At 38.3% G+C, this 98,192-nt stretch carries 93 protein-coding genes, 8 tRNA genes, 4 pseudogenes and 3 riboswitches; of the genes and pseudogenes, 65 read left to right on the plus strand and 40 right to left on the minus strand.

Annotated features, from left to right (window positions below; genetic code table 11):
- The first annotated feature begins 39 nt into the window (after positions 1-39).
- From F7731_RS21860 to F7731_RS21895, 8 genes are all read left to right on the plus strand, one after another.
- Positions 40-116: transfer RNA gene (locus F7731_RS21860), tRNA-Asp, on the plus strand.
- A 46-nt stretch (positions 117-162) separates the two neighbouring features.
- Positions 163-235 (plus strand) — tRNA-Phe (locus tag F7731_RS21865).
- 25 nt (positions 236-260) lie between these two features.
- Positions 261-345, plus strand: a tRNA-Tyr gene (locus tag F7731_RS21870).
- Positions 346-351: 6 nt separating this feature from the next.
- Positions 352-427 (plus strand) — tRNA-His (locus F7731_RS21875).
- Positions 428-495: 68 nt separating this feature from the next.
- Positions 496-569 (plus strand) — tRNA-Gly (locus tag F7731_RS21880).
- A gap of 11 nt (positions 570-580) precedes the next feature.
- Positions 581-657, plus strand: a tRNA-Ile gene (locus F7731_RS21885).
- A gap of 19 nt (positions 658-676) precedes the next feature.
- A tRNA-Asn gene (locus F7731_RS21890) sits at positions 677-751 on the plus strand.
- 13 nt (positions 752-764) lie between these two features.
- A tRNA-Ser gene (locus F7731_RS21895) sits at positions 765-855 on the plus strand.
- Between the two features lie 1,032 nt (positions 856-1,887).
- Here F7731_RS21895 and F7731_RS21900 read toward each other — a convergent pair.
- On the minus strand, positions 1,888-2,772 hold the full coding sequence (locus F7731_RS21900) for a LysR family transcriptional regulator (protein WP_151536928.1): 885 nt from the start codon (positions 2,770-2,772) through the stop codon (positions 1,888-1,890).
- 130 nt (positions 2,773-2,902) lie between these two features.
- Here F7731_RS21900 and F7731_RS21905 point away from each other — a divergent pair, with 130 nt between their 5' ends.
- The 3 genes and pseudogenes from F7731_RS21905 (at position 2,903) to F7731_RS21915 (ending at position 5,820) form a co-directional block, all read left to right on the plus strand.
- A complete protein-coding gene (locus F7731_RS21905) occupies positions 2,903-3,442 on the plus strand; it encodes a flavodoxin family protein (protein ID WP_151536929.1) in 540 nt (179 codons plus the stop codon).
- 270 nt (positions 3,443-3,712) lie between these two features.
- Positions 3,713-3,814: riboswitch (SAM riboswitch) on the plus strand.
- A 92-nt stretch (positions 3,815-3,906) separates the two neighbouring features.
- Positions 3,907-4,659: pseudogene (locus tag F7731_RS21910) on the plus strand (cyclase family protein).
- 57 nt (positions 4,660-4,716) lie between these two features.
- Positions 4,717-5,820 carry a 5-methyltetrahydropteroyltriglutamate--homocysteine S-methyltransferase gene (locus F7731_RS21915; protein ID WP_151536930.1) on the plus strand — a complete coding sequence of 368 codons (1,104 nt, stop codon included), beginning with the start codon at positions 4,717-4,719 and terminating at the stop codon, positions 5,818-5,820.
- Positions 5,821-5,991: 171 nt separating this feature from the next.
- Here the strand turns inward: F7731_RS21915 and F7731_RS21920 are convergent, their stop codons facing one another.
- A complete protein-coding gene (locus F7731_RS21920; protein ID WP_151536931.1) occupies positions 5,992-6,447 on the minus strand; it encodes a GNAT family N-acetyltransferase in 456 nt (151 codons plus the stop codon).
- 510 nt (positions 6,448-6,957) lie between these two features.
- Between F7731_RS21920 and F7731_RS21925 the strand changes: the two genes are divergently transcribed.
- A complete protein-coding gene (locus F7731_RS21925; protein WP_151536932.1) occupies positions 6,958-7,617 on the plus strand; it encodes a hypothetical protein in 660 nt (219 codons plus the stop codon).
- A gap of 292 nt (positions 7,618-7,909) precedes the next feature.
- On the opposite strand, the gene F7731_RS26615 is transcribed toward F7731_RS21925, so the two are convergent.
- A complete protein-coding gene (locus F7731_RS26615; RefSeq protein WP_170289774.1) occupies positions 7,910-8,128 on the minus strand; it encodes a hypothetical protein in 219 nt (72 codons plus the stop codon).
- 421 nt (positions 8,129-8,549) lie between these two features.
- Here F7731_RS26615 and F7731_RS21935 point away from each other — a divergent pair, with 421 nt between their 5' ends.
- Together F7731_RS21935 and F7731_RS21940 are read left to right on the plus strand one after the other, a co-directional pair.
- Positions 8,550-9,863 (plus strand): purple acid phosphatase family protein, encoded by a 1,314-nt coding sequence (locus tag F7731_RS21935; RefSeq protein WP_246197387.1) that lies wholly within the window; start codon positions 8,550-8,552, stop codon positions 9,861-9,863.
- Between the two features lie 211 nt (positions 9,864-10,074).
- Entirely contained in the window at positions 10,075-11,115 is a 1,041-nt protein-coding gene (locus F7731_RS21940; protein ID WP_170289775.1) for a HupE/UreJ family protein, read from the plus strand.
- A gap of 279 nt (positions 11,116-11,394) precedes the next feature.
- Here the strand turns inward: F7731_RS21940 and F7731_RS21945 are convergent, their stop codons facing one another.
- Positions 11,395-12,018, minus strand: coding sequence for an FMN-binding negative transcriptional regulator (locus tag F7731_RS21945; protein ID WP_151536936.1), 624 nt, complete (start codon positions 12,016-12,018; stop codon positions 11,395-11,397).
- 123 nt (positions 12,019-12,141) lie between these two features.
- Between F7731_RS21945 and pdxR the strand changes: the two genes are divergently transcribed.
- On the plus strand, positions 12,142-13,557 hold the full coding sequence (gene pdxR / locus F7731_RS21950) for a MocR-like pyridoxine biosynthesis transcription factor PdxR (RefSeq protein ID WP_151536937.1): 1,416 nt from the start codon (positions 12,142-12,144) through the stop codon (positions 13,555-13,557).
- Positions 13,558-13,948: 391 nt separating this feature from the next.
- On the opposite strand, the gene F7731_RS21955 is transcribed toward pdxR, so the two are convergent.
- The 4 genes from F7731_RS21955 to F7731_RS21970 all read right to left on the minus strand — a co-directional run bounded on the left by F7731_RS21955 (position 13,949) and on the right by F7731_RS21970 (position 17,745).
- Entirely contained in the window at positions 13,949-14,974 is a 1,026-nt protein-coding gene (locus tag F7731_RS21955; RefSeq protein WP_151536938.1) for an HAAS signaling domain-containing protein, read from the minus strand.
- On the minus strand, positions 14,961-15,308 hold the full coding sequence (locus F7731_RS21960; protein WP_151536939.1) for a PadR family transcriptional regulator: 348 nt from the start codon (positions 15,306-15,308) through the stop codon (positions 14,961-14,963). The genes F7731_RS21955 and F7731_RS21960 overlap by 14 nt, the downstream gene beginning before the upstream one ends.
- A 308-nt stretch (positions 15,309-15,616) precedes the next feature.
- Complete coding sequence (locus F7731_RS21965; protein WP_151536940.1) at positions 15,617-16,069, minus strand: GNAT family N-acetyltransferase; 453 nt, start codon at positions 16,067-16,069, stop codon at positions 15,617-15,619.
- A 524-nt stretch (positions 16,070-16,593) separates the two neighbouring features.
- Positions 16,594-17,745 carry a PstS family phosphate ABC transporter substrate-binding protein gene (locus tag F7731_RS21970; protein WP_151536941.1) on the minus strand — a complete coding sequence of 384 codons (1,152 nt, stop codon included), beginning with the start codon at positions 17,743-17,745 and terminating at the stop codon, positions 16,594-16,596.
- Positions 17,746-18,119: 374 nt separating this feature from the next.
- On the opposite strand from F7731_RS21970, the gene F7731_RS21975 reads away from it, so the two are divergent.
- Positions 18,120-18,560: an SRPBCC family protein gene (locus F7731_RS21975; RefSeq protein ID WP_151536942.1), complete on the plus strand. Its 441-nt coding sequence runs from the start codon at positions 18,120-18,122 to the stop codon at positions 18,558-18,560.
- Between the two features lie 354 nt (positions 18,561-18,914).
- Here F7731_RS21975 and F7731_RS21980 read toward each other — a convergent pair whose 3' ends face one another.
- The gene (locus F7731_RS21980) at positions 18,915-19,184 is read right to left on the minus strand and encodes a hypothetical protein (RefSeq protein ID WP_151536943.1); all 270 of its coding nucleotides are present in this window, start codon (positions 19,182-19,184) and stop codon (positions 18,915-18,917) included.
- A gap of 217 nt (positions 19,185-19,401) precedes the next feature.
- Between F7731_RS21980 and F7731_RS21985 the strand changes: the two genes are divergently transcribed.
- Positions 19,402-19,866 carry a DinB family protein gene (locus F7731_RS21985; protein ID WP_170289776.1) on the plus strand — a complete coding sequence of 155 codons (465 nt, stop codon included), beginning with the start codon at positions 19,402-19,404 and terminating at the stop codon, positions 19,864-19,866.
- 192 nt (positions 19,867-20,058) lie between these two features.
- On the opposite strand, the gene F7731_RS21990 is transcribed toward F7731_RS21985, so the two are convergent.
- Positions 20,059-20,676: a TetR/AcrR family transcriptional regulator gene (locus F7731_RS21990; protein WP_151536945.1), complete on the minus strand. Its 618-nt coding sequence runs from the start codon at positions 20,674-20,676 to the stop codon at positions 20,059-20,061.
- Between the two features lie 166 nt (positions 20,677-20,842).
- Here F7731_RS21990 and F7731_RS21995 point away from each other — a divergent pair, with 166 nt between their 5' ends.
- From F7731_RS21995 to F7731_RS22010, 4 genes are all read left to right on the plus strand, one after another.
- Positions 20,843-22,036: a YhgE/Pip domain-containing protein gene (locus F7731_RS21995; protein ID WP_151536946.1), complete on the plus strand. Its 1,194-nt coding sequence runs from the start codon at positions 20,843-20,845 to the stop codon at positions 22,034-22,036.
- Positions 22,037-22,394: 358 nt separating this feature from the next.
- Positions 22,395-22,724, plus strand: a complete 330-nt coding sequence (locus tag F7731_RS22000; protein ID WP_151536947.1) for a PadR family transcriptional regulator — start codon at positions 22,395-22,397, stop codon at positions 22,722-22,724.
- A 14-nt stretch (positions 22,725-22,738) separates the two neighbouring features.
- Positions 22,739-23,602 carry a pentapeptide repeat-containing protein gene (locus F7731_RS22005; RefSeq protein ID WP_151536948.1) on the plus strand — a complete coding sequence of 288 codons (864 nt, stop codon included), beginning with the start codon at positions 22,739-22,741 and terminating at the stop codon, positions 23,600-23,602.
- A gap of 85 nt (positions 23,603-23,687) precedes the next feature.
- Positions 23,688-24,221: a chloramphenicol phosphotransferase CPT family protein gene (locus tag F7731_RS22010; RefSeq protein ID WP_151536949.1), complete on the plus strand. Its 534-nt coding sequence runs from the start codon at positions 23,688-23,690 to the stop codon at positions 24,219-24,221.
- Between the two features lie 262 nt (positions 24,222-24,483).
- On the opposite strand, the gene F7731_RS22015 is transcribed toward F7731_RS22010, so the two are convergent.
- Positions 24,484-25,680 (minus strand): M14 family metallopeptidase, encoded by a 1,197-nt coding sequence (locus tag F7731_RS22015; RefSeq protein ID WP_151536950.1) that lies wholly within the window; start codon positions 25,678-25,680, stop codon positions 24,484-24,486.
- 931 nt (positions 25,681-26,611) lie between these two features.
- On the opposite strand from F7731_RS22015, the gene F7731_RS22020 reads away from it, so the two are divergent.
- A complete protein-coding gene (locus tag F7731_RS22020) occupies positions 26,612-27,991 on the plus strand; it encodes a replication protein (RefSeq protein WP_246197389.1) in 1,380 nt (459 codons plus the stop codon).
- Between the two features lie 176 nt (positions 27,992-28,167).
- Positions 28,168-29,535: an MmcB family DNA repair protein gene (locus F7731_RS22025; RefSeq protein ID WP_170289777.1), complete on the plus strand. Its 1,368-nt coding sequence runs from the start codon at positions 28,168-28,170 to the stop codon at positions 29,533-29,535.
- Between the two features lie 106 nt (positions 29,536-29,641).
- Here F7731_RS22025 and F7731_RS22030 read toward each other — a convergent pair whose 3' ends face one another.
- On the minus strand, positions 29,642-30,424 hold the full coding sequence (locus tag F7731_RS22030; RefSeq protein ID WP_151536952.1) for an ankyrin repeat domain-containing protein: 783 nt from the start codon (positions 30,422-30,424) through the stop codon (positions 29,642-29,644).
- Positions 30,425-30,704: 280 nt separating this feature from the next.
- On the opposite strand from F7731_RS22030, the gene F7731_RS22035 reads away from it, so the two are divergent.
- A complete protein-coding gene (locus F7731_RS22035; protein ID WP_151536953.1) occupies positions 30,705-30,836 on the plus strand; it encodes an FbpB family small basic protein in 132 nt (43 codons plus the stop codon).
- 128 nt (positions 30,837-30,964) lie between these two features.
- Here the strand turns inward: F7731_RS22035 and F7731_RS22040 are convergent, their stop codons facing one another.
- The 5 genes from F7731_RS22040 to F7731_RS22060 form a co-directional block, all read right to left on the minus strand.
- On the minus strand, positions 30,965-32,212 hold the full coding sequence (locus F7731_RS22040; protein ID WP_151536954.1) for a replication initiation protein: 1,248 nt from the start codon (positions 32,210-32,212) through the stop codon (positions 30,965-30,967).
- Positions 32,213-33,179: 967 nt separating this feature from the next.
- The gene (locus F7731_RS22045) at positions 33,180-34,385 is read right to left on the minus strand and encodes a M20 family metallopeptidase (protein WP_151536955.1); all 1,206 of its coding nucleotides are present in this window, start codon (positions 34,383-34,385) and stop codon (positions 33,180-33,182) included.
- A gap of 62 nt (positions 34,386-34,447) precedes the next feature.
- A complete protein-coding gene (locus F7731_RS22050) occupies positions 34,448-35,278 on the minus strand; it encodes a MetQ/NlpA family ABC transporter substrate-binding protein (protein ID WP_151536956.1) in 831 nt (276 codons plus the stop codon).
- Positions 35,279-35,296: 18 nt separating this feature from the next.
- Positions 35,297-35,947: a methionine ABC transporter permease gene (locus F7731_RS22055; RefSeq protein ID WP_151536957.1), complete on the minus strand. Its 651-nt coding sequence runs from the start codon at positions 35,945-35,947 to the stop codon at positions 35,297-35,299.
- The gene (locus F7731_RS22060) at positions 35,937-36,968 is read right to left on the minus strand and encodes a methionine ABC transporter ATP-binding protein (RefSeq protein ID WP_151536958.1); all 1,032 of its coding nucleotides are present in this window, start codon (positions 36,966-36,968) and stop codon (positions 35,937-35,939) included. Before F7731_RS22060 ends, F7731_RS22055 begins: the two co-directional genes overlap by 11 nt.
- A gap of 97 nt (positions 36,969-37,065) precedes the next feature.
- Positions 37,066-37,168, minus strand: a riboswitch (SAM riboswitch).
- 196 nt (positions 37,169-37,364) lie between these two features.
- A riboswitch (SAM riboswitch) is annotated at positions 37,365-37,462 on the minus strand.
- A gap of 427 nt (positions 37,463-37,889) precedes the next feature.
- On the opposite strand from F7731_RS22060, the gene F7731_RS22065 reads away from it, so the two are divergent.
- Entirely contained in the window at positions 37,890-39,137 is a 1,248-nt protein-coding gene (locus F7731_RS22065; protein ID WP_151536959.1) for a dicarboxylate/amino acid:cation symporter, read from the plus strand.
- Between the two features lie 181 nt (positions 39,138-39,318).
- Here F7731_RS22065 and F7731_RS22070 read toward each other — a convergent pair whose 3' ends face one another.
- Together F7731_RS22070 and F7731_RS22075 are read right to left on the minus strand one after the other, a co-directional pair.
- Positions 39,319-40,335 (minus strand): NAD(P)H-dependent amine dehydrogenase family protein, encoded by a 1,017-nt coding sequence (locus F7731_RS22070; protein WP_151536960.1) that lies wholly within the window; start codon positions 40,333-40,335, stop codon positions 39,319-39,321.
- A 123-nt stretch (positions 40,336-40,458) separates the two neighbouring features.
- Positions 40,459-41,364, minus strand: a complete 906-nt coding sequence (locus tag F7731_RS22075; protein ID WP_151536961.1) for a LysR family transcriptional regulator — start codon at positions 41,362-41,364, stop codon at positions 40,459-40,461.
- A gap of 549 nt (positions 41,365-41,913) precedes the next feature.
- Here F7731_RS22075 and F7731_RS22080 point away from each other — a divergent pair.
- The 20 genes and pseudogenes from F7731_RS22080 to F7731_RS22175 all read left to right on the plus strand — a co-directional run bounded on the left by F7731_RS22080 (position 41,914) and on the right by F7731_RS22175 (position 59,842).
- Positions 41,914-42,687: an IclR family transcriptional regulator gene (locus F7731_RS22080; RefSeq protein WP_151536962.1), complete on the plus strand. Its 774-nt coding sequence runs from the start codon at positions 41,914-41,916 to the stop codon at positions 42,685-42,687.
- A complete protein-coding gene (locus F7731_RS22085) occupies positions 42,687-43,460 on the plus strand; it encodes an SDR family NAD(P)-dependent oxidoreductase (RefSeq protein ID WP_151536963.1) in 774 nt (257 codons plus the stop codon). Before F7731_RS22080 ends, F7731_RS22085 begins: the two co-directional genes overlap by 1 nt.
- A gap of 18 nt (positions 43,461-43,478) precedes the next feature.
- Positions 43,479-44,372, plus strand: coding sequence for a fumarylacetoacetate hydrolase family protein (locus F7731_RS22090; RefSeq protein WP_151536964.1), 894 nt, complete (start codon positions 43,479-43,481; stop codon positions 44,370-44,372).
- Positions 44,373-44,406: 34 nt separating this feature from the next.
- A pseudogene (locus tag F7731_RS22095) lies at positions 44,407-44,550 on the plus strand (2-keto-3-deoxygluconate permease); the annotation flags it as partial.
- Positions 44,551-44,901: 351 nt separating this feature from the next.
- Complete coding sequence (locus F7731_RS22100; protein ID WP_151536966.1) at positions 44,902-45,906, plus strand: LacI family DNA-binding transcriptional regulator; 1,005 nt, start codon at positions 44,902-44,904, stop codon at positions 45,904-45,906.
- 68 nt (positions 45,907-45,974) lie between these two features.
- A complete protein-coding gene (locus F7731_RS22105) occupies positions 45,975-46,985 on the plus strand; it encodes a fumarylacetoacetate hydrolase family protein (RefSeq protein WP_151536967.1) in 1,011 nt (336 codons plus the stop codon).
- Between the two features lie 18 nt (positions 46,986-47,003).
- Positions 47,004-48,191, plus strand: coding sequence for a pyridoxal phosphate-dependent aminotransferase (locus F7731_RS22110; protein ID WP_151536968.1), 1,188 nt, complete (start codon positions 47,004-47,006; stop codon positions 48,189-48,191).
- Positions 48,182-49,003, plus strand: a complete 822-nt coding sequence (locus F7731_RS22115; RefSeq protein WP_151536969.1) for a transporter substrate-binding domain-containing protein — start codon at positions 48,182-48,184, stop codon at positions 49,001-49,003. Before F7731_RS22110 ends, F7731_RS22115 begins: the two co-directional genes overlap by 10 nt.
- Positions 49,004-49,086: 83 nt before the next feature.
- A complete protein-coding gene (locus F7731_RS22120) occupies positions 49,087-49,740 on the plus strand; it encodes an amino acid ABC transporter permease (protein WP_151536970.1) in 654 nt (217 codons plus the stop codon).
- Between the two features lie 13 nt (positions 49,741-49,753).
- Positions 49,754-50,413, plus strand: coding sequence for an amino acid ABC transporter permease (locus F7731_RS22125; protein ID WP_151536971.1), 660 nt, complete (start codon positions 49,754-49,756; stop codon positions 50,411-50,413).
- Between the two features lie 53 nt (positions 50,414-50,466).
- The gene (locus F7731_RS22130; protein ID WP_151536972.1) at positions 50,467-51,192 is read left to right on the plus strand and encodes an amino acid ABC transporter ATP-binding protein; all 726 of its coding nucleotides are present in this window, start codon (positions 50,467-50,469) and stop codon (positions 51,190-51,192) included.
- A gap of 42 nt (positions 51,193-51,234) precedes the next feature.
- Positions 51,235-52,413, plus strand: a complete 1,179-nt coding sequence (thrC, locus tag F7731_RS22135) for a threonine synthase (protein ID WP_151536973.1) — start codon at positions 51,235-51,237, stop codon at positions 52,411-52,413.
- A 24-nt stretch (positions 52,414-52,437) separates the two neighbouring features.
- Positions 52,438-53,397 (plus strand): C-terminal binding protein, encoded by a 960-nt coding sequence (locus tag F7731_RS22140; RefSeq protein ID WP_151536974.1) that lies wholly within the window; start codon positions 52,438-52,440, stop codon positions 53,395-53,397.
- A gap of 12 nt (positions 53,398-53,409) precedes the next feature.
- A complete protein-coding gene (locus tag F7731_RS22145; protein WP_246197393.1) occupies positions 53,410-54,489 on the plus strand; it encodes a zinc-dependent alcohol dehydrogenase in 1,080 nt (359 codons plus the stop codon).
- On the plus strand, positions 54,482-55,231 hold the full coding sequence (gene kduD, locus F7731_RS22150) for a 2-dehydro-3-deoxy-D-gluconate 5-dehydrogenase KduD (RefSeq protein WP_151537017.1): 750 nt from the start codon (positions 54,482-54,484) through the stop codon (positions 55,229-55,231). The genes F7731_RS22145 and kduD overlap by 8 nt, the downstream gene beginning before the upstream one ends.
- A 31-nt stretch (positions 55,232-55,262) precedes the next feature.
- Positions 55,263-56,207 carry a sugar kinase gene (locus F7731_RS22155; protein WP_151536975.1) on the plus strand — a complete coding sequence of 315 codons (945 nt, stop codon included), beginning with the start codon at positions 55,263-55,265 and terminating at the stop codon, positions 56,205-56,207.
- A 26-nt stretch (positions 56,208-56,233) separates the two neighbouring features.
- Positions 56,234-56,923, plus strand: coding sequence for a bifunctional 4-hydroxy-2-oxoglutarate aldolase/2-dehydro-3-deoxy-phosphogluconate aldolase (locus F7731_RS22160; RefSeq protein WP_151536976.1), 690 nt, complete (start codon positions 56,234-56,236; stop codon positions 56,921-56,923).
- 16 nt (positions 56,924-56,939) lie between these two features.
- Positions 56,940-57,701, plus strand: coding sequence for an HpcH/HpaI aldolase family protein (locus F7731_RS22165; RefSeq protein ID WP_151536977.1), 762 nt, complete (start codon positions 56,940-56,942; stop codon positions 57,699-57,701).
- A gap of 189 nt (positions 57,702-57,890) precedes the next feature.
- Complete coding sequence (locus F7731_RS22170; RefSeq protein WP_151536978.1) at positions 57,891-58,553, plus strand: GntR family transcriptional regulator; 663 nt, start codon at positions 57,891-57,893, stop codon at positions 58,551-58,553.
- A gap of 104 nt (positions 58,554-58,657) precedes the next feature.
- Positions 58,658-59,842, plus strand: a complete 1,185-nt coding sequence (locus F7731_RS22175) for an iron-containing alcohol dehydrogenase (protein WP_151536979.1) — start codon at positions 58,658-58,660, stop codon at positions 59,840-59,842.
- Positions 59,843-60,002: 160 nt separating this feature from the next.
- On the opposite strand, the gene F7731_RS22180 is transcribed toward F7731_RS22175, so the two are convergent.
- From F7731_RS22180 to F7731_RS22215, 8 genes are all read right to left on the minus strand, one after another.
- Positions 60,003-60,788 (minus strand): SDR family oxidoreductase, encoded by a 786-nt coding sequence (locus F7731_RS22180; protein WP_151536980.1) that lies wholly within the window; start codon positions 60,786-60,788, stop codon positions 60,003-60,005.
- Positions 60,789-61,039: 251 nt separating this feature from the next.
- Positions 61,040-61,705, minus strand: coding sequence for a GntR family transcriptional regulator (locus tag F7731_RS22185; RefSeq protein ID WP_151536981.1), 666 nt, complete (start codon positions 61,703-61,705; stop codon positions 61,040-61,042).
- 40 nt (positions 61,706-61,745) lie between these two features.
- Positions 61,746-63,266, minus strand: coding sequence for a tripartite tricarboxylate transporter permease (locus tag F7731_RS22190; protein ID WP_151536982.1), 1,521 nt, complete (start codon positions 63,264-63,266; stop codon positions 61,746-61,748).
- Between the two features lie 23 nt (positions 63,267-63,289).
- The gene (locus F7731_RS22195; RefSeq protein ID WP_151536983.1) at positions 63,290-63,745 is read right to left on the minus strand and encodes a tripartite tricarboxylate transporter TctB family protein; all 456 of its coding nucleotides are present in this window, start codon (positions 63,743-63,745) and stop codon (positions 63,290-63,292) included.
- A gap of 99 nt (positions 63,746-63,844) precedes the next feature.
- The gene (locus tag F7731_RS22200) at positions 63,845-64,840 is read right to left on the minus strand and encodes a Bug family tripartite tricarboxylate transporter substrate binding protein (RefSeq protein WP_151536984.1); all 996 of its coding nucleotides are present in this window, start codon (positions 64,838-64,840) and stop codon (positions 63,845-63,847) included.
- Between the two features lie 56 nt (positions 64,841-64,896).
- Positions 64,897-65,376 carry a 2,4'-dihydroxyacetophenone dioxygenase family protein gene (locus F7731_RS22205; RefSeq protein WP_151536985.1) on the minus strand — a complete coding sequence of 160 codons (480 nt, stop codon included), beginning with the start codon at positions 65,374-65,376 and terminating at the stop codon, positions 64,897-64,899.
- A 21-nt stretch (positions 65,377-65,397) separates the two neighbouring features.
- Positions 65,398-66,186 carry an SDR family NAD(P)-dependent oxidoreductase gene (locus tag F7731_RS22210; RefSeq protein WP_151536986.1) on the minus strand — a complete coding sequence of 263 codons (789 nt, stop codon included), beginning with the start codon at positions 66,184-66,186 and terminating at the stop codon, positions 65,398-65,400.
- Between the two features lie 675 nt (positions 66,187-66,861).
- A complete protein-coding gene (locus tag F7731_RS22215) occupies positions 66,862-67,020 on the minus strand; it encodes a spore germination protein (RefSeq protein ID WP_170289778.1) in 159 nt (52 codons plus the stop codon).
- Positions 67,021-67,378: 358 nt separating this feature from the next.
- Between F7731_RS22215 and F7731_RS26620 the strand changes: the two genes are divergently transcribed.
- From F7731_RS26620 to F7731_RS22230, 4 genes and pseudogenes are all read left to right on the plus strand, one after another.
- Positions 67,379-67,522: a hypothetical protein gene (locus F7731_RS26620; protein WP_170289779.1), complete on the plus strand. Its 144-nt coding sequence runs from the start codon at positions 67,379-67,381 to the stop codon at positions 67,520-67,522.
- Positions 67,523-67,524: 2 nt separating this feature from the next.
- The gene (locus F7731_RS22220; protein WP_151536988.1) at positions 67,525-67,764 is read left to right on the plus strand and encodes a TRAP transporter large permease subunit; all 240 of its coding nucleotides are present in this window, start codon (positions 67,525-67,527) and stop codon (positions 67,762-67,764) included.
- Between the two features lie 78 nt (positions 67,765-67,842).
- Entirely contained in the window at positions 67,843-68,190 is a 348-nt protein-coding gene (locus F7731_RS22225) for a cupin domain-containing protein (RefSeq protein ID WP_170289780.1), read from the plus strand.
- 150 nt (positions 68,191-68,340) lie between these two features.
- Positions 68,341-68,487 (plus strand): annotated as a pseudogene (locus F7731_RS22230) (DUF2179 domain-containing protein); the annotation flags it as partial.
- On the opposite strand, the pseudogene F7731_RS22235 reads toward F7731_RS22230, so the two are convergent.
- A pseudogene (locus tag F7731_RS22235) lies at positions 68,487-69,071 on the minus strand (helix-turn-helix domain-containing protein); the annotation flags it as partial. The pseudogenes F7731_RS22230 and F7731_RS22235 overlap by 1 nt on opposite strands.
- A 449-nt stretch (positions 69,072-69,520) precedes the next feature.
- Between F7731_RS22235 and F7731_RS26625 the strand changes: the two are divergent.
- From F7731_RS26625 to F7731_RS22265, 7 genes are all read left to right on the plus strand, one after another.
- Positions 69,521-69,667 carry a hypothetical protein gene (locus F7731_RS26625; protein ID WP_170289781.1) on the plus strand — a complete coding sequence of 49 codons (147 nt, stop codon included), beginning with the start codon at positions 69,521-69,523 and terminating at the stop codon, positions 69,665-69,667.
- Between the two features lie 9 nt (positions 69,668-69,676).
- The gene (locus F7731_RS22240; RefSeq protein WP_151536990.1) at positions 69,677-69,952 is read left to right on the plus strand and encodes a hypothetical protein; all 276 of its coding nucleotides are present in this window, start codon (positions 69,677-69,679) and stop codon (positions 69,950-69,952) included.
- A 107-nt stretch (positions 69,953-70,059) separates the two neighbouring features.
- Complete coding sequence (gene lepB, locus F7731_RS22245; RefSeq protein WP_151536991.1) at positions 70,060-70,362, plus strand: signal peptidase I; 303 nt, start codon at positions 70,060-70,062, stop codon at positions 70,360-70,362.
- A gap of 377 nt (positions 70,363-70,739) precedes the next feature.
- Positions 70,740-71,408 (plus strand): GntR family transcriptional regulator, encoded by a 669-nt coding sequence (locus tag F7731_RS22250; RefSeq protein WP_151536992.1) that lies wholly within the window; start codon positions 70,740-70,742, stop codon positions 71,406-71,408.
- 48 nt (positions 71,409-71,456) lie between these two features.
- Positions 71,457-72,161, plus strand: a complete 705-nt coding sequence (locus F7731_RS22255; RefSeq protein ID WP_246197397.1) for a DUF2848 family protein — start codon at positions 71,457-71,459, stop codon at positions 72,159-72,161.
- 4 nt (positions 72,162-72,165) lie between these two features.
- Positions 72,166-72,963 (plus strand): carbon-nitrogen family hydrolase, encoded by a 798-nt coding sequence (locus F7731_RS22260; RefSeq protein WP_151536993.1) that lies wholly within the window; start codon positions 72,166-72,168, stop codon positions 72,961-72,963.
- A gap of 37 nt (positions 72,964-73,000) precedes the next feature.
- A complete protein-coding gene (locus F7731_RS22265) occupies positions 73,001-74,308 on the plus strand; it encodes an MFS transporter (RefSeq protein ID WP_151536994.1) in 1,308 nt (435 codons plus the stop codon).
- A gap of 411 nt (positions 74,309-74,719) precedes the next feature.
- Here F7731_RS22265 and F7731_RS22275 read toward each other — a convergent pair whose 3' ends face one another.
- The gene (locus tag F7731_RS22275; RefSeq protein ID WP_151536996.1) at positions 74,720-75,634 is read right to left on the minus strand and encodes a tyrosine-type recombinase/integrase; all 915 of its coding nucleotides are present in this window, start codon (positions 75,632-75,634) and stop codon (positions 74,720-74,722) included.
- A gap of 574 nt (positions 75,635-76,208) precedes the next feature.
- A complete protein-coding gene (locus F7731_RS22280) occupies positions 76,209-77,150 on the minus strand; it encodes a DMT family transporter (protein ID WP_246197399.1) in 942 nt (313 codons plus the stop codon).
- Positions 77,151-77,585: 435 nt separating this feature from the next.
- Between F7731_RS22280 and F7731_RS22285 the strand changes: the two genes are divergently transcribed.
- Entirely contained in the window at positions 77,586-78,851 is a 1,266-nt protein-coding gene (locus F7731_RS22285) for an MFS transporter (protein ID WP_151536997.1), read from the plus strand.
- Between the two features lie 624 nt (positions 78,852-79,475).
- Here F7731_RS22285 and F7731_RS22290 read toward each other — a convergent pair.
- Complete coding sequence (locus tag F7731_RS22290) at positions 79,476-80,120, minus strand: superoxide dismutase family protein (protein ID WP_170289782.1); 645 nt, start codon at positions 80,118-80,120, stop codon at positions 79,476-79,478.
- Between the two features lie 437 nt (positions 80,121-80,557).
- Complete coding sequence (locus F7731_RS22295; RefSeq protein WP_151536999.1) at positions 80,558-81,325, minus strand: SurA N-terminal domain-containing protein; 768 nt, start codon at positions 81,323-81,325, stop codon at positions 80,558-80,560.
- Between the two features lie 599 nt (positions 81,326-81,924).
- On the opposite strand from F7731_RS22295, the gene F7731_RS22300 reads away from it, so the two are divergent.
- Positions 81,925-82,563 (plus strand): hypothetical protein, encoded by a 639-nt coding sequence (locus F7731_RS22300; protein ID WP_151537000.1) that lies wholly within the window; start codon positions 81,925-81,927, stop codon positions 82,561-82,563.
- A gap of 281 nt (positions 82,564-82,844) precedes the next feature.
- Positions 82,845-83,087, plus strand: coding sequence for a hypothetical protein (locus tag F7731_RS22305; RefSeq protein WP_151537001.1), 243 nt, complete (start codon positions 82,845-82,847; stop codon positions 83,085-83,087).
- Between the two features lie 295 nt (positions 83,088-83,382).
- Here F7731_RS22305 and F7731_RS22310 read toward each other — a convergent pair whose 3' ends face one another.
- Positions 83,383-84,093 carry an anthrax toxin lethal factor-related metalloendopeptidase gene (locus F7731_RS22310; protein WP_151537002.1) on the minus strand — a complete coding sequence of 237 codons (711 nt, stop codon included), beginning with the start codon at positions 84,091-84,093 and terminating at the stop codon, positions 83,383-83,385.
- A 224-nt stretch (positions 84,094-84,317) separates the two neighbouring features.
- Here F7731_RS22310 and F7731_RS22315 point away from each other — a divergent pair, with 224 nt between their 5' ends.
- Together F7731_RS22315 and F7731_RS22320 are read left to right on the plus strand one after the other, a co-directional pair.
- On the plus strand, positions 84,318-87,143 hold the full coding sequence (locus F7731_RS22315) for a M14 family metallopeptidase (protein ID WP_151537003.1): 2,826 nt from the start codon (positions 84,318-84,320) through the stop codon (positions 87,141-87,143).
- 374 nt (positions 87,144-87,517) lie between these two features.
- Positions 87,518-87,754 carry a hypothetical protein gene (locus tag F7731_RS22320; protein ID WP_151537004.1) on the plus strand — a complete coding sequence of 79 codons (237 nt, stop codon included), beginning with the start codon at positions 87,518-87,520 and terminating at the stop codon, positions 87,752-87,754.
- A 25-nt stretch (positions 87,755-87,779) separates the two neighbouring features.
- Here F7731_RS22320 and F7731_RS22325 read toward each other — a convergent pair whose 3' ends face one another.
- The 3 genes from F7731_RS22325 to F7731_RS22335 form a co-directional block, all read right to left on the minus strand.
- Positions 87,780-88,424: a superoxide dismutase family protein gene (locus F7731_RS22325; RefSeq protein ID WP_151537005.1), complete on the minus strand. Its 645-nt coding sequence runs from the start codon at positions 88,422-88,424 to the stop codon at positions 87,780-87,782.
- 265 nt (positions 88,425-88,689) lie between these two features.
- Entirely contained in the window at positions 88,690-89,499 is an 810-nt protein-coding gene (locus F7731_RS22330) for an Abi family protein (RefSeq protein WP_151537006.1), read from the minus strand.
- Between the two features lie 394 nt (positions 89,500-89,893).
- Complete coding sequence (locus F7731_RS22335) at positions 89,894-90,226, minus strand: citrate synthase family protein (protein ID WP_151537007.1); 333 nt, start codon at positions 90,224-90,226, stop codon at positions 89,894-89,896.
- 383 nt (positions 90,227-90,609) lie between these two features.
- Here F7731_RS22335 and F7731_RS22340 point away from each other — a divergent pair, with 383 nt between their 5' ends.
- On the plus strand, positions 90,610-91,815 hold the full coding sequence (locus F7731_RS22340; protein WP_151537008.1) for a hypothetical protein: 1,206 nt from the start codon (positions 90,610-90,612) through the stop codon (positions 91,813-91,815).
- Between the two features lie 143 nt (positions 91,816-91,958).
- On the opposite strand, the gene F7731_RS22350 is transcribed toward F7731_RS22340, so the two are convergent.
- Together F7731_RS22350 and F7731_RS22355 are read right to left on the minus strand one after the other, a co-directional pair.
- Positions 91,959-92,687 (minus strand): hypothetical protein, encoded by a 729-nt coding sequence (locus F7731_RS22350; protein WP_151537010.1) that lies wholly within the window; start codon positions 92,685-92,687, stop codon positions 91,959-91,961.
- Positions 92,688-92,760: 73 nt separating this feature from the next.
- Positions 92,761-93,372, minus strand: a complete 612-nt coding sequence (locus tag F7731_RS22355; protein ID WP_151537011.1) for a DUF2589 domain-containing protein — start codon at positions 93,370-93,372, stop codon at positions 92,761-92,763.
- A gap of 218 nt (positions 93,373-93,590) precedes the next feature.
- Between F7731_RS22355 and F7731_RS22360 the strand changes: the two genes are divergently transcribed.
- The 3 genes from F7731_RS22360 (at position 93,591) to F7731_RS22370 (ending at position 96,957) form a co-directional block, all read left to right on the plus strand.
- Positions 93,591-93,824 carry a holin gene (locus tag F7731_RS22360; protein WP_151537012.1) on the plus strand — a complete coding sequence of 78 codons (234 nt, stop codon included), beginning with the start codon at positions 93,591-93,593 and terminating at the stop codon, positions 93,822-93,824.
- 46 nt (positions 93,825-93,870) lie between these two features.
- Positions 93,871-94,617, plus strand: coding sequence for a peptidoglycan recognition protein family protein (locus tag F7731_RS22365; RefSeq protein WP_151537013.1), 747 nt, complete (start codon positions 93,871-93,873; stop codon positions 94,615-94,617).
- A gap of 912 nt (positions 94,618-95,529) precedes the next feature.
- Complete coding sequence (locus tag F7731_RS22370; RefSeq protein WP_151537014.1) at positions 95,530-96,957, plus strand: dipeptidase; 1,428 nt, start codon at positions 95,530-95,532, stop codon at positions 96,955-96,957.
- 175 nt (positions 96,958-97,132) lie between these two features.
- Here F7731_RS22370 and F7731_RS26965 read toward each other — a convergent pair whose 3' ends face one another.
- On the minus strand, positions 97,133-97,225 hold the full coding sequence (locus F7731_RS26965; RefSeq protein WP_246197401.1) for a putative holin-like toxin: 93 nt from the start codon (positions 97,223-97,225) through the stop codon (positions 97,133-97,135).
- A gap of 201 nt (positions 97,226-97,426) precedes the next feature.
- On the minus strand, positions 97,427-97,984 hold the full coding sequence (locus F7731_RS22375) for a hypothetical protein (RefSeq protein ID WP_246197405.1): 558 nt from the start codon (positions 97,982-97,984) through the stop codon (positions 97,427-97,429).
- Positions 97,985-98,192: the final 208 nt, after the last annotated feature.

Consider the following 98,192-nt stretch of genomic DNA (forward strand, 5'->3'; position numbering starts at 1 on the left):
ACCCGAAGGTCGCAGGTTCAAATCCTGTCCCCGCAATATGGTCCGGTAGTTCAGTTGGTTAGAATGCCTGCCTGTCACGCAGGAGGTCGCGGGTTCGAGTCCCGTCCGGACCGCCATATTTCTTCCAGTAGGTTTCCTACTGTTGAAATAAATATGTTGTGTGGCTCAGTAGCTCAGTCGGTAGAGCAAAGGACTGAAAATCCTTGTGTCGGCGGTTCGATTCCGTCCTGAGCCACCTTATTTTTTATTTATAGTCATATGGTGGGGTAGCGAAGTGGCTAAACGCGGCGGACTGTAAATCCGCTCCCTTTGGGTTCGGCGGTTCGAATCCGTCCCCCACCACCAATTATGGCGGTTGTGGCGAAGTGGTTAACGCATCGGATTGTGGTTCCGACATTCGTGGGTTCGATTCCCATCAGCCGCCCCATAATTACTTCAATAGTTTAATGAACTATTGAATTTTTTTTGAAAAAATATGAAGGCAATGTCGAATATGCGGGTGTAGTTTAGTGGTAAAACCTCAGCCTTCCAAGCTGATGATGAGGGTTCGATTCCCTTCACCCGCTCCATATGATATCATGGGCCTATAGCTCAGCTGGTTAGAGCGCACGCCTGATAAGCGTGAGGTCGGTGGTTCGAGTCCACTTAGGCCCACCATAATAAATATACTTATTGTTCCGCAGTAGCTCAGTGGTAGAGCATTCGGCTGTTAACCGAACGGTCGTAGGTTCGAATCCTACCTGCGGAGCCATTTTTTTATTTACGGGGAAGTACTCAAGAGGCTGAAGAGGCGCCCCTGCTAAGGGTGTAGGTCGTGTAAACGGCGCGAGGGTTCAAATCCCTCCTTCTCCGCCATACAATTTAATGTCATGCGCTTTTCGCTCAACAGGATCGAGCAATGGCGACTAGTTGATAAAAATGAGATCGTAGAAATGCAAATTACAGCGATCGGTCCGGGGATCGTCGTGAAGTATACGAATCGGCTAAAAAGAATAAGTGAATTCTTCAAATAAATGAAATAGAGATCCAAACAAAAGATGATCGTTAATGACGGTCATCTTTTGTTTGGATGACAATCTTAGGGGATTACCCTCTTCCAAATTCTTTAATTTGGTGGAGGGTAGTCCCCTATTTTTTTTGTCATGCAATAATCCAGCAGGTACAGAATCATTCAAGCGAGGCGGTATCAATAGTAGATTTATAGAGTTAACTTTGTTAACTGTCGCCGATGTAGAATGAAACTTAGGGAATCAATTAAAGGCAACGAAAGAATAAAACAATATTCCAAGAAACGTTGTTTTATTCTTTGGCGTTTTTTATCACTTTAATAAAATGTATGTATATATTTTGAATACTCTGTCAATAATAGTTAATGGTACAGGGAAAACGAGATTATTCACTGGATAAGTTAGCGCGCGACTTGGACATTTTTACTCCCCTTCGAGTATAAAGGGTAAATGTTGAAAGTGATTCATTATCGTTTTTCTCCAAACACAAATATCAAAAGCCTTTGTTCGAACACCTGGCATTTGAAACAGCAGCTAAATTGTGTACCCTTGTAGGAGATAAAATAGGTACTTTTATCGAAACTACAAACAATTAAGACGTAGTTGCCCTAAAAAACATAATGAATGTTTAAAGGGCTATTTGTGTTTTTTTTTTCCGTAAAACCATAAAGAATATTTAAAGAAAGGAATAAACGTTTCTTTCTTTTATTCCGAAATGAAATTAAATAGACATGCAAAAGAATAAAACAATATTTCTACAAAGAAACGTTGTTTTATTCTTTTGTTTATTTATAAGTACGGATGTAAATTTTCCTCATTTCGTAGCCTAAAATCACTTAGTTCCTCATTCACTACGCACCCGTTCATTGAAGAATATATGTTATACAGACAGAAACATCTTACGGGTTAAGTTAATAAATTCATCCAAAGGTGGTGTCATCCATTTATCCTTATGCCAAGCAATTTGAGTATATAGCGGGGATGAGGAATCATTCCACGGTAATTCCTTCATTCGCCCCTCTTCAAGTTCTTTTTTTACAACCATCTCAGGCAGTAATGCCACGCCCAATCCTGCAATTACACATTGTTTGATGGCCTCTATACTAGAAAATTCTATTTTATCTAATGGGTATATCCCAAGAGAATTGAGGGATTCTTCAAACATATTTCTGTAAGAACAACCAACTTCTGTGAGTAATAGAGTTTCATGCTTCAGATTATCGATTGAAAACGCTGATTTAGGTTGGTTTGGTGTGATGACTAGTTTTAACTCCTCTTTGATCAGTTGCTCCACACTTAACGATCCTTCAGGCTTCCTTGTATCCATAATAAAAGCAACATCTAATAATCCCTCCATAAGCTGCTTTCTCGCCATTTCGTCAGAATGTGCAGGTTTAAATACGAGTTTAACTTTTGGAAATGCAGCCTTGAACTCTTTAAGAATTGGGGGTAATCGATAGGTGCACTGACTCTCCTGAGCCCCTATTGTTAGAATACCAGATAGTTCTTCTTCTCCGTTTGTAGCCGTAATGGCCTCTTCACTTAAATTAATCATTTTTTCAGCATATGTTTTAAATTGATATCCGGCATTTGTTAAAACTAATCTTTTTCCTAAACGTTCAAATAAGGGTTTGCCAATCTCGTCTTCAAGGGCTTTGATTTGAGCTGTTACACTTGATTGTGCAAAATTCAATATTTTTGCCGTTTGGGTAAAGTTCAAATTTTCTGCGGCTAACTTAAAAGTAATCAGTTGTTTGATTTCCAATGCGCTCTCCTTCTCTTAATCGTAATTATCGATTGATTTAATCGAAATAATCCGTTTTATTGTTTTTGATTTTCATTATAAAGTAATAATTATTAACTAACAAATCAACTACAAAATGGAGGAATGACTGATGACCATTGCAGTTATTTACGGTGGAAACCGTCCAAACGGGAATACAGAGTCGTTAACAAAGTTAGCGACTCAAGGCTTAGTTGTGGAAGAAATATATCTGAAGGAATATGTAATAGAACCTATAATAGATAAGCGGCATGCAGAGGAAGGATTTCCTGAGGTGAATGATGATTACAACTTTATCATTGATCGTATTCTTCCGCATGATATTCTTATTTTTTCTACACCGATTTATTGGTATAGCATGACAGGAATAATGAAAAACTTTATTGATCGTTGGTCCCAGACTTTAAAAGACACAAATTATCCCGATTTTAAAAAGCAAATGTCTCAAAAAAGAGCATATGTCATTGCAGTGGGTGGAGATCAGCCATACATGAAAGGTTTACCAATGATTCAGCAGTTTCAACATATCTTTGACTATGTAGGGACAACTTTTGAAGGATATATTATTGGAGAAGGAAACCGTCCGGATGATATTGCTCAAGACTTGAAAGCACTGTCTGCAGCGGAACAACTTCGAAAAAAATTACAATAGTGCTTCAAGTGGAAGAGATAGAAGGATGGCTCTTGTTTATAGCATTCCTTTTATTTTCAAAAATAAGGCGCTTTATTTACTTTAAAACAACAAATAAATAAATATATATTCGAATAAACGTTTATTTCTTCTTTTATTGTAAAAAGCACTAATCACTTATATGATTGAGTCGAGAATAAAAAATAGATTTATGAAAAGATTCCCCTTTCTACGTTGACAATTTACTTTTAAGGTGTATAGTAGATGACATAACTTAATATTTCGAATTTTTTCTTATCAAGAGAGGTAGAGGGACTGGCCCTATGAAGCCTCGGCAGCAGACTTTTAATAGTACTGTGCCAATTCCAGTAGCATGATGCTAGAAGATAAGAAGAGCAGGTCATTTTTATTTGTCTAACTAACCCCTCTTCTTATTTCTAGAAGAGGGGTTTTTGATTTAAAAATTCATGTACGAGGTGATTTTGATGTCGACGGTAAAAACAGAAAATGAGCTATTGAAGGCGATTGAGGTTCTGCAAAGTAAAGAATGGGTGGATCTCACACATACTTTTGGCCCGGATTCACCACATTTTTCAGCTTTTGAAGATGCAGAGATTGAAACACTTTTCACACATGATGATGGCTTTTTTGCCCAGCGCTTTAATTTTCCTGGACAATATGGAACACATATTGATGCACCCATTCATTTCGTTCGAAACCAGCGTTACTTAGAGGAGCTAGAGTTAAAGGAATTGGTTCTGCCCCTTGTTGTGATTGATAAGTCGAAGGAAGCAGATGAAAATAATGACTTTGTTCTATCTGTTGAGGATATTTTAAAGTTTGAAGCTGAGCATGGAACAATCGAAGCAGGCACATTTGTGGCGTTGCGTACGGACTGGAGTAAACGCTAGCCTAATAAGGATACTTTTGAAAATAAAGATGGTGAGGGTAATAGTCACAGTCCGGGTTGGGGAATTGACGCCTTAAAGTTTTTATTTGAAGAAAGGAATATCAAGGCTGTTGGACATGAAACGTTTGATACAGACGCAAGCCTGGATTATCGCAAAAATGGATCGTTAATTGGCGAATACTATGTGCTTGAGCAAGATACATTTCAAGTGGAATTATTAACGAACCTGGATAAGGTACCGGCAAAAGGGGCGGTCATCTTCAATATCTGTCCAAAGCCCGAAAAGGCATCTGGATTTCCAGTGCGTTCTTTTGCTATTTTGCCATAATACACTTTTTAAACTTTATATACATTATTTTCATTTCAATTAAGGAGAGGAATACAAATGACAAAAACATTAGTTAAAGCACCATTTAGAGCCGATCATGTAGGAAGTTTATTGCGACCAGAAAGAATACATAAGGCTAGAAAAGACTTCCAAGAAGGTATCATTACTGCCGGGCAGCTGCATGAAATTGAAACAGAAGAAATTAAAACTATCGTTGACAAGCAAATTGAAGTTGGACTGCAAGCTGTGACAGATGGGGAGTTTCGCCGCAGATTTTGGCATACGGATTTTCTCGAGCATTTAAATGGCGTAGAAGGCTATATTCCAGAACATGGTTTTAAATTTAAAGGTGAGGAAACGGAACGATACGATATTCGTGTGATTGGGAAAATCTCATTTAACCCAGATCATCCACATATAAAAGACTTTATTGAATTTAAAGAGATTGTTGGGGACCGTGCCATTGCAAAGCAAACCATCCCAAGTCCCAATCAATTATTTAACGCGGGGATCCGTAACCTAGACATCTATCCAGATATTGAAGACTATGCAAACGATATTATTCAAACATACCGCGGTGCCATTAAAGCCTTTTATGAGGCAGGCTGCCGTTACTTACAGCTGGATGATGTGTATATCGCGGGTCTGAATGCACCAGAGATTCCATTTAATGATAGTGGCTCTTCTCGTGAAGAATTAATTGACTTGGCCTTACGTGTGGCAAATGGCGTGTTAGAAGATAAACCTGAAGATCTTATCGTAACCACTCACCTTTGCCGCGGAAATTACCGGTCAAATTGGGCATTTGAAGGCAGTTACGCGAAAATCGCGCCAACATTATTCGCAAAAGAAAAAGTCGACGGGTTTTTCCTAGAATATGATGATGACCGTTCTGGCGGTTTCGAGCCACTGGAATACATCCCAAATGGCGGCCCTCAAGTCGTCCTTGGTGTATTCACATCGAAACATGGTAGTTTAGAAGAGAAAGAAAACATTAAAGCACGTGTAGAAGAAGCAGCAAAATACGTCCCATTAGAACAATTGTGCATCAGTCCGCAATGCGGTTTTGCTTCTACTCATCATGGAAATATTTTAACCGAAGAAGAGCAATGGGCAAAGCTGAAATACATTGTCGATATTTCGAAAGAGATTTGGGGTTAAGTTTGAAGCGAACACCTTCCGATGGTAACGGGGTAACTTGTGAAGTGCAGAAGTGAAAAAATATCCGGTTTCTTATAGGAAATCAATGATTTCACATCATAATTTACACGCAAAAAGAGCTTGGGGAATTCCCCCAGCTCTTTGGTCGTTTTGATTCATTGTTTTAGATTTTTATTGATTTATATATTTGATAACAGCCATTTCTTTTCCAAACCTATCGCCATTATCAATAAACCCCAAGCTGGAATATAATTGATGTGCTCCCTTATTTTCAGGGTGGTACCCTACAATAATTTTATTCGCATTTGGCAATTTAGCCATTTCCGAAATCATTAGCTTCGTCGCGGCTTTGCCTATTCCTTTCCCTTGGAATTTCTTATCAATCATGATTCTGTATACCCAATAGCCATCAAGTTCTTCTTTTTCAGCGTTATACATTAAAAATCCCACAACCTGATCTTCAGCATAAATGGCGTAAGGCCTTAATGTTGGCTCAAATTTAGATTGGGCTATTGAAATAGCATTTGGTTCAATATAATCTTTTTGTTCTTTTGATACTTCTAATTCACAGCATTCATACCAATTTTCCGAATTCAGCTCTACAAGACTTACATTAAGTGTATCCACGGATTTTCCCCTTTCGAATGTTGGGGAACGCTAAACAATCTTTGTTAATTAAGCGAATCCCCCTTGTTGTTTAACCTGATAAAAATAATAGTATTTATCATAATGAACGCCTCCCTCAACAAAAATTGCCTAAATTCGATTTAAGACATAATCATTATATACCATAATTTCCCGTCTGATTCATCTTATTTTGATAGGCGGGAATGAGAGAGTGACAATCGGTTGCATTAAAATGAGTTATTGAACACTTTAAAAAGTTATAAATCCTTAGCGTAAGTTTTGAGCTTTTGGCTGGTAGGTCCCCGGGTATAGGTCGGCATAAACGATTACAGTATTCCCAATTTTTTGTTCTTGTGTAGAAACTTTCGAAGCACCATGGTCCTGATTGCTCTGTGGTCACAGATTAATACCTCAATTAACATTTTTTGCAAAATGGTTAATTGTACAAGCATAAGCTTGTCTTTTTAATATGTTGGTAATATTCCAACATGAAAGTGAGCTGTGCATAAATTGACACAAATTTATTTGAGAGTACTTGCTTCTCCAAATGCTGATGTATCAAATTTTAGAATAGAATGGGATCTTTATGCAGCCAATATCATTCTATCTCGCTTAGCTGGGGTACAAGTCTTTACAGTAGCACCAACTCAAATTCTTCCTCCGAATGTGGATATTAGTATCACTGACTTTCTTAATGACCAACAGGCAAGAAGATCGCTTCAATTATTAGACTATAATCCAGACGGGTTTGCTCGTGACGGCAGAGTAATTTCAATATATTACCTTAGTGGGGCAAACAGCCAAACAGCAACTACCATTGATGAGCTTTCGTGTGAAAATAATAGACTTACTTTTCCCATCTTAGGTTATACCGTTATGCCAAGTGATGTAAACTCTTCAGCTTCTCGATTTTTATTAGCTCATGAAATCGTTCATTCACTATTTGCTCGTGTAGTAGAGAGTCAGGTAGATGGAAGAGTACAAAGGAATGTTGACGATTCAAATCCTGACCCTAATTCTAACGGTTCACATAGTAATGATCCCCAAAATCTAATGTTTCCAACAGTACCAAGTTCTCAAGACTTTACACAAACCGATCAACTCCCTGCAAACCTTTTGACAAACGCACAAATACAAAAAATCATAGCAAGTCCATACGTATTCCAATAAAAATTAATAGGTTTCTTAACATGTAAAAATGTGCATTTTTATGAGTGCTTTTTGTACAAGCCTAAAGGAGTGTGGCGCCTCCTGGTACCTCTCCGATAAGACTAGAGCTTTTACAGGGTGGGCTGGCCCCGAGGCACCTGATACTTCTGGAATGGTTCATGGTGGCGCATTAATAATACTTCACGGGAATCTGGGGCACCGCCAGCGTAGCGTCTAGCAGTGGTAAAATGAAATCAAAGAAAGGGTGATTAAAAATGCCTCCTAAGCATGGTAAACATCATCATAGAAAACATCATCTTGGCACAAAAAAACCTAATACACGACCATCTAATACACTGCAATCTAACACACCACCACCTAATACACCGCCATCTAGTACACCACCATCTAATACACTACCACCTAATGCGCCGCCACCTAATACACGACCACCTAACACACCACCACCTAATACGCCGCCATCTAGTACACCACCATCTAATACACCGCCACCTAATACGCCGCCACCCATTACACCACCACCTAATGTAATGTAAAGCAGCTAACAAGCTGCTTTTTTGTTGGGGAAAATGGCAGTGTTCCTAAGTGTCATAACTTAATAGATTAGACACCGGAGTAGCGATTTTATAACTTTTGGAGATATTTTGCGCGTGTTTTAAGTGTTAATTTTCACATCTAACCTTTAGATGTGGATGTACAATAAAATGTTATGGGTATTAAGTTTCACAGGTAGTTTTACCCGATTTTCTTTACGATTATTTGCCGTTCTTTTACTCTAAATTTACGAATTTTCATAATCCTTTAACACTACTAAGCTATCATTTGGTTGTAATTACATACTTAGGAGGAGAATGGTAGTGAAGAAAATACTGAAAAGCTCTAAGTCTCGTACGATTCTATTATCAGCTCTGCTTATTGGCGCAGTGCCTACAATGAATGTCGCACTTGCAGATTTAACCGCAACAAAGTATCCTGCTGCTGAAACGTACAAGCCTACACCAATCCCGGATCGGATTATTTTAAGCTGGAAGGGCGATACAGCTACAACACAAGCGGTAAGTTGGCGAACAGATGTGAATGTTGTCACCCCGCAAGCCCAGATTGCCGTTGCAGAAGACGGACCTGCTTTCAAGGCCAAGGCGAAAACTGTGATGGCTGAAAGCAGCAGTGAGGTAAAGGGGAATCAGCCTTACACGGCCAAATTCCACACTGTAAATTTCGAAAATCTTAACCCGAGCACAAAGTACTTATATCGAGTCGGAGATGGAGTGAACTGGAGCGAGTGGTTCGAATTTTCCACAGCTTCCGATAAATCTGAACCATTCTCATTTCTTTATGTAGGTGACGCCCAAAACGACATCCTTGAACATTGGTCGCGTGTCATTCGCAATGCTTATTCAGACTTACCAGATGCCAAATTCATTATTCATGCGGGTGATTTGATCAATCATGGTGATGCAGACGAGCAGTGGGGGGAATGGTTCAAAGCCGGTGGCTGGCTCAACGGCATGGTGTCTAGTATTCCTACTCCTGGAAACCACGAATACTCGAAAATTGTAAAGGGGGAACCATCCGGTCTTTCCCAATATTGGCGCCCACAGTTTGCTCTTCCAGAGAACGGGCCTACAGGATTTGAAGAAACTGTATACTACACTGACTATCAAGGAATGCGAATCATTTCGCTTGATACCAATGTTAAAGGCAGTAACCTGGATAAACAAGTGGCATGGCTTGAACAAGTCCTAGAAAATAACCCGAATAAGTGGACGGTAATCACATTCCATCATCCAATCTACGCCAACTCTCCAGGGCGTGACAATGTGGAAGTTCGGAATAAGTTGCTTCCTTTAATTGAAAAATACAGTGTTGATTTAGTCCTTCAAGGTCACGACCATAGCTATGCCCGTGGTCATGTTACTAACAAAGCTTCAGGGCAAAATGCAATGAGCACAAAGAGTGACACCGTATTTGTCGTTTCGGTTTCCGGTCCAAAGATGTATGACTTTACTTCTAAAAACTGGGATGAGAATGGCGCTCAAGTTCGCAATGCTATAAAGGATACTCAGCTATACCAACTCGTCCGAGTGAATGGAGATACACTATCCTACGAGGCACGTACAGCTACAGGAAATTTATTCGATGGTTTTGAAATCAATAAAACGCCAAGTGGACAAAAGCAGATCAAGGAAACAACAAACACCCAGTGGGAAAAAGAGAAGCAAGAAGAGAAAAACGCTAAGAATTAAAAGCATTAAGGGTCAAAATCATATGTAAAGGTTACATTTCTTCCTATGTGATGGAGATGGGGCATATGTTCCATCTCCTTTGTTATGTGTTTACTTTAGTCGTTCATCATTACTGCAGTATCTGCCTATTGCACCAGAAAGAAGGGACTTATCCATGCATCGGACTTCATTATTTTCTGCAAATTTCATTGTACTTTTATTAGGAGTTTTGTTGTACAGCATACTGCCATCTCATGCTCATGCACATACGAATAGCTACGGATATATGAACATACATGAAAAAACGAAAGAAGTAGATATTGATCTGACTCTTGATTATAAGGAGCTTGCAATAGTTGTGGAATTACCGATCAATCTTGAATCCGCACCAACAACTGCAGAGTTGGAGGGCGCGCTCAGTGATCAGAAAGATAAGATAATGGATTACCTGGCCTCAGGAATGCGAGTATACCGGGATGAACTGATTTGTGAACCACAGCTCAAGTCTACAAAGGTTAGTATGATTGATAATCATCCGTTAGCCAATTTCCAGTTTCATTACTCATGTGAAGGGAAATCTACCAGGATTGCTTATGATCTATTTGTAGATGACATGAACCGTTCACATATAAACTTTGCTACTGTAGATGGAGAGAAGGAAACTCAAGAGTTTACCTTTACAATCGCGGAACGGGAAATGGTCATAGGCGAACGTAATTGGCTGCGCCAGGCATGGAACTTCACTTTTCTAGGAATCGAGCATATTATCACGGGTTATGATCATATTTTATTTGTGCTTTGTTTAATCATTCCGGCTGCCATTTCGTTTGGAAGAGTAGTAGAGGTCATTACTGCATTCACGCTCGGACATAGCATTACACTTGGATTGGCAACTTTAGGGATTGTTTCACTCCCGGAGCGACTGGTAGAACCGGCTATCGCCCTTAGTATTATTTATGTCGCTGTGGCGAACCTGCTGAAATGGGAAACGAAAAACCGGTGGATTGTCACGCTGCTCTTTGGTTTAATTCATGGATTTGGCTTTGCAGGTATCCTGCAGGAAATGGAACTGTCCCGTAGTACCATTGCGTCCTCTCTGCTCTTTTTCAACGTGGGTGTCGAAATTGGCCAGATAGCGGTTATTGCTCTAGCACTCCCTTTATTATTCCTATTTCGACGGTATAAACGCTTTCCAGTTTTCGTCTCCGTAAGCTCAGCTTCGATCATCACAATCGGTCTGGTTTGGTTTATTCAACGAGCTGCAGGGTTTTAAGAGGATTGATCCTTTATTGAGTGGAGTTGCTGCGAGCAACTGATTTTAATTTTCAAACAAAGATTGTGAAGGAACGACAATAGGATTGGATATAAATATTGGAAACCCAGCAAATCTTCTCATGTGAAGAGAGCTGGGTTTTTAAGTTAGATGGGTAAAATAACACTGAAAATATACGCAAGTTTTCGGTCAAAGTGGCAAATAGTCATATTTAACAATGGTTGGTATTAATCTTATAGTATTTTACCATTTGATTATTTTTCTAAATCTTGAAACTTATTATTTTTTAAGCTGATCTTTTTGCAAATGATTTTTCATATAGGATGCAATCTTTCTCTCATCCTCTTTTTCAAACTTCTCTAGTTCTTGAATAACAAGCTTTCTTCGTTCTATTGAATGGTTCTGACTCAATTTCGCTTTTCCCTCAATTTTTTCAATCTTTATTTTAAAACCCACAACACCTTTTGTCATACCATCCAGATATTTTGGATCGACTTCGTCTAATTGATAAGAACTGTCAGGCATTTCATATTTTTTTACTAAATCACTTAAAGATTCGATTAATTCACCATCCCCAACAATTTCAACTTTTCCATATACATGGACTGCTAAGTAGTTCCAAGTAGGTACGGCTTGATTTGACTCATACCAAGAGGAAGAGATATAACAATGGGGGCCATGAAATACCGCAAGAACATTCTGATTTTTAATGTCCTTCCATTGAGGATTTGCTCGGGAAAAGTGACCATATAAGTATTCCATATCTTTATCAATCATTAGGGGAATATGAGTTGCGAAAGGTTCACCCTCATGTTGTGAGAAAAAAGTAGCAAATCCATTCTCTTCAATGATGTCATAAATAATTTCATCATTTTCAATTTTAAAGTACGATGGGATGTACATTAGAACACACTCCTTTGCTTTTTGAACATCTAAATGTAAACTTATTATAGTAAAGTAGCTGGCATTATTAAAAGCACCAGTTTCTGAATATTTGCAAGTGCCAGTTTATAAGGAGGTTATATATTGTTAGAAATTACGCCAACCTTAGATGTTGGAAAAAAAGAGCCCATTTATATCCAACTTTACGAGTATCTTAGAAATGAAATTCAAAGACAAAATATTGCCCCTCACAGTAAGTTACCTTCTCAAAGAAATTTGGCAGATTATTTAAACGTGAGTCGCAACACGGTTGATGCTGCTTACCAACAACTTGTTGCTGAAGGATATATTAGAAGTGAAGAAAGAAAAGGTTTGTTTGTTGTAGAGTTAAAAAATGACCTCTTCCTTATAGATTATGAAAACATGGATAAAGAGAAAAAAAGGGAATTGGATTTTCAGAAAGATCCAACAGCAAAGATTGAATACGATTTTAAATATGGGGATGTAGATTTAACTCATTTTCCATTTAAATTATGGCGTCAACTGACCATGAAAAGTATCGCTACTGAACAAGACCAGTTGTTATTGTATGGAGATCCGCAAGGAGAATTGGAACTTCGAAAACAAATTGCTAGATACCTTTATCAATCTAGGAGAGTTGAATGTTCTGAAGATCAAATTGTAATTGGAGCAGGTACACAATATCTATTAAGTATGCTATGTAAAATGATTGGCAGAGAATTAGTTTATGGTATAGAAGAACCCGGCTATGACCGAGTACGCCTTATTTTTAAGGATTATGGAAGAGCAGTTAAGCCCATTCATCTTGATGAAAATGGAATTAATGTTACTGAGTTAACAGAGAGCGAAGTGAAAGTAGTCTACGTCACTCCTTCCCATCAATTCCCTTTAGGAACAGTAATGCCAATATCTCGACGCTTAGAATTAATAGAATGGGCAAGGGAGAAGGGGGGATATGTCATCGAAGATGATTACGATAGTGAATTTCGATACGAAGGAAAGCCTATTCCATCGCTTCAAAGCCTTGATATGTATGGAAATGTTGTATACATGGGGACTTTTGCCAAGTCACTAATTCCATCTTTGCGTTTGAGCTATATGGTACTTCCGACAAAGTTGCTAGTAAAGTACAATGAAAACTTTATTGGTTATAAGCAAACTGTTTCAAGATTACATCAACATACTCTAAAGCTCTTTATGGAAAGTGGCCAATGGTCGAGGCATTTGAACAAAGTAAGAAATATTTATAAGAAAAGACATAACGCTCTACTTACATCTATTAAAGCTAATATGAATGATCAGGTCCGAATAATTGGTGCAGGTTCTGGTTTACACGTGCTCTTAGAGCCCAAGAATAACATGACAGAGAAAGAGCTTATAGCTACTGCTAAAGAGAAGGGAGTTTTAGTGTATCCAGTGTCCTCATTTTATGAGCGACCACCTTCGCAAGAATATTCTCAAGTGCTTCTTGGATTTGCCGGTTTAGATGAGAATAGGATTCATGAAGGAGTTCACTTACTTTCTAAAGCTTGGTTCTAACTAATGCCACTACCTATAAACATAAGCATACAAAAAGACGAAGAACCAATAATGTCATTGGCTCTTCGATTTTTTTTGAACATTATAGTCGCACCTAACTTCGGGATAGTTTAGTCTACCAACAGTATAGATTGAAATTAATGCCATAAACAGCCCTCCATTTATAGTCTTTACTTAGATATATTCAGGGGAAATGCGGAAATTTCTTCTTCTGCTAGAGAATGATCGATCATCTAAGAAAGAACTGTTCTAAAGGTACGGCGTGTCTTAGTCCTAGAGATTCTATCAAAGCATTCATCTAAAGGGGGCCCACCAACGAATCGCGAAATGTTGGCTGTACCCCTTTAAGGGCTGAGAAAGGGCATATTATCGGATAAAAATGATTAACCTTCTACCTTTTATTTACACTTTCTATATCCGTTTTAATATTTGCCCTCTTATACACATCAAAAATTCCCCATCCGGCAAACACGACAAAAATCGTTGTAAGCCCCCATATGATAAAGTTTTCAATATGTGCTGGAGTTGTTGTAAAAATTCCACCCATTTGATTTGAGAATTCTGGAGTAAAGAGATTGGTGGTCGTTAAAATGATAACCAAGATGGCAAGCGACGCAATTTGATGGATTGTAAAAAATGTAGCTAATTTATGTGTCCATTGTTTATTAATTAGTTTAGAAATAGCCAAGGCTATTTCTACTCCAATCAACAATACAATAAATGGCCAAAAAGAGAGAAGCACTTCTTGATTAAACGCTGGCATTACCATTCGCAGGCCTTTTTCACCATTTTCATATATTCCAAGTAAATGGTCAGCATAAAAATAAGTCGTTCCCCAAATTGCCGTCCATACTAAACCACAAGACAATTCAAATGTATTGATCGCTTTATACTTAGGAACATAGATAACATGCTTTAAATCATCAGGTGACCATGGTTTGAAACGCGCTGATAAAGGGGAATCATCCTTGATTCCATCTACACGTTCAGCAATGGCAAACACGATAGTAAACCAAAAAAATGTATGAATCATCACACCAATGATTTGCCCGACTCCTTCCAATATCATATCCAACACAGTTGCTAATACAGCACCGTCTTCTACAGGACTTAAAAACTTTACCGCTACCAAGGCAATGAATGAAATAATTGCCGCAATAGGCATGACCAACTTCAATAATGTGATATAAACATCATAATACTTCGGACCAATCAAATGCATCGGTTTCTCATTATATTTACTGGCTAGAATAGCAGGATTGCCCAATGTTTCAAGCGCCCGATGAACGTCCTTCTCCGAATAATCCTCGGGCAACATATCATAAATCGTTGACTCTAACTCCAACGCAATATCTTTTCGGGTTTTATTTGGCAGCCTGCGAGTGACTTCTTGAATATAAACTTCAATCAAATTCATCTTCCTCAACCCCTTTTAATAAACCATAAAGTTCTTTCGAATTTTTAATCCATTCCTCTTTTAAGTGTAAAAAAATTTCCAGACCGTATTCACTTAAAACATAATATTTACGGGGCCTGCTCTCAGAGGTATCCCAACTGCTCGTTACTAACTCTTGCTTTTCTAAACGGCGAAGCAATGGATATAAGGTACTTTGATCAATGTTAATTCCTGATTCCTCCAATAATCGAACAAGTGAATATCCATACTGGGGGGTTCGCAATTGACTTAAAACGGCTAATGTCAACGTTCCTCTCCTAAGCTCTGTCGTTAATGAATTCAGTAAAGTACTCATTCCCCCACCTCAATTTTATATACTATGCGACATACACTATATGGTTTATACTATGTACCATACACTGTTCTGGATACAATAATAATCTAAATTAAAAGCCCTTTTTAATGAAAAAGTGAAAATGGGTTGAGTACATAAAAACAATGTTCACATTCCCTCGTTAAGAAAAGTCCAATAGAAAGAAGCCCAATTTCTCGGTGTTATAAGCGAGAAATTGGGCTTTGATTACGAAATAAGCTGGCCCTATAATGAAAATAAGCGCTGTTCCTATTTCAGAAAAGCGCCCGATTGTGGAATATATGATTTATTTAATTTAGAATTAACTTCATGCCTTCATGAGTGGAGGTAAAGCCTAATTTTTCATAAAAACGGAAGGCATTTTTACGCTCTTTATCGGTAGTTAACTGTACAAGACCGCAACCTTCTGATTTTGCTATTTTAATTGCTTCCCGAAATAAAGCTTCACCAATCTTTTGCCCTCTGTAATTTTGATCAACACGCACTCCCTCAATTTGGGCCCGTTTCATTCCTAACCTAGCTAATCCAGGGATAATTGTTAATTGCAAACACCCTATTACGATTTCACCTTCAATAACTAATAAGATTTGATTACCACATTGATTTTCAATTTCTGAGAAGGCACTATAATAAGCCTCTGGTAAAGGGTTTTCATATTTCTCTCGTTTGGATCCCAGTTCATCATCTGCTAGTAAACGCACAATCTCTTTTAAATCACTTTTCTTCGCCATTCTAAACTCCATTTACATCTATTCCCCTTTCTTTTTTATATAAAAAAGATGCCGTTTTTAGCATCTGGTACGATTTATTGATTGGTTAGCATAATCAATTTATCCAACTTCTCTTTTAAACTAGAAGAAATTCCTGTCAATGGCAATAAACAATATTCGTCTAATTACATTAATATCCCTTCTTAAACTAAACTGCTCCGTTAGTTTGAGTACAATCTTTAACAAACACCATACAGTCATTACCTTAAGTATTCAATTTTCCTTGTTATTCTTCCTCCATTAAATGGCCCTTTAATGGAATAAGGCGCTGTATTTACTTTTAACAATAAATGAATGAATAAATATATGTATATTCGAATAAACGTTTATTTCCTCTTTTTTTGAATGTAGGTTGTTAACAACTTGCATGATTTATTATCACTTATAAATATAGCTTGAAGTAGCAAGCTAAAAAGCAGCTTCAGTTGGTTACCGAAGCTGCTTTCTCAAATTTTTAAACGAAGAAACGTTGTATTGGTTATTTATTTATTAATTTATTAATTCAAAGGAACATACCCTGTCCGATCAATAATTTCCTGGCCCTGATCTGATAGCATCCAGTCAATGAACGCTTGGATATGCGTGTTTTGGCTCCCGCCTGTGATAACGTAGAAGTTACTTACGAGTGGATACGTTTCATTTTGAATATTTTCTTTTGCCGGAGGAACCCCTTCAACAGCAATGTGTTTGATTTTTCCATTATGAACCATCTCCTGGGAGAAATGTCTAAAGGAATAGCCAATAGCATTTGTCCGGTTCTGATAATTGGTCGTTTCTCTAATGATGCCGCCCATCCCAGAAACAATATCCTTGGAAGGCGGGTCCATTAACGGGATGCCATTCATGACCTTAATTAAAGTTGATTGGCTTCCGCTGCCTTCCGGACGCTGGAACGCACGGATTTCCTCATCCTTTCCACCTACTTCCTTCCAGTTCGTAATTTTACCCGAATAGATGCCTTGGATCTGTTCAATTGATAATTTCTCTATTGGATTATCCGCATGAACAAAGAACACGAAGGCCTCCCGGCCAATGGGTGTCAAGGTTAACTCACCCCCACGGCTTTTGGCACTGCTCATCTGTTGCTCCGACGGGTGAGCTATAAACACCATGTCGACCTCACTATTTATTAAACGGTCAAAGGCATGACTTGTTTGGCTAGAGAGAACGACACCATCAAGATCGTATAATGGATACTCCCTTTCTGGGTACACCGCCTGAACAAAAGCTGCGTAAACAGGATATAAGGCGGTTGCACCGTCTAGTTTTGGAAGATTGTCCTCAATCTTAAACGTAGATGGCTCTTCTAAATGGACCAATTTCGTATTTTTTACAAACGGAAGATATTCGGATAAATCTACATCTTGTGTGCTTACGACCTCAATACTTTTAAGATAAGCCTGGTAGCCTTCATAAACTGCAACGGAAATCACACATAATGAGAAAAAGGCTATCACACTAAACTTCGGAACTTTTTTCTTTGCCTTCCCATAGATAGCAAGAATGATCGTGATTATCAGCCCAACCGTAATCGCCGGAATAAAAATAGAATAAAACTCTGCTTTTCCTGTTAGTAAAGATATAATCGTCGCAACAAATCCCACAAAGCCTAACACAATAACTGTGAGGAAGGCGGTGAATAGTTTCATCTTTTCTCCTCCTAGGAATAATCAGTATTCCTTGAATACTTACTTCTTTTTTGTTGTTTCCTTTATTCGAATCAATGTCGTTTCTATCGTTCTCTTTTAATACAATATTACTTGAAAATATAAATTTTTCCGATACTTTAATAGAAAAATCCTATGTTCGAACTCCTGATATTTGAATATGGATCTACAAAAATGCAAAAAAGAATAAAGGAGATTGTGGAGGATTGGTAAATTTCAGTTCTTCAAATAATAAGATTATTAGAAGAAGGAAATCTATGTGTAATTAGTGATGTAAGTTTATGTCTTTTATGTAATAATTATATTTTATAGAAATATAAATTTACAATTCATACGTAGTGAAAGTGGGAATCATAATGGCAACGGGAACACATACAGTAGAAATTCCAGTAGATGTACAAGCAGTTTGGGATTATGTCAGTGATCTTGAAAAATGGGCAACGACAGTACCAGCCTATAAAGAACATGAAATCATAAATGACAAGCAATCTATTTGGACATTTGAAGGTAGTATGAAAGGTATTAAAAAAACAATACAAGCGCAGGTAGATATTACCGAATGGAATGAACCTTCAAATATTAAGTTTGAACTAAAAGGTTTATCAGATAATTTTACAGGCAGCGGTCACTTTACTGCAGAAGATGTTAATGGTAAAACAACAATGACTTGTACCGTGGAAGTCCATGCAGGTGGATTATCGGGTGCGGTGTTAACGCCAATTATTAAATGGGCTGTTCCAAAAGTAGCATCTCGTTTAACAGAATCAATCGCACGTAAAATTGCAGTATTCTCATAGTTTTCAAAGATTGAAAGTCGCTTCATAAGCAAAGATGTTAACAATCTGATATAAACCAATGTAATGATAAAGAGTTCTGGAGTTATTCCATTATAGGGCGCTATTTTTTGAATAAAACTTAGATTATTAAACGACTTTATTGTTATATTTTTTAGTATAGTGAAGGATCTTACATTAAAAATTAAACAACTATATTTTTAACCCCGTCCTAAATTTAGAACGGGGTTATGCTTGTTTGAGCTTATAAAATAAATAACTTTATTGCCTTTTTACAATTTTCTCGGTAGTGTAAGCGAGAAATTAGGCTTTTTCTTCAAAATGCCAGTTAGTGGTCGGTGTATTCTATAATATAAATTATAGTCTAACCTTAACCTCAGTACCGTCCTTAGCTTTGACATCTACTAGCACGATTCCCAGTTCCTTGACGATAGGCTTTAGCGTTTTTTTGTCTATTAGTGGAAAGGTAAAGTCCAGTTTATTTCTTTCGAAGTGCTCTTTTGTCCATTTGTTTGCATTTTGCTGAAAAAATTTTGAAAACAAAATGGAAATAACAATGTTTAAAATAGCATATGGAATTGGGAGGGGAAACCGAACGTCTTTTGCTTTTACTTTTACATGCATCATTAGCAAACCGCTAATCAATGATGACCGAAACGGTATCCCCGTTTGCCGATTTATTATCAACAATTTGGCCATCTAAATTTTTGCTTTTCTGTTTCATCACCTGGCAATAGTACAAAAAAGCACAAGAGGCCTGAGAAACAGTGGGAACGTCGAAAAAATTGGTTATTTTGTTGAGTGAAAAAAGTTTGTTCAATTTTGTAAAAGTGAGGGAATGCTTATGTCATCTTATTTCTTTGAAAATGGGTTACATGGGGAAAATGCTCATGTTGACCCCTTGGAGGTATTTGAGGGTTTACGGTGGGAGATGGCTGGGGAAAAACCCGTAAACTGTCCATATTCAGTGTGGCAGATTCTAAACCATATGATTTTCTGGCAAGATTTCTATCTTGCCTACCTTAAAGGTAGGGTGCCCAATCATCCAGAACATGACGAAGACTCATGGCCCGATGAAACAGCTCCGTCATATGAAACTGAATGGAGTGACACTCTTTTTCTATTCAGTAAGGGGCTAAAGGAAGCTGAAAACGAAGCAAAAAAAGATTTAATGGAACTGAAAGACGCAGGATTGGAAAGGACTCGTGGTGACCTTTTAGCCACTCTTATGGCACACAACAGTTATCATACTGGACAGATAGCACTGATTCGGCAATTAATTGCCGAATGGCCTCCACCTTCTTGGTGATACTAGGTAGCTAACCGGTTACCGTTTTGAGTTTTGAAAGTTCAACATTCGGGCACGATTATTGGGTATTTATTGATAAGATTGTGAAAGATTGTACTTAATCTAAGGGGGAATATTAGTTAAACAAGTATGTAAAAATAAAAGGGCAGTATCTTTTTTTTCTAAGGCACTGTCCCTTTTGCTTTGACTTATCTATTTTTTTAACCCAGCTGCAAAAAAGGGTCCATTTACTGTTATGGTTGATAGAATTCGAGCCATTTCATGAGGAGATTCTTTCCTGCCACTGTTTAACCATTGTTGAATTACTCCTATATGTGCAGAAGCAACATAAGAAGCAAAATATTGTGATGGAACAAGTAAATTTTCCTCCTTAAAAAGTGCGTTTGGTTCATTTTCAAACAGTGTTTTCCACATAAAATCTTTCAGCCTTGTTTGAAATGATAAATCACCTTTTGGACCTAACACAGCTCTCATAAAATCACTATTTTCATTTAGATATTCAAAAATTAAAACTGCAAGGGGAAATGGTGTTGCAATCGGTGAGTTGGTTTCAAGTGCATCGATAACATCTGGGATGTTCTGTTTTGCAATTCTGGACATCTCAAACATAATTTCGTCTTCGCATTTAGTCATTAAATCGAATTTGTCTTGATAGTGTGCATAAAATGTTCCTCGATTAATTCTCGCTCTGGTTGTTATGTCTTTAACTGTAATTGCCTCAAAACCTTTTTCGTCGATTAATACCACTAGTGCATCTCGGATTGCTCCTTTTGTCCGAATGATTCGTAAATCCGTATTACTATCTCGCAAACTACTCCCTCCTTAATTTTACCCAACACATTTATAAAAGGTGTTCCGTAACCAACACATCTGCCATTTTTGATTATTGAAGAGAAAAGGATTCAATTATAAAATTTTAAATATAATAAACAACAGGTTGTTCGTTATTATAGCAAAAAATAAGGGAGGATAAAATATGTTCAAAAACAAAGTGTTTTTAATTTCACCCATTATCGCATTAGCAGTTATTTTTATCTTTTCACTAACATTATTTCCATCGGTTCAACCTCAACCAAAAAATTTGCCTATTGCCATTGTAAATGAGGATGTAGGGGTTGAAATTCCTAATCAACCAAAGATGAATATGGGTCAAACAATCGTTGACATGATACAAAAAAATTCAAATAAAACAACTGATGAAGACCCCGCTGTAAAATGGGTTGTAGTAAAAAGTTCAGAGGAAGTACAAAAAGGGTTAGATAAGCAAGAATATTATGCAGCATTAGTCATCCCGAAAGATTTCAGTGCTAAACAGGCTTCCTTACAGACTGCTACACCTTCATCGTCCGAAGTTGAAATATTTATTAATCAAGGTATGAATCCGGCAGCATCAGCCGCTGCGGGGCAAATATTGAACGGGGTAGTTGACAATATGAATAATAATATTCGTACACAACTGCTTGATGGTTTTGAAAAGCAAGGAGCAACATTAACAGCAAAGCAAGCTAAAAGCCTAGCAAATCCTTTTACAAAAAAAGTCACTAATGTTAATGAAGTTGGCACTAATAGTGCAAACGGAAATTCTCCTGTTTCCTTATTTCAACCATTATGGATAGCAAGTTTGGCAAGTGCTGCTATTATCATTATCGCTTTTAGTAAATTATCCATTACAAATCGGAAAGAGAATCTTATCATAAAGATAGGACAAATAGTAATGGGGGCAATGGTAGCCCTTGTCGTTGGATTTGGTTTACCTTGGTTGGCAGATCGGATGATAGGACTTCATATTCCACATTATCTGGATACAGCTTTATTCCTATCGATTACTTCTTTTAGCTTTTTCCTAATGATTTTAGCTGTACTTTCGTTGTTGGGAATCAAAAGTATTGCTGTTTTTGCCTTAATGTTATTTTTTGGAGCACCATTGCTTGCTATGGCTCCAGAAATGATGTCACCATTTTATCGAGATTGGGTTTATTCTTGGTTGCCAATGCGATTCATGATACAAGGTTTGCGTGAACTGTTCTTCTTCGGAAAGGGATTAACTTGGAGTTCACCTTTATCTACCCTTGTATGGATTGGAGTAGTAAGCATGGTAATCATACTAACTTCTGCTTTAAAAGTTAATTCAATAAAAGAGAAAACACAAACTGAAAAATTAGAGGCATAACAATAAACAAGTCGTTTCCTTGAGGGAAAACGGCTTGTTTTAGATAAAGTTTGTGAACACACGCACTTAAACTAAAAGGTGCGTGAATTGAATGGTGTAAAGTTTTTTATGTGGTTCAATTAAAATGGTATATAGGAGTAAAGGTATTTAATGGCCCGCCTGGTTAAAGGATTTGGGGCCTTTTTTTATGTCTAAATAATCTTATAACAAAACTGCCCATTTTGTAATGATTATCAAAATTAGATTTAGTGTATTTTTGCATATATTAAATTTCTTAATCAAAGTATTTTAATCATAATATTACCTTGACAGTCACAGTAATGTGTCGTGCTGCATATTACTATATGGAGGTGATGATATGAGCGAGAACAAGATCACATCCGACCTGCTTCGTGGCCATACTGATACGATGATTTTACGGCTCTTATCCGAAGCTGATCGTTACGGATACGAAATTGTTAAGCTGATTGCCGAACGCTCGGGCGGCAAGTATGAGTTAAAGGAAGCCACGATGTACTCAAGCGTTCGGCGACTTGAAGCAGACGGCGATATCGAGTGGTACTGGGGGGATGAATCTCAAGGAGGACGACGTAAGTATTTTAAAATTACCGAAAAGGGTAAAGCTACTTACGCCAACAACAAAAGCAATTGGGAGTATGCAAAGCGCGTGCTAGAAAAATTATTTTAAGGAGATGTGATGGTATGAACGAGAAATTAACCCAATACGTGAATGGCGTTTTTGCACCATATAATGGGATAAAAAGCGCTGCCGACCTAAAGGCTGATCTGCTCTCCGATCTACAGGAACGATTCAGTGAACTAAAAAAGGAAGGTAAGGACGATGAAACAGCCTTTGAGATGACTATTGATAGCATCGGCAACATCGAACAAACGGTACAGGAGGTTGCCAACCTATCCCGCTCACTGGAGCGCCAGGTGCTAACAAACTTCAGCGCGAGCAACTTACCAAATAGTGACTTCGTGGGTGTTACCGCACATAAAGGAAAATTTGTGGCGAGCGCATTGCGCGGCTCCGACTTTTCCGGCGCGGACCTAACCGGCACCTTATTTAAGTCAAGCGATGTGAGTGAAGCCAATTTTGACAACGCAAATCTGACAGACTGCAACTTCTCCGCCATTGACCTTACAGATTCAAGCTTCAATAAATCAATCCTTGTGCGTACAAACTTCAGCAAGTCAGGGCTCTACGGAGTAAAATTCAGAGGTGTAACACTGACCGATGTCATGTTGACCATGACCGACCTTAGAAAAACAATCTTTGAAAATTGTCTCTTTGACGGTGTGGACTTCAAAAATTCCGATCTGACAGGGCTGTGTCTAGATGGTCAGACCTTTATCGGCGTAAAGTTTGACAAGGCGGCGCTAAAAGAAGTTTCGTTTAGAGGCGCAACACTCAAAAATGTATCTTTCCAGGGGGGTACCTTGTCAAAGAAATATTACCGTGCTATTAAATCCATCTGTTTTGATGGCGCAATGATGGATAAACTGACCTATGCCGCTCTAAAAGGCATAGAAGCAGATTTATCAAAGGTTACTGTTATATAAAGAGGAGAAGATTTCGAGGTTGTTTAAAAGGCAGCATAGCGATTTAAGTAGCCCTTAGCTTATGTTCAAAAGAGAGGTTAAAGTTATGGTAGACGTAATTATTCTAAATGGTGGATCGAGTTCCGGGAAATCTACTATTGCAAAGTGTCTCCAGAATTTATTGCCAACGCCATGGTTAAGGTTTAGTATCGACGATTTAATCGACGCCATGCCCGATGCAATGTTGAAAGCAGACAGCGGAATTAAATTCGGTGACGATGGCTCTGTAAGTCCAGGTACGGAATTTCGCACATTGGAATTTGCATGGATGCACGGTATTGGGGAGAAGGTCCGTAGAGGAGCCCAAGTGATTATCGAAGATGTCTTCATTAGTGGTGTAGAAGCCTGTAATCGCTGGGAAGTCTCTTTGGAAGGGTTACAGGTGCTATGGGTGGGTGTTTTCTGTGATCCCACCGTAGCGTCTGCTCGAGAGCGCGAACGAGGGGACCGCGTTACAGGAATGGCAGTTTCACAAGCGACTACGGTTCATGTGGGCATACATTATGACATTATAGTCGACACAACTAAGACATCCCCAGAAGAATGTGCCCGGATTATCAGGCAAAGAATCAACCCATGAGGGCCTACGAGGAGCTTTTCAGCAACCGGGACATTTCTGCAATATCGCTCAACCCAGATGTACAGAACGGTTATCAGCAATCTGGCACTTTAATGAAGCAATGAAAAAAGCCTTGTTTCTCAGCATTAAATGGAGAAATAAGGCTTTTTAATATTGAAATTTCCTTAACGCTGTAAATCCGATTTCCTGGCGCTACCCCTATAAGCCACTAAATTGATTGAACTTTAATTGGTGGCTAGTAAACAAAATATTAGAAGGTTTTTTACAAACCTCCTGGCGTTCTTACACTTAATGGAATGTTTTCATATTCTTTAGGATTTAATTGGTAGACAGATTCATCTGCCACACCATTAATGATACCCATAAGACCTGTTTCAACCGTTTTTACTAATTGGCCTTTCTTCTTTTGTCCGAAGGTCTGCGTTTGGCCGCTTACTTCAAAAAGAACTGTCCCACTTCCATTTAACGCAAATGAACCTAAAGCAGTACCTGGTAGGTCAATATTTTGATCATATAATGAAATATTTGTAAAAACTGAATTACCTTTTGCTTGTAAAGCATTATAGGCTGCTAAATTCAATTGGCGTGAGAAGTCGTAATGGAAGTTATCTGCGTATGCGGCATACTTTTGACCGCCAGGACTGTTAGGGTTCGTAACGAATTTTCCTGAGATTGACATCGTTACTCGATCATCCGTTCCTTCTACATAAGGGAATCCTTGGTGGTGGAGATCAACGAATACATCCACATTTCCAAACTGCGCCTTCAAGTCCTTGTATACATCTCTTACCGTTTGGGCTTCAGGTGTAACATACCAGCCGTATTTATTAGATGCTCCCGGAAAATCCTCTGCCTTTGGAACATAGTTCAGGTCTGGGTTGAAATCTCGGTTCACGTCAAAGCCTGGTTTCGTATCATAATTCCAGATTCCTGGATAGGAATAATAGTTCCATGCAGGCTTTGCATTTGAAAGTTGTGGAAATTTAGCAACGACCTCTGTCCAATTCATTTCATTTGCGCGGCGGCTCAGCTCAGAACCATCCACGTTCATCATAGGAATTACAACAATTGTAAGCTCGTCTAAGATTTTTCTCGTTTCTGGAGAATTGCTGGATCCAAGATTCTGTAGAATGTTAAGGAGAGCAACTGTTCCTGTTTTCTCATTCCCATGGATTTCACTCTGGATCAGCACAACCTTCTTTCCATGACCAACAGAGACCTTATAAATGCCACGTCCTTGATTCGTATACCCAGCTGTTTCAACACTTACTTTTCCTTGGCTCGATTTTTGAATCTGCTCTAGTTTCTTACTGAGTTCTTCATAGTTAATGAAGCCTTCAATTGATAGATTTTCCCCTTGCTGCGGACTTGGTCCTTGATTAGCTGAACCCATTGTAGGAACCGCAAATAAAGATGCAGCCAAAGCTGTTGAACTTAACACCTTCCAAACCTTTTTCATTCTTAATCCCTCCAATTCTTTATGTAAACAAGGATGAAATTCTACAATTCTCTTAATATTTCCTCTCGCTATTTGGAAAATGAATAGATCAGACTAAGAAACTGAAAAAGGAGGTAGGGATTAATATTTATATTTTTCTGATTGTTGGTAAATATCCCTTCTTATGTACTATTTAGGGAGGCGAATTTTTTGAGGATAGGGCTTTTATGACCATATCAGTGCGATTGGAGAAGCTGAGAAGACGTATACAGACTACTACGCAAGGCGTATTTGAATCTACCGATAAAAGAACATTAGAAGAAATAAACGTTTCTTCTTTGAATGTTTCATCTCTTTTTAGATAATAAGGTATTTGCTCTTCGAACAAAGTTCCTGCATCCTGGCGCTTCCGTTTCCTTATGGTCTGGGGCTCCAGGGCTTTATGTGATTTGTAGTCGCTGCCGGAATTCACCTGCTTACTCGTCCTGCTCAAACAATGGCGCCTTCCGACTGAGCTAGCCACAAAAGCCCACCCAAACCAAAAGATTACGGGTCGCCAGAAGACAGATAGCATATTCCGAATAATAAAAAAAGCACAGGAAACACAAATGGTCAATATTAACTATAATTTCTGACAAATCTGTGAAATAAATGGGTAATTTGAAGGATAATAAAGGATTTTGTCGAATGAAAACGATAATATCTCTCCGTAATTACCTCATTCATTTTTTTGTAAAAAGATTCTTCTTATTTCCTCAATTTCAGTCATACTATTTCATCGAAAGGTACGGCCTTTACGATCGAATAGTATTTTTGTAATAAAAGAGAAACCCCCTATTGAGTTTGGCCGCTCAGGGGTTTTTCAGGACAACTAGAAGGAATCGCATCCCCTCTATAAATGATATGGTTCTATATCAATTTGCGATTGTCCTTCTCTTAGGAGGGACTTTTTTTGATTGAACAGTTGAATCTTGTGGAAAATGATACTCTTTATGAGGCGAAACGCCATGTCATGTTTCATCATAAGAAGGCGGCAGGCTGGGTAACGCTTGCCCAGAAAGAACGAGATGGAACATGGAGGCAGCGTCACTTTAGACCTGAGGAATTAGCGTCAGAGCTAACGAATTGGCTAGGCGAGAATACCTTTTACAGTCAGAATACCTTTTATAAGCCGCAAAGGAGAATTGAAAACATCAAGCGATTAAGTGCTTTATATGTGGATGTAGATTGTCATAATCTCAATTACAATCCTCATTGGGTTTTAGAAAAACTAAATCTAGAAGTATTTGGGGAAACGATTCCTGACCCTAACTATATTACTTTTTCGGGAAGGGGACTTGTCTGTATTTGGCTGATTGAGCCTGTTCCATCCCAAGCCTTACCGCTGTGGAAGGCAATCCAGAACTACTTTTACAGGCAAATGGAATATGTTGGGGCCGACAAAAATTCTATTGATCCAACAAGGGTCTTTAGAGTCGCTGGAAGCGTCAATTCAAAAAGTGGAAGAGAAGTTTTTGTTCAATATAGGCATGATACTCGATATGTGTTAAGAGATTTACAGAATGAGTATCTACCTGAGTTAAATAAAATGCGTCCAGTCAAGTCTCGTCGTAGGTCGAACGTGATCCGTATGTATAATATCCGAAATCTTCACTATGCCAGATTACTAGATATCGTTAAATTAGCGGAACTGCGTAATTATAATGTAACTGGGTATCGAGAGGTTATCTGCTTTTTATATCGATATTGGAGTTGCTGCTTCACAAATGATCCTGATGAATCATTATCTCAAACACTGGGATTTAATAGTACATTTAATGATCCATTGCCTGAGAGTGAAATCATTAGGGCCACAAAGAGTGCTGAGAAGGCCTGGATGGATAGAAACGATCCTAAGGCAAATGAGGAAGCCATAGCAAAAGGCTATCCTGGCGCTGGATATAATTTGAAGAATGAGACCATTATCCAAAAGCTCGATATCACACCAGAAGAGCAGCAGCATTTGCGGACGATTATCGATGCTGACGAAAAGCTAAGGCGGAAACGTAACAGGGACAAAAGGGCTTATAGAGAAAAGAACGGATCTGTAAGTAGAAAAGAGTATATAACGGAACAACAAGAGAAAACGAAGGACAAACTTTGGCAGCTTAAAGCAGCACTTAAGCGTCACCCTGCATCAAATAACGTTAAATTAGCTAATCTACTAGGAGTAAGTGAAGGATACATTCGTAAACTGAAGAAAAAGTTTGATGAAAATCCAACTCGTACTGGTTCTCGCCCTTATATTATGGGCGGTAGCCTGTTCCCGCCCGAAAATATAAATCATACATAATTAGGTTATATGTTAATTCATATGTTTTAAGGGGACACAGCCTCGCAGCGAGGTTAGCGAGCAAGCGGAAGCGCGCAGGAGTAAGAATAACCCAACCTTCTAAGTACATAATTGAATAACCATCTATGAAAGTATATAATCTTCCTAAAAGGTGTACCGTACACTTAGGAGGTTATATGAAAGCAACAATCACAGGAAGCGACGTGCTTAGTAAACGTATTTTAGCCGATTTAAATAGCGGTTTAAGGGTTTCGGAAGTGCCGAATCTTTATCCCGTCTCGCTTGATCAGGCCAAAAGGTTGTCCCGTTTCAAAAGGATGCTTCATTTGGCGAATGAACATTTAGAAGAAGAACATTGCAACCGGTTCATGCTGATGGGATTAAAAAGCTTGCCTCTTGCTCAGTTTTTCAAAAAGGCCGATTGGGCTGGAATAATTGAAATACTATCAGTGGTTACGGAAGAAACAACAAGAGATGAGCTCCAGATCCTCATCAACGGATTAGCAGAGAAAAGAAAAAGAATCGCTGAATTTAAGGAAAATGCCGATCTCATCTTGTTGGATTTAGAGAATACAGATCAATTGCTTCGTGAAAAAGAAATGGAATTCTTGCAGTTAAAAAAGGCGATGGAGGAAAAGATTAATCTTTTTAAAAAGTATACGGAGCCTGTTTACTCCTTTTTGATCGAATACTTGGGGCTGTATGAAGGGAAGCTGGTGTTAGCGAAGAGGGTAAATGCTAACTGGCAGCGCGATTTAAAGAAAAAGAGAATCATTGTTTATGATGAAGAAGCTTATGTTTACTTTTTAATCGATTTTAATGCTTTTGTAGATGAATTGAAGTCAAGTCATCAACGTGGGCTTGAATATCGTTGGAATCCAGACAAGGACATACAAAGAATGAAACAATTAACACCTTGGGTGGATGTTCCAGAAGACGGCAAATACAAGCTCCCGTCTGCCCTTAACGAGCCAATGAACGAAGCTATAAAAAGAGTAAAAAATGAATTGAAGGAAATTAGAGAGAAAAGGTTAACCATTGAAAAGGAATTAAGAGCCATGAAAAAGAAAACGGTTCATTCTTATAGGGAGATGGCCGAGGTTTCCGATTTTCTTTCCACTATCAATTTAAAGCGTCATAAAGATTTACAGGATAAAGCCCTAAAATGGCTCCATCAGCGTGGATTTATCGCTGTGGCTGAGTTTACCCTCCCAAACGGGAAAAAAGCCGATATTTTCGCTTATAACGAGTCGCAAATTGTCATTTTTGATGTGAAAGCATCGAAAGGGGATTTAGTAACAGATAAGCAATGGACTGACTACCTCCCTTATTGTCATGATTTTTACTTGTTAACACCTCCCGATTTAGAAGCAGTGGCATCAGAAACGATAAATGACAAGGATTGCGGTCAATTTGTGGATACGGATGGCGGATTAAAAATGATCAAACCGGATAACCGTCAAGTGGATACAGTAGATCAGCAAAAGGAATTAGTGTTTGCTGCTGGACAATTGTTATCAAGAAAGTTTATTTATGGGTATTGATAAGGAAGAGACTTCCTGTGCGAATCACGCACAAACATGAATCGAGGGCGGTGAGGTCCGCTGTGCGGCCGCCCTTATGTTAATATTGCGGGAAAAAAACTTTTTTCTAGGCTTTGATCTTATTTGTTGTTGATTTTAGAACAAAATGATCAACCTGCTTAGACAATTTCGCACCTTTGCTTTTCAGCCAGGAAACCATGATATCCCTCCGAGTGTCAAGAGAACCTACCGCATCGAGTGGCATCTGATCCGTGTAATCAGATCCCCCATTGATGTCGGCTCCTTTGGAGAGGAGAAACTCGGCGACACGACGCTGGCCTCCATTGCACGCATGCCAGAAAGCCTCGGTGATGTCATCAGCTGTCGGTGACGGATGGGAAGCAATGAGTTCCTCTACAAGAAACATCATCCCCAGAGCTGCCGCATGCCAAAGTTTGTCCACACGAGCACCTCGCTGTACTAGAAGCCTAGCAACGTTCCAACATCCATAACCCACTGCATTGTCTAAAGGGGTGCCACCACCGATTGAGCCACCCAGTACTTCCATGTCGGCTCCCCCATCAATCAACGCAGCCGCCACATCCATATCGTCACTGCTGGCCGCCCAATGCAGTGGTGTTTCCGAGAACCGACCACCAATGATTGGTGCGTTTGGGTCAGCTCCTGCATCAATCAGCATCTTTACTATCATTGGTCCGTTAGGAAAGTATCCAGGCCAATCTGTAACAACGTGCAAAGCAGTACGAGAACTCCCTTTGTTGTCCGTGGCTCTTTTTGAGGCCAAGCCTGGAACTTCGTCTAAAAGACGTCGTAATGCATCCACGTTACCTGTTTGAACGGCACGTACAAACGATATAACAAGTGGATCGTTATTTTTGATTGAATCCATTTTATCATCTCCCACATGGTCGAAAATACTTCTCCATTCATCTTCCTTTACTTAAATAAGATAATCAATAACAAACTTTAACCGAGCCTTTTTCTAAGTAAATCCTTGTTTTAATTAAGACAATTACCCTCGTATTCCCCTATTTCTTAGATTGAAATACTCTTAATATTGAAAAACTTCACACAACTTTCATATATCCCGAGTTTATCCCATCTATTTTTGGGGTATCATTGTAGTATAGAATATTCAGATAAATGAACAGAAAGTGAGCTGGAGGGCAATGCGTAAAGATTTTAAAACATTAAAGGACCTTATTGAGGAAAATAAACGGGATCTATTGAAAGATAAAAAGGCGATGGAAAAGATTGAAAAGCGTATTGAAGAACGGCATGCAGTGAAAAGGCTGGCTTAACAACATTTTTCGAAAACGAAAGGAACTTACAAAAAGGGACTAACATCAACCGGATTTTCGTTGGTGTGAGCCCCTTCTGTAATTATTAGCTGATTTGATATTAAAGGAAGAACCATTTTTGTTATAGTTCATTTTTCCTGACTCTTTTTTAATTGCGCAAGAATTTCTTTTAATTCCATTTTCTTTTGGCTTGCTGCTTCTTTTGAAAGCTGTTCGCTTGAATGCTCAGCAACTCCTAATATTTCAAACAACTCGCTCTTAATTTTTTGAAAGGCTGAATTCGCTTCATCGGGCTCCAGTTGAAATTGTGACTGCAGTTCTTCAATGGCTTTATCGACAATAAACCAATTTGGATAAGACTCTTTTGATTTGCGGAAATATGAAATCAAATACGGCAAAAACATTTGGTCTTCAGAGGTACTGGCTACTTGTGACTTTGCATGCGAGGCGTTTAAAACCGTGGTTATGTACCCAATTGGATTGGCTATGTCTGTTCTTTCCTGCATTTTTTCCATTAGCAGCAAAACATTTTCTTCCCCAAACTTTTCCCAAGACTGAATGATTTCATTCGATAGCTGAATGCCCAACTGTAACCCAAGCTTTTTTACTCTTTCCGAGAAGGAATTGGGTAGCTGAAACTCTTCTAATTGGCTTTCGAATAGGCTTAGTTGCTGATCGGTTTTTTTCTTCTTTTCTGGATGGATGATGAATTTTACTTTTTCTACTCTACGCCCTACTTTAATTTCTTCAATTTGGAAGGAGATATCTGTTTTCTTTTTGAGTTCTTTTTGTGCTGGAAGCAATACACGCTGCTTAAAGTTTCCATATGCAGGGTAAATATCCTCCGCACCAAGCATTTCCCGTAGTTTGATTATGCTGATCGTTCTCTCCTGGATCTTTTCGTATTGTTTCAACAGCTCATAAATCCGGATGGCATAGGAACTCTTCAGCTTTACGACATTTTCCAGCCTGTAACTTGTGAATTCTCTTTTCAGTTCCAGCAAGTATGGACGTAAAAAAGGATCAAACCTTAAATCAACAGTGCCCTCTGATTCGTTATAAGCGACATAGCTGATCCACGAAACCTGAATTAACTTCTTATCGATGCGGACTTCAAACACTTTTTGCATCAAGTTTTTCGTAATCTGTTTTAACTCTGTATATTTCGGCTTTCCTTTTAATCCTAGTAAATTAGTAAATTGTTTAATAGGCAATGTATAGGTTTTAAAATCCGAATCACTCGTCTGGATATTGCTGGCCAAACAGAGGATGATTTTTTGCTCTACGACTCCAAGCTTGTAATTCGCTTCGATAAGTAAATTCGATTTGGTTACAAGATTGCTCGTACTGGCTTCTACTAGTTCAGCAGTATACACCAAATTCCCTCCTTCCTATACGACTAATTATGACAAAGTTTTAAGTATAACAAAAGAGTTTTTTTGTTATACTTGGTAATTTTTATAGAGGATAGCAATTAATAGGGACCATTTTTGTTATAGTTCATTCGTTTTTGAAATGGGAGGGACCAAAAATGTTATAGTTGATTCCTTATAATTGCTCGTGGATCTCAGGAAAATGATAGCTTTTCTTTCAAGAATGCTGCTGGAACCAGAAATGTTATAGTTAATCTCCAGTTAATGCAGTGAAACCAAATTTGTTATAGTTCATAACATTCATAATGCGAAGAACTGAAGATATTATAACCAGGACCATTTTTGTTATAGTTGAAACCAAAAATGTTATAGATGAACCATTTTTGTTATAGTTGGGACCGTTTTTGTTATAATTAAGGGGCCAAAAACGTTATAGTTAGAACCATTTTTGTTATGTTTAGAACCAAAAACGTTATAGTTAAAACCATTTTTGTTATAGTTAAACGCTGAAACCCTTGGTACATAAGGGCTCAAAGGCTCCGAAAACAATTAAAACATATAAAACAATTAAAATATATATTGTAAAACACACAAAACAAGAGTGTGTGACTGATCAAATAGAATGATATTTATTTAATTTAAAATATCAATCAGAGATTCAGATTAAAAAAAGCAATGAAAAGTGCATATATTCAAAGATTAATAGTCTTCCGTACATATCTAATATAATTGGAACCAAAAATGTTATAGTTCACTCTATTTAAATTATTTACCGTCTGTTATTGATTTTGGCCAAAGTATTTTTAATAAAAGTTTCTATTTCTCTCCCAGATAGCCGCAGTATAAGAAAAACGAAGAAGAAAGAAATAATAGAAGAAACAAAGAAAAGAACGTTTATTCATAGAAACATTGTTTCCAAAAGATTAATACTAAAAATCCCCTCAAGTAATCATACTTGAAGGGTCTGTCTTTACTTCGCATGTTCTGCTGCTTTTCTTTGTTTGAATTCGTCTTTGATTTCATCGAGCAGCTGGGGTTCAGTGATTAAGCGCAAGGCGGTGAGGCCGAGCGCTTTAGCGCCGGTGATCAGAGCCTGGTCGCCCCGTTCAGACGCTGCTGCTTCTCTAAATGGCACAGTGTGAGGAACAAGGTCATCTGCGCCAATTTTAATATATGGATGAATGGTTGGCACGACTTGGCTGATGTTGCCGGCGTCGGTAGAGCCAATTCCTTCTCTTACGTCCGCAACGGTTTCTCCCAATTCTTCAATGACTTCTTTAAATACCGCGTTGAATGCATCATTTAACAGCAAATGATCGACTTCATTCTGGAAGGCGATGACATTGAGCTTCGCACCTGTAGCGAGGGCTGCGCCTTCAGCGATGGCCTTCACTCGCTTGGTGACTTCATTTAGCCGCGTTCTTGTCGCTGCACGGATAAAGAATCTTGCCTTGGCATATTCTGGAACGATGTTTGGCGCATCGCCGCCATGTGTGATGATGCCATGAATGCGGACATCATCGGTGACATGCTGGCGCAGAGCATTGATGCCGTTGAACAGCTGAATGACAGCATCGAGAGCATTAATGCCTTTGTGAGGTGCCGCAGCCGCGTGTGCTGATCTTCCGATGAATTCAAAATCAAGCGGATCTACAGCCAGAGAAGGAGAGGTAAGGCTCGTTTTTCCCTGCGGATGGATCATCATCGCTACATCGATTCCCTCGACTAATCCATGTTTCACAAAGCTTCCTTTCGCGCTTCCATTCGGGCCGCCTTCTTCGGCAGGCGTTCCAAAGACCACTGCCTCGCCGCCAGTCTCATCAATCACCTTGCTTAATCCGACCGCTGCAGCCACGCTCAAAGTGCCGATGATATTATGGCCGCAAGCATGGCCCAGACCAGGCAGCGCGTCATATTCAGCTAAAAAAGCAATGGAAGGACCTGGCTTTTCAGACTGATAATGGGCAACAAAAGCGGTTTTATGGCCAGCTACATCTTTTTCAACGGTAAAACCTTCGTCTTCAAGGATTTTAGTTAATTGTTCAGAGGCGAAAAATTCTTCATTGCCGATCTCCGGATTCGCATGAATCTGGTGACTTGTTTCGATATAGCCCTCTTTATTGGCATCGATATTGGCTATGATCACTTCGCTTAAATTAGTGATAACATTGGTCATGATTTTTCCTCCTTTTTAATGTAAAAGAGGGAAAGATGCATTTCCCTCAATGTGTTTGGTTATTACCAGCCAATTTTCTCTAGCGGAACAAAGGTTGGAATCAGCGTACCGCCAAATTCTTTGTTGATGTAATCAGCTGTATCTTCCTGCTGGAACAGCTCAGCGATGCGTTGTAAGGTTTTGTTGTCTTTGTCTTTTTTGTTCACCGCAATAATGTTTAGGTAGTCAATCGCTGTTTCGCTTTCATGGAAAATAGAGTCCTTGATTGGATTCAATCCTGCATCTCTTGCAAATCCGTTATTAATTAAACCGGCATCTACATCAGGCAAGGCTCTCGGGATTTGAGCAGGAGCTGTAGGGATCAATTCAATATTCTTCGGATTTTCAATCACGCTTTGTTCGATCGTGCCAAGGCCGTCATAATTATCGACTAGTTTGATCAGTCCAGCCTCTTGCAACAGTAGAAGGGCTCTTCCTTGGTTAGATACATCGTTTGGTAAAGCAATTTTTGCACCGTCTTTGATATCTTTTACATCCTTAAGTTTTTCTGAGTAAATAGCCATTGGAGCAAGATAGGTTGTCGCAATCGGTACCAGGTCTAGTTTATGTTCTTTAATAAATTGGTCAAAGTATGCAACGGTCTGGAATGAGTTAGCATCCAATTCGCCTTCAGCAAGTGCTGTGTTTGGCAGAACATAATCACCGAATGAGATAAGTTCAATGTCAATCCCTTCTTTGGCTGCTTTTTCAGCCACATAGTCCCAGGTGCGCGTGTCTGTGCCGGTAATGCCAATTTTGATTGTTTTTGTTTCTTTTCCACTTGAACTGCTCGAACATGCAGCCGTAAACACGACTAATGCCAGTAATAGAATAGATAGTGCTAATTTTTTCATGATAAGTTTCCTCCTTGATTATCTTCTTCGTATTTTTTTCGATAAAATGTTGCCAAACGACTGCAGGCCTTGGACCATCACAATCAGAATGACAACGGTAATGATCATCGTTGTGGTATCAAAGCGCTGATAGCCATAGGTAATGGCCAGGTCGCCAATTCCGCCGCCGCCGACGGTGCCCGCCATGGCGGATGCGCCAATCAGACCGATTGTCGCAATCGTAAAATTCACGACTAATGAGCTAAGTGCTTCCGGAAGCAAGAATCTAAAAATCGTCTGGAAGGGAGTAGCCCCCATGGCGTTGGCGGCTTCCAGCACGCCTTCGTCCACCTCAAGCAGCGAGCTTTCTACTAATCTCGCAATATAAGGTCCTGCGTAGAAAACAAGCGGTACAATCGCGGCCGATGTGCCAATGGATGTTCCGACGATAAACCGGGTAACCGGGATGATCGCTACTAGCAAAATAATGAACGGGACGGAACGGAAAATATTAATGATTGCATTTAAGACTGCGAAAAACGGCTGATTTTCAAGTATTTGCCCTTTGCGGGTGACGAAAAGCAGAATGCCCAGCGGCAGCCCAAGAACAATTGAAAAGATGAATGAGAAGCCGACCATTTGAATCGTTTGAATGACGGCTTTGATGATCAAATCTGAATTAACTAGCATGGGATGTCACTTCCTTGAAGCTGATTTGTTTCGCCTGCAAATACGTTAACGCGCGCTTGACTTCTGATTCGGCCCCTTGGATTTCCACAATTAGATTGCCAAAAGGGATGCCCTGAAGCTCAGTGATGCTGCCGAATAACACATTGATATCAATATCCAGCTTTTTGGCTAGCTGTGATAAAAACGGTTTTCCCGTTGACTGTCCGACAAAAGTGAGGCGGAAAATGTTATTTGACGCTTGATTATTTTCAATCATGTTGAGAATCGATTCAGGAATTTGATCATGCATGACAGTGCTGACAAAATTTTGGGCGGTTTGCGTTTTTGGTGCAGAAAAGACATCAAAAACGGTTCCTTCTTCAATCACTTTTCCTGCCTCCATGACGGCTACGCGGTTGCAAATTTCCCGAATGACGGACATTTCATGAGTAATCATTAAAATGGTGATATTGTATTCTTTGTTTATTTTTTTCAGCAGATCCAGGATGGAGCTGGTTGTCTGCGGATCCAGCGCAGAGGTAGCCTCATCGCAAAGGAGAATCGAAGGTTGCGTTGCCAAGGCTCTGGCAATGCCAACCCGCTGCTTTTGCCCGCCGGAAAGCTGATCTGGATAGACATCAGCTTTATCGCCTAAGCCGACGAATTCAAGCAGTTCTGTGACGCGCTTTTTAATTTGCTCCTTTGGCGTTTTACTTAAAACAAGCGGCATAGCTACGTTGGCAAATACTGTTTTCGAGTTGAGTAGATTAAAGTGCTGGAAAATCATGCCGATATGTTTCTTCACTTCACGGATTTGCCTTTCTGTAAGGGCCGTTAAGTCCTGCCCGGCGACAATGACCTTCCCCGACGTTGGGCGTTCAAGGAAATTTACGCAGCGAATCAACGAGCTTTTTCCGGCGCCGCTGAATCCAACCACACCGTAGATTTCCCCCTTGTTAATTTTTAAATTGATGTTATTTAAGGCATGAACTTGCTTGCCGCCGCTGTTATACACCTTAATTAGATTTTGAAACTCTATCATTTGTTTGATCTCCTTTCGCTTTTTCCATAAAAAAAGTCCTTCTCCATGGAAGAAGAAGGACACAAAGTCATATGCACAACATATGTACTTAAAAGTGTTCTTATCTCCCAAGCTTTTATTGGCTTGCTGGAATTGGCACGGTACACATGTCCGCTGCCGAGGTTTCATAGGGCCAGTCCCTCCACCTCTCTGGATAAGAAAATATTATTTTATGAAAATATAAAAGCGGAAGCGCCTCGGTCACCCCCGACAAGCACAAGGCGAGCCTCTCGGAAAGGTGTACTTTACCTTTCTGGGAGGATTGGCTTGTGACCTCGAGGGGGTAGGCGCTGCAGCTAGAAAATATAAAAACCCTCTTCAGACAGAAGAGGGTAGAAGGTCAGTTCTATTATCCCCTTCTTATCTCTCAAGATTACTTGCTGGAATTGGCACGGTACAAATTGTCCGTTGCCGAGGCTTCGCAGGGCCAGTCCCTCCACCTCTCTTGATAAGAAGTATTTTTAATATGAATCAAACTTTACATCTAGAAAATGGAATTGTCAATATATATTTTATATTTTTTCTTTTTTAATATTATTTAACTAAAGTGATAGAGGAGTTAGTCTATTCGGGTTAATCAGAGAGCTTTGATTAGAAATCAAGGTTATAAGGGATGAGAAAAAACAAGAAGGATAATGATCTTAAAATAAATAGATTTATATTGTTAAGTTCATAATACAGTGGGAAATAGAAGGATTAATAATCCTATCTTATAATTCTATCTTTATTTATTATTTAACTTAATCATTGAAAAATGCTAAAGTGTTTACTATATATTCAAAAAAATCTCACTTGGGGGGTGTTTGTGGAAAGTCTATCAATAATTGTTAGAAAGAAAGTATACATAATTTTTAAAATAAAATTAGGCAGGGAGGATCATCTATGAAAAAGTTTTTTGCTTTTCAAGTTTTAATTGCATTGTTCATTGGAGCTCTTATCGGGCACTTTTTTCCTGAATTCGGACAAGCTTTAAAACCAATTGGGACAGCCTTTATTAATCTTATAAAAATGATTGTTGTCCCGATTGTTTTTACTACCATTGTAATTGGATCATCAGGTGGTGGGAACAAGAAAAAAATGGGCTCATTAGGTCTTAAAACAATTATTTGGTTTGAGGTTATTACCACAGTTATTCTAGCTATTGGTCTTTTCCTTGCTAACGTATTAAAGCCCGGTGAAGGACTTAACTTTTCTCAACTTACCCAAAAAGATATTGGGGCATTAGATGAAAGCGTTTCCAAGGTTATTGACTTTAAAACCATGCTCGTTAACATCATTCCAAGCAACATTGTTGATGCAATGGCAAGAAATGATTTATTAGCTGTCCTATTCTTCGCTATTTTGTTTGGTATGGCCGCTGGAGCAGTAGGTAAAGCATCAGAGCCTACGATGAAATTTATGGAGTCAGTTGCAAATATTATGTTTAAGTTAACACAGATGGTTATGACAACCGCACCTATTGGTGTGCTTGCTCTTATGGCAGCCTCTGTAGGTCAGTATGGTTTAGTCCTATTAATACCAATGGCCAAGTTGATTGGTGTTGTATATCTTGGACTTGCCATTATTATTTTTGGTTTGTTTCCGCTTATTGCTTTCTTCCTCAAAATTCCTTACTTTAAAGTATTTAGGATGGTATGGGATTTGTTTCTTATTGCTTTCTCTACAACAAGTACCGAAACCATTTTACCGCAGCTGATGAAAAGAATGGAAGAATACGGTTGTTCGAAACGTGTTGTTTCATTTGTTATTCCATCCGGATTATCATTGAACTGCGATGGATCGACATTGTATCTTTCTGTATGCGCGATTTTCTTAGCGCAAGCATTCGGCATCCCGATGGATTTTGGGCAACAGTTGATTTTAATGGGCGTTCTTGTTGTAACATCTAAAGGAATCGCTGCTGTTCCATCCGGTTCACTTGTGGTACTCTTAGCTACCGCCACAGCTGTCGGCCTTCCTGCTGAAGGAGTCGCAATTATCGCAGGAATTGACCGTGTTCTGGATATGGCACGTACTGCATGTAATACACCTGGACACGTTCTTGCGTGTATTGTTGTTGCGAAGTGGGAAAAAGAGTTTCGTCAGGAAGATTGGATTAAAAATCAAACGAAACAGCCAAACACTGCATGAGTATAAGATAAAAGGAGATCACATGTTTTTCAGTGAGAAGAACTGTGATCTCCTTACGTTCTTTTTTGGTTGTTTGATTGCCGTTAGGGAAATTAAAATAAGAAAAGAGAAACATTTATCTGAACATTTTTCTTCTCTCTCATCTAACACAAATTAAGAAACTCTTCTCTTTTATGTTATTTTAGAGGTGAATACTTCTTGTCAACTTGATGTCTTTCATCGTTTGAAGTCCTGGCTTTATGTCCAGAGCAACTGTTTTGGCTGTGTTGATAATGATGGATGCTGTTGCTGAGTCGCCGAAAATTCCGCCTGGAACTACAAGTCTTTGTTTCATGTCTCCATTGATTTCTATCGCATCTTCTGATTCCTCAACTGAAGTGGCCATAACAAGGTCAAGTTCGATCTTTCTTCCATCTTTTGTAAAAGCCTTGGACACCTGGTGAAGTCCGATTACTTCTCCAGCTTTCACATCAAAATGAGGCAATGAAAACGCCTCGTCTGTCAATTTCGGACAGATAGAATTTTCTACTTCTTCGAGTTCGAAATTAAGACCGGCAGCAAGAAGACGGAGTGATTCTTCAAGGCCAACGTGGCCGAGTTTTCCTTCTGCAGCAAGATTATTAAACTCTTCTTCTGTCATTCCGACTCCGACTTTTTTCTGTAGTGGCAGGCGGCGCTTTTTCACGTCGACACGACGGGTTACTCGTATAGAGGAGATATCACTTAGAACAGATGTTAAGCTTAATACGAGCGTATCCATAACATACCCCGGATTAACACCTGTTCCGATGACAGATACCCCTTTTTCAGCGGCATAGCCATCGATTTCCTTTGCCAATTCCGGATAACGATGCCATGGATAAGAAAGTTGTTCACAAGTAGAAACTACTGAAAATCCAGAGTCTATTAAATCTTTAATTTGAGGCCAAACGGTGCGCAAATTTGATCCAGTCGCATGAATAGCGATACGAGGATGATCACTTTTTACTTTTACTTCTTGTATGGAATTTACTACCCGTATGCCCCGTTTTTCTATATCTATTAGTTCGCCGATATCTTTCCCAACCTTATTTGGATCGATATCGACGGCTCCAATTACTTTTCCCTGCAAATGCTCTTCGCACTTTTTTAAAATTTCCATTCCTATTGGTCCAAGGCCATATACGACAATCTCAAAATCTCTTAACACTTTTTCCATATGATCTACCCCTTCATTCACAGTATACTGAAATCCTAACAAACCATTATTCAATTGAGAAATACAGGTTTCTTATATATTGATAACGAAGAGATATAAATCGGCCATGTTTAATTACTATGATTATAAATAGATTTTTAGATCGGCGAGTAGCTCCACCATGTATTTTATGTTTCTCCTTATGTAAGGGCCTTCTTCCCAAACAGCTGAGATAGAGCTCTCCAGCTGGATATCTTCTAATTCTATACATGTCACCTCTTGAGATTCGATTAGTCGGAACATATCCATCGGCAGCAATGTAACTCCGAAATTATTCGAAACAAGATTCGCGATTGTCAACAACTCTGAACCGCTGCAAATTGTTTTTGGGGTAAAGCCCGCTGCTTCACATGCTGTTTGGAGCAATTGATGGAGAGCTGGTGCCTGTACCGAATCGTAATGTAAAAAGAAATCATCTTTCAGATCTTTTAAAGCAATCTTTTTGCGAGAAGCAAGCTTATGATTTGCTGACACAACTGCCCAAAGCGGAGACCGTTCAAGCTCTAAATACTCAATTCCCTCTTGATGGATTGAATGGAAGTTAACCTGTGTTCGAATAAAACCAATATGGTATTCTCTACTTTTGACGAGTTCGGTTACATGTGCAGAGGTTGTCTCTTTAATAATAAATTCGGTGTTTGGAAATTGTTCATGTATACTCCTCATTAATTTAGGCAAATAGAGACTAGCAGCTGAAGGCGTAGTTGCAACTTTAATCATGTTTGGCATTGTGGTTGCATCCATGATATTTGAGACTGTAGTTTCGATTTGGTCAAAGGAAGGGGCTACTTTTTCGAATAAATATTTACCTTCCTCTGTCAGCTCTACTTTTCTCGTTGTACGATGAAGAAGTTTTACCCCGAGCTGTTCCTCAAGAATATAGATTTGTTGGCTAATTCCAGGTTGTGAGACATGCAGTTTTCTGGATGCTTCTGTAAAATTTAACATCTTGGCAACTTCAATAAAATAACGAAGAGAAAGTAAATTCATTGTTTCACCCCATATTCTGAAACTTAGGAAAAATAGGTACCCCTTTTTTATAAAGATTGATTAACATTATTATCTTAAAATTTTGTCGAATCATCAATAATAACTGGCAATTCATGATTCTTTATCATTAATGAGTATCAGAATAAGACAACTATGAGATAGAGCAGTGTTGGAGGCTGAACGAAGTTATCAGGATAAACTGTTAAAAGAGTATAAAGGAAAAGTTAAAAATCTTGAAATGAAAGTGATAAGTACGAGAGATCAACTTAAAGAAGATAGAGAGTAACAATAATGTAGCTATTATAAATTGAAAGAGGACTAGGAGGTTCATATATATATAGTCCTCTTTTAATTTTGTAGAATAAATAACCAATAGTAAAAGGATGATTATAAGTATTTTCATATCAGTAATTATAATAATAAATATTTTCGGAAAATACCCATAAATGTATTGATTTTTAAAATTGTGATTATTACAATAAATATTGTAGTTTATTATTTAATATTTAGTTTATTATAGTAAACCATTACTAAGAGGAGGAAATTTGTTTGTCTGAAAAAAAGTATTGGGTTCCAGCAATTGAGAGAGCAAATATAATACTTAATCTAATTGCATCTAGACCCGCACATTATCGCTTAATTGGTCTTTCTCATAATTCAGGAATAAATAAGAGTTCCCTTTACTCTTTACTTCAAACGTTGGAAAGCCTCGAATGGGTGGTAAAAGAGGAGGATGATACATACTCCATTGGGCATACTTTAGGAATTCTAGCTTCCCCGTATTACTCGAATTTAAATGTAATTAAAGTATTTCATAAAGAAGCGAAGGTTTCTGTGAAAAAATTAGATGAAACCATTCAATTAGGGAAACTTGAAGGTGTTTACAATGTATATCTAGCTAGAGAAATGAATTCATCTCTCGTACAAATGGTTACAGCTCCAGGTAGTAGGTTACCTGCATATGCAACTGGCTTAGGTAAAACACAGTTATTAAATCACAATTTTGATGAGCTAGCTCATTTGTTTAAAGATGTTACCTTTGAAAAACTATCAAAGTACACACTGGAAAATGTTGATCAATTATGGAGAGACATTCAAACCGGGAAAAGTAAGGGAGTTATGCTTGATAAGGGAGAAGCAGTTGCGGGCTTTCATTGTGTTGCTGCACCTATTTATGATTTTAATAACCGTATAATAGCCGCAGTAAGCGTTACTATGCTAGAAAGTAAATGGGAAGAAAAACAATTTGTTGCTGAAGAGGAAATATTAGATTTAGCAAATCGAATATCAGCCTATTTTGGATATAAGGAAGGAGTAATGTAATGAAGTTAATTAATAAAGTTGCTTTAATTACAGGTGCAGGATCAGGTATCGGAAAAAGTACAGCTTTGTTGTTTGCGCAAGAGGGAGCAACAGTTATTGTAAATGATATTAATGAAACGCAAGGAATGGAAACAGTTCGAGAAATTACCAACAATAACGGTGAAGCCTTTTTTATCAAAACCGATGTAACGAATGCAATTGAAGTTGAAAATATGGTAAATAAGATTATTTCTGATCATGGAAAAATCGATATCCTCTTTAATAATGCAGGAATTTCTGGTGTAGGTGCTGCCCATGAACTAGATGAGGATACATGGGATAGAGTTATCAATGTTAATGTGAAGGGTGTATTTTTACCAAGTAAATATGTAATCAGTCATATGATGAAGAGGAAGGAAGGAAGCATTATTAATATGTCCTCTTGTGTAGCTGAAATTGGACTTATGAGAAGAACAGTCTATTCTGCATCCAAAGGAGCAGTGCTTGCCCTCACAAAATCTATGCAAGTAGATTATGCTGCGTACAATATTCGGATTAACGCATTGCTTCCTGGAACAATACTTACGCCTTTTGTAGAGGACTATTTAAGTAAATCTTACGATAATCTGGAAGAAGCTTTTAATACAATTAAAAAACGTCAGCTTAGTGAAGAAGTAGGACGTCCAGAAGATGTAGCAAAAGCTGCTCTTTTCCTTGCCTCCGATGAATCAAAGTTTATGATGGGATCCCCACTATATATTGATGGTGGAGTTGTTTCCGGTAAATTAGCATAAAAAAGAAAGGTGAACATGATGAAACTATTAACTTTTGAAAAAGATAATGAATTAAGAGTTGGAGTAAAAACTGAAAGAGGAGTACTTGATGTTCTAAAAGCGTCTCTTTATTTTGAACAAGAGAATCAATTTACAATCAATAATATTATCCAAGGAAATGATAGCGCTATCAATAAGCTAAACGAATTGGTTTCAAAAGCATCAGAGATTGAAAATGAGCGATTATTTTTAGATGAAGAAGCTATTAAAATCGGTCCTTGTATTCCAAATCCAGGGAAAATCATTTGCGTTGGTCTTAATTATAGAAAGCATGCTGAAGAAACAAATGCTCCGATACCAGAATATCCAATCCTATTTAATAAATTTTCTAACACGGTCTCTGCAAACGGAGATGAAATATTATTACCTTTTAACTCTAGTCAAGTAGACTATGAAGCTGAATTAGTAATTGTAATTGGTAAAGAGGCAAAAAGAGTGAGTATTGATAATTCGCTGGATTATGTATTTGGATACTGTGCTGTAAATGATTTATCTGCAAGGGATCTACAGTTTCGAACACAACAATGGTTGTTGGGAAAAACAAGCGATGGTTTTAGCCCATTAGGTCCTTATCTTGTTACTTCAGATGAGGTCGGTAATCCGAATCAATTATATATCAAAAGCTATGTTAACGATGAAATAAGACAAGACTCCAATACATCCGATATGATTTTTTCTTGTGCTGAGATTGTTAGCTATATCTCTCAATATATGACGTTAGTACCTGGGGATATTATTTTAACAGGAACTCCTGAAGGCGTAATACTAGGCTATCCTCCTGAAGAACGGGTCTGGTTAAAGGATGGAGATAAAGTGACGATCGAGATTGAAAAATTAGGAAAACTAACAAATATTATGAAGCAAGAAATTTAAGGGGAATGTAGATGGAAATCAAAGAACACTTGGTCGTATTCCAGGTGGAATGATGGTTGTTCCATTGTTTCTAGGAGCGATAATAAATACTTTATTTCCTAATACTGCTAGTACTTTCAGGTCATTTAATAAAAGGGCTATGATTGTACATCATAGCCCTTTTCCTATGGTCCTATAATCTTAATTTATGCCAAATTTGAAAATTAGGAATTTTATCATAATTGGTTGACAAGCCAAACATAGTGATTATAATAAAAACATAAGGTTTCATCTGATGTATCAGATATCACATTTTACACATTACGTGCTATTGATGGAAAGCGGTGGAGGGTTAAATAATTCTGGTTACTCGCTTTCCATTAGATTGTGAACTACGGAATAAATATTCAGTTTATTCGCCTTGTAATGAAAATAAAAAATATATAAAATATTCAAAAAATATATTGATTTATTAATTGAATGATATTTATAATTATCTAAATCGGTTTAGTAAACCGATTTAGTATTGATCACTATTAAGGAGATCAAAATGAAAAAAGTTACGATGGATGATGTTGCAAGGCATTCTAATGTCTCGAAAAGTACTGTTTCACAATATTTGAATAAACGCTATGACTACATGGGAGTAGATACGAAGCGGCGAATCGAGAGTGCGATCAATGAATTAGGTTATCGGCCCAATTTTGTGGCCAGAAGCCTTAAGCAAAAAAGGACATCGACGATTGGAGTGATAATCGCAAATATCTTGCATTCGTTTTCAACAAAAATCGTCCGAGCTATTGAGGACGTTTGTAACGAGAATGATTTCCATGTGATTATTTGCAACGCCGACGATGATCCGGCTAAAGAGAGAAAATACATAAATATGCTGAGGTCAAAACAAGTCGATGGCATCATTGTGTTTCCTACTGGCGGGAATATGGAGTTGTATCAGAGTATGGTAAGCGAGAAATTCCCTCTGATCTTTGTAGACAGAATGCTGGATGAGTTAACGGTTGATACGGTTCTCTTGGACAACCAAGAAGCAGCGTACATTGCCGTAGAGCATTTTCTCAACCTAGGGCACACCCGGATTGGAGTCATAACCAGTTCTCTTATTCACAAGATAACCCCTCGTGTAGAACGAATCGAAGGTTATAAAAAAGCACTCAGTGAAAATGGAGTTCCTATCAAGGACGAGTACATAAAGGGGTTAAAAGTAGAGGACATGAAACAGGGGCTTCGAGAGATGTTTACCTCAGACGAGCCTCCCACGGCAATACTAGCTTGTAACGATCTCTCATTGATTGAGGTCTTGAACTATGTTAAAGAAAATGGTCTGTCAATCCCTGATGAACTGGCGCTAATCGGGATCGACGATGATCCATTCGCCAATATTTTTAGTCCGCCACTCACAACTGTTTCACAACCTGTCTTTGAAATGGGGAAAAAGGCAGCGGAACTTTTGTTAGAGAAGATCAAAAACGCGGAGCGAGAGGGAATTGTCCAGATCTATCGATTTCCACCTTCACTCATTGTTCGTCGGTCAACATGAAAGCGCTTAATTCCGTTAAAAGTAAACGCTTGGATGCCAAAATTAATGAAAAATGGAGGATCGATTAAATGAAACTATTGACGTTTCAAACAGAGAATGGCATGAAACTGGGTATCATGACAGACCGAGGGATTCTAGACGTGAAGCTTGCGTCGAGTAAATTTGCGGGGAAACGCAAAATTCCAAAGACTCTTGAAGGAGTTTGGAGAGAGCTTCTGGATGTAGAACAGGCGTCTAGCAAAGTTGAAGAGTATGGTGTTCCGACAACTATGGAAGAGGTTTTGGAAGGGGGAGATAATTCACTCACAGCGCTTACTGATTTACTCAATAAAGCAATGAACGAGGATGATAATGAATTCTGGCTGAATGAAGAGAATATAAGGTTTGGCCCATGTGTCCCCAATCCTGGAAAAATCATTTGTGTTGGACTTAATTATCGCAAACATGCAGATGAAACCAACCAACCTGTTCCTGAATATCCAGTTTTGTTTAACAAATTTGGAAATGCCATTGCAGCCCATGGGGGTGTGATCCAGCTACCGCTTTATGTCAACGCAGTGGATTACGAGGCGGAGTTGGGAATTGTGATTGGAAAACAAGCAAAGCATGTTGCAAAGGATGAGGCATTAGAATACATACTCGGCTACTGTAACGTCAATGATCTATCGGCTCGTGATTTGCAGACACGCACAAGTCAGTGGTTACTTGGAAAAAGCTGTGACGGATTCAGCCCTTTAGGCCCCTACCTAGTTACATCGGATGAAGTTGGCAATCCTAATAATTTGTTTATCCGATCAATAGTGAACGGAAAAGTAAGACAAAGCTCCAATACTGCCGATATGATTTTCTACTGTGATGAAATCGTGAGTTACATTTCACGATATATGACACTTGAGCCGGGAGACATTATTTTAACGGGAACTCCTGAGGGAGTGATCATGGGATATCCGAAAGAAAAGCAGATTTGGCTAAAAGATGGAGATGAAGTCACGATTGAGATTGAAAAGCTCGGCCGCCTCACCAATCGATTTAAACAGGAAGTAGAAAACCATAAAAGATCAGAAATCAATCAGTATTAGAATAAAGGAGGAGTAATTATGAAAAATATATCCGAAACGAGAAGTTCCTTACCACGCTCAGGAATACGCGAAATCATGGATGTTTCAGCAAATATTCCAGACGTGATTCATCTTGAGGTAGGGGAACCCAATGTGAATACACCGATTCATATCCGTGAAGCGGCATACGCTGCGATGAACGAAGGGTTTACACATTACACTGCAAACGCGGGATTACTTTCACTACGTGAATCTATTGCCACACACTTGCTGAAGCAATACGATTTGCAAGTGAAATCAGACCAGATTGTAGTAGCCGCAGGAGCAGTCAATGCACTAGCAGCAACTGTGCTAACGCTTGTCGAGTCTGGAGAAGAGGTCTTAATCCCAGATCCAGGGTGGCCGAACTACGAACAGATTATTTTAAGTCAGGAAGCGATCCCTAAGCGTTATAAGCTAAATCCAGAATTAGGATTTGTTCCGGATATGGCTGATTTGGAGCAAGTGGTTACACCGAATACTAAGGCGATTATCATTAATTCTCCTGGAAATCCCACTGGTGGAGTGTTAAATGAAGAAAACATAAAAGAAATCATAGATTTCGCTGAAAGGCATGATCTTTATGTCATTTCTGATGAAGTGTATGACGGGATTGTTTTTGAAGGAGAACACCTCTGTCCTATGTCGTACGATTCAGAAGGAAGAGTGATTAGTATTTTTGGTTTTTCCAAGAATTATGCGATGACGGGATGGCGAGTTGGGTATGCAGTAGCTCCACAGCAGATTGCTCCTATCATTGCCAAAGTATTAGAACCATTAATCTCATGTGCATCCTCTGTTTCCCAAAAAGCTGCTGAGGCCGCAATCTCTTCTTCACAAGATTTTGTTGATGAAATGCGTGACATCTACAAAGGAAGACGGGATCAAGCATACAAACTACTTGAGGAAGCAGGGATCAAGGCATACAAGCCTAAGGGAGCTTTCTACATGATGATTGACTTGTCGGATGTTAGGACAAATGAGGAAAACTTGGCGCTGGCATTGTTGAAGGATTCTGGTGTTGCTGTTGCTCCAGGAGCGACATTTGGTTCGTCCACAAAACAGATGATCAGAATCTCTCTCGCGACTGAAGATTCAAAGCTATTAGAAGGCGTTAAACGAATCTGTAATTTTGTTAGAACAAATAGAGAAAAAGTAAATCAAGGGGGAGCTTCAAGATGTTTCTAAAAAACAAAAGCGCCATTCTTATTTTAGTAATATCAATAGTTTTGCTGCTTGCTGGGTGCACTTCCCAGGCAAGTACAGGACCATCACAAAACAGTGAGAGCCGGCTGGACAAAATTATTAAAGCTAAAAAGATACGGATCGCCACTTATGCCGACAGCCCTGGTTGGAGTGTATTGAATGAAAAAGGAGAGTACGAAGGATTTGACCCAGATGTTTCTCGTAAACTTGCAGAAGCTTTAGGTGTTGAGATTGAATTTGTGACAACAGATGGGGTGAACCGAATTCCTCTGCTTGAATCAGATAAGGTAGATGTAGCAATCTCTGTATTTACTCCAACGAATGAACGTGCAAAATCTATCAATTTTACAAATCCGTACGCAGCAGCAGGTCTGGTTCCGATGTATTCAAAAAACAAACCAATCAAAAGTTGGGACGATTTGTCAGGTAAAAAGGTTTCGGTCTCTAAGGGATCTACGGGAGACATAGCAGTAACCAAGCATTTCCCAGAAGCGGAAGTTGTCCGTTTTGATGCAACGGCGGATGCGTTTTTAGCTTTGAAGACTGGAAAAGTTGACGTGTTTGTTGAAGAAGATGGAATCATTTTGGATTTGCTAAAAAAGAATGCGGAGTTTGAATCGCTACCGGGTCAACCGTTCCTATCCGCTTACATTGCGATGGGTGTGAAAAAGGGTGACCAAGAATGGCTGAATTACTTGAACCATTTTATTCGTAACCTAAATTACTCTGGTGAAACTGCCGAACTTTACAAGAACCGGTTTGGTGTAGAAATACCAAAGTTATTAACCTATTAATTTCAAGTTATTACACATGAATCAGGACGCGGGGAATGATCATTCCCCCGTTCTGAAAACCCTAATAGTGAGGTGAATAGTTAGTGAACTTGGTATTCCACGATATTATTCCTTTTTTTCCTTTACTGGTTAGCGGCTTGCTTACAAGTTTATACATTACCGTTATCTGTATGTTAGCTGGGACGCTCATCGGCCTTTTTGTCGCATTAAGTAAAGCAAGCAAGAACGTTTTGATTAGTTTCTTGGGTAATTCATACATAGAAGTGTTTCGTAATACTCCCTTGATCATCCAATTATATATTATTTTTTTCGGGCTGGGTCAACTGGGTATCGATATCAATCCACTATGGTCAGCGGTAATTGGGATTACAATGAATAACGCCGCATATACGGCTGAAATATTCCGTGCTGGTTTCAGCAGTGTTCCTAAAGGATTAAACGAAGCAGGAAGCGCATTAGGGATGAATTCTTCACAAATTTTCCGGCATGTTATCCTGCCTCCTGCAGTTCGAACTGCATTTCCTGCATTGACCAACCAGCTAATCTTGCTCTTCTTGTTTTCTTCTGTTGCTTCCGTTATTTCGCTTGAGGAATTAACTTACCAAGTTATGAATATTGAAACACAGACATCGAGAACATTAGAAATTACTTTGATTGCCACTTTACTCTATTACGGATGTTCGTCCGTTTTTGTATATCTATCAAACCTTTTATCAAAGAAAGTGTTCAAATGGTAAAGGAGGAATAACGATGACACAGGATTTCGGTTGGGTTCATATCATTCCACTCTTGAAGGGCGCATGGCTAACCATCCAACTTTGTTTTTTTTCATTATTTTTTGGAAGTTTAATAGGGTTATTGATTGGTTTAGGGACAACGTCCAAAAACAAACTTGCGAAATTAATTTCTTCTATATATATAAGATTTGTTAGAGGAATCCCCTTACTTATGATTATCTTTATGATTTATTTTGCACTACCAATGCTTGGAACTGGGATTAATTTTTCCAAAGGGTTCTCCGCCGTTTTAGCGCTCTCTATTTATGCTGGTGCTTATATAGGAGAAATTGTCAGAGGAGGAATACAATCCGTTCCGAAAGGACAGTTCGAAGCCGCTGATGCATTAGGTATGACCTATCTTCAAAAATTCCGGCATGTGATTGTCCCGCAAGCACTAAAGTTTATTATACCGCCGGGTATTGGATTTTTTATCGCACTGATCAAAGATTCATCCTTGGTTTCAATCATTGGATATATTGATTTAACGAAGGCGGGCAAGGTAGTTAGCTCTCTTACTTTTAATCCAATCGCCTCTTTCCTAGCCGTTGCAGCGATTTATTTCGTTCTCTGCTTTGGTTTATCAAAGGCTTCCTACTTCTTTGAAAGAAAGTTTCTTCAATCTAATATGTAATTCTGGCTTAAACACCTTGTAGAAAAGGAAATAAGAGGAAGGGGAGATTCTGAATGAACATTCAAGTGAAAAATCTGCATAAAAGTTACGGCAATATGGAGGTCTTAAAAGGGGTCGACTGTGAGATTCGTGAGGGAGAGGTGGTTTGTGTGATTGGTCCTTCTGGTTCTGGAAAAAGCACCTTTCTCCGTTGTCTAAACCTTTTAGAAGAAATCACAAGCGGTCAAGTAATAATTGGTGAACACGATCTATCGGATCCAAAAGTGAATATCCACAAATTACGGATGGAAGTTGGCATGGTGTTTCAACAATTTAATCTGTTCCCACATAAAACAGTTATTGAGAATGTTATGCTTGCGCCGATGATAGTTAAGAAAAAATCCAAAGAAGCTATAAGAACAAGAGCACTTGAACTACTGGAGAAGGTTGGACTGAAGGAGAAAGCAGATGCGTATCCCGGTAGTCTTTCCGGGGGGCAGATGCAAAGGGTAGCCATTGCTCGAGCCTTAGCAATGGATCCTAAAATCATGTTATTTGATGAGCCTACCTCAGCACTTGATCCCGAACTGGTGGGAGAAGTGTTGACTGTTATGAAAGATCTTGCTCGAGAAGGAATGACAATGGTTGTCGTGACACATGAGATGGGCTTTGCCCGTGAGGTTGCTGATCGAGTGATCTTTATGGATTATGGCTACATAATTGAGGAAGGAGAGCCAGAAAGGATCTTCCAATCTCCAAAAAATGAGCGGACGCAATCATTTTTACGAAAGGTTATTTAGACAATCTGGTCGTAATTTATTTTATAGCAAGGTTGTGATCAAATGCATGCCTTAGGTTTAAAATGTATTGGCTGCCATACAACGTATCCACTATTCCCGCTGTATGAATGTGAAAAGTGTAGAGGAATTTTGGACGTATACTATGATTTCGAGAAACCAAGGGAGTCTGATATCTTTTTACCGATTACCGGAGAAAAACGAATTAGTCTAGGTGAAGGCAATACCAGTCTGCTACAGTCTCGAAATCTTGCAAAAAGACTCGGACTTAAAAACTTGTTTCTTAAATGTGAGTTTACTAATCCAACAGGTTCCTTTAAGGACCGTCCCGTATCAATTGGGATTTCGAAGGCGGTTGAATTTGGTTTTACAAAAGTGATTGCCGCTTCAAGTGGAAACGGTGCAGCATCGGTTGCCGCCTATGCTGCACATGCTGGTCTTGAAGCGATTATTTTGGTACCTGAGAAAACTCCGATAGAAAAGATTAAACAGACCCTTGCTTATGGAGCAAACGTCATTCGTGTCAAGGGTCCATATAGTAATTGCTTTACATTGGCCAAGCAGGTAGGAGAAAAGCAAAACATTTTTAATCTGACTACTACCTTCCTAAATCCTTATACGGTGGAAGGGAATAAAATGGTCGCGTATGAGTTATTTGAACAGCTGAACAGCTCGATTCCTGACGTCATTTACGTGCCTATCGGTGCCGGCCCATTGCTCGCTGGCATTTACAAAGGGTATCTGGAACTAAAGCACCGCCATCATTTCGGAAAGCTACCTAGGATGGCAGGAATTCAAGCCGAAGGAAATAATCCAATCGCATCTGCGTTTTTATATGGAAAGTCATCCGTAAGCCCGGTAGCTAATCCATGTACGATTGCGGGCGGGATTGCAGATGGATTGATGGGTTATGAAAAGGATGGTATGTATACATTGCAGTGCATAAATGAATCAAAAGGATTCGCCCTTGATGTTTCAGACTCTTCTATGTTAGAAGCTCAGATGTGGCTGGCACGAGATGAAGGAATTTTTGTGGAGCCTTCTGCTGCAGCGAGCATCGCCGGAGTGGCGAAAAGTTTGCAAGAAAACCGGATTCGCGAAGACGATTACATTGTCGTATTGTTAACCGGGCATGGTCTAAAAGATATGGGCAATGTTCCCGTTGCTTGTGAAGTGCCAATGATTGAATACATAGATCAACTTTTTGAACTTTTGAGGAAATGAACTTGGAAAAGAGGTGGCGGTGGCATGAGTCTTTTTACCATTGGAATAACGGATTGTGACCATCCATCAGTTGAAATTGAACAGAACATAATTAATAAGAGTTCCGGACGAATGGTACTACACCAATGCAAAACAGAGGAAGACGTAATTCGTGAATGCAGTGAAGCAGATGGACTTTTGAATCAATATGCTCCCTTAACACGAAACGTGTTAAGTCAGTTACCAAGATGTAAGGTAATTGTTCGTTACGGGGTGGGAATAAACAACATAGATCTCGATGCGGCAAGTGATTATGGAATCCAGGTTTGCAATGTGCCTGATTATGGCGTAGATGAGGTATCTGACCACGCATTGGCTCTTTTGTATACCCTGGCAAGAAAGACGTTGTTGTTAGGAAATTCCGTACGAAAGGGAGAATGGGAATTCAGCATTTCCCGTCCGATATTGCGTTTGAGAGATCAGGTTGTTGGGGTGGTTGGACTTGGCCGAATCGGAAGCGCTTTTGCTAAGAAGGCACATGGGGCTGGTTTCAAGGTAATTGGCTATGATCAAGGGAGAAATAGGTCAGAATCATTACCGTTTGTAGAGCGCGTCAGTTTTGAACAGTTACTAGAGCTCTCTGATATCATCTCGGTTCACTGTCCATTAACGAATGAAACAAAAAACCTCTTTGGCGAAAAAGAACTCCTTTCAATGAAGTCTTCTGCTTTTATCATTAATACAGCTCGAGGCTCAATTATTAATGAGGTCGCCTTAAATCAGGCACTTGAGAAGGGATGGATTGCAGGGGCGGCATTGGATGTGATGGAAGTGGAACCTCCTAATCCAAATAACCCTTTATTACAGCGTGAGAATTGTATCATCACGCCACACGTTGCCTGGTATTCCGAACAGGCCTTTGATGAATTAAAGCGAAAAGCAGCTGAAGAAGCTGTTCGATTTTTAAAAAGACAAGAAATTTACTATCCAATGAATCTAGTATAAGGGAGTGTAGTGATGATGAGTCATTTAGAAAAAATGGCCAGCGCTGTTTATTATGGAGCTAGACAAATTCAGGTGGAGGAAAGACCAAAGCCGACTCCTCCTGAAGGTTGGGCATTGGTGAAGGTGAGTTATTCGGGTATTTGTGGGACGGATCTTAACATATATGTAGGGGCCCATCCGCGTGCGAGGGGCCCGCTCGTTTTAGGCCATGAACTTTCCGGTACGTTGGTGGAAGGGCATCCTTCTTTGAAAGCGGGAACGCCTGTTACCATTCGCCCGCTTTTATTCTGCGGAAAATGTGAACCTTGTCAAACGGGAATGAGCCATGTGTGCAAGGATCTAAAACTAGTGGGAATTGATTGCGACGGGGCCATGGCTGAATATGTTGTTGCTCCGGTAGAAACAATCCATGCTTTACCTGATGGGGTTTCGTTAAGGTTAGGCGCTTTGATTGAACCGCTAGCGGTTGGCGTCCATGTTGTTCGACAATCTGAATTTACACCCGGTGATACGGCTCTGGTATTTGGGGCTGGCCCAATCGGCATGTGTGTAGCTGTTTCTTTACAGCTCTTAGGCGCTGGTCGGGTGATCGTGGTTGAAACCAATCGATTCCGCCTGCAAATGGCCAAAGAAATGGGATTTGAAACGATTGATCCTGAAGAAGGTGACGTGGTCGAGCAAATTTTATATAAAACAGAGGGGAACGGTGCTGACTATTCGTTTGATTGTGCAGGACACCCTTCCGTATCTGAAATCTTGACACAAGTAACGAGAGTAAGAGGAACCGTTGTTATTGTCGCTGCTTACAAAAAAGCGGCGCCGATTGATTTACTGCAAGTCATGTTTAAAGAAATTACGCTAAAGGGTGCTAGGGTATATACACCGAAAGATTTTGACATTGCTGCGGAGCTTTTAAAAAAACCGTTTGATTTTGAAAAGTTAATTACTCATGTTCTACCTATTGATGATATTCAAACTGGATTTGATCTGCTTCTTTCTGGTGGTAATGCAGTTAAAGTGTTGGTGGAAATCGGATTAGAAAAAAATGATAAAAACTATAGCACGGAGGCGGTAAGTGTTGACCATGTTTGATCTGCAAGGGCAGGTAGCTGTCATAACAGGAGCGACGAGAGGACTCGGGCAGTCTATGGCAATTGCTTTGGCGGAGGCAGGGGCGGACATTGCACTCATTCAGCGTTCGGAATCAGATACAGGCACCAAGCAATTAATTGAACAAATAGGCCGGCGGTGTGAAATCATTCTCTGCGATCTATCTAATTTGGATCAGGTGAAACAGGTTATGGAGCAAGTCAATAATCAATTCGGTCGGGTGGATATCCTTGTGAACAATGGAGGCATTCAAAGACGTTCCCCGGCTGAACAATTTTCGGAATCCGATTGGGATGATGTGATTGACGTAAATCTAAAAACCGTATTTTTGCTATGTCAGCAGGCTGGTCTCCAGATGATTTCACAGGGGCGCGGTAAGATCATTAATATTGCATCATTGTTATCGTTCCAAGGCGGAATGACTGTACCTGCTTACGCTGCAGCCAAAGGCGGTGTTGCCCAGTTGACCAAGGCACTGGCAAATGAATGGGCTGCTCAAGGGATCAATGTCAATGCGATTGCGCCAGGTTACATGGATACAGACATGAATGATGCGCTCAAGCGAAATGAAACGCGAAATCGCCAGATAATTGAGAGGATTCCCGCAGGGCGTTGGGGGAAACCGGAGGATATGAAGGGGAGTGTCGTGTTTCTTGCTTCACGAGCATCTGATTATGTGAATGGCCATGTACTAGTGGTAGATGGTGGCTGGATGGGAAGATAGTTTGACAGCATACATTAAAGGAGGAAAGGCAATGGACGTGGTAACATTCGGAGAAACTATGGTGCTCTTTACACCAGAGTCCATAGGTCCACTTCGTTTTGTAGGAAAGTTTGAAAAAACCATTGGCGGTGCGGAATCGAATGTAGCGATTGCGCTGTCCCGGCTTGGAGCTGAAGTAGGTTGGATAAGCCGATTAGGTGATGATGAATTTGGATCATATATTCGCAATTTTATCCGGGGCGAGGGTGTAGACACATCCCAAGTGAAATTTGATAAAGAGCATCCGACTGCTGTTTTTTTTAAAGAGCGACAGGCGGGGGATGAACCTAAAGTCTATTATTATCGAAAAGGATCGGCAGCAAGCCAGATGAGTTCAAATGATTTGGATGAGGCCTATATAGCACAGGCCAAGTTCCTTCATATTTCGGGGATCACGGCTGCCCTCAGTCCCTCATGCAGGGATACCGTATTTCGCGCGATTGAGATGGGGAGAAGGAATCAGCTTACGATCGTATTTGATCCTAATATCCGACTGAAACTCTGGTCGAAAGAAGAGGCACGGGAAGTATTGATGGATATTGCTAGTCACAGTGATATAGTTCTGCCAGGCATTGAAGAAGGGAAAATCATGACCGGGGAATCGTCTCCTGAAAACATTGCGGCTCGTCTCCTGAAGAACGGCGCCAAGGTTGTCGTTGTAAAGCTTGGTGAAAAAGGGGCCTATTATGCCACGGATGAACAAGCAGAGTATGTAACAGGTTTTCCTGTTCAGCAGATTGTAGATACAGTCGGCGCTGGAGATGGGTTTGCCGCTGGATTCTTGTCTGGCTTGATTCGAGGATGGTCCTACCGAGACGCTGTTGAATTGGGTAATCGTGTTGGCGCTTATGCGTTAACAGTCCCAGGTGATGTAGAAGGGTATCCGTTCTGGAGCCAGATTTCTCCTGATGAAAAGAAAGAAGAAGTGTATCGTTAGGAAATTCGGATAGAGGAGGAAAAGATTTGCTGCCAAAAGTAATGCTTTTAAATAAATTAGTAGAAAGCGGTGTAATCGCTGTTATTCGTCGGATTCCTGAGGATCAGATTGAACTGGTCGCGGAAAGTCTTGTTGAAGGAGGGGTAACGGCACTCGAAGTTACGGTTGATTCACCAGGAGCCTTCACAGTCATAAGCAAACTTTCCAAGAAAATGAGAGGACGGGCACTTGTCGGTGCAGGTACCGTCCTCGATGGTGAATCCGCACGCTTAGCGATTCAAAGTGGTGCCGAATTTATTTTCAGTCCAAGCCTTCATCAAGAGGTAGTTCGGACTGCCCTCCGCTATGGGAAAATTGCTGTTCCTGGGGTGATGACTCCGACAGAAATGATTACTGCAATCGAATGGGGTGCTGACTTGGTCAAAATTTTCCCCGCGGCTGGTCTTGGCGTACAGTACATCAAAGATATAAAAGCTCCTTTTCCCCATATTCCAGTCATTCCGACAGGTGGAATAAATCTTGAAAACGTTGCATCATTCGTGCAAGCGGGTGTAGCTGCCGTTGGAATTGGTGGTAATTTGGTAGATTACCAAGCCATCGAAGAATCCGACTTTGAGAGAATTACCCAGACTGCGAAACAATATGTAACCTCTATTCAAGAAGCGAGACAAATAATGAAAAAGTCCGAGCCAACAATCCAAGTAACAATAAAATGATTAGGAGGAGATCTAAATGACTATTAATTCAATGAAAAGAAAGTTACAGGAAGGGAAATGTGTATACGGAAGCTGGGTGAGGATTCCTTCCCCAATAGTCGTGGAAGCATTAGGAAGCGTAGGCTTTGATTTTTTGCATATAGATTTGGAGCACAGCTCAATTGATCTACCTATGCTAGATTATATGGTTTTGGCTGGCTATAGTCAGGATATTCAGCTTATTGTGAGAACCGCTTCCCAAAACCCGGCGGATCTTTATCGAATAATGGATATCGGCGTATCCTCATTCATTTTACCAAGGATAGAAACAGCTGAGCAATGTGCGAAACTTTTACAAGGTATTCGATATTCACCTGCTGGAGCCAGAGGACTCGGTGGTCCGGTTCGAGGAAATCGTTGGGGAGTAATTTCATTAGATCAGCATATGGAGGAAGCTGAAAAAGAAACAACTGTAATTGTTCAAATTGAATCAAAAGAAGGATTAGCAAATCTGGATTCGATTTTAGAAGTTAACGGTATCGATGTCATTTATATTGGACCTTTGGATCTTTCGCAGGCATTGGGTTACCCAGGTCAAGTAGAGCATCCGATCGTTCAGGAGACGATTCATTCAATGGTCAAGACAATACGAGATAAAGGCATCGCTGTCGGGATTCACGCATCCGATACGGAACAAGCAAAATATTGGGCTGAACATGGCATTCAATATTTTACGGTAGGAATGGATGTCACTCTCCTTCAATCCGCAGGCTTGTCCTTAATGAACAGTCTGAAATAGTATCGATAAAGATGAGAAGTAGTCAGACATGAGCTTCCATTTAATACACCAGTGGAAATCGAAATGATTGTACAGATCAAATAAGTCTGCCCTCACGGTCCATCTACCTTCCAGTATTGAGATATGAATGTTTTTTTCTATCTGATACAATATAAGGAAGGAAAAATAAAGGTGAAGGATAGATATGCAATGAGTAAAACAATCACGTTTGACAATTTAAATTTGCATGAAAGAGTATACCTATATTTACGCGATGAAATTGTACATAACAAATTAAAGCCTGGATCACGGATCGAATATGATAAATTGATGGAAGAATTGGGAGTAAGCCGTACCCCATTGCGGGATGCCTTAAATAGATTACAGTTGGACAATCTGATTGAAGTGAGACCGCGATCTGGGACATTTGTCAGCACACCTAATCGTAAAGATATTGAAGATATTTACAACGTACGCAAGCCATTGGAAGTGACTGCCGTAGAATTGGCGGCCACTTTTATTCCCCAGGATTGTTACCAGCAATTAATGGAGGAGGCTGAACATGCGGAAGAAGAATTAAAAAAGGGAAATACAGAACCTTTTTTTGCCTCTGATCGCAATCTGCATCGGGTCATTATCAGTTACTCCAATAACAGTCGATTGATTACGATTATGGACTCATTGGAAGTGCAAATCAAGTGGTTTGGTATTATCATGACCAAAAACCTTGACAGGCCATATCGGGCGATAGAAATGCATAAAAAAATAATCAAAGCCATGCAAGACGGTAAGATCGATGAAGCCAAACGAATTATGGCACAACATATTGAAGAAGTTAAACAAGATATCTTGAGTGATTTCACTGAGGGTTAACTTGTATTAATAGAAAAATTAGAGTCGGACTGAAGCATTTTTACGAAAATAGAGTTTCTTCGTAAAGATGCTTTTTTAAAACTAAATTAAAGGAGGAGAAACTTTTGAAGTCTACTTCTAGCATTCTACAAAAACCTTCATTTGATTTTAACCTGCTAACTAATATTAAAGTGGGAGAAGGTTTACTAGCTGAGACCGGTAAGTTAACAAAGACGATTACCGAAGGAAATAGGGTTCTTATTGTGACAGATTCAGGTATAAGGCGTACGGGGATCGCAGATAAAGTTTGGATTTCCCTAGATAAAGAAGGTTTTTATTGTAAATGGTTTGATTCTGTAGAGCCAAACCCTAAAGATGAGGATTGCGAAACAGGAGGAGAGGAAGCCCAGCGATGGAAAGCAGATGTGATTGTGGCGGTAGGCGGTGGATCTGTCCTTGATTCTGCCAAAGCTATTGCACTTCTTCAAACCAATCACGGTCGTATTCAGGATTTTGTAGGGAGAGACCGTGTTTTAAATGAAGTAACTCCTGTGGTGGCAATTCCTACTACTTCAGGCACCGGATCAGAGGTTACCTATTCCGCAGTTATTACAGATATAAATAAAAAGGTAAAAATGACAATAAAAGATAGGAAACTTGCTCCAAAACTAGCAATTGTCGATCCGGAAACAACATACGCATTACCAGCACATATTACCGCGTCTACTGGAATGGATGCATTTGTTCACGCAATTGAAGCTTACACATGCCGACTTGCTAATCCGCTTTCGGATGCAATGGCACAGGGGGCGATGGAAAAGATATTTCAATCTCTACGTGAGGCTGTACTGAATGGAGAAAATAAAGAGGCACGTTATAATATGATGGTAGGTTCACTGATGGCTGGTATTGCTTTTTCCCATGCCGATGTGGCGGCTGTTCACTGTATGGCAGAGGCATTAGGTGGACTATATGATACACCTCACGGAGTGGCAAACTCTATCTTTCTACCAAGCGTCACTGCTTATAACGCAGAGAAGGATCCCGAAAAACATGCACGGGTAGCTAGGATATGTGGTTTACCAACAGCAGGGATTTCTGATAAGGAAGCTGCATTACTCTTAGTGGAGGAATTAAAACTTATGGCTAAAGACATTGGAATCCCGGCATTCCGCAGTCTTCCATATGTTAAACAATCAGACTTTCCTCAACTAGCAGATGTTGCTTTTTCAAATGGATCAACTCCAAGCAACTGTCGCGAAATAAATCGGGAAGATTATCTTAATCTTTTTCATAAGAACTATGAATAAGCACGACGAAATAGAAGAGAGCTAAGTCCCTCCTTAGGGGAACGAGGTGCTGAAAAAAGCTTTAAGTTAATCCGCTTCATATTGAAAGTATAATAGCTTACTGAAAAAACGGAGACTAACTTGGTCTCCGTTTTTTCAGTGGGCTATTGAATGTAATCCCTTATACAGAGGTCACCATTCCTCCGTCTACATGTAATGTGCTTCCAGTTATGTATGTGTTTGCACCAGAAGCTAGGAAGGTTACAACCTTTGCAAATTCACTTGGCTCTCCATATCGTCCTAATGGGATCGTATTAAATTGCTTTTTTGCTTCTTCTTCGATGGATACACCTTTTTTCTTTGCATTTAGGGCCCTGATATTTTCCAATCTTTCAGTTCGAATCAACCCAGGTCCAACAGTATTTACTAAAATATTATAAGGAGCCAATTCTGCGGAAAGTGATTTAGATAGCCCTACTACTCCGAGACGAATTGAATTTGATAATATTAATCCTGGAATTGGTTGTTTAACTGACGTAGAAGCTAGGTTTACAATCCGTCCACCTTCTTTTTTTAAGTCAGGAAGGACTTCACGAATTAACCTAATATAACTAAGTAAGTTTAATTCAAATGCCTGCTGCCAAGCTTCATCATCAAAGTCTTCAAAGTTTCCGGCTGGCGGCCCCCCGGCATTGTTAATCAATATATCAATTTTTCCAAATGCTTCTCTTGCAGATGCAACAAGGGATTTAATTTGGTCATAATTCGTAACGTCACATACATATGAATAAACACGACCTGACCCAAGTTCTTCAAGTTCGCTTTTAACTTTTTCTAACTTTTCACCATTACGACTTGTAATAACAACATTTGCGCCCTCTCTAACTAATTCTTCAGCGATAGCACGTCCAAGCCCTTGACTAGAAGCTACAACTATTGCGTTTTTTCCATTTAATTCAAGATCCATTTTCACACTTCCCTACTATTTAAAATTAATTTTTATTTAGAATTTGAATATTCCGGCATAAAACTTGAGAAAAGGTGAATCATATTGATTCAGATAAGAATCTTTTACATAGAAGAGAGTGATAGTCTTTACTGTTAAAATGACAAACTCAAATACTTGACCTTAAATATAGAAATAGATACCTTCATACAGTCACTGTTTTAGCCATTACTTAATTGAATTCACTCTACAAAAAGTAAACCTATTATGATTCATGTTTCTTGTATAAAGTCATTAAGAATATCACTTCTAACCTCTTCAAGATGTTGTCCCATTAGCAATTTGGCATCCTCAATATTTCGTTCGTATATCGCTTGAATAATTTTTCTGTGCATAATTATTGCACGATTAGGACGATGGAGGTTAATAGTCATAATAATACCGAACCATTTTATTTGAGCTTCTAAAGATTCCATAATGTCGATTATGCGACTATTATCGGAGTATTGAATTACTGTCCTATGGAAGTTGTGGTCGGAGAGAAAAAATGGCTCTGGATTTCCCTTTTTTAACTCTGACTCAGCAAAATCTGCTTCATCAAATAGCTTTTGACAATCAGATGCAGAAATGGAGTGTACTGCTGTTTCAATTGAAAGCATTTCTAATGATTTTCGCACATCGTATACTTCTTGTATATCTTTAGGTGTAGGTACACAAACATGTGTACCTGAACGTGGTTTTATTTCAACTAACTTATCATGTTGTAATCGATTCAAAGCATCTCGAAGCGGTGTCCGGCTAATACCGAGCTCCTCCATTAGCAGTTCATATTCTATTTTTGATCCGGGTTTTATCTCATTATTAATAATTTTGTCCCGTAAATGTATATAAACCCGATCGTTTAAGTTTAAATTATTAAATATTTTTTTTTCCCCCAAACTAATCGCCTCAATTTACAATAATTTGATAATAGTTATTTTAAGCGGATCTTCGATTATTATTGATTGAATCATTACGCTTCTTCCACATTCCTAAAATGGACTTGATCACAGGTAAAAAGAACGTAAGGATTGCAAGTGTTAGAAGTACTGCTGTTATTGGACGTGTATAAAAAATATCAAAGCTTCCATTTGACAGGCTAAGTGCTCTTCTAAACTGACCTTCTGCCATCGGTCCTAAAATTAATGCTAATACGATAGGTGATGCAGGAAAATCAAATTTTTGCATATAATAACCAATGATTCCCGCAATGATCATAATGATGATATCAAAAACGTTGTTGTTAATAGCATATGAACCAACTACACAAAGCATTAATATGGCTGGTGTTAAAATGGCTTTTGGTATTTCAACCACTTTTGCAAAATACCGAGCCATAAATAGACCTATAATTAGCATTGCGATATAACAAAGAAGCATTCCGCTAAAAAGAGTGTAAATGAGATTACCATTGTTCTGAAATAACATTGGTCCTGGCTGGATACCCTGTACCATTAATGCACCTAGCATAACAGCGGTAACAGAATCACCTGGTATACCTAATGTTAGGAGTGGAACAAATGCTCCCCCAGTACACGCATTACCTGCTGACTCGGCAGCAGCAACCCCCTCCAACTTTCCTTTTCCAAATCCTTCTTTATCCTTATTAAATCGTTTTGCTTCATTATAAGCAACAAATGCTGCTATATCACCGCCGGCACCTGGAATAATACCAATGGCTGTCCCAACCCCTGTTGAACGGAGAACAGTGGGTCCAACAGTTTTAAAATCTTTTTTCGTTACACCAATCCCTTTAATCTTCATTGTCATTTTTTGGACAATGTTTATCTCTTCTAGTGATTTAAAGGCTTCAGATGCTGCAAAAAGACCAATCATTACCGGAATGAAAGGAATTCCATTCATAATATTAGAGTTTCCACCAGTAAATCGTGGAAATCCTTGTATAGGATCAAGCCCGATTGTTGCAATTAGTAGCCCAATGACTCCTGCAATCAACCCTTTAATTAACGAGCCTCCAGATATACTTGCGACAATACTTAGTCCAAAAACAGCAAGTGCAAATGATTCTGGTGCGCTAAATTTAAGAGCAAAATTTGAAAGGACAGGGGATAGAAACATTAGAATGATAATACTAATAAAGCCACCAGTAAATGCTGAAATTGTAGCAATGCTGAGTGCTTTTCCCCCCATCCCTTTTTGGGTAAGAGCGTAACCATCAAGTGTAGTTGCTGCCGATGCCGGCGTTCCTGGTGTTCGAAGTAAAATAGCTGGAATCGCCCCACCATAAACACCGCCAAAATATACACCTGAAAGTAATAGTAAACCGGAAATAGGTTCCATTCCAAATGTTAGCGGTAATAGCAATGCTACCCCCATGGTTGCCGTAAGTCCCGGTAGTGCCCCAATTATAATTCCAATGGTAACACCGAGAATAGCAATAACTATAACACTAGGCTGTGAAAAGAGTGTTAAAAACCCTTGGCCTATTAATTCAGTCATTCAAATCACCTCAACTTTAATTATTAGGAAAATAAGTTACCAGATGGTAAAGGCACTTTTAGCAAGATGGAAAAAACAACGTAAATAGCAGCGGTAATCAGTGCAGTAAAAACAATTATTCGAATAGGTTTCCGATAATTAAAAATCCACATCATACCTGCTAAGAAAACTGGAGTTGCAATTAGAAATCCAGTAAACTCCATCAAAAAAAAGTAAGCAAAAGTGCAAATCATTCCAACTATGGCTTTTATCCATTCCTTATTTCCGTGCTTTTTTTCTTCTTCCCGCACTTTATACAAACTAGTTAAAATGTAGAGAACCGATAGACCGATTAATAGATATGCATAAAAATTGGGAAAAAACCTTGCTCCTACATCATGACCAAGACCTTTCGGAAATTGAGAAGCGATGGAAAGGATAAGAATAGAAAAAGCCATTAGAATCAAACCTATCATTATTTCTATACGCTTTATTGTCACAATTCTGCACCTCGTTTTTTATTAATAGGATAATTTTAAATATTATAAAGAAAGAAAGGCCCGCATTAACAAGAGTATCTCTTGTTAATGGACGGGCAATTATTGTTGTTTTATATTTGACTTTGCTATTAAACTACTAAATAGTTCATAATCATTATCAATCACTTCTCTAAAACCTTTATCATCTTTATATATAAGTCCCAAGTTCATTTTATCAAGTACATTAATAAAGGTTTCTTCTTCTACAGCTTTTTTAGAAGCTTCAGTTAAAATATCTACGATTTCTTGAGGTGTATCTTTTGGAACACCAACTCCACGCCATGTACCGACAGAAAGATCAACCCCACTTTCTTTTAGGGTAGGAACATCTTTATATTTATCAAGCCGCTCATCTGTCATAATCGCAAGCATTTTTAATTTACCAGAATCTATATGGGCTGAAACCTCTGCCGGGCTTACTGTAACCGCTTCTAAGTGCCCGCCAAGTAAGGCTGTTACTGCAGGAGCAGCACCATCATAGGGAATATGGCTAAATTTTGTACCAGCTACGTCTTCAAGTGCAGCAGCTGATAGGTGCCAAATGGACCCAGTCCCAGCATTTCCAATGCGGATTTTTTCAGGATTTTTCTGAGCATCTTCAAGAAATTCTTCTACTGTATCCCATGGCGCATCTGCACTTACAGTAATAGCTGAAGGGTCAGCATTTAATTGTGCAACCGTTTTCAAATCATCTTTATTAAATGAAACAAGGCCCATATTAGGAAGAATCGCAAAATCTCCTGTTATCAAAGTAGCTTTGTATCCGTCAGCTTTTGCATTAATCCCTTCAGTAAATCCGATAGCACCGCCGCCACCGGTTTTATTAACTACACCGATTGGTTCAGAGAAATGGTTTTTCATCGCATCAGCATAAGCACGTGCAACCGCATCAGTACCACCGCCAGGGGCAAATGGGACAATTAGTTCAACCTGCTTTGTTGGATAATTACTAGCACTAGTATTTTTTCCACCGCTTTCTGAACTCCCACTACATGCAGCAAGACCTAATGTAAGAGCAGTTGCTAGAATGAAGTTAAATGACTTTTTTACTTTCATCTCTGTTTCTCCTTTAAAAAGGGACACTATCTCTTAGGACAGTATCCTTCGTTTAGTTAAAATGTCAGGTCTACAACAGGAATATTATTCTTTTCGCAATACTCTAGGTAAAGTTTCAACTTGCTAAAGACGTCAACTTGCTGAATAATTTTATCATTATCATCAAGGTATTGAAGACTTCCTTCTAGCATAAATAGGGTAATCATATCTTCATCACCATCGACAGTGAGTGTATGGATATCGCCTGGAGGTTCAAAAACAAAAGTTCCCGGTTTAGCAACCCAATCTCTTTCTAAATATCTCCATTGTCCTTGAAGTGTATAGGCCATTACTTTTCCACCCGTATGACGGTGACGATCGACAACGCCTCCTGGTTTAACTTTTAAGAGGTTGATCCAGCTTCCGTTTGTTAAATCGAAACGTAAAGGTTTGAACCAAGAACGCTCAGTTTGTGGAATCCAAGGGATCTCAGTGCTATCTAATGCTTTATCATCCAACTGAAACTGTTCTGTGAATGTGTTTAAATCAATGCTCATTTTAATACTCCCCTTTATAAATTAATTCATTTGCATTTGTGTTACAGGCGGATATAGAGACGGATCACCTGCTAAAAGGCCGCCATCAATTGGAAGATCTACACCTGTAATAAAGCTCGCATCTTTAGAAAGAAGAAATTTTACTACAGATGCAACTTCATCCGGTGTACCAAATCTTCTTTGAGGTGTACGGGATAATATTCTTTCTCTAAATATTGGGTCTTGTGTTGCTCCAGAGGAAAGAGGTGTTTTGATATATCCAGGACTGACAGCGTTTACACGAATGTTATCATCTGCCCATTCAACTGCTAAACACTTTGTAATTTGAACAATCCCACCTTTGGAGGCGGCATATGATAAAAGATTTTTACTTCCGTAATGGGCAAGCATGGAGGCAAAGTTTACAATACTACCTTCACCATTGGCAACTAAATATGGATGAACAGCTTGGCACATATGTACGCTACCTTGTAGGTTTGTGCTTAGAATAAGGTCAAGTTCTTTTTCAAGTAATGTCGCTGCTGCAGTTCGTCTTATCATTCCAGCACAGTTAACAAGCATGTCTACTTTGCCGAAATGAGTAGCAATTTTCTTCACGACTTGTTTAGTTTCTTCTTGATTTGTTACGTCACAACGAAAGAATTTTACATCCATTCCTTCATTTTTTAAAACCTTTTCTTGAGTTTCACCTTGTTCATTTGAAATATCTACAATTGCCACGGAGATCCCATCATTTACAAGTTGTTTCACGACAGCAAGTCCTAAGCCAGATGCTCCTCCCGTTACAATAGCTACTTTAGAGTCTTTCATTATTTTTCACCTCCAAAACTATCGATTTTTAAGCTAATTCTAATATCTAATATCTGATACATCAGATATCGTAAGTTAATTATAAATTCATCACACCGATAGTGTCAATGGTATTTTCAGATTGTTTTAATTTTATAGAATTATATAAATCTGATTTATGTATATATAATTGGTAATTTTTAAGTAAGTGACTATTTAATTAGAAAAAATCATTTCGGAATTTATGAGAGGCAGTTGAATACAGGAAAAGCCGAAAGTAGAATGACCTAATACTTTTAAGGAGATAAGACGGATTTTTTGTTGATTACCTTAAGTCAAAAGGAAAGGGAGAAAAAGGTTTAGTTTCTTCCTTTCCTAACCTATGTATTGATTGTTACTTAGTTTGGATCCATTTTTGATATTTTGATGTTGTACGGCTGACGAGCAAAGAAAGGGGCCAAAATCTCGACTTTAATCGAAAAAATAAGAGATTGTGAGGCAATGTACTTAAACTATTAAATCAAGGCCGGTCTTTTTGGACCGATACCAGCGTAGCTTACACAAACCGCAAAGTAAGAGGTGAAAAAGTTCCTAAAACAGTGGAGTTATTGGAACTTTATTCGAAATTACCGCTTAAATATTTCCTTTTTTCAACATCTACTTTGCGGGTAATGATGCTACACTGGTAACACCCCGTTATCTTGAATTAGTTATAACTATTGCCCCCGCGTTGCTTCCCCCAGGCCCAATAATTGATTTTGATACAGATATCGGTTTAATAAAAACAGCCCCACCGAAGTTGACAATCCCGCCTGTAACGGAAACTATACGGATACCATCCTTCTTAATAGCCAAGTTCATTCCCCCAAAGTTACTTTTAAACATTATATGAACAAGCAGGTATGCTCGTTCATATAAGATGAGCCAGTCCTGGATTTCTGCAAGCAGCGTATTCGAAATGGGAACCGTTCGGACTGACTTTCATGCCTTTTCCTACAATTCTAATAGGGGTCCAATTTGGCACTCTTTATAAATAAATTCGGCGTTAAACCTAAGCATATCTACTTTTTTCATTAAACTATTGTCATTTATTTCCAAAAATATAAAATTCAACATTTAATTGTTGGGGTCCAAATTGAAAGAATTAACAAAATAAATTGACGATTCAAAAATATCTATGTATTATGTATACATAATACATAGGAGTGAACCAATGTCGAATAGTCTAAATGTAAAACCAATTAAACCCCAGACAACAAAGGAAATTGTTTATGACGAGATTAAAAATGCCATTTTCAACAGGAACATCAATAGGGACGAAATTATTACCGAAATGATCCTTTATTTTTACCATTAGTTTTGGCAGCAGGTATTGACCCAATTCATTTTGGAATCATTCTTGCCGTGAACTTGACTATTGGAATGGTTACTCCTCCACTTGGGGACTGTTTGTTTGTAACCGCATCTATAGGTAAAATAACCGTACCTAGAATGTTCAAATATCTTGTGCCGCAGATTATTATACTTATCATCATCTTATTTATCATTACATATTTGCCGAAAGTTATATTGTTCCCGGTAAATTTGTTAAGTGGTTGATAATGGTGCACTCAGCTATATTTAATTACAGAGTAGCGGGAACATGTGAATTAACAATAATAATTGGAGGCGTTTCATTTGTCGCGACCACAAGTAGAATTTATTCAATACCAAAGTATTAAGCCGGAATTAATTGGAGGATCAGTTAAAGGATTATCACAAAGGGTTATTTCACAGGATTCGGAATTGGGGGATCTTGCTCGAATTCTAGAATTTGAACCTGGAACTGATACTTCTTCAAACGGCGTCCAGGTTCATGATTATTGGGAAGAGATATACATCATTGATGGCTCGGTAATCGATTTAACTTTAAACAAGGAATTTACAAAGGGAATGGTAGCATCTCGACCGCCCGGAATGGAACATGGACCTTGGAAGTCCTTGGAGGGATGTACAATGTTTGAGGTGCGTTATTATAAAAAGTAATACTGGTTTTATAGTATCAAGGGCCTATAAGAAGGGTGCCTGTGCATCGCGATCTGAATAGTTGACAATATAAAATTCGGATTTGTTAAGAATCAGTGTTAAATCACTGGTTCCTTTTCTCTTCTCATAATTCCGGAAGTGTCTCAGAATGGGGTTACAAACTGGGCTGTAAACGGATTTGAAGGAGATCGAATGGCACTTCAGATTCTAACTCCCCGGAAATATGAATTGTTGCTTTACCAAACTATTAAGGAATTAGATCCCAAAGCATTTATTATTGCTTACGAACCAAAATAGTTTGTTTTAGGCAATTCTGCCACTTCTGTTTCAGTGGCAATGGAAACAAAATATTTTCCTGACGGATTACGTCTGACCGTCGCACTTAAAATACGACCAAAAACTTCACGACTTTTGGCAAAGCGAACGTTCCCTAATTTAGGAAGTTTGATGTAGTTATTGATGATAGCGATGTTTCCATTGGTGTGTTTTGTTGTGTAGGACTGCAGAGGATTCTTTTTTGACTTAAATCGAGGTTGTTTATTCTGCTTTTTGTAATAACGGCCATAGGAATCCGCTAAATTCTCAACATATTTTTGTAAGGCAATACTGTCTACTTCTTTTAAAAAAGGGTAATATTTTTTTAATTCTGGAAGTGATTTAACCGTTTCATATTTGTTAAAGCAATCACCTTTCCAATTATTTGTAGGAAGTTGACCGTTTTGTCTCATTTCTTCGACAATATGCCAGCAAGCATCTTTTTCTTTTTGTTTGCCAAGAAAAAGGTTAAATACAAAGCGGGAGCATCCGATGGTTTTATTGATGAGTTCTGTCTGTTTTTTATTTGGATAGAGACGAAATTTAAAAGCTTTATGGACTAACATTGTTTCACCTCACTTTATAGGAGCGTGTGTTCCCGTAATAACATAATGAGGAAGCCTTTGGCTAGCGCCAACCGTAATTCATCTCCCACTTATCATTGGGCTTTGCCCTTCACATGATTGAAGAGGGAGTCTTCTTTCAGGAGATGATAAATACATTAGTTTATTTGAGGGACCAAAAATGTTATAGATGAATATGTTTTTTATCGGCCCTAGTCGGGCGAATGCCGCAGGATTTAGCTGCCGTGAGCGCGGAGTTAATGATTGAATCAAGCGGCATTTCGGCCAAAGAATGGTTTGAAAAAGCAGTCTCTTGGACAGAAATAAATGCAATCAAACAGGGAGCAACTGATTAAAGCCAGGATATTTCCGAATTAGAGATTCATACGACAAGAATCTATAAACTCGTTGCAAATATGATTCAGCGGTCTATTTATATAAAGGATCATGCTGTGAAAGAATATGCAGAGAAATTGGAGCAAAGGGAATCTATTATTAATGAATATCAGATGAAAGCAGCTGCCGTAGTAGAGGAAGCAAAATTATCTAAACAAGAGGCTGCTACCCTCCAAAAAGAGAAAGACGAATTATTGAAGTAACTGGAAGAAGTGCGGTCAGTTAATCATAATAACCGGTTGTTGATTGATGAATTTAAAGAGAAAAACGATACATTGAGTGATTTGGTTAGTAAATATCAATCTTTTGCTGAAGAAAATGAGGAATTAAAGAAAAAATATTCAAATGAACGTGAACGGTTGATTGAGAAGATTAGAGAGTTATATAGCGAAATCTCAAAGGTGAGTAAGGGGTATGAGGAGAGAAACAGTGAACTTGAGTTAGAAGTGAAGAGTGAAAGAGATCATAATATAGAGAAAAAAGATTAACCATACACAATGCTAAAAGAAATAAAAGAAGAAACGTTGATTTCTTTTTTTATTTCTTTTTATATAACATAAATTTTTATTTTAAGGGGCATTACGAATAAAGCGATTTGCTGGGGATACCCCATAAAGACGATACATTATATATAAATGGAAAGGCTAACGATGAACCGTATTTGGAGGAATATCAAAACGGGTTAAGGGATGCAGGACCATTAACTAATTCATTTACCTTAAAAGAGACGCCAGTAGGAAGTGAAGTGGTCCCAGAAGGGCATTTATTTGTTTTGGGGGATAATCGAAGACACAGTGAAGATAGTCGTCGTATCGGAGCTGTCTCGATGGAAAAAGTAGTAGGAACAACAAACATTGTCTATTACCCTGTTAAAGAAATAAAAATAATTAGCAAATGAAGAACTTCTAGCTATTCAATTAAAGGGCTATTGTTAAAGAGCGTCATAAGTGGATAATGATCAAACTTTTTTTAAAGACAATATACTATCACTCATTGGAATATCAGAACAAATAAAGAGATAATTACAATTGAAAACCTAAATTTTTATATAGTTAAAAGTAGAGGATGCCAAAAGGCATCCTCTTTTCATTCTTAAAAAGGTATAAGTGTAGAGATAGATTAGTAGTTCTTCGCCTTGCTTTTGATACCTATTTTTATAAATTTAGCAATTGTAAAGGTAAACAAAATAGATTGACAATTCGAAAATATCTATGTATTATGAATGGTGTGTAATGTATACATAATACATAATACATAATACATAGGAGTGTATCAATGTCGATTAGTCTAAATGTAAATCCAATTAAACCCCAGACAACAAAAGAAATTGTTTATGACGAGATTAAAAATGCTATTTTCAACGGGAACATTAAAAAGGATGAGATTATTACCGAAATGATCCTTGCTCACTCTCTTAATATTTCGCGTACTCCCGTGCGAGAGGCAGTAGGTGACTTATTGAAAGACGGTCTATTAGTAGCTGTTCCTAGGAAAGGGTTAAAGGTTCGGGAAATTACACCGAGCGAAAAGGATCAAATTATTTTTCTTAGGGTTTCAATTGAAACGGAAGGATTGAGAAGAGTTATTCCAAGTATCACTGCTAATCAAATTCAATTTTTAAAAGAAGTAATTGAGCAGCAGAAAAAGGCTATGGAAAAAAACGATCGTATAAAATTTATTGAATTGGATCAAAAATTCCATAGAAAAATCCTTTACTTTGCTGAACAGCACTTGTTAGAAGATATCTTGTTAAATTTATACAATTTAACAAGATTAATAGGGCACAAGGCATTAGCCAAAAATGGCCGTATGGAGGAAGTCCTAGAAGAACATTTGCGAATTGTAGAAGCTTTGGAACTAAAGGATGTTAAACAAGCAACAGAGTTAATGGAAGAACACTTGGTTCAGACAAAGGAATCCATTGACATTGTCGAAGGTAAGTGAAATTTTTTTCGCACTTTGAAAGCGTTATCAAATTTAGGAGGAGAAAAAATGAAAACAATTAAAGCAATGAACTCAATATTATTACCATTAACTGTTAACAACGTAGAAAAGGAGATTAAGGTTAACCATGTATATTGCATTGGTTACGCGGGACGAAATATTGAAAAAACAATGGAGCACATTATTGAACTAGAAAAAATTGGGGTTCCTAGACCAGCCGAAGTTCCTACCCTTTATCCAGTTCGCCGAAACAGCCTTAGTCAGACTGAGGAAATAGAAGTACTTGGGGATAAGACAAGTGGTGAAGCCGAAATCGTTTTAGTGTTTGGAGATACTGAAGACGAAGTATACATAACAGTTGGAAGCGATCATACAGACCGTTCATTGGAAACGATTGATATTAATCAATCGAAACAAATTTGTGATAAACCGATAGCTCGAGAGGCTTGGAATCTTAATCATGTCATTGATCATTGGGATGACCTAATATTAACCTCACAAGTGTACTTAAATGGTGAGTGGCAGAATTACCAAGAAGCAAAAATTAACGAAATTATCCCTTTGAATGAAATAAAGGGATTCCTAAATAAAAAAGATGTATCCTTCAAAAATATCGTTGTATTCTCAGGAACTGTACCGTTATTGGAAGGCTTTAAATACGGTTCAAAATTCAAAATGTCATTTATAGATAAGGTTCGAAGCACTGAATTACATGCTGAATATGCAATTACACGTTTAGATTCGGAGGAATAAAAATATGAAAATTTCAATCTATCAAATGGAAATTGTTCCTGGAAATCCATTAGAAAACTTTAAAAAAGTCGAAGAATGGTTGGAAAAGGAAATAAAGAGTTCTGCACCAGATGTGATTGTCCTGCCGGAAATGTGGACAACTTCCTATACATTGGAGGACATTCACATTCATGCTGATGATAATGGGAAGGCGACTGTGGCATTTCTTCAGTCATTGGCTAAAACATTTAATATCAATATAATTGGAGGCTCTTTTGCCAATAAAGTTGATGGAAAAGTATATAACACAGCAGTTGTTATAAATCGTCAGGGAGAAGTCGTATACCAATACGACAAGGTTCATTTGGTGCCAATGTTAAATGAACCAGAATATTTAACAGGCGGACAAAAGGCACCTGAGGTATTTGAGCTTGATGGTATCAAGATGGGACTAATCATTTGCTACGACCTTCGTTTTTCAGAGATTATCCGTCCGCTTGCTTTGGAAGGTGCAGAAGTATTATTTATTGTTGCAGAATGGCCGATAGCCCGTCTGAAACATTGGAAAAACATCCAAATTACTCGCGCTATTGAAAATCAGATGTTCGTTGTATCATGCAACAATGTCGGTACGTATAAAGAAGTTACTTATGGCGGGAGCTCCATGGTCGTTAATCCTTGGGGAGACACTTTAATAGAAGGATCGACTACTGAGGAGGAAACCCTAACGACTTCAATTAAGGTTGAGGAAACAGTAGTAATTCGAGAAAATGTACCAGTGTTCACTAGTCGGGTACCGCATTTATATAAACAAGGGTTATAAGGAGAAAATCAATCCAAATAAACGGGGAGAAATGTTTATGAGTAATCTTGCTGAAAAGAATGTTCAAAACGGTCATATTGATCACGCTAAGCAACAGAGAATTGCCGGTATCTCGAGTGTTTTAGGGTCAACAATAGAATGGTATGATTTCTTCCTGTATGGAACTATGGCTGCCATTATTTTTCCACAATTATTTTTTCCGCTGCATGATCCCTATGTTGCTACATTATTAACGTTTTCAACTTATGCGATTGGATATATCGCTAGGCCGATAGGCGGAATATTTTTTGGGCATTTAGGTGATAAAATTGGTAGAAAAGTATCTTTAATCGCTACCTTAATCATCATGGGGATAACGACAGTTCTTATCGGTTTACTACCTGGCTTTGCAAGTATTGGGGTATGGGCACCTGTATTAGTCACAGTCCTTAGATTTATTCAAGGGATTGCGATTGGAGGGGAATGGCCAGGATCTGTTCTCATTTCAATGGAGTGGGGAACAAAAAATAATCGAGGTTTTATGGCCACATTGCCTCAAATTGGCGTGCCGCTTGGATTAATACTAGGAACTGCAGTCACATCCCTTTTCATTACGCTTTCAGGCGATAGCTTCCAAACATGGGGTTGGAGAGTACCATTTATTCTAAGTTTAGCTTTAGTTATTCTTGGGTTACTCATTCGAATGAATTTATTGGAAACGCCTTCATTCCAAAAGGTTCTTAATGAAAAAGAAATGCCGAAGTTGCCATTTATTTCAGTTATTAAAGATTATCCTAAACAAGTAGTGTCAGGCGTATTTGCAAATGTAAGTAGCGATATTGCTTTTGGCGTATTTGCCTTTTATACGACAACGTATGGAATCACACATCTAGGACTAGATAAATCAATTTTCGTGAACGCAACATTAGTAGGGGCAATGATCGCTGTTGTATCTATTTTTGTTACTGGATATGTTAGTGATAAAATAAATCCTAAAAAAATTCTTGGATTTGGTAATATACTACTTATTCTTTGGGCTTTACCATTTTTCTACTTATTGAATACGAAAAGCACAGGCTTAATTTTCCTAGCAATTATAGTTGCATTTATCATTCATTCGACAATGTGGGCACCACTAGCCCCAGTAATTGCTTCGAGTTTTCCAGCGCATCTTAGGTACAGCGGCTCAGCTATCACATTCATGTTAAGAAGCGTTATTGGAGGAGGATTTGCTCCTTTGATTTCCACTTTTCTTCTTCATAAATTTGAGAGTGGTTACGCGATTAGTGCATATATAATTATAGCGGCAATAATAGCGCTATTTGCACTCAGATATGTGGATATTAAATATCATAAAGCAGATTGATGTTCCAATTGTTAGGATAGACGCTAACCGCCTATCCTATTTTTATTAAAGAATGTCATATTGAAAAAAGCACTTCGTAGAATACGGTAAATGTACCGACAAAAGGAGGGCTATGTTTCATATATTGGTAAACCGGTTGACAGCTGAAAAGTTACCAGACGGAACAGTCTTAAGTTATGAGTATGATGAAGCTGAAATCTAACAAAAAAGAGCAAAACGGCAATACAATGATACTATGTCAAGAAACACTGTGTTTATGTTCTTGACATAGTATCAAACACCTGATCCTGATGATATTTTTCCTCCTGATTTATACTATGTTTTTGTTAAGTTTCTTCATTATATTTTATAAATGCTTTTTATTATTCTTCTATGAGAAAGACAAGAATAATTCAGGTGCCAACTTTATTTCTAAAACTTCGGCAAAGCATCCACCGCATCCGCCAAATCACTATACGAATCTTTCAAATATCTGCTAGTTGTCGCAATATTACTATGCCCGGCCAATCTTCGTACCTTCTCAATATCATTATTCGTTGCTTTCAACATCCACTTACAAAAAGTATGCCGAAACATATGCGGCGTTAATCTCTTCTTCGGTAGATTATAACCCTCAACCATTGTCTGGATTCCTCGGACAGTAAACTTCGGCGATCGCTGGCTATAAAACACATACGGAGAGTCTGCTACATGCATCTTTTGTTTAGCCATCTCTGCCCGGTAGCTTAACCAGTCCTGGATTTCCGCAAGCAGCGTATTCGAAATAGGAACCGTCCGGACCTTCATCCCTTTTCCTACAATTCGAATACGCTTCAAATCTAAATCGAGATCCGTCAATTTTAAATTGGATAGCTCATCAACGCGAAGACCAGCATAAGTCAGCAAATAAATAATTGCCCGGTCTCTCCGGTACTTTTCCTCTAGATTTACGCCTCTGCTTTTGACGGGTTTCTTCCTTATTATATAGAGGAGATTTTCGAACTCTTCTTCTGTCAGCCACATAATGGTTTCATTGTCCTCATCAGCTGTTTTTAAATCTTGAATATCGCTCATCGGATTCTGCTGCAGTTTTTTATTCTTGATTGCCCAGGAATAAAAACTCCGCAGCGAATTTAGTCTCCGGTTGATGGTTGAAATGGCCAATGGTTTTACGTCCACGGGATGTAACATTTCATGGATCCATTTTCGAACATCAGCTGCTGTGACAAAATCATCTGGCCGAATATGTAAATCGTCAAAAAAAGAATGTAGATCATTTGTATAGGAAATAATGGTATTTTTCGATTTTCCTTTTTCTTGAAGATAGGAAATGTATGATGAAAACAATTCATTCACGCCTTTCACTTATATGACGAGTTTAAGGTACTCAATAGGGTACTAGATCGATATGTATTTTATACATTATATGATGAGTATAACATAAGGAAAGAAAGAATGAACGTATATAATGTATATTATGTGATGAGTTGTAAATTAACTTAATAAACCATGAAGATAGTTTACAATTCCAATTGATATTCCAGAAAAAGTAAAATTGATTTGTAGAAAGTTAAATTGCACTTGAAGAAGCCATCTCGATTACATAATTGCTAAAGCGACGGCTGGGTAAAAAACAATAAAGCGCTATAGAGAATAAAATCAATTTTAATCTTGCTAATTATTAATCCTAGTTTCTTCTATTATATATCTTTTTGGAGAAAGACTATAAAGTTCGAGATTTTGGATAAAGAGGATTCAAACAACGAATAAAGGAGAGAATAAACGTTTCTTCCTATGAAGATTTATTAAAAAATGCCGCCTTATCTTCAGCTTTTCCAATCAATGTAATTTTGAAAAAAAGCAAATGGTAACCAGCATTAAAAAAAGGTTCCTTTTTAGAGGAACCCTTTCATCTAGATATTTAAATGCTTTTGCTCTGGCTTTTTCCTTGTCTTATGAATTTTTTTCTACGTTTCTGCATTATCTCCTCTATAGCCCCTGATCCAAAAAGGATGCCAATTATTATTAGAATACAACCGAGTGTTTGATATAACGTAATCTGTTCGCCTAATAGGACAAAGGCTCCAACTAAAGAGAAAAATGTACTTAAGTTTAAAAAAATAGAAGTCTCCGCTGCACCAATTTTACTAATGGAAGAGTTATAAATGATATTTCCAAAAGCTGTTGCTAGAAGGGCAGATGAAAGAAAGACGACCCAAAAATAAAGAGGAGCATGAAAAATACCTTTTAGTCCAACAGGTTCTTTCAAAAGGCTGATTACAAATAAAAAAATACTACCAATAATAAGCATATATCCTGTTAATAATAAGGGATCCAATGTTCTTGTCGCCTTACTAATTAATATAAAACTAAGGGCTTGAACGAAAATAGCTAAAAATATAAATAGATCACCGAATGAAAGTTCTGATAGTCCATTACCACCAGATAGTACGATAAAAATAAGCCCTAAACCCCCAATGAGGAATCCGAGTACTTGAGTAAACGAAGGAATTCTTCTTAGTAATATAGCTGCTAGTAATGCTGTTAACAATGGTCCCGAGCCTAAAATTAAGCCACCATTTGTCGCCGATGTATTTGTCAAACCTAATGATAAAAAGTAATGGTGGCCTGATATATTTAATAATCCTCCCGCAACAATAAATTTCCATTCTGATATGCTAGGCTTTCGAATTTTCTTCAAAAAACCCAAAATCACAAATACTGCGAGTCCGGCTGTAAAAATGCGGAGGGCCGAAATTGATACGGGTGGAAAATAACCAACGATTATTTTTATAGCTGAAACATTAAACCCCCAGAGTATCATAACTAAAATCATTAATAGATAAGTACTACCATTTTTCAATAATAATCACGCTTTCTAAAGAAACTTAATATACTTAAATTTAAATCTTCTTAACTTGAACAGTTTTTTCTTATCTTATAAAAAAGACCGAGCGCTTACACATATTGTTTATTTTATTTTTAGCTTTTTTATTCCCTTACCATTAAAATTATACACTATCTTCCATTGAAGATTCTGTACTTTCGACCAGGTAAATGGATAAAGTCTTTTAAAAAGGAGGGGAGGAAAGATGCGGGGCGAGTGACTAATGTTCTTTTGATTCGAATGACAGTTTTATGCTTTGTAATTTTGGAGAAAGCAAATTAATATATTTATTAAGGGAGTCTAAATATTTAGTATTCGACCTTGAAAACGAATTTATTATGAGAGGATGTGTTTGATGCTAAGGTTATGTAAATGAAATATTTGCAAAAAAATTTGAAATGGGAGTACAGCATGAAAAAAAATAATCGCCTCTATTTTGGTTGGTATATTGTGATCGCTGCTTCGATTATTGTGTTGCTTACAACTGGGTTGCGGATGGGCATCGGCCCCTTTGTAAATCCAATTATGGATGATTTAAGGTTATCGCGAACGGAATTTTCGCTTATTGTTTCAGCTGGAATGATTGTTTATGGAATTGGCATGCTGCTAGCTGGGACTCTATTAAAAACTTATAATACCCGTATTGTGTTATTGGTGGGGTTAGCCATTGTATGTATTTCGACTGTATGGACGGTTAATGCCAAAGGGATGCTTTCATTCTTGCTATCATTTGGTGTTTGCCTCTCAATCGGACTTTCTTTTTTAAGTAGTATTACTTTATCGCCCATCATTAGTAAATGGTTTGTCCGTCAAAGAGGGAAGGCTCTTTTTTATTTAACTACTGGGGCAATGGCGGGTATTGCCATTATGACGCCTGTTGAAACATGGCTGATTGGCCTTGTCGGCTGGCAGAACACCCTCTTAATATTTGGCGGAATATTTATTCTCCTTGTTCTTCCATCGGCCATTTTTATTATAAGGGAAGATGTTCCGGATGGGGCTGACGGTACGGGTTCTGCCAGCGAGAAAATAAGCCGGGAAGAACCAGCCATTACATTTAAAGATGCATTAATGACAAAGACATATTGGAAGATTGTTTTTGGATTATTTGCTTGTGGATTTGGGATGAATCTATTAGGGTCCCATGGGGTACCGATGTTGATAGATCATCATTTTTCACCAATGACCTCTTCGTTTGGGATAGGGATGATCGGGGTTGTCGCTATCATAGGCACATTGTTTTTAGCCCAGCTTGCGGACCGTTTTCCACGGAAAAATCTTTTATTTATCATCTATTTTGTTCGTGGACTTGGATTTTTCGCTTTAGTTTTATCGGCGACTACGTGGCAGCTCTTTCTCGTTTCCATTATTGGAGGGTTGGTATGGGCCGGTTCCGTTGCGATGTCCACAGCGATTTTAAGTGATTTATATGGAGTGCGTTTACTCGGAATGTTAAATGGATTCGCATATTTTGTAGGTCATCAAATCGGAGCAGCCATCGGTTCATTCATGGGGGGCTGGGGGTTCGAAGTGTTCGGAACTCATTTCATTTCGTTTGGTGCTGCGGGGATCCTTGCCATTCTTGCAAGCTTGGCATCGGTCACATTGCCTAAAAGTCTATCATTCTCCAAGCAAATAAAAATGGGGGAAAAGCATAAAATAACAGTGGGACAATGAGTTGTCTTGGTATAAAATATTTATCTGTAAATGAAATATTGCCATTAAACCAAGAAAATAAATAAACGTTTATAATCTATTAAGTTATCATGTTTAATAATAAGGTAGCTGAGAGTCATTTGTCTGCGGCAGTCATTGCAGCAACCCCACCTGCAATCACCGCCGCACCGTGAGTGACTATTTTTCCCCCATGAAGCAGGCCTCACGGAGCCATTCGACCGCATTAAACCTCTTATTTGAATGTTTTTCTGAAGGAATAATTCCTATAGTATAAAGACTAATAAATATCTAGGAGAAAGACTAAAAAGTTCGAGCTTTTGAAGAAGGGGATGTAACTAACGAATAAAGGAAAGAATAAACGTTTCTTCTTATAAAGGTTTATTTATTTAAAAACGTCTCCTTAATTTTTTTCTTTGAACAAAACAAACGGTAACCAGAAAAAATGATAAGCCTAAATTAAATGTTTACAATAACCGCGGAAAAACTCCTAAACCAGATCTGAAACTTGGAGGGACCCCTTACTGGAAGAAAACATCAGTTGAGGAGTTTTGTGAACAAGAAAAAAAACGTTTGAAAATAGAGAAACCCTACACAGCTTAGTATAGGGTTCTTTAATATACTTTATTATTTCTTATCTTCTTCTGTACTCAAAATTACTCCACATGCTTGTCTGTCACCTGCATCCCCAGTTTTCATCGTTGCTTCATCAGGACCAGGTTTTCCTTCTGTTTGATAGCGATCAGGTATATTGCCGAAGTTATCAGGATTTGCATGGACGATGACAGCCAGTTCTTCTTTTTTCAGTTGATCAATGGTTAGGCGATCGAACGTTGCAGAATATGAAGCAGTTCCATCCTCGTTGACATATAGGGAAGGCATGTCCCCAGCATGTCCAGAGTGCATTTTGTCATCTGGATTAAAGTGACCGCCTGCTGTTGTGAAAGGACCTTCCTTGGCATCACGTTCACAGACACCATTTTCATGGATATGAAAACCATGGTGACCTGGCTCTAGGCCATCTATATTGGCGACAATCTGAACATGATTGTCATGCGCAAAAAAGCTTACTGTGCCAACAGTTTTATTTTCAACATCTTTAAGTTCTGCTTTAGCTTGTGGTTCCGTCTGTTCCTCTGTGCTCACGCTCGTCTCAGCTTTATTTCCCGTATTTGTCGTTCCCTCGCCATCCGACTTTTCTCCTGCAGCACATCCATTCAGCACCATCACCACAGAAATTGTCAGTATCAGCTTCGTCCAATATTTACTCATTTTATGCTCCCTTCTATATTGATTGAATGTTCTAACCATACTATCAGGAGTAAATAATTATATAAAGTGAATTGCTCTGTACATTAAAGAATTCCTTCTTTCTGTCTAGAGGGTCACAATTTTTATGAACCTTCCTTCCTGCTCCTCCATGCTAGTAATGTTGAATGGCACCTAGAATAGCTCAACTTAAAATGACTTTTTTTTCACTACACAGATAACGGTATAGATACATAAAAAGAAAGCGGTTCTCACTCTCTTTTTGAAGCTCGGGACTTTTGATTATGTATCTTGATTAAAAGTTCCCTCCAATTGGAGGGGGAGTCAAAGCCCGCTGGCATCTATAAAGCCAGCTTAGTTGTCGGCGATGTAAAACGGCAAATTCTTTAATATAATGAAAAAAAGAACAGCAAGGGGCTGTTCTTTTTGTGTATAAAATCTTAAATTTTTATATCAATCTTCACATTTTTCTTTAGCTCTTCAACATGCTGAGCGAGTTTTTCCTGCTGTTTTTGATGTTGCAGAGATTGTTTGATTTGCGGCTTTACTTCTTCAAGCTTTGGAACTTCTTGTCCTGTGCTCTTTCCTTGTTCTGCATATTGATCATATGTTTTTTGAATTTCTTCATCGGTTATTTCGCCAATCACCACATCTTTCTCAACGTACTGTTTAAATTTAATATCGTCAGCTATTTGAGTTTCAAGTGTTTTCATATCCATGCCGGATTTTTTAAGAGCGGCTTCGAATTCTTTTTCTGTTTTAAACTGTTTTTTCATTTCGTCCAACTGCTTTTTAATATCTGCCTCTGATGCTTGATAGCCTTTTTTATCTGCCTCTTGAAGAAGAAGAGTTTGTCCGACTAAGCTATCAATTGCTTGGTTTTTCAATTGCTCTGCAGCATCTTTGGAAGTCGGATCTTGCCCCATTTGCAGCATTTGTCTTTGTGTAGATGCTAAGACGCTGTTATAGTCGCTTCCTAAAATTTTTTTATCATTCACTATGGCGACAATTTTCTTTTTATCTACTTGCTGCGCTTCTAATTTCTTTTGCATTTCTTCCATTTGCTTTTGCTGTTCCTTCTGCTGTTCGGTTTCCGCTGTTTTTGCTTTATCATCATTTTTAGCTTCTTTGCTTTCTTCATTTCCTCCGCATGCTGCTAAAAAAATGGCCATTAGCCCGGTTATTAATGTAAACATCATTTTTTTCATAATCGATCTCCTTCCTTAAGCTAGAAGTATAATTTTTTTATAAAAATTATCTAGTGCGCATTATAAAGTAAATCTTACGAAAAAGAAACCTTTTACGGACTTTCTTGAGATTTGTAACAGGATTGAAGCGTTTTAACATACAGGAAAACCGTTAGCGTTTTCTTCTTATTCATTACATTTTCAAGAAATCAATGGTCCTATATCTCTAACAGATTCTTATACTCAAACCCTTTCAGCAAGAATAGAAGAGTCCATAAAAAAAGATATGGTTATTCAGGATCCGAAACCAATTAAAAATTAATTTAGTTTTGTTAATTAATATAAAATCTAAAAAGGCTATCAATCAGCCTTTTTTTTCTTTTTTGTTTTCAATGGAATGCTGTATTTTTTACTAACCTCGATTCCTCTTTTAGCTAGAGCCTTTGCTTCATCTTTCGTCATTTTCATCCCTGTTTCCCCTCTCCTAGTATTCTTATAAAAAGTATGGACATATTGAAAAATTTTTAAACATAACCCTCCCCCATCCCCCATATACATGGAAATATATCTAGGACACTAAGACAGTGTCCTAAGCAACAATTCGGAAAAGAGGGATGGAAATGCAAAGGGAAGAGGTAGTGGGAACTAAAGTAAGAAAGGTTCGCTCTGATAAAAAAAGAGACGTTAAACCGACAATTTCTATCAATCTTAAAGATTGTATATATCGCTTGTCTTACATTACGAATACGCCTGTAAAAGATGTAGCGGAAATTTTATGTGAAAAAGGTTTGCAATCGAGAAAGGTTATTGATTATCTTTCGAAATACTTCAGAAGGGATTATCAGTTCTTAAATACGGTTTATATTGGGGATTGGGAAAAAGAGTCTTTACAAAAGAAATATCAATCAGGGAAAAATGAACGAATTACCATTCGGTTTACACAATTATCCTATGAAAATATTTTTTCCTTATCTTGTGCTCTGGATGTGACCCCATCAAAAGCCACAGCGTTACTGTTAGATGCCAGTATCCGAAACACAAACCTCCTGAATGCATTTGTGAAAATGTATCTTCACAATCACATAGATGAAGCGAGAATGAAAGAATTAAAACAAGTGCTGAAATACATTAATAAGAACAATCCGTATCAAGAAGAAATTTCATGGTTTGCCTTGCTTGCGATGATCTTTGAAGATGTTAAAGAAAGTACCGGGAATGTGAAAAGTATCATTCATAATTGGATAGATAAATACAAATAAAAAAATATAGCTGATACAACCAAAAAAGCCCACCAAAGGTGGGTTTAACTGTTTTAGTCAACTAACATAAGGACCAAATGTTGAATGACAATAAATTCATTTGAAAATTGGTTATTCTTCGGCAATCGCGCCCTTTAATTGAATAAACATTAGTTTTTATTAGCCATTTTTACCGAATAAAAGTATACAATTAATGCCCAGTATCTTCGGAATGCGACATAATATTTTCTATATACCACCTCATCAATATGCTAAAATTTACTAAAAGAGGTGGTGATATCATGAATTCATTTTCATACAAAGTAATTGGATTATTTTTGTTATCATCAGGATTTATTTATTCTTTAGAGCGTATCTCGTCTTTAATTTCTACAAGCATTATCAAAGCTGGTTTCTTTTCTGGACAAATGACAGGAGAAGTACCCCAAGTAACAACTGCAAATTTTTTGGATAACTTATTTGTTCCTTTATTATTTTTTATAAGTTTAGTTTTATTAATTTTAGGGTTTAAGAAAGTTAAATAAGAAAATAATCGCCAGCTGTTTGCCGGTTTTTTAATTACATTTATGACGCTTAATGTGTCTACTATGTAAAAAAAAGAGTTACTCCACAATCTGGCCCTTTTCTGGAATAAGTGATTTGCTTTTCTATCTCTTTTATTACTTAGAAGGTGTTATACGAGAATGCCGCCAAGGTCGAGCCGACAAAGGAAAGAACTTGCGGCGGCAAGTTCCTTTTATTAGTGATATGAAGATAAGTTCTTTGAATCCGCCTTATTTTCTTCGGAGGCCATTCGATCGCATTGGCTTTTCTATAATTCTACTTATTAGAATGCTTTTCCGACGGGATATGCCTTTGCAGCTCGTTAATAAATTTATAAGTTAATGGAGCTTTTTCTTTTAACTCTGCTTTTGTATCTGACCCAGCATAAAAATAAGCAAAGGATTCAGCGAAATATTCTTCCTTGTAATCGAAATAGGGATTGTCAAGAAAATCATTTTTCTCTAAAGCGTGAATATTAGTAAACTCATCTGAGTAGCTAATATTATCAAATACATAACGATCAATAGCATGTGCTGTTTCATGAAGCTCAAGGTTTACAGAACTATGCATCTTTTTATAGCTATAACCAATCCGTGCAACAACCGTCTGCCCTCCCACGCCTGGAACATCATCCCAAGTATATGGAGTATGTTCCCATCCCCTAGGAACGACTCCCTTTAAATATTCATACTCTGGCAAATCAGTAAGAGGGAAATTAATCAGTTTAACCTGAACACCTTGCTTATACATGACATTCAAAATATTAGTGGGAATACTCCAGAGACGATCTACCATATTTAAGGTTTCTTCACGATCGAAATCCCCTTTTGTTTCAATCGTCACCACCCTTTCAAGAACATTGTTCATTTTAAGTGATTTAGTAGTTCCAGATTCCCCTAAAGCAGTAGTAGAAAAAGAGAATGTTAGTGCTGTCGTCAATAAAAGCGTAGAAAATGCCTTTTTTCCTTTCGACAAAATATTCTTCATATTAATCCTCCTAAATTAGTAGTTTATAAGTTAGATATTCTGCGAATGCAATTTTTCCCCTTCATAATTGTTCATTTCAGGATAAAGTACCTATAATCGTGAAATTGAAATTGCAAAAATTGTCGAACGATACATACGGTTTGGCAAAAAATCCGACAATTATTTCCTGAATATTTCGCTATATTTGTCTATGAGTGTCTATAAAAAATAGAAAGGGAGATTTTATGAAGAAAATTTTTGCGGGCTGGCTGGCATGTATCATGATGTTATCCATATTTGCTCAAACAGCCTTCCCTGTTGCGGCTACTGAAGCAGCGGAAGAGTACAAGCTTGTAAAACTAGAGGCTAACAGATCTCTGTTTTCATTAACCGAGGCTCGTACAGTAGAAGTACAAGCTGATTTCGGTGAGGATGTAGATTTAACTCAATTAGAATGGACATTTGGCGGAAAGAGTATTTCCGAGTGGAAAAAATGGACAAGCGGTACCAATTATAACGGTGCCCCCTTTATTACAGTAAAAAAAGAGCCACACTTTGTTGACGGGACCACTACGATTGAAGCCACTTTGGAATTCGGCCTTCTTTTTAACTCTAGTGATCTATCAAACAGAACGATTCGAACACAATATCAACAATTTATCGGCGATTATGAATTAGCATTAATTAATTCTGCGAGTAAGATGAAAGCTGAAACGACAGTAAAGCTTAATGTATATGATGAATTCTTATTTTACGATCAAATTAAGCCAGCGATTGACCAAATCTTTGCACAAGCAACGTCCGATCCGGCTAATGATCGCTACCTCGAGTATCAAAGTCTGGGTAAGACAGTACAGGGACGTGATCTTCACTTCGTTATCCTTGCAAAAAGTAAAAACGCTGTCGATAAGTATTTAAATGAAACATTGCCGACCGCATTAGAGGACCCTGAAAGTTTAATCAAGAAATTAAAATCTGGAGCTATGGGAGACTATCAGGTGCCAATTTGGTTGAACAATATCCATCCTGATGAAGTAGAGGGGATTGATACTTCCGTTGAACTATTAAGGAAGTTTGCTCTTGAGGATGAGGTAACGTTTATTACGGGTAAAGGAGACAAAGAAAGAACTGAATCGTTAAAAGTCGACGAGGTTCTTGATGATGTCATTTTCCTTTACATGTTTACAAACAATCCTGATGGAAGGGTCGCAAACACTAGAGCAAATGCCAATGGATTTGACTTAAATCGGGACAACCATTATCAGACACAGGTTGAAACACAGCAGGTCACACAAGAAATTGCCAAATGGACTCCACTGTCTTTCGTTGATATGCATGGTTATGTTAATGGATTTTTAATTGAGCCAACAACACCGCCGCATAACCCTAACTATGAGTATGATCTGCTTTATAACACGATGATTGATCAGGCTAATGCAATGGGACAAGCTGGGATTGGCAATTCGAGCTTAACCTCTTATTTTATTCCTGCGGAAGCATGGGAGGATGGCTGGGATGATATGAGTCCGGCTTATACTCCAATGTATGCGATGCTTCATGGCTCATTGGGGCATACGGTTGAAGTGCCTACATTAAGTCAGAATTCTTTTCATGCGATGGTAGGAGTAGGGCTGGGCGCAACCAAGTTTGTCACGGATAACAAGGATAAATTATATAAAAACCAGCTTGAAATCTTTGCGCGTGGCGTAAACGGGGAGGATAATCGCGCAGTAGACGAATATTTTGTGAATGCTAAAGGTGATTCGATTGGCCGGGTTAGAGGAGAACATGCTAACTTCTTCCCGGATTATTATGTCATTCCAACCGATGAGAAGGAGCAAAAGAATAAGCTAGAAGCATATAAAATGGTAGACTATTTAATCCGCAATGGTGTGAAGGTTGAGCAAACAACGAAAAATCTAAAAGTAAATGGGACGATGTATCCGAAAGGGACATTTGTAGTTTCCATGAAGCAGGCTAAACGCGGACTGGCAAATGCGATGCTTTATAAGGGGGAAAATGCGTCAGACTGGGCTGCTATGTATGATCCAATTGTCGTCAGTTTCCCTGAACTTAGAGGGTTTGATGTGCAGGAAGTTCGTGACCCAGGTGTATTTGCTAATAATACAACAAAGGTTGTAAAAGTAACCACCCCATCAGGTGAAGTGGTAGGAAACGCACCTAAGCAAGTGTTGGCTAACTCCAATAATGACACAATTAAACTAGTGAATGAACTGCTGAAAAATAATGTTGTGATCGAAAGAGCAACTGAAACAAAGGCCGGTGTAACTAAAGGAGACTTTATCGTCAGCACAAAAGATCTTCAGCTATACGGTAAAAACTATTATTTTGAAGCCAAGCCTTTAGGCACTTCCAATCAAGTGAAAACAGAACAATTGAGACAGCCACGTGTTGCAGCAACTGGTTCCTCTCAGTTGAATTTTACGCTAGAGGAGCTTGGATTTAATTTAGTTAAACCGGAAGATGCCGATGTCATTGTCAGCTATGGTGGAGCCATTAATGGCGATATGCTGTCTGGAAAGTCATATGTAGGGATCGGTGTAACAGCCATGAACGCAGTAAAAAATACTGGATTACTTCCTGGTTTTGATTATAATCGAACAGCCAATGGTCATGAGGGTCTATTTAAAGCAGTTGTAAATGATCATGTATTAACTTCCGGTTACCAGAAGGATGAACTGCTCTATTCGACGACAGGGGCATGGATTACTTCCGTTCCTAATGATGCAGATGTATTGGCATCTTTCAGTGATTCTGATGACTTCTATGTTGCTGGCTGGTGGCCTGGACACGAGAGGGCAAAGGGTCAAACGCTTGCTTTTACTAAAAACTTTGAAGACACTACGATTACTCTATTTGCCAATGACCTTGCCTTTAGAGCTCATACTCAATATAGCTATCGACTTATCGCCAATAGCATCTATGCATCCGTAGGTTCTGAGGTTATCAAGAAAGGCAAAGGCAAAGGAAAAGTGAAGGGTAAAGAAGGAAAGACTCAGAACAATAAAGTAGAAGAGTCGTTCTTTGAGAAAGGTAGAGATAGGGATTAGGGGTTAAAAGCCATTAAGCTAAAGTGTAAATGATCCATTTTCAGAAAAATGATAAATGTAGGATTATCATGGGAAGTGGCTTAACGAAAAAATGAAGAAACAGCCAGATGAAAACACGAATTGGCAATAGAGTTCAATAAACAACAAAACCCCCTTCTTCATTTTAAAGGGGGTTTTTGTCATTCCTCTAAACAAATCTGACGGCGAATATAGCAATTTTTTCAGCTGAAAGGTTTTCAGGTTCGGGTGCTTCCATGGTAATCATTCATCCAATTAGGAATAAGGGAATAAGGGAATAAAGGAAGTCCAACAGGTTTTTTCAAAAGGCTGATTACAAATAAAGCAATACTATTTTAATCCAGGAGCCAATCCTTTTGTTTGTCCGGAAAGGCAGCGACAATTATGTTAATCAAAAGTTATTCGCAGATTTCTTAGTAGAAAATGGCTTAAATTATGATAAGCCTAAATTAAATGTTTACTATAACCGTGGAAAAACTCCTAAACTAGATCTGAAACTTGGAGGGACCCCTTACTATAAGAAAACATCAGGTGAGGAGTTTTGTGAACAAGAAAAAAACCGTTTGAAAATAGAGAAACCCTACACATCTTAGTATAGGGTTCTTTTAATATACTTTATTATTTCTTATCTTCCTCAGTATCCAAAATTACTCCACATGCTTGTCTGTCACCTGCATCCCCAGTTTTCATCGTTGCTTCATCAGGACCAGGTTTTCCTTCTGTTTGATAGCGATCAGGTATATTGCCGAAGTTATCAGGATTTGCATGGACGATGACAGCCAGTTCTTCTTTTTTCAGTTGATCAATGGTTAGGCGATCGAACGTTGCAGAATATGAAGCCGTTCCATCCTCGTTGACATATAGAGAAGGCATGTCCCCAGCATGTCCAGAGTGCATTTTGTCGTCTGGATTAAAGTGTCCACCTGCTGTTGTGAAAGGACCTTCCTTGGCATCACGTTCACAGACACCATTTTCATGGATATGAAAACCATGGTGACCTGGCTCTAGACCATCTATATTGGCGACAATCTGAACATGATCGTCATGCGCAAAAAAGCTTACTGTGCCAACAGTTTTATTTTCAACATCTTTAAGTTCTGCTTTAGCTTGTGGTTCCGTTTGTTCCTCTGTGCTCACGCTCGGCTCAGCTTTATTTCCCGTATTTGTCGTTCCCTCGCCATCCGACTTTTCTCCAGTAGCACATCCATTTAGCACCATCACCAGAGAAATTGTCATTATCAGCTTCGTCCAATATTTACTCATTTTATGCTCCTTTCTATATTGATTGAATGTTCTAACTATACTATCAGGAGTAAATAATTATATAAAGTGAATTGCTCTGTACATTAAAGAATTCCTTCTTTTTGTCTAGAGGGTCACAATTTTTATGAACCTTCCTTCCTGCTCCTCCATGATAGTAATGTTGAATGGCACCTAGAATAGCTCAATTTAAAATGAATTATTGTCACTATGTAGATATACGTTATAGATACATAAAACGAGAGTGGTTTCACTCTCTTTTTGAAGCTCAGGACTTTTGATTATTTATTTTGATTAGAAGTTCCCTCCAATTGGAAGGGAGGCCCATGCATGAAAAATCTATATCCTCTTCATATTCAGAAATAAGTGCTTCTAAATCAGTAATAAATCGGATTCCTTCTGTTTTTGTCAACAATCTTTGTGTAATATAGATGGCGGCAAATGTAAGTTGATTATCAAATTGTTTTCTTTCTTCCTTAAATAATCGGGGTTTGAATGTTAATTTTTTATTATACAAACGTCCGTAGTGAGCACAAACATTTCGAACATATGATAATGTTTGCAACCAACTTTCAAGATAAAGATAAGGGATCTGATAATAGGTTTTTGCTATATGTTTTTTTATATTCTCATTTAAATTTCGATATAGTTTGGAAATGAATCCGAATGAGGTGACTTCGATTACTGCCCAAATCGGAATCTTACCCTCATACTTTTTAAAATGATGTTCAATAAACAATTCGCCTTTTCGACTTTTTTTAATTAATGTTTCCATTTCATTCAAAGAATCTTGATGAAACTGTTCATTTATAAAATGTTCTTTATTTTTATAGCCAAGTGGTCCAAATTTATGAGCAATTTCGTACGAAATATGTGTTCGGAAAGCAATTTCAATGGTTTCCAATACACCTAAAAGTAATAATCTTAGTCTGCGATCAAATTCATATAATGAAAGGATTTTATTGAATGATGCTCCATTTATATATTGTTCTCTATTAAGAGGATCTTTTAGAGTAAGTCCATATGCAGAAACGGTAATAATTAATTCTTCGTAATGTATTTTCTGCGTATTCCGAATTCTCTATGTATAGGTTTCTACTTTTATAGATTTCTACTTGTTCATTATAGGTTTTGGGTGGCTTTACCTTTGAATTGTTTTTTCAGAATCCACTTTGGCATTTCCCCCTTGAATAAAAAAAATGACCCACCTTGGTCCGCATTGTTAAGAGGCGTGGTGGGTTCTATTATATTTTACTTAGCATCCATACCAATCATTGTCAAGGGACCAACACAATTGGCTTAATAACGGCTATAAAAAAGTAAGAAGGGTGCCTGTAGTAATAACGCAATAATAAGAAAATAAAGGATTGATACTGAATAACAATTGTTGTTGTGATCGTTTTACCTATTTTTCATCTAACACAATCGTTGCCATTTCAGAAACACTTTAACCCCCGTGCTGAATAACAGTTTCACACAGCATTTTTGCCACATACTCCATGGAACCCAGATAAACGCTTCCAGCTCCTAAAATCCCTGCTGCCATTGCTGCCTGTAATGGATACGGGGGCACCTAAGTAAGTTAATCTTGAAGATACTGAGCTCGGTGTGAATCCATGTTCGCAGATAGCAACCATTATGGCATCCAGCATAGCGGATTCATTTTTGTTTGGCATCCGATGTGTAGCGTCAATGAAAGCCATATCTACCAGTGACACTTTACCGATTAAATCTTCCGTTAAATTATAACCGTGGTTATATATCGTATCCTTTGTCGACTTACCAATACTTGTTTCGAATTTCATTTTTATCACCCCAACTAAATTTTTATAGTTTTATGCATCTTGGGCGCAAATGTATATCAGAGTATTCTGTACATTTTGCCGATATGTTGTTATATCCCTTCTCTATGGAAAAGATTTTTCGCGACCTATCAAGCGTCATGGCCCCAACCCACTTTACCAATGAGCAACCATTTTCAAAAACTAACTTTTTCGTGTCTAAAAATTTGACGTAGATCCAAACAAAAGGAAACTAATGGTTTTATCATGTTTCTTCATGTTGTCGAAACAAATATTATAATTTCATTTGTGAATATGGACATTTCAATAAATAATGGAAATAGGCATGATATAGAAGGGTTCTCATCAATAATAAAATTTAATTCATTTTTAATTTTGATAGGAGGATGAACAATTCTATGTATGCCACCTACTTGCCCATTCGTCTTGTTTCTCAACGGAATAACTATTTGCGGTTTGAAGGCACTTGTAACGTTACAAGCCTTGCAATGGCATTAAGCCATACACTCCCTTCTACTAGCACTGTATCAGCAGATGGACTGTTTGCTTTACTTGCGGTTGTTTTTCAGAATGAAAAATTATTAGTAAACACTAAAAAAAATTCTACAGTCACGCAAGTCATCTCGGGTCTTCTTCGAGAGGGATCCGTAGAAAATGCACATGACCTGGAGGGAATAGTTCGTTCTGAAGAATTCATAAACCCAAATCCCTCATACTTCTCGAAAGTATTACCAAACTTAGGAAAGGAAGAAGCAGTTGAAGGTGAACCAAAGGGCCAAATCAATTTTCATGTAACAAACGAAGAGCTGTATCGAAATATTTGGTACAAAGTTCGTGTTAATCGTAAGAAAAAGGATCCTCCTGTCTCGATAAGTGGTGGCTTCTTAGAAAATAAAGCTAAATGGGATGGAGAACCTCAAATAGAGAAAGTGGCTTTAACCAAAGAGTTTCAAAGAGTCCCTTTAGGGGTCATGCGGATCAACACGTATGCAGAGTCACTTCGTGAAACAGGCAGGGTTGTTGCTGGAATGGCCGCAGCCCATGGAACGGTTTTGTTAGATTCAGAAGAAGAAGGAAAACCTGTTTTATTAATGGGAAATCAAAGACATGACTTATCGCATGGAAGCGTCTGGCCTGAGCTCGTTCAGGAAATGCTCCCTTATCGTAATTACGGGAAGAAGTATGTGAAAGATGCACCAACGCTCCCAGCAGATAAAATTATTGAACGCATCCGCAATCTAATAACAGATAGGAAAGTTGCGATTGTCTCCGGCCGATTTACACATAGAGGCCACCTAGTTGTAGCATGCGGCTATGTTGAAACCGAAGGGCAAATTACGGGGATTGTTGTGGCTGACCCTTGGGGAAAAGGAACCTACGATGGTGTAGACGATCATGGCGGAAGAAATTATTTAAGCAAAGCGTCCGATAGTTTGATTGTTTATGAGGCGGAAAGCTTTAAGCGTGCATTTAAATACATCGCCGCCGAGTTTGTTTCTCTCGACGGCAAAAGACCCCTGAAACGGGGAAGTGTAACGCTTAAATCAATGAACGGGGGGCAGGTTGCTCTGGTGGCTCCGATGTCCAATTAAAGCGCGGTGTTAAATTGGGGCCGACAGAAAACCCCAGCCATTCATTATTTACAAATAAATGTCCGGAAAGACGTGTATAAGGTAACCCTAATGCTTGACGGGCTATTAACCCAGTTTCTAAGCCGTAACGAATGAGAGCTTCCTCAACGGCCCGTCGGTGTAAGTTTCTGGATGGATCTACCTGATTCATCTCGATCTACCTCTATCCATTCGTAATTTTGAACACCCATCTGGAGCCTGATCCGTCCTACAGCAGCAGGAGATGCTTTTTCTAATTCTGGCGGTGTAACTCCGACAACTAACTCGTTCCTAATTTGCGGTTTGATCTCAATCGGTTCTACTGGCCTGTTCAAAGCATCTTTAATGTTTTGGGCCTCAAATTTACTTATCTCCTCTACAAACATTTTCTGTAAAGTTGGAAGAGCCTTTCCTGTATTGGACCTCTTTGAGGTAGAAAATTTAAGCTGTTCCGCAGCAAGGTTTAGTAAAGTATCGGCCAGCTCATTAATTTCATCACTTGATTGAAGTTTTATAGAAATCTGCTCCATTGGTAAGTTATCGTACTTCGGTGGTATAATCGGCGGTGTCTCTCCTGATGACGGCATGTCCACTTTTCGAGGAATAGTGGGCAACGGCGTTTGTCCTGATGTGGGCAGTTCTACTTTAGGAATTTCACTTTGTACAACATCATTTAAAACAAGAGAAATATCTGCTTCAACCGAATGAAAGTCCATCCGTGGTACTGGAAAAAGAGAAAGCAGGGGATCATTTTGATACTGCTCCGCCAAGTGTTTTGTTGTGAGGTCAGATTGATAACGAGAATATGCTAGTCCATTCAATATTCCATTTATAACTGAGCCTAAATTAGCCATTATAATGAGTCTCCTTTTCTTTTGCCTCTATTCAATGAGAGGACCATCATACAGATGGTCCTCTCATTCATTTTTATTTCGAAGGTGCTTGCGCAGGTTGTTTTTCAGTAATGAGGTTTTCGAGAACGTTAAGCACCTTGCTGAGACCAGCAGGCATGTCATCTTGTACAGCACGAACTGTTACATGCATTTGATATTCCTTTTCAAATCGAGAGTTGCTATTTGTATTTCTGTTATAACTAACGCTTGCTTTAAAGCCAACTTTTACTGGTGATAGGAAATTTCCATAACTTCCATTTACCTCTGCTCCTGTATTCAGTGCAGTACTTACTTGTGTCTCTTCAATGTCGACAATTTTTGCTGTAAAATCAATCGTCGTCTCTTCAATGCGCATATAAGGTACAGGAACAATCGATAAAACCGGAACATTTAGTGTTGCATTAGCTGCTGTTCCATCTGGATTTGTTTTTTGGTAATTAAATCCCACCATTCTGACATCACCAGCATCAGTATTCGCACCCGGTGAGCCTCCATTTTGATTCTTCTTAAAACCAACTGATTCAATAAAGTTTACTGTTGTCTGTGCAGCCTGAGCCTGAGCTTCAATGGCTGCTACAAGTGGAGCACCAATAAGATGTCCAAACGGGATTGCTTGTAAAGAACGTTCTGAACGATTTGAAGGCATATGATCATTCCTCCTATAGACGATTGTAAATATAATAATATGTATTCAGTACATTCAAAATATTTCCTTTTTAAAAATATATTTCTATTTATTCCTAACTATTCATAAAAAGACAAGATAAAAAGTATTTTAGTAGATTTAAAAGTTGTTCGAATAGATGAAGGTGTAAAATCAGCGCATAAAAGAATCGATGCATTAGATAAGGAGAATGATAAATAATGTTCGAGAATACTATTATCATAGCTGTTGTGTTAGCTTTAACAGAATTAATTAAGCGATTAGGTTTCATGTCAGCAAAATACTTACCTGCAGCATCCGTTTTATTTGGATTGTTAGCGGGTCTTTTTTATGTTGATGTGGTGTCTATGCAAGAAAAAATCATGTTTGGCTTGATGATCGGTCTGTCAGCTGCAGGGCTGTTTGATCAGTCCAAAATAGTCACTAAAAAATAAACTGCCTTCGGGCGGCTTTTTATTATTTCGAAAGGCGTGAACTGTAATGGCAATTAAAGACCTACCCAAGTATAAAGATATTCGCGGTACCATTCGCAGAAATGGTCGTTATCCAATAGCCAAGGTCGGATCTCTTGTGGGAATCAAAGCAAAAGACACGCATGTAATACACCATTCTATGACAGCGCAGCACTTGAAAGGGTCAACCCCACAGGCATTTGCTAATACTCATATTGAGGCTAACAAATGGCAGGGTATTGCTTATGCTTTCGTTATTATGCCGGACGGGACTATTTATCAATGCGATGACTTAGATAGACGTACTAATCATGCCGGAAATACTAATGATATATCAATCGGTACTTGTGTTATTGGGGACTTTCGGAAAGAAGGGGAAGCAGAAAAGCCGACACAGGATCAGATAATTTCTCTTTTTTTACTAAACAAGGAGTTATTTAAAGAAATTCCTAGTATGAAGCATGTTATAGGCCATCAAGAGTGCCCAGGATACGCATGGAAAAACTGCCCAGGTGACACATGGGATTATAAAAAAGTTATTACTGGAGAAGGTTTGATGAATGTAAAGGAGGAAGATATCATGTCACAACCATTAAATCCTACAAACCCTGCTCTTAATAAAGCAGTTCAGAATGTCTTGTTGAAATTCGAACAAGATAAAGATCAGCCTTTATCATGCCAGTGGAGAGAAAAATTTGAAAAGCGAGAATTAACTATTTCAGATGCAGTAGGCTTGCTTTATGTAGCTGCAGAAAGAGGATATTTAAATAGGTAAGAAAAGCCCTTCTCACTTGAGAGGGGCTTCGTTGTCTACTTGTTCTTTATAGGTTTTGGGTGGCTTTACCTTTGAATTGTTTTTTTCGGGATTCACTTTGGCATTTCCCCCTAGAATAAAAAAATGACCCACCTTGGTCCGCATTGTTAAGAGGCGTGGTGGGTTCTATTATATTTAACATAGCATCCATACCAATCATTGTCAAGGGACCAACACAAGAACATGTTACCTCTACTTCAATTACGCTCCAATCAAACAAATTTAATATAAAGTAAGGAGAATCTTATCGTTAATCGAACTGAACCCCGAATAATGGACACTTTAAACAAGTGGACCTATTTGGGGTTTTTCTGTTTTATCAAGTTTGAAAACCCATTATATTAATTTCTGAATTTGAAACGGGAGAATCGATAGACGTGTTGCTCAACTAGAAAAAGAGAATGTTAAACCTGTCGCCAATAATAATGTGGAAAATGCTTTTTTGCCGTTCAATAAGATATTCTTCATTTTACTCCTCCTAAATTTGGTAGTTTAAAAGTTAGATATTCTGCGAATTCAATAGTTTCCCTTTATTATTGTTAATTTCAGGATAAAACTCCTAAGACATGGTTCTTTTTTATCCATGGTATAAATCATTTCATAGGGTTATTGAATAAACTAAGAGGTTGAGACCTTTGTAACATTCTTTTTCTTAAGTGTGATTAAAGGTATATATGGGAACAGGACTATATTACTGAATATTCAGTAATGTTTGAAAATGGTAAAATACGGTTATATAATGATCTAAACTACAAGAATCACAGCTTCTAAATTATAGGAATTAAAGGAGGGATTTATCCTTAATAGGAACGGTTCTAGCAAAAACGATCATAACAAGGTTCATAGTGTACTAACTTACAAGGAGGTTCTCTAATGAAAAAAGTTCTTGTTTTTCTCGCGGCTGTTTTATTAATATTTTCTAGCGTATTTACATATCAACAAAATGTGGTGTCCGCAAAAGATTCAACCGCATTAGATATACATTTTAACTCGATAGTCGTGGATAGCCATAATGATACGATGATGAAGGTTGTTGATCCAGTTACATGGCTGCCAACGACCGATATTAAAAATAATACTCCATTCCATATTGATATACCAAAACTTCATGAGGGAGGGCTGAAAGTTCCGTTTTTTGCTGCTTATACATCAGGCTACTACGGAAATAATGAGCGCAGCATAAGCAGAACCTTAGCTTTAATTAATGCCCTTTATTGGACTGAAGAAAGAAATGCAGATATTTTCAGTATCACCCCTTCTCTAAAGGAAATTGAGAAAGCTGTTCACAATGGAAAAATCGCGGCTGTACCAACTATTGAAGGAGCATATTCTTTAGAAGGACATAATGCGATAGGATTACTCCATCAATATTACGACCTTGGGGTAAGAGCAGTAGGATTCACCTGGAACTATTCAAATGCCTTAGGAGAAGGAGCAAACAGAGTATATGGGGATCCGAATAGCACCCCTTCTCAAGGCGGGTTGACAGAACTGGGTAAAAAAGTCGCAAAAGAAATGAATAGACTTGGAATGATCATTGATGTATCACATATGTCGGAAAATACCTTTTGGGATGTTATAAAGGTTTCAGAAGCGCCGATTATTGCGAGTCACTCTGCCGTCCATTCATTAAGAAATCATCAACGAAACTTAACAGATGCCCAGCTTAAGGCATTAGCTAAAAATGGTGGGGTAGTAGGCATTGTTTTTTATCCTGAATTTTTGACCTATGAATATCCTAATAAACCAAACCATATAAAGGACTATGTAGATCATATTGATTATGCTGTTAAATTGATTGGCATCGATCATGTAGCGCTTGGCTCTGATTTTGATGGAGGGCCACTGCCATCAGATATAAAAGATTCTTCGGAATTGTATAAGGTAACAGAGGAATTAGTTAAAAGAGGTTATTCAAAACAAGATCTTGAGAAATTATTAGGAAAGAATACATTGCGTGTCTTAAAAGAAGTAGAAAAGGCGGCAGCACATAGCTCTAACAATGTTGGCCAAAAGCTTTCCGTTATCCCCGAATACAAAATGGGAGAAGTTATTCAAAGCAGCACCCCTCTTTTGAAGGCCAATATCGTACGAGATGAAGGATCTAAATTAGATGAGACCAATATACGCGTGATTGTCGATGGCGTTGAATACAAGCCAACTTTTGATAAAGGAAATTCAACTGTATCCTTCCAAGTTCATGAACCATTAAAAGAAAAATTTCATGTAGTCACTTTCGAAGTTGCAAATAATGCCGGTCAAATCACTAGAGAAACTAGGATTTTCTATATTAATCAATAAATTGATTGTTTTGGGTCCTATTAAAGGGATCATATAAAAAGTAAGGGAGAGGATGTCTAGGCGGCATCCTCTCTTTAAATATACGCAAAGAAACAAAGGAATAAGAGAAGGAATAAACGTTTCTTCTTATAAACCTTTATTTATTAACAAAAAAAACACGCTTTTTTCAGCGTGTTCAAGAATCTTTATCCTTATCTTTAAACTGCAGAACGGCGATCACCAACATCCCAAAGCTAATCATCAACGACAAAGCTTCAAACGTTACCATCTTACATCGCCTCCTTACCTTCAGCCTTCCCAAACCCCAACTTGTCCTATACTAACGAAAAAAAGTTGGTTGTTTGGTCCTAATTTCTAAAGATGTGGGGTAATTGACTAGGTCTATTCTGAGGGATGTGCACGGAATATCTGAGAAGTTTTTAATGATTCGAAAGGGAAACACTTCAATGATTAAAACAGAAGTATCTTATTATTCAAATAATTTTTGCCAAGGCCATTTTCTTTTTTTTGCTTGAATGCTACTAGCGACTTCTTGAGCAGCTTTTATCCCTTCAAGCAGTGAAGTGACTTTTTCATGTTCTATTTTCTGTTCGGTCATAATTTCCTCAATTGTTTGTCTTAGTTCTTGTACTTCATGAATAAGTTCCTGATTCTGTTCTCTAGCCTTATTTTGCTGGAGTCGGGATTGTTCATTTTGCTGCACTAAAAAGCTGACTAGTTTCTTCATGTTGGCAAGTTCATTGTTAACAGATACGAGTGACTTATTTTCATTGGCATCATACACAATTGTTACTGGTACGCCACTTTCCTCCAGCTTTGCATTAACCTCTTCTTTCTTTAAACCAGCAGAATAATATTGTCGGATCCGTTTTAATTTCTCTATTTCCGAGACATGAATCTTATAGCGATTATGTTCTTTTTTAAAATCCATATATTCTTCATGCTCCTGCAGATACCTCTTTAAGCTATTCTCAGGAATTTCGGATAGTGCCTCTTTCAGTTCTTTCATCGTCAAATACTGATTCATCAACGATCCAGCACCTTTCATGATTAATCAACCATCCAACTACCAACATACCAACCACGGCAATTCATGTGTCCGACCCGTTGCGAGAACATTATTTCAGCTACAACCTTTTTTAGAAGACTCCTATTTTTCTTTGATGCCCTTATAGTCAATCAACCATCCAACCACCAACATACCAACCACGGCAATTCATGTGTCCGACCCGTTG

The sequence above is a fragment of the Cytobacillus depressus genome (assembly GCF_008923245.1).
GTDB lineage: Bacteria > Bacillota > Bacilli > Bacillales > Cytobacillaceae > Cytobacillus > Cytobacillus depressus.

What these genes read in the sequence shown, in the direction of transcription:
- F7731_RS21905 (WP_151536929.1), top strand. Translation starts at nt 2,903, where the DNA reads ATGACCATTGCAGTTATTTACGGTGGAAACCGTCCAAACGGGAATACA.
- F7731_RS21915 (WP_151536930.1), top strand. Translation starts at nt 4,717, where the DNA reads ATGACAAAAACATTAGTTAAAGCACCATTTAGAGCCGATCATGTAGGA.
- F7731_RS26615 (WP_170289774.1), bottom strand. Translation starts at nt 8,128, where the DNA reads ATGGGTGGCGGCGTATTAGGTGGCGGTGTATTAGATGGTGGTGTACTA.
- F7731_RS21935 (WP_246197387.1), top strand. Translation starts at nt 8,550, where the DNA reads ATGAATGTCGCACTTGCAGATTTAACCGCAACAAAGTATCCTGCTGCT.
- F7731_RS21945 (WP_151536936.1), bottom strand. Translation starts at nt 12,018, where the DNA reads ATGTACATCCCATCGTACTTTAAAATTGAAAATGATGAAATTATTTAT.
- F7731_RS21955 (WP_151536938.1), bottom strand. Translation starts at nt 14,974, where the DNA reads ATGAATTTGATTGAAGTTTATATTCAAGAAGTCACTCGCAGGCTGCCA.
- F7731_RS21960 (WP_151536939.1), bottom strand. Translation starts at nt 15,308, where the DNA reads ATGAGTACTTTACTGAATTCATTAACGACAGAGCTTAGGAGAGGAACG.
- F7731_RS21965 (WP_151536940.1), bottom strand. Translation starts at nt 16,069, where the DNA reads ATGGAGTTTAGAATGGCGAAGAAAAGTGATTTAAAAGAGATTGTGCGT.
- F7731_RS21970 (WP_151536941.1), bottom strand. Translation starts at nt 17,745, where the DNA reads ATGAAACTATTCACCGCCTTCCTCACAGTTATTGTGTTAGGCTTTGTG.
- F7731_RS21975 (WP_151536942.1), top strand. Translation starts at nt 18,120, where the DNA reads ATGGCAACGGGAACACATACAGTAGAAATTCCAGTAGATGTACAAGCA.
- F7731_RS21980 (WP_151536943.1), bottom strand. Translation starts at nt 19,184, where the DNA reads ATGATGCATGTAAAAGTAAAAGCAAAAGACGTTCGGTTTCCCCTCCCA.
- F7731_RS21985 (WP_170289776.1), top strand. Translation starts at nt 19,402, where the DNA reads ATGTCATCTTATTTCTTTGAAAATGGGTTACATGGGGAAAATGCTCAT.
- F7731_RS21995 (WP_151536946.1), top strand. Translation starts at nt 20,843, where the DNA reads ATGTTCAAAAACAAAGTGTTTTTAATTTCACCCATTATCGCATTAGCA.
- F7731_RS22000 (WP_151536947.1), top strand. Translation starts at nt 22,395, where the DNA reads ATGAGCGAGAACAAGATCACATCCGACCTGCTTCGTGGCCATACTGAT.
- F7731_RS22005 (WP_151536948.1), top strand. Translation starts at nt 22,739, where the DNA reads ATGAACGAGAAATTAACCCAATACGTGAATGGCGTTTTTGCACCATAT.
- F7731_RS22010 (WP_151536949.1), top strand. Translation starts at nt 23,688, where the DNA reads ATGGTAGACGTAATTATTCTAAATGGTGGATCGAGTTCCGGGAAATCT.
- F7731_RS22015 (WP_151536950.1), bottom strand. Translation starts at nt 25,680, where the DNA reads ATGAAAAAGGTTTGGAAGGTGTTAAGTTCAACAGCTTTGGCTGCATCT.
- F7731_RS22025 (WP_170289777.1), top strand. Translation starts at nt 28,168, where the DNA reads ATGAAAGCAACAATCACAGGAAGCGACGTGCTTAGTAAACGTATTTTA.
- F7731_RS22030 (WP_151536952.1), bottom strand. Translation starts at nt 30,424, where the DNA reads ATGGATTCAATCAAAAATAACGATCCACTTGTTATATCGTTTGTACGT.
- F7731_RS22035 (WP_151536953.1), top strand. Translation starts at nt 30,705, where the DNA reads ATGCGTAAAGATTTTAAAACATTAAAGGACCTTATTGAGGAAAATAAA.
- F7731_RS22045 (WP_151536955.1), bottom strand. Translation starts at nt 34,385, where the DNA reads ATGACCAATGTTATCACTAATTTAAGCGAAGTGATCATAGCCAATATC.
- F7731_RS22050 (WP_151536956.1), bottom strand. Translation starts at nt 35,278, where the DNA reads ATGAAAAAATTAGCACTATCTATTCTATTACTGGCATTAGTCGTGTTT.
- F7731_RS22055 (WP_151536957.1), bottom strand. Translation starts at nt 35,947, where the DNA reads ATGCTAGTTAATTCAGATTTGATCATCAAAGCCGTCATTCAAACGATT.
- F7731_RS22060 (WP_151536958.1), bottom strand. Translation starts at nt 36,968, where the DNA reads ATGATAGAGTTTCAAAATCTAATTAAGGTGTATAACAGCGGCGGCAAG.
- F7731_RS22065 (WP_151536959.1), top strand. Translation starts at nt 37,890, where the DNA reads ATGAAAAAGTTTTTTGCTTTTCAAGTTTTAATTGCATTGTTCATTGGA.
- F7731_RS22070 (WP_151536960.1), bottom strand. Translation starts at nt 40,335, where the DNA reads ATGGAAAAAGTGTTAAGAGATTTTGAGATTGTCGTATATGGCCTTGGA.
- F7731_RS22075 (WP_151536961.1), bottom strand. Translation starts at nt 41,364, where the DNA reads ATGAATTTACTTTCTCTTCGTTATTTTATTGAAGTTGCCAAGATGTTA.
- F7731_RS22085 (WP_151536963.1), top strand. Translation starts at nt 42,687, where the DNA reads ATGAAGTTAATTAATAAAGTTGCTTTAATTACAGGTGCAGGATCAGGT.
- F7731_RS22090 (WP_151536964.1), top strand. Translation starts at nt 43,479, where the DNA reads ATGAAACTATTAACTTTTGAAAAAGATAATGAATTAAGAGTTGGAGTA.
- F7731_RS22100 (WP_151536966.1), top strand. Translation starts at nt 44,902, where the DNA reads ATGAAAAAAGTTACGATGGATGATGTTGCAAGGCATTCTAATGTCTCG.
- F7731_RS22105 (WP_151536967.1), top strand. Translation starts at nt 45,975, where the DNA reads ATGAAACTATTGACGTTTCAAACAGAGAATGGCATGAAACTGGGTATC.
- F7731_RS22110 (WP_151536968.1), top strand. Translation starts at nt 47,004, where the DNA reads ATGAAAAATATATCCGAAACGAGAAGTTCCTTACCACGCTCAGGAATA.
- F7731_RS22115 (WP_151536969.1), top strand. Translation starts at nt 48,182, where the DNA reads ATGTTTCTAAAAAACAAAAGCGCCATTCTTATTTTAGTAATATCAATA.
- F7731_RS22125 (WP_151536971.1), top strand. Translation starts at nt 49,754, where the DNA reads ATGACACAGGATTTCGGTTGGGTTCATATCATTCCACTCTTGAAGGGC.
- F7731_RS22130 (WP_151536972.1), top strand. Translation starts at nt 50,467, where the DNA reads ATGAACATTCAAGTGAAAAATCTGCATAAAAGTTACGGCAATATGGAG.
- thrC (WP_151536973.1), top strand. Translation starts at nt 51,235, where the DNA reads ATGCATGCCTTAGGTTTAAAATGTATTGGCTGCCATACAACGTATCCA.
- F7731_RS22140 (WP_151536974.1), top strand. Translation starts at nt 52,438, where the DNA reads ATGAGTCTTTTTACCATTGGAATAACGGATTGTGACCATCCATCAGTT.
- F7731_RS22145 (WP_246197393.1), top strand. Translation starts at nt 53,410, where the DNA reads ATGATGAGTCATTTAGAAAAAATGGCCAGCGCTGTTTATTATGGAGCT.
- kduD (WP_151537017.1), top strand. Translation starts at nt 54,482, where the DNA reads ATGTTTGATCTGCAAGGGCAGGTAGCTGTCATAACAGGAGCGACGAGA.
- F7731_RS22155 (WP_151536975.1), top strand. Translation starts at nt 55,263, where the DNA reads ATGGACGTGGTAACATTCGGAGAAACTATGGTGCTCTTTACACCAGAG.
- F7731_RS22165 (WP_151536977.1), top strand. Translation starts at nt 56,940, where the DNA reads ATGACTATTAATTCAATGAAAAGAAAGTTACAGGAAGGGAAATGTGTA.
- F7731_RS22170 (WP_151536978.1), top strand. Translation starts at nt 57,891, where the DNA reads ATGAGTAAAACAATCACGTTTGACAATTTAAATTTGCATGAAAGAGTA.
- F7731_RS22180 (WP_151536980.1), bottom strand. Translation starts at nt 60,788, where the DNA reads ATGGATCTTGAATTAAATGGAAAAAACGCAATAGTTGTAGCTTCTAGT.
- F7731_RS22190 (WP_151536982.1), bottom strand. Translation starts at nt 63,266, where the DNA reads ATGACTGAATTAATAGGCCAAGGGTTTTTAACACTCTTTTCACAGCCT.
- F7731_RS22200 (WP_151536984.1), bottom strand. Translation starts at nt 64,840, where the DNA reads ATGAAAGTAAAAAAGTCATTTAACTTCATTCTAGCAACTGCTCTTACA.
- F7731_RS22205 (WP_151536985.1), bottom strand. Translation starts at nt 65,376, where the DNA reads ATGAGCATTGATTTAAACACATTCACAGAACAGTTTCAGTTGGATGAT.
- F7731_RS22210 (WP_151536986.1), bottom strand. Translation starts at nt 66,186, where the DNA reads ATGAAAGACTCTAAAGTAGCTATTGTAACGGGAGGAGCATCTGGCTTA.
- F7731_RS26620 (WP_170289779.1), top strand. Translation starts at nt 67,379, where the DNA reads ATGTCGAATAGTCTAAATGTAAAACCAATTAAACCCCAGACAACAAAG.
- F7731_RS22250 (WP_151536992.1), top strand. Translation starts at nt 70,740, where the DNA reads ATGTCGATTAGTCTAAATGTAAATCCAATTAAACCCCAGACAACAAAA.
- F7731_RS22255 (WP_246197397.1), top strand. Translation starts at nt 71,457, where the DNA reads ATGAAAACAATTAAAGCAATGAACTCAATATTATTACCATTAACTGTT.
- F7731_RS22260 (WP_151536993.1), top strand. Translation starts at nt 72,166, where the DNA reads ATGAAAATTTCAATCTATCAAATGGAAATTGTTCCTGGAAATCCATTA.
- F7731_RS22265 (WP_151536994.1), top strand. Translation starts at nt 73,001, where the DNA reads ATGAGTAATCTTGCTGAAAAGAATGTTCAAAACGGTCATATTGATCAC.
- F7731_RS22285 (WP_151536997.1), top strand. Translation starts at nt 77,586, where the DNA reads ATGAAAAAAAATAATCGCCTCTATTTTGGTTGGTATATTGTGATCGCT.
- F7731_RS22290 (WP_170289782.1), bottom strand. Translation starts at nt 80,120, where the DNA reads ATGAGTAAATATTGGACGAAGCTGATACTGACAATTTCTGTGGTGATG.
- F7731_RS22295 (WP_151536999.1), bottom strand. Translation starts at nt 81,325, where the DNA reads ATGAAAAAAATGATGTTTACATTAATAACCGGGCTAATGGCCATTTTT.
- F7731_RS22300 (WP_151537000.1), top strand. Translation starts at nt 81,925, where the DNA reads ATGCAAAGGGAAGAGGTAGTGGGAACTAAAGTAAGAAAGGTTCGCTCT.
- F7731_RS22305 (WP_151537001.1), top strand. Translation starts at nt 82,845, where the DNA reads ATGAATTCATTTTCATACAAAGTAATTGGATTATTTTTGTTATCATCA.
- F7731_RS22310 (WP_151537002.1), bottom strand. Translation starts at nt 84,093, where the DNA reads ATGAAGAATATTTTGTCGAAAGGAAAAAAGGCATTTTCTACGCTTTTA.
- F7731_RS22315 (WP_151537003.1), top strand. Translation starts at nt 84,318, where the DNA reads ATGAAGAAAATTTTTGCGGGCTGGCTGGCATGTATCATGATGTTATCC.
- F7731_RS22325 (WP_151537005.1), bottom strand. Translation starts at nt 88,424, where the DNA reads ATGAGTAAATATTGGACGAAGCTGATAATGACAATTTCTCTGGTGATG.
- F7731_RS22335 (WP_151537007.1), bottom strand. Translation starts at nt 90,226, where the DNA reads ATGAAATTCGAAACAAGTATTGGTAAGTCGACAAAGGATACGATATAT.
- F7731_RS22340 (WP_151537008.1), top strand. Translation starts at nt 90,610, where the DNA reads ATGAACAATTCTATGTATGCCACCTACTTGCCCATTCGTCTTGTTTCT.
- F7731_RS22350 (WP_151537010.1), bottom strand. Translation starts at nt 92,687, where the DNA reads ATGGCTAATTTAGGCTCAGTTATAAATGGAATATTGAATGGACTAGCA.
- F7731_RS22355 (WP_151537011.1), bottom strand. Translation starts at nt 93,372, where the DNA reads ATGCCTTCAAATCGTTCAGAACGTTCTTTACAAGCAATCCCGTTTGGA.
- F7731_RS22360 (WP_151537012.1), top strand. Translation starts at nt 93,591, where the DNA reads ATGTTCGAGAATACTATTATCATAGCTGTTGTGTTAGCTTTAACAGAA.
- F7731_RS22365 (WP_151537013.1), top strand. Translation starts at nt 93,871, where the DNA reads ATGGCAATTAAAGACCTACCCAAGTATAAAGATATTCGCGGTACCATT.
- F7731_RS22370 (WP_151537014.1), top strand. Translation starts at nt 95,530, where the DNA reads ATGAAAAAAGTTCTTGTTTTTCTCGCGGCTGTTTTATTAATATTTTCT.
- F7731_RS26965 (WP_246197401.1), bottom strand. Translation starts at nt 97,225, where the DNA reads ATGGTAACGTTTGAAGCTTTGTCGTTGATGATTAGCTTTGGGATGTTG.
- F7731_RS22375 (WP_246197405.1), bottom strand. Translation starts at nt 97,984, where the DNA reads ATGAATCAGTATTTGACGATGAAAGAACTGAAAGAGGCACTATCCGAA.